Here is a 115,343-nt window from a genome sequence, read left to right as displayed (position 1 = left end):
ATGTAGTACCTCTAAAGGTTTTGAAGATGAAGACCTCAGTGGCAAGTCTCCAGAGGGACTTTATGCTCAATCTAGAACCTCAATGGAGCTAGGAAACTACTCTAAAGCAGTTAGAACACTTGAAGCATTAGACTCTCGTTACCCATTTGGCCCACATAAAACTCAAGTTCAATTGGACATGATTTTTGCTTATTACAAAATGGACGACGTCGCATCAGGTATTGCAAATATCGATCGTTTTATTCGTTTAAACCCAACGCATCCAGATATTGATTATGTCTATTATATGCGTGGTTTAACTAATATGCAGGCAGATAATTACCTATTTCACGATATGATGAATATCGATCGTACTGATCGTGACCCTAAAAATGCACAAGACGCCTTTAAAGATTTTGATCGTTTAATCAAAAGCTATCCAAACAGTAAGTATACGGCTGATGCTCAGCAACGTATGCAATACCTTAAAAACCGTTTAGCACAATACTCGATTAAAGTGGCTGAGTATTATATCAAAATGGAAGCATGGAGTGCAGCAGCTGTTCGTGCACAATCTGTGATGGAGCAGTTCCCTGGCACACCAGCAACCGAGCAAGCTTTAGAAATTATGGCGCAAGCTTATGGTGAATTAGGCCAAGAGCAACTTCAACAGAATACATTAACGGTTATCGCTGCTAACTATCCAGATAGTGACTTACTCAAATAACAGTCAAGAATCATATTGCTGATTCTACGTTAATATAAAAAGCCTGCGATATATCGCAGGCTTTTTTGTTTTGAAGATTACACATGATGATAAACAAAACCGCCATAAAGGTATTTAGTGGCTTCGGCACCGAGTACCGCCACCTTGTCACCTGCTTTTAATCGTCCTGAATGAATCAACCTAGATAAACTGACCCAAATAGCGGCTGAACCTAAATTACCAAGATGCTTGGCGTCATTGATCACTCGCTCTGGTGAAATGCCTAATGCTTTTGCCATTAGCACATCAATATGTCCATTGGCTTGATGAGGCAAAATATATGTAAAATCATCTAGCTGATAGCCTCGGCTTTGCAGTGCTTGCCAACCTAGCTCAAACAACTGACTACCTTGCTCTCGTACAGCTTGGGTGTTGTGATGGAATCGAGCCATTTGTTTTGTCCCGACATCATTAGCCCCGCCATCAAGATAAAACCCTGGTGGTTTTTGATGTCCAATTTGACCTAAATAAATATCAGATATTTTGGCAGCCTGTTCATCTTGAGGCCCTAGCACTACTGCAGCTGCACCATCCCCCATTTGTACATAATTAACCAATTGTTCGGTATCGATAAAGTCGTTATCCATATCAAAATAAACCGAGCCCGTTTCTACCCCTACTATTGAAACGGGTTGCTGATTAACAGCGCAAAAGGCCGACGCAATTTGTAATCCGTTGGCAAATCCCGTACAAGCCTGTCTAAGTTCTAAATAGGGACCATGAAATGCCATTGCATCTGCAAGCCATGCCGCATTAGGGGGGACTTGTGTATGAGGTGTGCATGTGTGGCTGAGTAAATAATCTAACGCTTCAATATCAAGGTTTGCATTCACTAAAGTTTGAGTCAGTACTTGCTGACTAAGCTCAATACTCGAAGGAGATGTTGAACTGGTTGGGGTCGATAGATCTCTGACTAAATGGCGCCCCTCAATACCCAAACGCTTCGCAATGGTTTTAGCTTTTCGCGCTGTAAGTCTACCGCACTTTTGAGACAAGGCATTTAGTAGCGCTTCATTATTGATATTTGCATTAGGTAATTGATGAGAAATGCCTAATAGTGATAAGTCATGTTGCGCAAATTTTACTGCCATTTTTCCTCCAGTTTATGTTGGATAGCATCTAAGCAAATCCCCATATTTTCAAATGAGTGATGTTGGCTGGTGAGTAATTGAAAAAGCTCATGTGTGATTAAGGATTGTTGCTGATAAAAGTCGTCATTTGTCGCCCCTAATTCAATAGCATGATGACGGCTAATGTATACATGCTTGGCTTCGTCTTTTTTAATCAAGCCACATAACACACTAAAAGGGTGCTCTCCTCCAAGTTTGCTGGTTTCGAATGCTTGCATAATTTGGGTGACACATGTATCTAAGATAGCAATACGAACAAAGTGTTGACTGTAATCATTTACTCGACCTAAACCGCTATAAAACCTTTTTGCCAACCGTTGAACTTGGCGGGTATCTTCTATGTATGGAAGCTTATCCGATACTGTTTGCAAGGCTATATCATGACGACACTCGTCAGACTCGACTTCCATCAGTGAAGTCACTATCTTGCCATTCCTTTGTGATATTTCTGTTGATAACGTTTTATCTAAGTCTTGAACATGTAATCTAATAATTTCTTGATTAAAGACCAACTGAGCCGACTGTTCACCACACAGTAATAGGGGTAATAAACGTGCCATTGATTCCGTTTGGTTATCAGAAAATAAAAGTGGGGTTTGAGCCTGAAGATTTATCCAATCTTGAAGCCTAAGTGCATTATTACCTTGAGTAACCTTTGGCAAAGCTTGCTTGCCAAAACAACGTTTAATCTTAATTGTCATTAATGCTTTGTCTCCGCAGTTGATAAATAACAGGCAATACGAAAACATCAAAGAGCCATGCCAATAGAATCACCATACAAGACAACAAACTTAGCTGTGCAATAGGCGCAAAATCTGACGCTAATCCAATGCCAAAACCCAGTACTAAAGTTAAACTGGTAAAACAAATCACCGGAATAACGCCCGCATAATGCATCCAAAAAAATTGCAGATAAGTTGCACGACTTTCGATATCAGATGTTTGTGGCTCAGGTAACTTCAACAGCAAATGCAAAGTATCATCAACAATAATCCCAAGCATGATGCCTAATACGACCGCACTGCCAATACTGATATACCCACCAACCAGTTGCCAAATAGCGAACACCCAAAGCAAGGGCAAAAAGTTAACCATTAACCCCACCAAAGCAAAGTATGGGCTTTTTTTCAAAAAGCCTAACACTAGGCTTAGGGCCACTAACGCAATACCAAATGACCACAACATACTGTTTGCGTTATGAATGGATAAATGAGCGAACAATAAACTACTGCCTAATGCTGGGCTTACTGATAAAGCGGTTTGATTTGCAGCAAGCCATGCAGTTGTTTTGGCTTCGAACGCTAACATTTGCTGCGCAGTGAGAGAGGTTAAATAAACGGTGATTAAACTCGATTGATATTGTGATGAGATTTCTGCTTCAAGCCCGATATCGCTGACGCTATGTTGTGTCATGATCCGTTTAAGTTGACTTTGCGATAATCCGGCACTTTTTACCCAATCACCAATATGGGTGACATGGTTAACTTCTGGCTGTTGTTGCAAAAAGCGAGCAAATTGGAATAAAAAGCCCAGATATTGCTTGTCATACATAGGGACAGAACCAGTCCCCACCTCAAAATACAATGGATTTATGCCAAAAAAATCTTGCTGCATAGTGAGTTTAGATTGAGTAAAGGGGTTATCGTCAGGAAAGTAATTAAGCGGATCATCATTAAGCTCAAGTTTACTGGCGCTTAATAAGGCCAATACTGAAACGAGTCCTACCACCATGAGAATTGACTTTGGCAATAACGCCGCTCGTTTTGCTAGCGTCACCACTGGATTAACAAAGACATGTAACTTGCCATCAGAATAGTTCTGATTAGCCTTGCTCACGATAGTCACCAATAAACTGTGACAAAGTAGATAATGGCAAGCCACGGCAATGGCCACTAATATCCCAAAAACTTGTATCGGTGGTGAAGGACTAAAAGCGAGTAAGCCAAAACCCAATATGGTCGTCAGTGTTGCGTACAGTAGGGGTTGTTTATTATGTGAGAAGCTAAAAATTAGCGGATTATTGTCACCCGCTTTTATTCCAGCTTGCCAGCCTAGGTATAAATGCGCGGAGTAAGCCAGTGATAAGGTTATAATTATCACTGGTATAAATGCACTTATCGCTGCAATAGTAAGGTTAAACCAACCTGCGACTCCAAGTACTATAGCTAAGGTCACTGCACAGTTAAGTGCGATAGCAAAAAGCCATAATCTAGCTTGAATAAAAAATAATGCCATTAGACCGATAATGACAAATAGGCTGGGTGCAAACCAACTTAGGTCATGGCGTAACACCTTGGCATATTGCCAATTGAGCGCCTGTTCACCTGACAACAAAACCTTCACAGCACTTTGAGCTTCACTAAATTTAGGCACAAGGCTCGCTGCCGCAGCCTTTGCTGACCAAAATGACTCAGAGATACCTAGCAAACGATCAATACTTTCCAAGCGCCACAATGCCTCTGTTGAATATTGCTGCATATCGTTTTGACTAAACTCAATACTCAGGATAATAGCTTTACCATTGTCAGATAACACCAAAGGTAAGCGAGGATGTTGTTTATAACTTAAAAGCAGGCTACCGCTTATTGATTGATTTTGACTTGAAGATTGCGAGTGAGTTAATGATTGATTGATTGATTGAGTGAGTGCTTGCTTCTGCCCCGTAACCACAGAAGACTCGTTTACAAGTGGCAGACGTTCAATAAATGCAGCATAACCCCCTATCGCGCTGATATGCTGATCAGATTGTAAATATTCAATAAAATCAAGTAATCGAGTTTGCTGCTCAGGTTGTCGCCAGTCTTTCTCATTTTCCAATAACAGCAGTAAACCATCTTCACGGACAAATGTTTGCTGAAGTTGATTTAGTCCAACAAACCCTGCGTCATCATGGGCAAAATAGTCGTTAAAATTAACATCAAGATCAATCTTCGTTGCCCCAATGATACTGAGCAGCACCAATAGCAATACGGTAGCCCACACCCCAAAAGGGTGTTTTTGCGAGCCAGCGATTAATGACAATTGCCAATTCAAATGACTATTTCCTCATACTGCTTTTAAGTTTTCTATTCAGTTATCTTAATAGACCTTATAACCTTGTTTTATTGTTCAGCAAGTTACAAAAAAGTTAACAGTTAATGCGATAAACTGATATTTCCAAACATGCTAGCAGTAGTATTCAGCACCAATCCCTTAACGCTAGTCAGCATAAAGCCTTGATACTCTCCCCAATGAACCCGTACGTAGCGTTTTCCGGATAGACTTATTCATAGATGCTTTATTAACAAATAGCTTATGATTTAGGCCTTTTGTGGAAATCTTGCTCAAACAAGCTAAAAAAAACAGTTATCAATAAAAAAAAGTTGACTCCAGACCGCAAAAAACGTTTAATTGCGTCCGTCGCCCGAATAGCTCAGTCGGTAGAGCAGAGGATTGAAAATCCTCGTGTCCCTGGTTCGATTCCGGGTTCGGGCACCATATTTAGATTTGGTGGCGAAAGCGACCAAAAAACAAAAAAGCCTCGCAATGCGAGGCTTTTTTGTATCTGTTATTAATTGCAGTAAAACTGATAACTACCCTCGCCGGCTTTAGTCATAATAACCGTAGGCAACCATTAAGCTGCCTACAGTTTGATGATGAGTGAGTTAATCATCTACTCACCTAACACTTTAGGTGCGTGAAACAAGCTCGTCTTTGTTGAGATTCTCTGTTAGCGAATTACCTGTTAGAAACGTCTTGTTAGAGTGCTTCTTAATAACTGGTTGTTAGCTATGCAGGTTCAATATAATCAACCAACATCTGCACAGTTTGGTTTCCCCTAAACTCATTTACATCCAGTTTGTACGCAAGTCTAGCGTGCTTAATTGTGGCGTCAGGCCAAGTTTGTAAATCAACATTGAATGCAATAGCATCCATCATCACTGAGCCGCAGTCGGTTTCTAACACCAATTTCAAATGTTTCTCCCCCACGATACGTTGTTGAATCACGCTGAAATAACCATCAAATAATGGCTCTTCAAAAGACTGTCCCCAAGGACCAGATTCACGCAGTAAGAAAGCCGTTTCTAGGTTCATCAACGCTATCGGCAACTCACCATCAGATAAGATCTCACCCGTTAACTGTTCAGGCTTTAACAATTCACGTACGGCTTTATCGTATGCTGACTGAAATAATTCAAATGCATCTGCACGAAGTGATAATCCCGCCGCCATCGCATGACCACCAAATTTGATAATCATCCCAGGGTGGCGGCTATTAATAAGCTCTAACAGGTCTCGCATATGCAAGCCTTTTATTGAACGCGCAGAGCCTTTAATTTCACCCTCGCCAGCATCAGCAAATGCAATCACAGGGCGATGATATTTATCTTTGATTCTTGAAGCTAAAATGCCAATCACACCTTGATGCCAGTCATCCTGAAACAAAGCAAGTCCCCAAGGTAAATCTGATTCATCAAGGCTTAATGTTTGCAGACTTTTTAACGCTTCTTGTTGCATTCCCGCTTCAAGCTCGCGACGCTCACCATTTAAGCCATCAAGCTCATCAGCCATTCTCCTTGCTAACATCATGTCTTCACATAACAATGTCTCAACACCCAACGCCATCTCATCTAAACGACCGGCAGCGTTTAATCTTGGCCCGACAGCAAATCCAAAATCTGATGCAACAATACGTTGTGGGCTTCTTTTTGCGACTTCCAGTAATGCTGTAATGCCAACACGACAACGCCCCGTCTTAACTCGTTGTAAACCCGCTTGCACCAAAATACGATTGTTACTGTCAAGCGACACCACATCAGCAACCGTGCCCAAAGCAACAATATCAAGTAAGGAACCAAGGTTAGGCTCAGCAATGTGTTGCTGCTGATACCAGTCTCTTTGGCGCAGCTCTTTTCTAAGCACTGACATCAAATAAAACGCAACGCCAACCCCAGCAATAGACTTACTGGCAAATTCACAACCGTTTTGGTTAGGATTAACTATCGCATCTGCATCGGGGAGGGTTTGTCCAGGTAAATGGTGATCAGTTACAACCACCTGCATACCTAATTGTTTAGCGGCTGCAACACCTTCAATAGATGAGATGCCGTTATCGACCGTAATCAATAACTGCGCCCCTTTAGACTGAGCAACGGCAACAATTTCAGGGCTTAATCCATAACCATAATCAAAGCGATTTGGAATAAGGTAGTCAACATGCTTGGCTCCCATCATTCTTAATGCAATCAAACACACACTGGTCGACGTTGCGCCATCAGCATCAAAATCTCCCACTATCAAAATCGACTTATCAGCAGCTATCGCATCAGCAATAATCTTCGCCGCGATGTCAATGCCGAGCATGGTTTCAGGTCTAAGTAACTTCGACAAACTCAGTTCGCAGCCAGCTAAATCGACTCCACGTCGAGCATATAACTGTTTTAGTAATGGATGCATAGATTGCGGTAAATGACTGTCATCTACCTGAGTTCGGCGAACAATTTTGTGGGCCACAAACACACCTTATTTTAGTGGAGTAATCGACACGTTAAGATAACAAAAAAGGCGAGCCAATGGCTCACCTTTTTCGGTTAAAACGATTATTCTAAACCTGTCGGTATTAGAGATTAGTTTTAATGGTATTTAATAATGCTGACGGTGGTTGGTAACCCGGCACTAACACCCCGTTTTCTAAAACGATTGCAGGTGTTCCATTGATACCAAATGCTTGACCGAGGCGGTATTGCTCCTCGATGTTTGCATCACAGCTTGCAGCTTTTACATTGCCACCCGTTTTAGCATCAGTCATAGCTTGTAGCGGATCTTTAGCACACCATACCGCTTCCATTTCTTGGGCATTTGCTGATGGAATACCTGCACGAGGGTAAGCTAAATAACGAACAGTAATGCCCAAATCGTTATAACCGTCCATTTCTTGGTGTAACTTACGACAGTAACCACAATCCACATCAGTAAAGATGGTTACGACATGTTTTTCATTTTTCGCTTTGTACACCAACATGTCGTCTTCAAATGGCTTGAGCATATCAACACGAGGGCCCGCTAATGCAGCCTCAGTTAAGTTTTGCATACCATTCTTTAAATCATACATATTGCCATGTAGTAACTTAGTACCATCTGGAGAAACGTACAAAATGCCACGGTCAGTCAAGGCTTGATACAATCCGTCAATCGGTGATGATTGAATTTTCAATACATTAACGCCAAGCACATCAGAAACCTGCTGTTTCAGCTCTGCTTCATTGGGAATATCTGAGGCTGAAGCGGCATGTAATAGTGGCGCAACAGCAAGGGTCATAGCAAAAGAGAATGCTTTTGTTAACTTCATTAAAAAATCCTATTTGATAAAACTGATGAGTCAGCTAATTACATAGACCAGAGTTTGACGGCAAAAGTTACAGAGAATGTCATATTAAAGCAACTATATCCCGCTCATTGCTGGCGATATGTATCAATTTTTATGTAACAAGAGACATCATGCACAACGCATTAGCCCCTTGGATGATGCTCACTATGTAACTGCTGTAGTCGAGCCTTGGCAACGTGGGTGTATATTTGCGTGGTAGATAAGTCGCTGTGTCCTAATAACAACTGAACTACCCGTAAGTCAGCGCCATGATTGAGTAAATGGGTAGCAAATGCATGCCTTAGGGTATGCGGAGATAAATGACTATTGATGCCAGCTCGCACTGCATAATGTTTAATACGATGCCAAAAAGTCTGTCTTGTCATCATTTGTCCACGTTTGGAAGGAAACAAAACATCGCTTTGTTTATTGTTCAGTAATGTAGGGCGTGCAGCTAACAAATACTGCTCTATTTCGGAAATGGCTAATTCACCAAGCGGCACTAAACGTTCTTTACCGCCCTTACCGACAATGCGCACTAAACCTTGTCTAAGGCTAATTTGCTCTAAGGTTAAGCTGACCAGTTCAGTAACCCGAAGGCCTGTGGCATACAATAACTCCAGCATGGCTTTATCACGGCACTCTATTGGGTCGTCAATATCGGGCTCTGCGAGTAAAGCATCTATTTGGGTTTCGCTTAATGCATCAGGTAATTTACGCGCTAACTTAGGTGACTCAATTAAGCTAGTTGGGTCGATATCAATTAGTTGTTTTACTATCAAATAACCATAAAATCGCCGTAAACTGCTCAGCAATCTTGCCGTTGAGGTTTTAGCAAAATTTTCTGCCACTCGATAAGCTAAATAATCTCGAATCACTAACTGATCAACATTAATGAGTTGATGTTGCTGACTCAACACATATCGCTCAAAATGACGTAAGTCAGTTCGATAAGAGCCTAACGTGTTATCACTTAACCCTTTAGCCGACCAAAGGTCATCTAAAAATGCATCAATAAGGGGATCTGCTTGGTAATTATCAGTCACAAAAATTCCTAAAAAAACGGCGCCACTTCACCTGAAGTAACGCCGCTCTAGTGTAACTAAAATTAGTTTACAAAGACAAAACTAAGCTCATAGGGATAATCTAATCATCACCATAAAGATTTGTCTGTCATCTTTATTAGCTTGTTGCTGCAGTTGCGTTTTTCGCTGGGACAAATAAACACGCAACCATGGCAATACCAACTGGCAGTAACCAAGCCATACCTTCGCTATGCAGTGGCATAAAGCTTAAAAAGTCAGTGTTCATTCCTGCCGCTTTTAAACCATCGAAAATACCAAAGAATAGTGCAACGGATAACACAAGACGATGCGAAAATTCTGGGCGAGCAAAACGTTCAGTTAAAAAGGTGATTGCCACTAATGCAATTGCCACAGGGTAGATGGTCATCAACACAGGAATACTGATGTTAATTAGCTGAGTGAGTCCCACGTTCGCAACGGTTGCACATACAACACTGAAAAAGATAACGAAAGCTTTGTAAGACACTTTAGGCATGAGTTCGTTAAAGTATTCAGAACACGCTGTAATTAGACCAACTGCAGTGGTTAAACAAGCGATACTGACTACCGCTGCTAATAATACTGTACCCATAGTGCCAAACTCATGGGTCACATAATTTGTCAGAATTTGGCCACCGTTTTCAGCGCCTTTAGCAATATCACCCGCTGTAGCACCTAAATAAAATAGTGAAATATACACAAACGCTAACCCTGATGCTGCAATGATAGCTGCACGCACAAGATAGCGAGTCTGGGCTTTAGATTCTGTGACACCTTTTTTACGTAAAATATCAATAATCAACATACCAAAGATCACTGAGGCAAGTGTATCCATGGTGTTGTAACCTTCTAAAATGCCTTTAGAAAGTGGGCTGTCAATATAGTCACCAGTAGCAGCACCGATCGCAGCGCTTGGCGTAGCAATCACAGAAACGGCTAAACCAACAAGTAAAAAGATTAAGATTGGGGTTAACACTTTACCGACACTATCGAGTAATTTACCAGGGTAAAGTGATAGCACCATTGCGATGACAAAAAAGGCTACAGTATAGAGCAACTGCGCTTTGTTCAGTGTCAATGCACCTAGCTGGATCATCGCATCGGCATTATCTAAAAATGGGCGAGCACCAATTTCAAATGCAACTAAACCTGTGCGAGGAGCGGCAAACGCAGGGCCAATGATAATGTAAATTGAGACAGCAAGTGCTGTAGCAGCAAAAGCAGGTAGCATCGCCATGACTTTACCATTCGCTTTAGCGACAGCGATAAGACCTGCTAGAGGTAAACCTACAGCAGTGACCAGAAACCCAATCATCGCTAGCGTCATATTCTCGCCAGCTAACATGCCTGCAAAAGGTGGAAAAATTAAGTTACCTGCACCTAAGAAAAATGCGAATGTCATAAAGCCTAAGCCTAATGTATCGCCAATACTCATATTATTGTTTTGCACTAAACGCCCCATCTTGTTGTTTTGTTTTTTAACAAACTTAAGTGATTCACTGCTAATTAGCTACTGCTAATCAAAAACGACCTGTAAGAATGTAAACTTATAAATACACTTCATCTCATTAAAAACTACTCACAAATGGTTATAAAAAAGCCATTTTTCAATTTTTCGAATACCCATTTGTGAGTCGTATTTCATTTTTTGCCATTTAAACGCATTAAACACGACTAAACGGGTAGGAACTAATAGCAAAACATCTATCGATAAACAAGCGCAAACCCAGCAGAATAGCAAATTAGCTGTTATCAGAAACGAAGCGTAAAGCCCACAAAACATTCCCGCTACAGAGCAACCACATCAAACTAAAAGCACAACAAAAAAGCAACACCAATAAAATTGGGAAAAAACCGTAAAACCGTTACCATAAGCCGTCAGCCATATAAGCGAAGTATTCATGCCTTTTACATTTAAACAGTTTCATATTGATGATAGTCATTGTGGTATGCCCGTTAGCACAGATGGGGTCATATTAGGCGCTTGGGCTGCATTGCCTGATTCGCAAAAAATACCTGCTGCACAACTATTAGATATTGGTGCTGGGAGTGGCTTGCTCAGCTTAATGCTCGCTCAGCGCATGAATAACCAAGATTGTAAAATCAGCGCGGTAGAGTTAGAAGATGGCGCTGCTGTCGATTGCCAGCAAAACTTTAGTCAAAGCCCTTGGTCAGAGCAGCTTTCGTTACATCACATGAGTATCCAGCAATTTTTGCTTGAACATCAGCAAAAGCGCTGCGCTCTGTTCGATACAATTATTTGTAATCCGCCTTACTTTGAACATGGGCCTCAATCAGACTCAAGTCAGCGTGCTACAGCAAGGCACACAAACCTGCTCAGTTTTAAAACCTTGCTCAGCCATATTCAACAATTAATGACGCCATCTGGACAAGCGAGCTTGATTATTCCTCAGCAAAGCGAGGCTGGGTTTATGCAAGCGTTAGATGACACGCAACTGTCGCTGTCAAAGCGAACGGGTATTCGCACCGTTGAAAACAAAAGTCCTAGCCGAATTTTATTGCAACTTAGCCATCAAGCTAGTTTCCATCGCTTAATTCACTCTGATTTGATTATTGCGGATAAACAAGGTCAGTACACTCCAGAGATGAGCCAGCTGTGTCGCGACTTTTATCTGAAACTTTAACGAGAGTTTCATCATATAAAAGTCATTTAAAACCGATTCCTTGCTCGCTGAGATCCAGAACTTAGGTTATAATGTCCGGCTATCAATCAGTGAGACCCAAAGCGCATGCTATTTGAAGATTTTGATCTAGACCCACGCCTATTAGACTCTCTAAAGGCTATGGGACATTTAAGCCCTACTACCGTTCAACAACAAACATTGCCAATGGCGATGGAACAACGGGATATTTTAGCTAAAGCGCCTACAGGTACAGGTAAAACGGCAAGCTTTTTATTGCCGGCATTACAACACTTGATTGACTTCCCTCGCCGCTTTAACGGTCAAGCTAGAATTTTAATTCTGACGCCTACTCGTGAGCTGGCCAGCCAAATTCATCGTTATGCGTCTCATTTAGCGACCGATCTTGATTTAGATATCGGTATTATTACCGGCGGCGTACCTTACGGTCCTCAAGAAGAGCAACTTGAAGAGAATATCGATCTATTAATTGCGACGCCTGGTCGCTTGATGGAATATTTAGATAAAGGTCAATTCGAAGCGACAGAAGTTGAAATGCTCATCATTGATGAAGCAGACCGTATGCTTGATATGGGCTTTTCATCAGTGGTTGAAACCATTGCTATTGAAGCGCAGGGCCGCAAGCAAAACATGCTGTTCTCCGCCACGCTTGAAGGCAGTGGTGTTGCTCGTTTTGCACATGTTTTACTTGAAGATCCTGTAACCATTGATGTTGATTCACCCCGCAGTGAAAAAGCGAAAATTCATCAATGGATACATTTAGCGGATAACAACGCCCACAAGTTTGCCTTGTTGTGTAATTTGCTCCAACAAGAGTCTGTTAAGCGCACCATCGTATTTGTTAAAACCCGTGAAGTTGTTGCTAGCTTAGAAGGCTTGCTATTAAAAGCAGGTATCCCTTGCGCTTTCTTACGTGGTGATATGGAACAAAAGAAACGTTTCCAAGCGTTAAGTAAGTTCAGTAAAGGTGACGTGAATATTCTTCTTGCGACTGACGTTGCTGCACGGGGAATCGATATTGACGGTATCACTCATGTAATTAACTTCGATATGCCTCGCTCTGCTGATGCTTACGTACACCGAATTGGTCGTACAGCACGAGCAGGCGCAAAAGGTACAGCTATTTCGTTAGTTGAAGCCCACGACATGCGTATTGTGAGTAAAATTGAACGTTATATCGAACAACCGTTAAAACGTCGCTTTATTGATGGCTTAAGACCTACCCATAAAGAGGCCAAAGTACCAGGCAAGAAAAAAGACAAAAATAAGTCTGCAGCGAAGAAATCTAAAAAGCCTAAAAAGAAGAAAAAATAAATTTTTAATTAACGAAGCCTTAATGCTAAAGCCCTGAATATTTTCTATATTCAGGGCTTTTTTATGGCAAAAAATCCATTTGATAGCGCATTAAACTAGCCTCAAAGTGAAATAAACTTTATGAAACATTTAATTTACATCTAACACTTTTTCTCTACTGGTAACTCTGTTAATTTAGAGCCTATAGCACTCTAATAACTCACAAAAATCTCTTTTTAAAATGACTGTTCGAGATTGAGTTATATAAAGTCACCATTTTCGATAGATAAGTATGGATACGCCCATCAATGAAAAGACTGTTAAGAATTCTTTCTCCATTCATCATTTTATTTGTTTTTATTGGCCTCGCCTTTGTTTTATTCAGTACTCGTCAGGCTCCTGAGCAAAAAGAAGATCAACAAAAAATCCCTGTCGTCGATGTGCTCACTGTTGAACAAAAGACCGTGTCTCTCAACTTGCCTTCCTATGGTGTTGTTAGCCCCAAATATAAAACCCAACTCGTCACTGAAGTACAAGGTCGATTAATCAGCCTTGATCCCAGTTTTGTTGCTGGCGGCATTGTTAGACAAGGTCAAGCTTTAGCACAAATAGAACCTTCAGATTATCAAGCAGACTTTATTCAAGCTGAAGCCACATTGGCACAAGCTAACGCTGCGCTAAATGAAGAAATCGCTCGTGGTGAAGTAGCAAAAATTGAATTTAAAGATTTTGATAACGGTTTACCGCCTGAGTTAGGTTTGCGTATCCCGCAATTGAAAAAAGAACAAGCAAATGTCAAATATGCTAAAGCCGCATTAGCTCGAGCTCAGCGCAATTTAGAAAGAACCGTTATTCGCGCACCATTTGATGGCATTATCAAAGCGCGTAACGTTGATTTAGGCCAATATGTTTCTCTAGGTACTAATTTAGGCGAGCTCTACGATATCAGTATCGCAGAAGTGCGTTTGCCGCTAACCAATAATGATTTAGCTTACTTAGAGTCGGTTGATAACCCTGACACGTTAGTGACGTTAAGCGCGTCACTTGCGGGTAAATCTTTTGAATGGCAAGGTAATATTGTCAGAAGCGAAAACGTGATTGACGAGCAAAATCGAATGGTTTATCTCGTCGCAGAAGTGAAAGATCCATACCTGCGAAATAACCAATCTTCCGATGAACTCCCACTCAAATACGGCAGTTTCGTCACCGCAATTATCAAAGGCAGAACAGTAGACGGCATTGTTAAACTGCCGCGTTATGTGGTTCGCCAAGATCAAGTTGCCATTGTCAAATCGGACAACACCATTGAGATTAGAAAAGTAAACATTGTACGAACTGATATCGAAAATGTGTTTATTAAAGATAGTCTGGCAACTGGTGAGCGTGTTTCGATTACTGACATTAGTAACCTAGTGTCTGGCCAAAAAGTAAAACTACTTGGTGAAAACTCAGATAGTGATGACCTTGCGCCACAAGATGCACCTGACAATATTGATGAAATATCATTAGCAGGTGAGCAAAATGGATAATAAAAAAGGAATTATTTCATGGTTTGCCCGCAACAGTGTTGCCGCCAACCTATTGATGTTTGCCTTACTTATTGGCGGTTTATTCAGCTCTTTTTTGATCAACAAAGAGGTCTTCCCTAGTTTTGAGCTTAATCTTCTCAATATCTCTGTAGCCTACCCTGGCGCAGCTCCTCAAGAAATTGAAGAAGGGATTAACATCAAGATTGAAGAGGCCATTCAAGATATTAGTGGTATCAAAAAAGTCACTTCAGTTGCCAGCGATAGCGTTGGAACGGTAACCATTGAAGTCGATGATGGCTACGAAGTGCAGCAAGTACTTGATGAAGCTAAGTTGCGTCTTGATGCAATTGCCACATTTCCAGATAACATTGAAAAACCTAACATTTATCAAATAAAGCCTGAAAACAACGTCATATGGGTGTCAGTTTATGGTGATATCAGTCTTCATGAAATGAAGGAAATGGCTAAAGTTATTCGAGATGACATCACAGGCTTACCTGCTGTTACACGTGCCCAAGTGACAGGGGTTCGTGATTACGAAATTGGCATTGAACTGTCAGAAAACAAATTACGAGAATATGGTTTAACTTTCTCTCAAGTTGCGCAGGCGGTTCAAAACTCATCGATTGATTTGCCTGGGGGCTCAATACGAGCGCAAGATGGTGACATCCTGTTGCGAACTAAAGGCCAAGCTTATACTGGCGAAGACTTTTCTCAGATTGTAGTGACCACACGACCTGACGGCAGCAGAATTATGCTTCCAGAGGTTGCTACGATTAAAGATGATTTTGAAGAGCGATTAGAATACACCCGCTTTAATGGTAAGCCCGCAGCCATTATTGAAATTACCAGTATTGACGATCAAAATGCTTTGGCTATTTCAGAGCAAGTCAAAGCCTATATTGCCGAGCGTAAAGAAACCTTACCCGCTAACATCAAATTAGATACATGGGGAGATTTAACCCATTACCTTGAAGGCCGCTTAAACATGATGCTATCAAACATGTTTTATGGTGCCTTATTGGTATTTCTCATTTTAGCGTTATTTTTAGATCTTAAACTGGCGTTTTGGGTCATGCTCGGTTTACCCGTTTGTTTCTTAGGTACGATACTGCTCATGCCAATTGAGCCGTTTAATATGTCGATTAACATGCTCACCTTATTCGCCTTTATTTTGGTGCTGGGCATTGTGGTTGATGACGCCATTGTCATCGGCGAAAGTGCCTATACTGAAATCGAAAAGCATGGTCAGTCACTTGATAATGTCATTACTGGCGTGCAGCGCGTAGCAATGCCAGCAACCTTTGGCGTTTTAACCACCATTGCGGCATTTATTCCTATGATTATGGTGTCGGGTCCAATGGGAGTGATATGGAAGTCCATTGGCATGGTGGTTATTTTGGCTTTGGCTTTTTCTTTAGTGGAATCTAAATTGATTTTACCTGCGCATTTGGCTCACATGAAAGTCAAAAAGAAGCGCCCTCCCACCAATTTCCTGTCTAAATTTAAAGTCAGCCTTAACGAAAAGCTGCAGTACTTTATTCAACATAAATACCGTCACTTTTTAGGCCGCTGTATTGAGCAGCGTTATAACGTGGTAGCGGTATTTATTGGGGTACTTATTCTGTCCTTAGCTTTGCTTGCTAGTGGTAAAGTACGTTGGGTTTTCTTCCCCGATTTACCGTCAGATTTCATTCAAGTACAGCTTGAAATGGAAGAAGGCAGTTCTGAACTCAATACCCTTGATGTCGTGCAAAAAGTGGAAGAAGCCTTGTACGCCATGAATGATAAATATGCCCGAGAAACGGGTGAAGACGTGGTTAAACACAGTTTTATCAATATGAGTTCTCGAAGCTCAGCTTTTATCTTTGCTGAGTTATCTAAAGGGGAAGACCGAGAAATCGATGGCGTTACCATTGCAGAAGAGTGGCGCAAACAGCTGCCAGAGCTATTGTCTGTCAAAAAACTCAATATTGCTGCGAGCACGAACGAGTCAGGTGGCGACATTTCATTTAGATTAACCTCAAATGACTTAGCTCAGCTCTCTGAAGCCTCGAAAGAGCTCAAGCAAGAACTCGCAACATATGAAGGTGTCTATGATATTTCAGACAATTTCTCATCTGGTAGCCAAGAAATACGCTTGAATATTCGCCCTGAAGCAGAAGCTCAAGGACTGACGCTTTCTGATTTAGCTCGCCAAGTTCGTTATGGATTTTATGGCTATGAAGCCCAACGTATCTTGAGAAATAAAGAAGAAGTTAAAGTGATGGTGCGCTATCCATTAGAGCAACGTCGCACCATTGGCCATCTTGAAAACATGCTGATTCGTACCCCTCAAGGTGTCGCAGTGCCCTTCTCTACTGTTGCAGATATTGAATTAGGGCAATCTTTTGCTTCTATTACCCGTGTTGATGGTAAACGAGCCATCACCATCAGTGCTAATGTGAATAAAAACACTGTCGAGCCATCAAAAGTGGTGGGCGAGATCCAAGGGGAGTTTTTACCTGAGTTAACCGAGAAATATCGAGATGTGAATGCATCACTCGATGGTGGAAGCCAGGATGAGCAAGATGCTATGTTAGGTCTAGTACAAGGCTTCTTTTTTGCGATGTTTACCATTTATGCCCTAATGGCAATTCCGCTTAAATCATACACCCAACCCATGATCATTATGTCAGTGATCCCCTTTGGTATGATTGGCGCCTTATTCGGGCATTTCATTTTAGGCATCTCAATGAGTGTATTGAGTCTGTGCGGTATCGTGGCACTGGCAGGGGTTGTGGTCAATGACTCATTGATTTTAGTCGACTTTGTTAACCGTTCTCGTAAAGAAGGCTATTCATTACTTGAATCAGCAATAAACTCAGGGTGCTATCGATTTAGGGCCATCATTTTAACCTCTATGACGACCTTTGTCGGCTTAGTGCCTATTTTGCTTGAACGAAGCTTACAGGCACAAATTGTTATCCCAATGGCCGCATCACTAGCATTCGGGATTTTATTCTCGACCGTGGTCACGCTAATTTTAGTGCCCGTGCTTTACATTATTCTTGATGATGCGAAAAGTTTAGTTAGACGCATTTTCAATTGGTGGTGGCAACCTAAAAACGATGATGAGGTTTATCGTTAACCGACTATCTATTAGGGCCCCTTTAATGAGACTCGTTTCATAGATAATCTCTTAATGGATAATCTCTTAATGGATAATCTCTTAATGGATAGTCTCTTAATAGATAGTCTCGTAATAGATAGCCTCTGAACGAAAATAATTTAGCAATTCAACTGTTAACAACAAAAAGGAGCCTAGGCTCCTTTTTGTTGTCAATTTTTTTACGAGATGATTGGGATAAAACTAGTCAACCATCAAGCCTCTTCAGCTTCATAGCCATAGCCATAGCCAGTATCTTGATGATTTGCGAGCTGTGAAACAGCTATCCCTTAGTGATTCCATTACAATAAATCACTTAATTCTGTACCGAGCAAAATCGATGACTGTTGAAGCTGAACCTCATATCACCACTGAAGACACTCACCCAATAGCCACATTGGTTTATGACATCCGCGATAGCCGCTACCTCAATATCACTGGTCGCTGTACATTACGATGTCAATTTTGCCCTAAGCATAATGGTTCAAAGCAAGTTCATCAGTATGAGTTGTCGCTTAGTGCACAAGTGAAGCCAGAAGACATCATCCCTTTGCTTGGTAAGGTAACGTCCTTTGATGAATATGTGTTTTGTGGCTACGGTGAACCCACCCTTAATTTGCACACCTTAATTGTTGTCGCAACCCATATCAAAGCCGCAGGCGGTAACGTTAGAGTGAACACCGATGGATTAGGTAACTTATTTCATCGCAGAAATATTTTGCCTGAGCTTGCTCACTGTGTTGATAGTTTATCAATCTCGCTGAATGCCAACACTGAAGCCCTGTATATTCAACACTGTAAGCCTAAACTTAAAGGGGCTTATGAAGCGTTACTGGAATTTATTAGCCTAGCGCCAGATTACATTGGACAAGTGCAAGTATCTGCAATTAATGGGCTTGAAAATGTCGATATTGAGCAATGCAGGCAGCTTGTTGAACAACGAGGTTGTGAGTTCAAACAACGTGAGTTAGATGTCGTCGGTTAGTGCTGATTTATGTTAGTAATAAATTAGTTAAAAAAGCTTTACTGAGGTCAACCTATTCACGCTTTCGTGATAACATCACCTTATCAAGATTGTGAACCTAAGTAAGCGAATGTTTAAAAGACAAACCAACAAAAATGTCTCAAAATTTCTGCTCATTTCTGCGCAAGATATTCAATGGAGTCGTCAACAAGTACTGGCATTATTAAGCCAAGTTTCTGTGATGCTCATTAGTATTGTCATTTTTACCACCCTGTTATTAAGTTTAGGTGAACGCAGACTTCAAGAAGATTGGGCAGCTAAGCGCTACAGCGAACTGCAAACCGTTGGAACACTCGCCTCTGATAAAGTTAACTTCCTGCAGTTTCGCACCCAAGCATTTTCTAAAGCTGAATTGATGAATCAGTATTTGAGTAACCCTTCTGAGCTACAAAAAGAAAAGTTACTTAAAAACTGGGATGGCTTATTGACCCATATTCCAGAATTACTGGGGTTAAGCTTATTTGATCCACAAGGCAATCCAAGACTTAAAACCACTAATGCTTTTGATAATGTTGCCTTACCTACAGTGGTGGTTAACCATGATAAAACCATGGGCGGTAACGACATTTATTCGTCACAAATTCAATTTGTGTCAATCAATGGCAAGCTAATTCCCTACGTTTACCAACTTGCTTGGATTGAAAACCCAGATCAAAGTATTCGAGGTTATTTGGTTACTTATAACTCCATCTCTGAAGTATTACAGACAATTAAACCTGCCTTTTTTAATCATCATTCACCGTTATTATTATTTGGCTCACAAGGCATGTTATATGCGGGCGCATCACAAGAGCAGCCCCTCAAAAAAATCCCCACAACCCTAGGCAGTAGCATACAACAAACCTACCCAGAACTGTGGCAACAAATGGCCAATACCAATTTTGGCCAATATCATAACGAACTGGGTACTTTCGTATTCTTAAAAGTGGAATTAGCAGCAAATAATTCTGCGATTAGAGAATACTATTTAATGTCATATATTCGCCACGAAGACATTGCCGCTAGGTTTGAACAATGGCGTTATATATTAATCTTTTTCGGCGTCCTGATAGGCTCGCTTGCCACTGCGCTGTTATATACAAGACATCGATACCAGCTAGAGAAAAATGCCAATGTGAATAGCATTAATTTAGCCAGTAGTTTATTTAGAAACCAGCAAAGCTGCTTAATTGTTAATAGTAGCGGCCGAGTATTAAAAGCAAACCGTCAGGCAGCTAAAACGCTATCTGTTGAAATTGAAGCATTATTAGAAAGACGTTTGCAACGAGTACTACAACTTGAAGATGATGTTTATCAATCCCTCACTGACGCCATGGAAAATGGTAAGCATTGGCAAGAAATCGTTAGCATAGATGAAGATAGTTGTACTATTACCGTGTCGGCTCAACCAGGTAAAACCCAATTAAAAAGTGAGCGCTACTGGGTTGTAACCTTTGAAAATATTACCGAACTAACCTCAGCTAAACAGCAAGGCTATTTTTATCAACTGCTATCAGAAAGTAATGTCGCGACAGCATTAACTGATACCAATGGTCAGTTGCTCAAGTTTAATCACAAGTTCAAAAAACTATTAGATATCGAAGCCGACAGTCAAGACAATGTGATGGAACTACTCGGAAAAGAGTTCTCTCAGCAATGGGCCGATATCAACAGCAGATTAAGTTTACAAGGTAAATGGAAGGGGCAAATATTTGCTGATGCTGATACTCGTTTTGCCAATAGTTTGAAAGCCAGTATTCAAGCTGAGCATAATATTGATGGCGAGATTGAATATTTAGTGGTGACACTGCAAATACTCAAATTGCAAAAATCATTACAACAACTTCCTAGCCAGCAAGCGCCGTTGAGTTCGATGGTGGTGCCATTATCTGAACTCGAAGTGCATTTTAGTACGTTAACAGAGCCCAATAGAGAGCAAACCTGTTTACTGATTATGGATATCAACCCTGAAGGGTTAATCAGCCACATTAGCGATATCGATCATCTTGAGAAGCGTCAAAAAGATATTGAAATGCAATTATTGATTGATTTACCAATAGGGTTTCAAATCGCCCATTGGCGTTTAGGTTCGTTGGTCATACTGTTAACATCCAGTGACTCTGTTCAAGCCCATAAATATGCAATGAGCATCATGGACAGGTTAGAGCAAAATGAGCTCAATGAAGGCATAAACATTGGTATCGCTGGCTATCCTGAGCCTCAGTCGTTTGAACATTACTTGAGTAATGCTGAAGTCGCGTTAAAAAGAGCAAAGCAAACGGGTAATCAGAACATTTGCCAAGCGTTTACTCGAAAAGCATAAAACAAAAAAGCGGGATAAATGACAAGATTTATCCCGCTTTTTTATACTATTATAAAGCCTGCTTCCTTCGCTTAATCACCCATTTCAAGTAAATCGCCGGGTAATTTGCTGCGAGTAATTTCAATAATATTAGAGCGGCTCATCACCACCTTATAACGCGCATATTCTAGCGGGCCTTTACCATCTTTAAGCACAGCGACTAGGTTCACTTGATAACGCCGCTCTACAGATTCATTACTCACCTTTCCGTCTTGTTCTTTATAAATTTTAGCTTTGCCGCGCTCTAAATGACGCGCAAATGGAACCAAACTAAAGTTAACCTGTTCTTGTATTTGTGAGTAACCAGCCTCAAACTCTTTATTGGTCACCTTAGTCGCAATTCGATAATGCAATACTTCTGCATCCACCTTATTTTGACTATGCCGCTGCTTCATTATTTCTGCCACAGCTTTAGGAATATCTTGAGGGCGAGTAAAGTCTAGCCAGACAAGCTGTTTAGCAATGACCGTTTGTGTAGTGGTATCTTTTAATACTCGGCTCCAGCGAGGTCGGCCTCTTTGTATAAATCGCCATAGGGCATTACGAACATCTTCTTTAAAAATTTCCCTAAAGCCATAAATAATGGCCAAGGTAACAATAAGGCTCATGGTTAAACCACTGAATACCCCCTGTGCCTTAATAATCAATGCCGATACCACAAGCATCACCAAAGTCGTTGCTAAACCTGTCACAAACTTTTTAAGCCCTATACCAAGAGGTTTTAATTCCTCTTTAAGGACGACCCCTTGCTGAATCAGGCGGCGAAGCAACAGCATTTTATTAGAGATACGATTGGCATCTTGCTTAGTTCCCGCAGAGTTGTATTTACGCTCTTCTTCGCGGTAATGATGCTCTGCTCGGCATAAGGCAATAATCTGCTCTTTTTCTTCTTTATAAGCCGCATTCCTTGGGCGATAAGCTAAGGTTTTCAGTAATTGCTGCTCGCAAAACCACGAAAGATAATTATCGGCATTAGCAAAGTAAGATTGCCATTTTTCTTCACTCGGTTCATTACGACGAAACTTTTTTAATAGCTGCGAAACCGACTGACCGAGTTCGGTTAAAGCGGGGTAAAACTCTTCAGCTTCGGTAAGTTGGCGAACTTCTTTGGCATCGGTTTCAATCGCAACGGCAAATTGATATGCGAACAAATTAAGATAAAAACGAAACTCTTCTTTGGTGCGTTTATTGATACTCACAAAGCGGTTTTGAACTAAAGGTAAATGTAGACCTTTCGAGTAATAGGAGCGCCTACCTAACATCGCACTGTGGTAGTACTCTTCTTCATCTAAGGTTTTTTCACCAATCCCCATTTCAGTGGGGAGATAAAAGAATAAATCAAACGTGCGTTGATGCCCAACCTCCATTTGGTGGCTGAACTTAATTGATAATGCTTCTTCTTGTTTTACTTTGACTTTTGCCACTGAGGAGAACTCAACAACGAGGGAATTACCATACTATAGCGAATTTAAATAACAAAGCGAAAGCCTGACCTTATCAAATCAAACTTTATTCGTGTAGTCGGCAGATCCATGAACTACTATTTGGAGTAAATTTAATAGAAATATAGTTTTTATTCATACTCATTTCTAACACTTTTACAGTGACATTAACCTGACTACCTATCGACAAGTTAGCCTGAGGCTCGTCAAGCTCTTTTGCAAGATACGTTTTTAAATAAGAATTATCGTTTTCAAATTGTACGTCAGTGACCGCTAAATCTAATTGATAACTTACGCTTCCCACTTCTAACTCTTTCAGTTCGCCCGCTAACGAAATAAACTCTCTATCGGACGGTTTATCAGCATTGTAATAATCTAAGCGGATCTGCCCATCTTCAACTGTGAGTGATAAAAATAATTCGCCTTCATCAATCTCTTTTGGCTCAGCACTTGTCGTTTCAAAACGATAGACATCACTTTGACAATCAAATGACCACACCTCTCTGGTGTCGGCAAAACGTTCTAATGTCAAAATAACAAGGCAAAATATGCTCATTGAAATAAACAAAAAAACGATACGTCCAAATGTTGTCGATAAAAATTTAGTGAGTTTATTCACCACAGATTCGCACCTTTTTAAGCCACGCGGTGGAGACAAATAAAAGTTCAGGATTATCACGCAACACTTTTATGTTATGGAATCGCACACCTTTATCGACTTGTTTTTTCAGCAAGATACTCACCGAATTATCACCCTTGGCTAATGTGGCAGATATTGAATCCCACAAAATCGTGTCACACTGTTTTAACGCTGCGATACTTGTATCCGCGACCTCAGAAAAATCACGTTCACTTTTGTCGTCACCATAGAGTTTAAAAACGACACTAGCACCACTTTGCGATTCAAAAGTACGGCTCACATCCGGAATGACAAACTCAGGAGCGCTGAGATTTGAATAAACAAAATTACACGCCAACAACGTCATTAGAATAATCAGTATGTAATGGGCATTTGAAATCGCTTTATTGGGAGTATCGAGTAAACTGCTGTGATGACCGACGACTCTGTTGTATAAAATCACCCCTTGATCAGCAATCAGCTCAATTAAGCCTCGATGCGAATCGCCAAAATAATCTTTAAAGTTTTCAACCAACTGCTCCATCTCATCGACGGATAACTTTTGATGGCATCCTTGTTCTTCTTCAAGAAATGCTAAGGTTTCAATAGGCACGACTTGGCCACGATGTTTAGCTAAAATGCTTAACACCCAATACTCACTATGGTTGAGTTGCCATTTAGTAGCAGTAGATTGGTTGATAAGCACCTTACGCTCATCATCAAACCAACAACAACCGATTTGCATGCCTTTTTCGTCTCTTCTGTCAATATGGGAAATCATTATACGCTAGGCAAAAGGGTATAATTGTGATCAAAATAACTGATAAAGTCTCGGCATCTAAATTCGTGAGCTATACCCCGAAATTTCAATATTTAGGCTTAATAAAACACCCTAAAAAGTTACACCTGTTACGTAAATGTTTATTTTTATTTGGATAATCGATTAAACAAACATCACTATTTACGCCCTAGCGAACCTATGACATAAAAACAAGTTCATTTTTAAGCTGAATTAACATGAGAAAATGTAACATTGGTAACAGTCATAAAATTGAGATACCCATGCTTTAAAATGATTATTTTAGACACAAAAAAGCCGAGCATAGCTCGGCTTTAAACCCAATTGACTAACAATTAAAATGCGTAGAGAAGTGTCATGTTGGTTTCAGTATCAGTGCTCTTAAAGTCTTCTAACGGCTCGCTGTTATAACGAACAATTACAGCAAACTTCATTGCTAAAGCGCCAATAATATTTGCAGTCAAAGCAGACTCTGAACGCCCTTCTAAAGAATCACCATAATCTGCAACAAACAGCTGAGTGAACTTAGAGCTTTCAGTAATTTCATATGAAAAGTTTAACGCACCGTGAGCAACAACACTGTCCTCAGTGTCATAACCTAAGGCCAAAGACTGCTCGTCATCTAATTTTTTATAAATATAACCAGGACCGATTTCAGCACTTAAAAATGTACGGCCATTATCAATAAATTTATGACCATAACCTGCTGAACCAACCGCTTTATAATCAAAACCAGTAAAAGGATCGACTTCATAGTTTGCTGTAACATACATGTAGTTCTTTTCGTCGAACTTGTAGTCACCTTGAATACCAGCGTAGTAACGCTTTGCAGTATTCTCACCAGAATCTTCTTTGTATAAGCCTTCTAGTAAGTATGCGTTTTCCCAGTTACCTAGTTCTTGTTTAAGGCCTAGACGGGCTTTAAAAGAAGAGGTATCCGTGTTACCTGTGGTCAGTGTTGCACCCAATTCTGCTTCACCAGCAAAGGTCTTATCGCCTTCAACAAAGTCCGCACCCGCTTGAGCAGCAAATGGCATGGCAAGCGTAACACCTGCAGTCAGTAGCAGTTTTTTCATGTCATCAAATCCTTTATTTACAATAAAATCAAAATCACCCCAGAAATTGAACCGCATACTAACACTTTGGTAGCAAAATTGAAAAAACAACTGCATTTTTACAGCTTAAACACACTAAAAAGTATATTTAGGCAAGAATTAGACTCTTTGTCCGCCAACGTCCACTTCGCCAACGCCATAACATTGTTAAACCTCGAGTCCATTCATCGATCGCTAACGCACACCAAACCCCTACTAACCCCATATCCCAATGAATACCGAATAGATAAGCTAACGGCACAGCAATACACCACATAGAAATCATCCCAGCAAAAAATGGGAACCGAGCGTCACCACTTGCTCGTAGCGCATTAATCACGACAAGATTAAATGTTCTACCGGGTTCCATCAGTAAAGTTAATAAGAATAACTGGCCTACCATCAATAAGATATCTTCATCTTGAGTAAAAAACGCCACTAACTTTTCGCCAAATATTGCCGCTAAAGCTGCAACAATCGTCGTTAAAATTAAGCCAATTTTTAATGCACGATACATCTGTGTTTCTGCTGATTTAAATTGTTTGGCACCAATCATGTGACCAATCATAATTTCGTTACCAATCCCTATGGATAAACCGAACAATAATATGAACATACAGATTTGAAAATATAAGGATTGGGCAGCAAGCGCTTTATCACCCATTAAGCCAACGAATGCGGTAACAACCATAAACTGCAACATCCAAGAAACGTTCTCGCCAGCAGCCGGTAAACCGATATGGAAAACCTTAGCAAGTAAGTGCTTTTTCGGTTTAATGATTTCAGACAACTTAATTGGGATTTGGGTGTACTTAACAAACAAGTATGCCATTAATGTCATCCCGATTAAGCGCCCAACAACCGTACTAATGGCAACACCTGCCACCCCCATTTGCGGGATTCCGAACCAACCATAAAGTAACAACAAATTACCTGCGAATGTGATGACATTCATGAGTAAAGTCACCCACATCGCTTGTTGGGTAAATCCATGGGCACGCATCCCTGCAGCTAAACACATTGCCATTGCTTCAGGAATTAAACAGATACCAACAATTTGAAGGTATAGCTTTGCATCAGGAATTAGCTCTACGGGTAAATTCATTAGGTGCAAAATCAAACCTGCCCCAAAAAACACACCCAAAGCCGCAGCCACGCCAACCATGAGGTTAAAACCAATAGAAGAGTAAACCACGTCACTCGCAGTGGCTCTATTCTTGGCGCCCAAATATTGCGTTATCACCACACTCGCGCCGATACTGACGAAACTAAATAGCGTAATTGAAAGCTCAAATACCATGTTACCGACCGATAGTGCAGCAACACCCTGGTAAGATACTCGGCTAATCATTAGTGTATTTAATGCGGCTGTTAAAAAGTGCAGCGCAAAATCAAAAAAGAGTGGCCAAGTCAGTGAGAAAAGCGATAAGGGAGCAGTGTTTTTTACGTGCATTACAATACTTCAATAATGGTTAAAGGTGACATATTCCATTACAAGCATAACGGCCAAGAATGACATTAATGGGTCAAGTAGCGCCGCCAAGTTCATCTGAACTCAAATTTAAGGGCGGGGATAATGCGGCATAAAACGCTTATGCACAAGTCATTTTATTGAAAATAATCCAATAAAAAAGCCAGCAAATTCTGCTGGCTTTATCGAAGCTTTAACAATCAATTAGTTATGATGACTATAACGTATAGCTTTTTGGCCATCATCATAGAATTGACCTAGGACAAATCAAGCTTTAGTTGATTTGTGGGTCTAATTCACCTGATTGGTACGCTTTATACATAGCTTGAAGTGACTTAGGCTTAATTTTAGAACCCATGCCAGCACAACCAAATGCTTCATAACGTGTCGTACAAATGTCAGCCATTGCTTCCATTGACGCTTTTAAGAATTTACGAGGGTCAAACTCTGAAGGGTTTTCAGCAAGGAACTTACGAACAGCACCTGTTGACGCTAAGCGTAAATCGGTATCGATGTTAACTTTACGTACACCATGCTTAATACCTTCAACGATTTCTTCTAATGGTACACCGTAAGTTTCAGGGATTGCGCCGCCGTATTGGTTAATCACTTCTAACCACTCTTGTGGTACAGAAGATGAACCGTGCATCACTAAGTGGGTGTTTGGAATACGTGCGTGGATCTCTTTGATGCGATCGATACGTAAAACGTCACCGGTAGGTTTGCGGCTAAACTTGTATGCACCATGGCTGGTACCGATTGCAATTGCTAATGCATCAACATGGGTATCAGCAACAAAACGTGCCGCTTCTTCCGGAGTCGTTAGCATTTGATCCATGCTTAAAGTACCTACGGCACCAATACCATCTTCTTCGCCTGCTTGGCCAGTTTCTAAACTGCCTAAACAACCGATTTCACCTTCAACTGATACACCACAAGCATGAGCGAAAGCAACAGTACGACGAGTCACATCAACGTTATACTCGTATGACGCAGGTGTTTTACCGTCAGCCATTAATGAGCCGTCCATCATAACTGATGACATACCTAATTGAATTGAACGTTGACAAATATCTGGGTCAGTACCGTGATCTTGATGAATACAAACTGGGATATCTGGGTACTGCTCTAGTGCCGCTGCCATCAGGTACTTAAGAAACTGTGGACGAGCATATTTACGTGCTCCCGCAGATGCCTGAACAATTACAGGGCTGTCAGTTGCTTCAGCAGCTTGCATAATTGCACGCATTTGCTCAAGGTTATTGACGTTGAATGCAGGTACACCATAATCGTGTTCTGCAGCATGATCTAACATTTGACGTAGAGATATTAAGGCCATTTTTTACTCCAAAAATAGGGTGATTTCTCACCTAGGTCGCTATCGCTTTGGATTGATTTTTATACCCTATGCACATAATTCTTAGCCTTGATAACAAAGTAGCTCAGCTAAAATTTATAAACATGGGCGGTTTTTTTCTAATAATTATATTTTTCTTATTGCAATTCTTACTCACTTCAGCGCGTCTTCACAGCGTTAACTCTTTGGTTTTAAGCTGTGAGACGTTCGCTAAAGGGTCTAACTTAATCGTTAATTTGACGATTATGCGCCACGCTTTTCAAGCATCGCGACAGCAGGTAACTCTTTTCCTTCAAGGAACTCAAGGAAAGCACCGCCACCTGTCGAAATATAAGAAACGTTATCTGCGATATCGTATTTATCTACAGCAGCTAATGTATCTCCGCCACCGGCGATTGAAAATGCACTTGAATCAGCAATCGCTTGAGCGATACGTTTGGTGCCAGCACCAAATTGATCAAATTCAAATACGCCTACTGGACCATTCCAAACAACAGTCCCTGCAGCTTCAATGATTTTTGCTAATGCTTCTGCACTGTCTGGACCAATATCAAAAATCATATCGGTATCAGCAACGTCGCTAACAGGTTTTAATGTCGCTTCCGCAGTTGGGCTAAACTCCCCAGCAACAACAACATCAGTTGGGACGGGGATATCTCCACCACGACTTTGGGCGTTAGCGACTAAACGTTTAGCCTCATCAACTAAATCTGCTTCAAACAAAGATTTACCCACTTGATGGCCAGCTGCAGCGATAAAGGTATTCGCAATACCACCACCAACAACTAGTTGGTCAACTTTAGTAGATAAGCTTTCTAATACGGTTAATTTAGTTGAAACCTTTGAACCACCGACAATCGCCACCATTGGGCGAGCAGGGTTATCTAAAGCTTTACCCAGAGCAGATAATTCACCTGCTAATAAAGGCCCAGCACAAGCAACTGCAGCATGCATACCTACACCGTGTGTAGAAGCTTGAGCACGGTGCGCAGTACCAAATGCATCCATCACGTATACATCACATAAAGCAGCCAGTTTTTTAGCTAATACTTCATCGTTTTTCTTCTCGCCAACGTTAAAGCGAACGTTTTCAAATACAACCACTTCGCCTACATTAGCGTTAACACCATCTAGGTAATCAGAAGCTAAAGTGACTGGACAATCTAGCGCATCGTTTAAGTAATTCACCACTGGCTGCATTGAAAACTCAGCATTAAACTCACCTTCAGTTGGGCGGCCTAGGTGAGACATCACCATCACTGCAGCCCCTTTTTCAAGGGCAAGTTTAATTGTCGGTAAAGCCGCGCGCAGTCTTGCATCACTGGTGACGACGCCGTCACTGACGGGAACGTTTAGATCTTCACGAATAAGCACACGCTTATTAGTTAAATCTAACTCACTCATATTGATAATAGCCATTGAGACCTTCCTTTTAATTTAAAAACAAAACTGCTTTTGCTATAGAGCGCTTTACCCGATGAAGGTAAAGCGCTCTATAGACGTAAATTAGTGACCAGAATCTTTAGCGTGAATCATCGCTAAACTGGTGTCGAGCATTCGATTTGCGAAGCCCCATTCATTATCGCACCAGAGTAAGAGCTTAACGAGATGCCCGTCGCTTACTCTGGTTTGTGTGCCATCAACAATACTGGAACGAGGATCATGGTTAAAATCACACGACACCAATGGTGCATCAGTATAGCCCAACACAGCATTAAATAGGCCGCTCGCAGCATGCTCTAATACATTATTTATTTTATCAATATCAACCCGTTCATTAACTGTTACCGATAAATCTATGGCGGTAACGTTAATCGTTGGCACACGCACTGATATCGCTTCAAACTTATCTTTCATGTGCGGCAGAATGCGCTCAATGCCCCGTGCAAGCTTAGTATCGACAGGAATAATTGACTGACCAGCTGCACGTGTTCTGCGTAAATCATCATGGTAGGCATCAATCACTTGTTGATCATTCATCGAAGAATGTATCGTCGTGATTGCGCCACTTTTAACCCCAAAATGATTATCTAGTACATCAATGACAGGCACAATACAGTTAGTGGTACACGATGCATTCGATACCACGGTATGATCAGCTTTAAGTAAACTGTCATTGACGCCATACACTATGGTGGCATCCACATCAGCTGAAGAAGGATGGCTTATCAGAACTTGTTTCGCGCCAGCTTGAATATGCGCTTCACAAGCATCACGCTCTATTAGGCTGCCACTACATTCATAGACAATATCGATATCAAGCTCAGCCCAAGGAAGCTTAGTCGCATCAGCTTGATGTAATAGTTGAATAACATCATCACCAATAACTAACTGATCATCCTTCAGCTTAACTGTATTTTGGAATCGACCATGAGTTGTATCATATTGAGTGAGATGGCTAATTGCTGCAGGCTTGGCAAGTTCATTGATTGCCACAATCTGGATTTGCTGACGTTTACCCGACTCGTAAAGTGCACGAAGGATAGATCGACCTATACGGCCATAACCATTAATAGCGACTCGGATCATTGAGGGTTAAGCTTCCTCTTAACAGTACTCAGTAAAAAGCAGATAAAAAAACGGCCTGCAAGTGATTGCAGGCCGCCATTATACAGACTTCATGGGTAAAAGTTTACCCTTTTAATTGCGTCCGTTTTGGATTAACCCAGTGAATTTACTGTTTTAACCACATTTTCAACGGTAAAGCCGAAGTACTTAAGTAGCTCGCCACCTGGTGCAGACTCACCAAATGTGCTCATACCAACAACACCGCCGCTAAAGCCAACATACTTATGCCAGAAATCAACATGCGCTGCTTCAATCGCCACACGTTTTGTTACTGAGGCAGGTAATACAGACTCTTTATAAGCTGCATCTTGCTTATCAAATACATTCGTAGAAGGCATAGATACAACTCGAACCTTTTGACCTTGCTCTGTTAACGCTGCAGCAGAATCAAGAGCTAATTGCACTTCACTACCTGTTGCAATCAAAATAACATCAGGTGTACCTGCACAATCAGACAGTACGTAACCACCTTTAGCCACATTTGCTAATTGCTCAGCATTACGAGACTGGGCTTTTAAGCCTTGGCGGCTGAAAATTAATGACGTTGGCGCTTTGCTGTTTTCAATCGCAGCTTTCCAAGCAACGGCTGTTTCAGCAGCATCACAAGGACGCCATACTGTCATGTTTGGTGTCATACGTAAGTTAGCTAATTGCTCTACTGGTTGGTGAGTTGGACCATCTTCACCTTGACCGATTGAGTCGTGGGTATAAACAAAGATATTTTGAATACCCATTAGCGCCGACATACGTACAGCATTACGCGCATATTCCATGAACATCATGAAAGTCGCACCGTAGTTAATGAAACCACCATGAAGCGAGATACCATTCATGATACCGCTCATACCAAATTCACGAACACCGTGGAAGATATAGTTACCCGCTGGGTCGTCTTGAATACCTTTAGAGCCAGACCATAATGTTAAGTTAGAACCTGCAAGGTCAGCACTACCGCCTAATAACTCTGGTAACATTTCACCGAAGAAGCCAATCGCATTTTGAGAAGCTTTACGACTTGCAATGCCTTCTGCTTTATCTTGGCACTCTTGAATAAATGCATTCGCTTTTGCTTCAAATTCTGCAGGCAATTCACCGGTTAATACACGACGTGTAAATTCAGCTGCTTCTGCTGGGAATGCTGCTTGATAAGCTGCAAATTTCTTATCCCATGCAGATTCGTTGTTTGCGCCAGCATCTTTAGCATCCCAACCTTGATAAACGGTTTCAGGAATTTCAAATGCCGCATGTTCCCAACCAAGGAACTCACGAGCTGCAGCAATTTCAGCATCACCTAATGGTGCACCATGACAATCATGGCTGCCTGATTTGTTTGGAGAACCAAAACCAATAGTGGTTTTACAACAAATCATCGTAGGCTTATCTGTCACTGATTTTGCTTCTTCAATTGCAGCGCGGATAGCATCGCTATCGTGACCATCAACATTTGCAATAACATGCCAGCCGTATGATTCAAAACGCTTAGGCGTATCATCTGTGAACCAGCCTTCAACATGACCATCGATAGAAATACCGTTGTCATCCCAAAATGCCACTAATTTGCCTAGGCCTAATGTACCCGCTAAAGAACAAGCTTCATGCGAAATACCTTCCATTAAACAGCCATCACCTAAGAAACAGTAAGTGAAGTGATCTACGATATCGTGACCAGGCTTATTAAATTGTGCTGCTAAGGTTTTCTCAGCAATAGCCATACCCACAGCATTACTGATACCAGCACCTAAAGGACCGGTTGTGGTTTCAACACCTGGGGTGTAACCGTACTCAGGATGACCTGGTGTTTTAGAATGTAATTGACGGAAGTTTTTGATTTCTTCAATTGGCAGCGCGTAGCCTGACAGGTGAAGTAAAGAGTAAATCAGCATTGAACCATGACCGTTTGATAAAATGAAACGATCGCGATCAACCCACTCTGGGTTAGTTGGATTATGCTTTAGGAAGTCATTCCATAGCACTTCGGCAATATCTGCCATCCCCATTGGTGCACCTGGGTGTCCAGAATTGGCTTTTTGAACGGCATCCATAGTTAATGCGCGGATAGCGTTTGCGAGTTCTTTACGAGATGACATGCTCTCTCCTGCTTGTTTGTGAGGTCTAGCGGGCAATTGTGGGGGCATATTTTCCCCTACTAGGCGATGTGACGCAAATTTTTATTAGCGGTATTAGCCACTTTTTTTCATCTAACAATCTATTGCAAACTAAACGCGTAGATTAATTAGCCAACTTTATACCATGTTACCGATAACATTTGTATAACTTTTTCCCACTAAGCTATTACATTTTCTATTTTAAATTGCCCTAAGAGATTTTTTATCACATTAAAAGTACCGTGAATATTTGTTGCCACCGGCGAATAAAAAAACCAACAAAGTGATAAACATCAACTAAAGTTATTGTTTTATTTTTAACCTTAGCATCTCTCCCCAATACAGTATAAAGGCAAGAATTAGCATAAAATTCATAAGATTAATTTAATAAATTTATAAAACAGAGCAATTACAGTTTTTATAAATCTTTGAATGGTTGCACAATTTTTAACTTATATTGATTCTAAGGGGTGTTATCAAACCTAATTTGAATTATTATAGACGTCTAGATGTAGATGCTTCTACACGTTCAAATTCCAAAAGACGAGATTTACCAACTATGGCAAACCACTTGTTCACCTCTGAGTCAGTCTCAGAAGGTCATCCAGATAAAATCGCCGATCAGATTTCTGATGCGGTACTAGACGCAATTTTAGAGCAAGATCCAAAAGCGCGTGTTGCATGTGAAACTTACGTTAAAACTGGCATGGTATTAGTCGGTGGTGAAGTTACGACTTCAGCTTGGGTTGATATCGAAGAAATCACACGTAAAACAGTACGTGAAATTGGCTACACTCATTCAGATATGGGTTTTGATGCTGACTCTTGTGCGATTTTAAATGCGATTGGTAAACAGTCTCCAGATATTAACCAAGGTGTTGATCGTAGCGATCCTGCAGAGCAAGGCGCAGGTGACCAAGGATTAATGTTTGGTTATGCAAGCAATGAAACAGATGTATTAATGCCTGCACCTATTACTTACGCACACAAGCTGGTTAAACGTCAGTCTGAAGTCCGTAAAGACGGTACATTACCTTGGTTACGTCCTGATGCGAAAAGTCAGGTTACTTTTGCCTATGAAAATGGTCAAATCAAAGGTATCGACGCCATCGTCCTGTCGACTCAACATCGTGAAGATGTGACGCAAGAAGACTTAATCGAAGGCGTGATGGAAACCATCATTAAGCCTGTTTTACCATCACAATGGTTAAACAAAGACACTAAGTACTTCATTAACCCAACTGGCCGTTTTGTTATTGGTGGCCCAGTAGGCGATTGTGGTCTAACCGGTCGTAAAATTATCGTAGATACCTACGGCGGTATGGCACGTCACGGTGGCGGTGCTTTCTCAGGTAAAGACCCATCAAAAGTGGATCGTAGTGCTGCTTATGCTGCACGTTACGTTGCTAAAAACATCGTTGCAGCAGGTCTTGCTGATCGCTGTGAAATCCAAGTGTCTTACGCTATTGGTGTTGCAGAGCCAACGTCAATCAGTATTGAAACATTTGGTACAGGTAAAGTTTCTGAAGACGTACTTATCAAGCTAGTTCGCCAGCACTTTGAATTACGTCCATATGGCTTAACCGCTATGTTAGATTTGGCTCGTCCAATTTACCAAGGTACAGCTGCATACGGTCACTTCGGTCGTAATGAGTTCCCTTGGGAAGCGACTGATAAAGCTGAAATCTTACGTGCAGATGCAGGCTTATAAGTTTTCAGCTTAGCCTAGCGCATAAAGTAGAATCAAAAAAACCGTCTTATGACGGTTTTTTTATGGGTAAAATTCACTAAAACGGCTAAGAGAACGTACGATAAAAAAGATAAATAATAATAGCGCCTACAGAGAGCACTGAAGGATAAAATGTCAAACTAAACCCTAACGCTCTTGTGGCGGAGCCTTTTTCATAACCACTGATAAATATAATTCTGCCGATAAAAAAGACTATCGATAATAGCGCAATCAGTGACATGAACTCAGCAGGCATAATAAAGGTCCATAAAAAATACACGCTCAAAACAATACAAAATTGCTCTAAGGTATTTTGTAAAACATTTTGCAGATGCCTGGTTTTTTCCGACTCCTCAAAAGCGGAGCGAATATGAGTTTGTGTGGTATTGAATCGTCTTAGTAGCACGCGCCCTGCAGCAAATATAAATGCCAATGCAGGCAAGATTAAGCCATAAGCATATATTGTTAGCCTTTCGACCAAAGATTGTGGCTCTGTGTATTCAAGCGGATTGGCTAAAGCACCATAGGCGACAACTAAAAAAGAGACGATTACCCCTATCACGACGCTCAAAGAGACATCGCTTTGTTTTGATGATAGTTTATTTTTAAATTGTTCTAAAAGTGGCATTATCTCTCCCTGTACTTAATGCTCATCAGTAGATTTTCTTACCCTAAGGGTGTGAATTAAATAGTCCTTTTATTTAACTCGTTTACATCGCTTTATTCGCGCATCAATTGTACTTTATCTCTCGTTAAACAATAGTCACTGCCAGCCATTCTGCCAATGGCATCAAGTTGATCTGCATCTATTTTAAAATTATCTATCGCGTCATCGTTAACATGAACAGCAACGACGTCCCCTAATATCAAATGCCCTGCTAATGGCTGATTACCTAAATCGACAATTTGATTGAGTCGACATTCAAAACTGACCACAGCTTGCTTAACGCGACTTGGTTTAACAATCGTTGAGTCTAAGGTTTCTATTCCAGCATATTCAAACTCATTTTGTTCTGGCGGTAATGAATGGCACGTTTGATTCATTACCGATAAGTCTTGATAACTGACAGTGTTGATCACAAATTCTTGCTGCTCACGTATATTAACTAGCGTGTCTTTTTCTGCGCCTTTATCGGTACTCATTGGGTTAAAGCACAACACTGGAGGATTAGCACTTGCCACTGTAAAAAATGAAAATGGCGCTAAATTAGGTACTCCTTTTGCCGATACCGTAGACACCCAAGCGATTGGTCTTGGGGTGATACCACCAATCAATAATTTATACATTTGCTGTGCGGTTAACGTATGCGGCAAAAATTCCATCGAAATCTCAAACTTGCTTTCAACGTTTAGTTAACATACCTATTCAAACAAAACCGATACAAATAATAGTATGAAAATCATAAACTAAATAAGATAGTTATTAAGCTATCACCGTATAATTATTCAAACAAGCCCTAACCAGCAAACAACTTGTTAACATTCACAAATAAGCACTTTAAAGACTCAAAGTGGATAGAATTTCTACAATGACACTTTCAATATGTGAAAATAAGGAAGCAGCTAAGAAACAAATAATATAACAACCGTTAAACTGGCAATGAAACGAGCATAGAAACCAGCATAGAAACCAGCATAGAAACCAGCATAGAAACGTCCTAAAAATGAGCAATAATTTACCAATTGGAAATAAGGTGATAAGTCGAACCCATTGAAGCAATAGGCTATGATCTGAATGCTCAATATGATGTTAAGCCATACCTACTTTAGCTAACAGGCTTAGGTTGCGCTGCTTAAGTTGCGAGGCTTAGGTTGCTAGGCTTAGGCAAAGAGACTCAATGATAAAACTCAGGAAAATGAATGCACTCCTATTATATGTTCAAAGCAAGTAAATCTGACTTTTCTAGCCTGTCATCAGTGCCTTTGCCAGTCAGAGCGTCGGACAATATTCAGGGCGAGTACTACCAAACGACTTTGAGCGAGCAGCAACAATTATGGTCCGTAATCAAACTTTTCTATCGCCAACACTTGCCCTACTCCAAGCCAACGTTTAAAGACACTGTCATCCTCTGCTGCCAAGAAAAAGCTGATGATAAGCCAATAGCTAACCACACGAACCTGCTTCAAATCGATAATATTTTAGCTGCTGTGAGGATAAAAAAAATTGGCGAGGTTCAATTAGTCACAGGGTTAGTCGTTAAAAAAAGTGCTAGAGGCCAAGGAATCGCTCATCAATTGATGTCTGTTATTCAATCAAATTTGCTTGAATCTGAGTGTTATGTTTTTGCAATAGCTTCGCTCACCGATTTCTATCAGCAGCACGGTTTTATTAAGCCCCATGAGGTAGACAATAATATAAATCAGTTATTTAAAAAGCATAACAACCAAGATAGACCTTTGGCATTACTTAAGTTGAGTTAAGTTGAGTTGAGTTGAGTCAGATACAGTAAGAAAATTTAGAGAAATACGTATCAGCAGTGATCAAAGTGCGCCGTTTCTACGCACATAAACGCCACTTGTTGCATATTCAACACTGGTACAGTCAGCTCTCTTGCAGAGCTTAGATCTACGTCTTGCAGCGCATCGATTAATTGAATAGCCTCTTGATAGCCATTAGCTCGGCCACAACCAATATTGCCGAAGTCAGTTTCAACTAGGTAGTGGCCATGTTGGCTTACAGCTTGCTCAGTATCTAACTGCGCAGAACTTACATACTCAACCACACGATACGTTTTATTTTGTGATGCTAATACTGCCACCACAATTTTGGCATTATCATAAGCGGACAAACGTAAATGCAGATACGGCAGAAATAACTGTTCAAATTGATTTAGCGAGTTTTCAACACTCATCATTTACCTCTTGTTATGCCATACATTAAATTCTTCGGTTAACCACTTCATTAATAACCTTGTCCATACCTGCTTGTCACTATTAATTTTTCATTAGCAGCAAATAGTAATCACGCTGCTGAAAACTAAAGTAATCCACTACTTCCATGGCAGATTTACCAGTATGAGCGGCGAAAGAAGTTTGATTTTCTTCTGCGATAAAAGTCACCATATAAGGGTATTTTTTGGCCACATTACAACTAAGCTTTTCAACTAACTTCGCAAATATCCCTTGACCACGAAAATCAGGATGAATCCAAATGGGGCCATATTGACAACTATTTTGCGCCGTTATCTTACTAAACCCCGCTTCTATATCAGATAGTTTTCGCATAACAAGTGCGTATATACCCCATGATTTAAACCATGACCAAGGTCCAGCAATCACATAACCAATAATACTTGCCTGACTTTGTGCTGCACTCGTTTGTTTTTCATTGATCTCAGCTAACATAATCCAACCGAGGCGAATTAACTCGCTAATATCGGTCTTTGAAAAACACTGCCCTGACATACTTTCTGCGGGTGATGACAGCTCATCATTCATGTAGCTCTTTTCAAGTCGAGCCAGTTCCGCTGAGTCTTCTTGTGTTGCTAATCGGTATTGGATTTTCATTCAGTTTTATTATCACTTTCTTGTTTTACTTGGGACTGCGGCTGCTTTTGTGCCCAATCGAAAACTAATGCAACTGGATAAGGCGCCATAATTAAAAGCCCAATACCAATCAGACTCGCCACTAATAACATGCCATTTATTTCGTTGGCCATGTCTGTCAATAAATAGAAATATGCGCCACAGCCAACCATAAATAATCCGACCAGATGCATGACTTTAAATATTTTACTCATTAAATAGCTCTTATTAACTGAATGACATATCAAGATGTCTATTTTTACGACAAGTTTAACTAATGCACTGACTTTAAAGAATGAATAACAATTAAATCTACTTCATCATGAAAATTTAGCTGAAACACAGTATATACTATGATGATTATCGATCTCATTGGAAACCATCATGATAAAACCCGCTATTACCGCTTGTTTGGTTATTTTCGGTCTTAGTGCTTGTCAAAGCAACAGCCACCAGGCTGAAGAAATTAACTTGTTAGGTAGCTGGTATATTGAATCTGCTCTTTCTGAAGCTGTAATTAATCATAGTCCAGCACAAATTACGTTTGCAGAAGACGGTAAATTATCGGGTAATAATAGTTGTAATCAGTTCTTTGGAGAGTATCAGCAAGACGATACACAACTTACCCTTTCCCCTGCTGGTACAAGTATGATGGCCTGTGTTGAAGTATTAATGAAACAAGAAGCTAGAGTCATGAAAGCCATGCCAATGGTCACAAATGTGGCTTTATCAAAATCGGGAAAATTACTGCTAAAATCAGAACAAGGTGCTAATTTATTAGTATTGAGCCAGCAGCAAGACTAGTTGCTACACGCTAAAGCACCATGACTTGGCTAATTAAGCTGAGTCCATACAAAAAGAGTGAAACCATGGCTTCACTCTTTTTTATTTCAATAAACTCAAATAATGACTTATGAATTGCTTTTCACATTTTCAGCAACTTTTTGCTGAATATCGACTTCGTTATGCTGAGCAATAAGAGCTGATTGCTCCATATCCGCATTGTAATGCTCAACGTCTAGCTCATCTTCTGAGCGAGCAATCACCGTCGTAGCAACTAAATCGCCTGATACATTCACTACTGTACGAGCCATATCTAAAATACGGTCAATACCCGCAATAATAGCAACGCCTTCCAATGGTAAGCCCACAGTGGTCAGTACTAAAGTTAACATCACTAGACCTGCACCTGGAACACCTGCTGTGCCAATCGATGCAAGGGTAGCAGTTAGCACAATAGTAATGTAATCCACCCAAGTTAAATCAATACCAAAAGCCTGTGCCACAAATAGCGCCGTTACACCTTGGTAAAGCGCGGTGCCATCCATGTTAATGGTGGTTCCTAGTGGTAATACAAAGCTAGAAATCTTCTTATTAACCCCTAAGTTTTCACTGGCACATTTCATACTTGCTGGTAGGGTGCCGGCTGAGCTTGACGTTGTAAATGCAACCGCCATTGCATTGCCAATTCCTTTAAAGAACTGCATCGGATTTAGCTTACCAAACACCGTCAGTACTACACTGTAAAAACCAAGAATGTGTAACGCACAGCCGATATAAACCGCCACAATGACTTTTATCAAAGGCAATAACATATCTAAGCCATACTCACCTGCGACCCAAGCCATTAAACCAAATACACCGTAAGGCGCTAACTTCATCACCATATCAGTGAGTTTGTACATTGCTTCAGCTAGACTTTCAAAAACACGAATAGCGGGTTTACCGTGCTCACCTATAAGCACTAACGAAATACCGAGTGCCACAGCAAACACAATCACTTGCAAAATTTGACCGCTAGCCAATGCCGCCACTGGGTTGGTAGGTACGATATTAATTAACGTATCCATCAATGTCGGCGCTTCTTTTACTTCGCTGACAATTTTTGCACCTTCAAGTCCAAGACCTGCGCCAGGTTGCATGACGTAGCCGACAAGTAAACCAATGCTTATCGCAATTGACGTAGTACCTAGGTAAAAGCCAAATGATTTAAAGCCAATACGGCCCATTTTTGCCGTGTCTTGCATTGATGTAACACCTACAATCAATGAGCAAAACACCAAAGGAACGATAAGCATTTTAATGGTATTAACAAACAAGGTACCAATAGGTTTTAGGTAACTGGCATCATCCCCTAAGGTGATCCCTGCAATAATACCTAGAACCATACCGATGAGGATTTGTAACCATAAAGGAACTGACATCCAACGAGACCAAACTCGACTTGGAAATGACGGTGCATGTTTTGACATGGAGTAAACCTTGCTTGTTTGCGATTGATGTAACTGACTAGTAGTCACGATGTATGAATATCTAGATGATGTCGTTATCAACGTTAAACAATGACACCATCAATAAACTCGGCCGACAAAATTCGGCGCCGCATACTAGCATACCTATTTAGGTTTAATAGATGATCTAGGTCAGTTTACACTGAGCTTCTATTCAAAATTCACTATTAGGCTTCAAATATAAATGTCGTTTCTTTATTGCCGATTTTGACAGGATATAAAGCTGCAGGGGGACATTCCCGTTCGATTAAATAACTCCAATAGTCATCATCAAAACCTGCAAGCCAGTTTGACTCCTCGCCTCTCGACTTTAAAATCAGCCACCACCACACCATTGCCCATAAGCCTAAAGTGGCTAAGGTTAGCAGGAAGTGTAACGGATGGTTAATATTGGGCTGTGCAGCCCCATTGACTGTAGTAGGATAAACACTATGACAAGGATTATTGACTCGATTAATTCGACTGGGATGTTTGATATATCGGTAAACTCTGAATTGATATTTTGACTTTATCATCACAACCTCTTGCACTGTCACATTGAATAATAAGCATAGCAGCTTAGACTTTAGTCGAATAAAAAATCAGCAACATTTTTACGATTCCCGATATAGGAAGGACAATGATAATAAGAAAAGGCCAAGCATCAGATTTAGCAGCATTAGTTGATTTTAACCAAGCGATGGCATTGGAAACCGAAAACCTCACATTAGATAATGAACGTCTTACAAAAGGCGTGAGCACGATGCTTAATAGCCCAGAAAAAGGCTTTTATCTTGTCGCTGAAGTTGATGGTCAAATAGCGGGATCATTAATGGTCACCCTTGAATGGAGTGATTGGCGCGCAACTAACTACTGCTGGATCCAAAGTGTCTATATTCGCCCGCAAAATCGCCGCCAAGGAATTTATGCCAAGCTTTATCAAGCTGTAAAATCACTTGCAGAGGAAATAGGCGGCGCTGCGAGTTTTAGATTGTATGTTGAGCACGACAACCACATTGCCCAAAAAACCTATCAATCACTAGGTATGGAGCAAAGCCATTATCTGATGTATGAAGAGATTGCAGAAGGTGCTGAAGAGTAGAGTTCTCTACACGCTGTTGTCAATGTGTACAAAATACAAAAAAGGCTTTCGTAAGAAAGCCTTTTAATCAAACCCGATTAAGCACACAAATTGGTGACTTTTATTGCAAGACCACCTTGGCTGGTTTCACGATATTTCACATGCATGTCTTTACCTGTTTCATACATAGTCGCAATCACTTTATCTAAGCTCACTCTTGGTTCAGAATTACGACGTAATGCCATACGTGACGAATTAATCGCTTTAACCGATGCGATTGCATTTCGTTCAATACAAGGGACTTGAACTTGGCCCGCTACGGGATCGCAAGTTAAGCCTAAGTTATGTTCCATACCAATTTCAGCAGCCATACAAACTTGCGCAGGTGAACCGCCCATTAACTCAGCTAAACCCGCAGCCGCCATAGAACAAGCGACCCCCACTTCACCCTGACAGCCAACTTCCGCCCCAGATATCGAAGCATTCCGTTTGTATAGCGATCCCACAGCAGCTGCGGCTAAAAAGTAACGGCTACATTCTTTTTCACCGACCTTCTGTATGAATTTGTCATAGTAGGCCAACACCGCAGGAATAATCCCTGCTGCACCATTGGTTGGCGAGGTCACAACACGACCACCAGCAGCATTTTCTTCACTAACAGCCAACGCAAATAAATTGACCCAATCAATGATTTCCATAGGATCGGTACTGGTTCGCTCACAGCGAAGTAATTCACGGTGCAAGGCTGGCGCACGACGTGACACTTTTAATGGGCCAGATAACACGCCTTCTGTATGACAACCTTTTACAATCGCATCTTGCATGGTTTTCCATACAAGATTAAACCCACTATACATAGCTTCTTCCGAACGGAAGCACAGCTCGTTTTGCTTCATTAATCCGCTGATGCTTAAACCTGAATCTTTGCAGTGTGCCACTAGCTCATCAGCATAATTAAAGTGATAAGGCACCTTAACGCCACTGGAATGACTTTGAGTAAACTCACTTTCCTCAACGATGAAACCACCGCCGATAGAGTAATAAGTATTGGAATAAACACACTCATCGCCAATCCAAGCATGTAACGTCATGCCATTTTCGTGCAATGGTAAGGTTGAGCGATGGAAAATCAAGGCATCACGAGGAAAATCAACATGGTGAATCGCATCACCTATAATGATTTCTTGGGTTTTCTCAACTTGGGTAATAAAAGGCTCAATACTATCAATATCAACCGTTTCAGGTTCATTACCCGCCAATCCCATGATGATCGCAATATCAGTATGATGACCTTTACCCGTTAATGATAATGATCCGTATACATCAACCGTGAATTTAGTAATTTGAGTTAGCTTGCCTTGCTCAATCAAGTCATCAATAAAACAATTTGCCGCTTTCATCGGCCCAACGGTATGTGAACTCGACGGACCAATACCAATCTTAAAGATTTCAAATGCACTAAACATATAATTTGCCTCAACGTTTACTGACCCTATCAGCAAACTAAAAACCGTAAGAAAGAGGAACCGTTATTGTTCCTCTAACCATGCTACACAACAGCCTTAATTATCAGAGTGTTAGCTCATTAGGCCGAATAAAATGGCTGTCATTGCCAATAAACCAGCAATCACAACAAACACATTACTGATGCGGCCACGGTAAGCTTTTAATGCAGGAACTTTATAAACGGCATACATTGGCATTAGGTATAAAATCGCCGCAATAATAGGGCCGCCCAACGCTTCAATCATGCCAAGAATACTTGGGTTAATAACCGCAACAATCCAAATACTGAAAAACATAAAGCCAAGAATAAATTTGTTGAGTTTGGCGTCTGATACTTCTTTATTGCTACTACGAAGTTGCTTAGTGATCATGCCTTTTAAACCTTCAGTTGCCCCTAAGTAATGACCAAAGAATGAAGAAATAATCGCAATGAACGCAATAATAGGACCAAAGTAACTAACAAATCCGCTTGAGTGAACGTTGGCAAGGTAAGACAGAATCGCTAAGTTTTGATCTTTCGCTTCAGCTAATTGAGCAGGGCTTAAAGACAATACGCACGAGAATACAAATAACATCACGAACCCAACCAGCATCATGGAGGTGTTACGTAAAATCACATCCGCTTTTTTCGAGGCATTATTGCCATGCTCACGTTTCAATGAAACAGAGAACTGTGAAATAGCAGGAGAATGGTTAAATGCAAACACTAATACAGGAATCGTCAGCCACACAGTCCCTAAGAACTCACCGGTAGAAGGCACAACTTGCAGTGCGTCCATCTTCCAATCTGGCATCAGGTAAAATGACATGAAAGCTAAAATAGCAACTAACGGGTAAACCAAAAACTGAGTCACTTTCAGCATGAATTTTTCACCCGCAACCATCACAGACATCATGCCAATAATTAACACTGCAGATAAAAGAATACGTGGCGGTGAAGCAAAGCCAAGTTGATTAACAATAAAACTATCAACAGTGTTGGTAATGCCAACACCATAAATAAGCACAATAGGGAAAATAGCAAAGAAATAAAGCACTGTGATCGCTTTACCTGCACTCACACCGAAATGTTCTTCAACCACTTGGGTGATATCACTACCTGGATTTTTAGAAGAACATACAAAACGAGATAAACCACGATGAGCAAGGTACGTCATTGGGCCAATGATAATCGCCATTAACACTAACGGCCAAAATCCGCCCATACCTGCATTGATAGGCAAAAATAAAATGCCTGCACCAACCGCGGTACCAAACAAGCTAAGCATCCAAGTCGTATCTTGGCGTGTCCAGCCTTTTACTGAAGTTTGCTCATCGTGAGCTGAAACTGCAACGTCCTGCGCATTGATTGAATCTCTTTGCATAATAATGACCCTATTAGGTATCTAATTTCACAACGGAGAATATAGAATTCTAAATTGTGAAATATGATCTAGGTCATTTTTTACCCCGACTCACAAAAATTTTAACGCTATTTGAGAGCAAAGTACGCAACTGGTACGATCAGTTATTCTAACTGGTAACACTTTAAGATAAATTGCTCAACAAAACACCTAATACAATAACACCTAATAAACCAGCAGCTCACACACAAGCAGGGCTTAGGCTATACAATCAATAACCCATATAACGATTGCCATGCTTAACATAATGCCTCAACTATCATCTCTCAAAGAAAGGAAATGACGACTACCCTGTCCTAAGAGCCAGAATCTCAGTTAAATTGATAGGTTCATCATATTGGCTAAATTCAGTATTTTTTTGATCGATAGCGTAAATGGACATGCGATCAGCCAGTTCATTACCTTCAATGCCGATATGAGCAGCCACATGTGCAATATCAATCTGGCCTTTAATTGCGTCATATAATTCGTGTGCTTGTTGTATCACTACAAGGTTAGCAATATCACCAGCAACTTTTCGCTTCCAACCTTTGGCTTTCCAACCATAGGCCCAGTTGGTAATACAATTAATGGAATATTGCGAGTCACTCAATATCTTGACGGTTTGATTATCGTTTAAGGCTTTTTCAGCCACCAATAACGCTTGATACAAGGCATTTAGTTCCGCACTATTGTTAGTGCCATTAGGATTAAATAACCCATACCAAAGCTCACTCACTTCACCTTGACGATAAACGGCCATTCCTGAACCTGCCTTACCAGGATTTGGCTCACAACCACCATCAGTAAAAACCATGACATCATGGCTGAAAAGATCAATATTCGTCGTCTTAATTGACTCTACTTTACTGGTACTTTGGCTGATACTTTTACCGCTCGCTTTTTTGCTAGCTGGCTTTCCAATACTATTTGAGGCTGCCCCCGCAAATGCCGCTTTAGCTTGCGCCTCAGTGGGGAACGACTTGTATTTGGCTTGAGGAAACTTATCCACCAACTTCTTGGTGTAATCCCAACTGGTAAAAATACCTGTCTCTCGACCTGACCAGACAACATAAAACTTCTTTGCCATGATGACTCTCTGTAAAATAGCGTAAGATACTTAATGCGCATCAGTGTAGCTTATGCCGCTACTAAAATAACTAATTGAATATAAAACTATGTCAAATCCTACTCAGCTTGAAACGCAGCCTCTGCATGATAAAAAATCAATTGGCGAGCAAACAATTGCACAACTGACCATTATTGTTGGTTCTAAAAATCCAGTAAAAGTGAATGCCGCCAAAGTCGCCTTCAGCCAATATTTCCCCCATCACCAAATACATTGCATTGGCAAACATGCTCCCTCTCTTGTTGCAGATCAACCCATGACCGAGCAAGAAACAAAACAGGGGGCAATTAATCGTGTTCAATTTTGTCAGTCTGAAGACTTAGCAAACACAATGGCAGAAACAAAAGCCGACTTTTACATCGCTATGGAAGGCGGGGTTGATCATTTTGATCATGGCCCAGCCACCTTTGCCTATATGGCCATCATTCATCAGCAGCAAATATCTATTGGACGCAGTGCACTACTGCCATTACCAGCTCAAGTGTATCAATCATTAAAACAAGGTGAAGAGCTTGGACATGTGATGGATCGTTTATTTAATACTGACAACATCAAGCAAAAAGGCGGTGCAATTGGTCTGTTAACACAAGGGTTAGCAACACGAGAAAGTATTTATACCCAAGCCATTATTTTAGCAATGGCCCCCTTTATAAATGCCGAGATATTCAACAGTTAATTTGCTAACGGAATATCAAGCTTTTGTTTAACGCAAAAGCTTGATAACTTCAAAGTAACTGCATTCCATAGGAGAAATAAATGGAATATCAACGCATTCCTCATACCAGTCTTGATGTCAGTAAGATTTGCCTAGGCACTATGACCTGGGGAGAACAGAACTCACAACAAGATGCTTTTGAACAACTCGATTACGCCCTAAGTCGCGGTGTTAACTTTATTGATACTGCCGAAATGTATCCCGTTCCGCCAAAAGCTGAATCTCAAGGCGAAACAGAACGGATTATTGGCCAATATTTATCTCAGCGTGGTAACCGCGATAACCTAGTGATTGCCACAAAAGTGTCTGCAGCAGGTGTTAAAAGCGACTTTATCCGACCTAATATGGCGTTAGATTGGGTAAATATTCATCAAGCAGTTGATGCATCGCTTGAGCGATTACAGGTCGATACAATTGATTTGTATCAAGTACATTGGCCAGACAGAAATTGTAACTATTTCGGCGAGCTTTTATATAACCATGATGAAGAAGAACATCAAACCCCCATTCTTGAAACATTAGAAGCGTTAGCTGAAGTCGTTCGCCAAGGAAAAGTGCGTTATATCGGAGTATCAAATGAGACGCCTTGGGGGCTGATGCAATACCTTCGCCTTGCAGAGAAACACGACTTACCTCGAATCGTTAGCGTGCAAAATCCTTATAATTTACTGAATCGTAGTTTTGAAGTCGGAATGTCAGAAATTAGTCACCGAGAAGAGCTGCCTTTACTGGCATATTCACCGCTCGCTTTTGGTGCGCTAACCGGTAAATATGAAAATAACCAGTGGCCAGAAAAAGCCAGACTGACCTTGTTCAAGCGATTTGCTCGCTACAATGCCACCCCAATGGCACTTGAAGCAACCCAAGCTTATATTGAGTTAGCTCGAGAGTTCAATCTAAGTCCAACACAAATGTCACTGGCTTTTGTAAATAGTCGTCGCTTTGTTGCCTCTAATATTATTGGCGCAACGACGCTAGATCAGCTTAAAGAAAACATCGACAGTCTTGATGTAACCCTTAGCCCTGAATTATTGGCAAGAATTGATGAATTGTCTTTACGTTACCGAATGCCTTGCCCTTAATAAACTGCTTAATCGTTCATGCTAGACTTGCAATAAGCGCCACTTTCTATGAAGATCGTGGCGTTTCTATTTAGGGCTTAGCCCAATTTCTATTTATCGACAATGCTTGAATCCCCGCGAGTTATTTAAGGTTGGCGTTAATAAAGTGAGTTTGCAATGACGAAAGCTTTTGAACATGATGCGATTAGAGCCCAATTTCCCACCCTATTTCAACAGATTGATGGGCAACCGTTATGTTATTTAGATACTGCGGCGACGAGCCAAAAGCCTCAGTCCGTCATCAATGCTGTGAATCAGTATTATCAACTAAGTAATGCCAATGTTCACCGCGCTGCTCATCAATTATCAGCTCGAGCAACCCGCGACTATGAGACAGTACGTAGCCAAGTTCAAGGGTTTATCAATAGCAATCGAGTCGATGAAATTATCTTTACTCATGGAACTACTGAGTCAATCAATATGGTGGCGCATGGATTAACTGCACAATTTGATAAAGACGATATTATCTTGGTCGATACAGCCGCCCATCATGCCAATATTGTTCCGTGGCAACAACTGGCAAAGCAAACTGGCGCCATCATTAAGCCAATTCCACTCAATAATGATTTAACGATCGATGTTGATGCGTATGAGCAGTTGCTGTCATTAGCCCCCAAATTAGTCGCCCTAACCCATGTGACTAATGCATTAGGCACAGTTAACCCGATCATAGAATTAACTCAAAAAGCCAAACAAGCAGGTGCCATCACCTTAGTTGATGGCGCGCAAGCCATCGCTCACTTTGCTATTGATGTTCAACAAATTGGTTGTGATTTTTATGTATTTTCAGGCCATAAAATGTATGGTCCAACAGGCGTTGGCATCCTTTATGGTCGCTACCAGATATTAAATGCCTTAACCCCGATGTTAACGGGTGGCGAAATGATCAAAACGGTCAGCTTTAACGGTACGGAGTTTGGTAGTTTGCCTAACAAATTAGAAGCTGGCACCCCAGCTATTTCTGCCGTCATCGGTTTAGGCGCTGCAATTAGTTTTATGAGTGACTTACCCAGTGATTTGGTTGAGCAACATGAGCAAACTTTACTGCACTACTTACAGCAACAACTGGCTCAGTTGGGTGACATAAGCCTCTATGGCGCTGGTCCTAATAATGTTGGAGTTGTCGCTTTTAACCTTGCTGGCGAGCATCATCAAGATGTGGGCATATTACTCGATCAGCAAGGTATTGCCGTTCGGTGTGGCCACCATTGCGCCATGCCATTAATGCAGCACCTAAACCTTAAAGGCTGTTGTCGTGCATCCATTGGTTTATACAATAATAAGCAAGATATTGACCTATTTATCGATGCACTTCGTAAAGTTAAAGAATTACTGTTATAACTTAACCTTTACTCGCTTAAACCTTTACAGCTTAACCGTAATAGTATTTAGTCATTCCCATTGAGGCCTATTTTGAATCACGCAGCATCAGAAAACATACTCGTTGATACGCCAGATAAAAGCTGTTTTATACCATTAGATGACAAGGTTTCTCAGGCTGTTCTCGCCATACAACAGGCAACAAACTGGCAAGATAAATATCGCCAAATTATGCTGGTAGGTAAGGTACTTGCTCCATTAAATGAAACGTTTAAAGTAGAAGCCTCTCAAGTGAAAGGATGTGAAAGCCAAGCTTGGCTATATCACTATCAAGATGCAGATAAACACTTTTTTTGTGCTGACAGCGATTCACGTATAGTTAAGGGTCTTATTGCTATACTGCTCGATGCGACTCACGGAAAGACCTCTGCTGAAATTACTTCATTTGATTTAGAGCGTTATTTTTCACATTTAGGGCTAAGTGGCCAATTAAGCCCGTCGCGTACCAATGGCGTAACCGCCTTAGCCAATGCTATAAAGCAATTTGCCGCAACATAATCAGCTTCACATGATTACAAGCGTCTAAAAAGGAAACCACATGACAACAAGCGCTTGTAACCAAAGCCGACGACAACTTCTCAAGGGCATTGCCGCCGCCAGTCTTCTCTGCCCGCTTTACAGCTCTTCTGTACTTGCGCAATCAAATAAGCGCCTTTATATCGATGGACTTAGTTTTCTTCCTGATAACCTTGATGATGTGCGCGCATCAAAACTAGATGCGTACATTTGTGATATTTCTGATATTGAAGCGATTACTCAGCCCGATGGCACCACAAACTATAAACGCAGTTATAAAGCCTGCATTGCCAGCATTAAAGAAGCTCAGCAACGGGTAATAGACAATCCAGATATTTTATTACAGGGTCTCAGTGGGCGTGATATTGCTAGCGCCAGGGCTGAAAAACGCACTGCGGTTTACTTTCAAATACAAGGTGCCGATTGTGTTGAAGATGATAACTTTTCAGGTGAAGGTCAGCAGTGGCAGCGCTTGAATGAGTTTCATCAGCACGGATTACGGGTATTACAATTAACCCACCATTACGGAAATCGTTTTGCGGGGGGCGCATTAGATAATGACGGCAACCAAGGGTTAAACAAACCGCTAACTGATGACGGTAAACAGCTCATTAGTGCACTCAACCAGCGTAATATTCTTATTGATGTTAGTCATTCCAGTCCGCAAACCGCGTTAGATACAGCCAAAGCGAGCCAAATGCCCATAGTACAAAGTCACGGCGCAGTGCGCTCTATTGTAAATAATGCCCGCTGTTCACCTGATGAGGTTATCAGAGCCATTGCAGATACTGGCGGCGTATTTGGGGTATTTATGATGAGCTTTTGGCTAACCAACGATCCTGTGCCCACAATTGATGATTATGTACGTCAATTAGATAGAGTTGCCAGAATCGGCGGGGTGAACGCTGTTGCGATTGCCAATGATTATCCGCTGCGAGGTCAAGAAAACCTGTTAGCGTTAGATAACAATAACGAAGAAGGTGTAAAGCAATACCACGAATGGTGGCAAAGTTTAGCAGCAAAAAATGTCTTGGGTTTTGAGAACCTGCCTCAGCACGTCGTGATACCGGAACTGAACCATATAGACAGAATGAGTCGAATTGATGATGCCTTAGCTAAAGCTCGCTATAAATCTAGCGATCGTGACCGCTTTTTAGGAGGCAACTGGCAACGCGTGCTTAATCAGGTGTTGATCTAACCCCCTTAATCAATGTTCAAAAATGCGCTAATACATGCCTAATGCTGGGTTAGTCCCCAGCATCATCTCCCCCCATTTTGCCTAATAGGCTATTTATTTTCTGACTAAATGACTAATAGGCTAAATAAGCAAATTTCTTTATTCCAAGAATCCCCCTTTAGAATAACGTTAAAATAGCAACCCTCAACGTTAATAAAACGCGAGTTGAAACAGTCATCTATATTTTTTCCTTTCAAAAAGAATCTACTTTCAAATGCCTCTGTATTAATTATTAATAATTCTAAATATCAAAAACAATCATTTCATTTTTTGAAATTCATTTTATATTGCAACATTTTTCATTGATTTAAATAATAACAATAAAATTTATACTTACATCACATTAATAGCAGTTTTTAATAGATTAAATATTGTTTGCTTTGATTTTTTATACCTAAACGATATAAAAACGAACATAGTAAGGCATATAGCACCCTTTACTAATTTAACACTATAAAACATAGACCTAGATCAAAAAACCACATAACAGAATGATGCAAAGCGCAAATTTAAACATCAAAAAAAGGATTTTCTGTGTATAAATTTACATAAAAATGACTGTCTCATATTCTAATAAAACAAAAGTTATTATTTACAAAAAACTTGTTATGAATATGAATTCAAGTACTTTAAAAACAATCTTTGGGCTATTTTTATATAGCATTTTAATCACACAAGTTAATGCTCAAGAGATGAGAACTGTTCATGGGAAAACCATGGGCAATAAATATAAGGTCTCTTGGACAGCAGAAAAAATCACACCAGCTCATATGGCAAACATTCGAGCACAAATAGAAACTCGTCTCGAAAGCGTCAATCAGTCAATGTCTACTTGGCGTGAAGATTCAGAAATCAGCCAAATTAACCAAACACCTAAAAATACGCCTATCACTATCAGTCGAGACATGAAATACGTCATGACAGAGGCACTGCGCATTGCTGAATTAACAAACCATACATTGGACGTAACTGTTGCGCCATTAGTTAATTTATGGGGGTTTGGGCCAGACGGTAAAGCAACCGAAGTCCCGACTCAAAAAGCCATCGACAATGCCAAGCAATACGTTGGGATCCAACATATTAAAATCGAAAACAATCAACTGACAAAAACAATTGATGGCTTAGAGATTGATCTGTCTTCAATTGCCAAAGGCTTTGGAGTCGATGTCGTTGCCGATGTAATGGAGCTGAATGGTATTCACAATTACCTTGTCGATATCGGTGGTGAATTACGAATAAAAGGACTTAACGCTGAGCAACAAGCATGGAAAGTCGGAATCGATAAACCTTTTGCTTACTCAACGGGGCAAATGGAAATTATTAATCCAGGAAATGCAGCCGTCGCCACCTCGGGGGATTACCGTAAGTACTTCGAGCAAAACGGCCACCACTTCTCTCATTTAATTGATCCACGCTCAGGTAGACCCGTTGCTCACACTGTGGTTTCAGCCACAGTAATTGAAAAATATTCGATGACAGCAGATGCATTAGCAACAGCATTTATGGTGCTCTCTGTCGAAGAATCATTGGCTATCGCCAATGAACACCAAATCCCAATCATGATCATTGAGGATAAGTTTGGCAAGTTGATTACTCACCATTCTGAGAGCTTTAAAAAATATATAAAAGAATAGTTATCAAACTATTAATAGGGGAAAAACGATGAAAAAAACTTTTAAATTAAGCGTTCTTTGTATCGCTATGCTTGGCCTAACTGCGTGTAGTGATGATGACACTGATACGTCAGGTCTTGAAAACCAAATTGAGCAATTAGAAGCTCAAAACGCTGAGCTAAATACTAAAAATACAGAACTAACAGCAGCAAATGATTCTTTAGTAGAAGACAATGCTAACTTAGTGACTAAAGCGGATGAATTACAAACTAAGGCCGTTGGTTATATTTCTACTTTTGCACACCAATGTGCTGAAGAAGGCGTTAACTTTGATTATATCGACCCAAATGCACCTGCAGATGAAGAGCCACTTGTAGCGGCATTCGCTTCTGCAATGGCATCTGATGACTGTATGAGCTGCCATAACTATGAAGGTAGCGACCCTGCTAATGTTCCACATGGCGATTACGGTACTTGTAGTAACTGTCATGATAATCCACATGATGAAACGCCGCCGGTAGATCCAGGCGATCCACAAGATCCAACGTTCCCACAACCTGAGCCAGATGACACATTAGTCGATGGTAAAACAGGTGCATCAGGTTCGTTCTACTACGGCACTGGCTCATTCTTAAATGCCGATTACCTAGCTCAACGCTTAAATGGCAGCATTTACAACTACGAGTGGAAAGAAGTGTCAGATGGTAGCGGCGCTAAAACACTGAAAACAGCTTGTGGCCTTCAAAACCGTGAATACATGGCAGACATGTTCCCGAACGATGGTAAAGAGTACCAATTAAGCGCAATCAAGAATCAAATGGGCGCTAAATTAGTCACTACAGTAAACAAGTTTACTGATGATGAAACAGCTGAAATGGTAGAAACACCAAACGTGGCGATTTTCGGCTACGGTATGAAGCTTGAAGACGACGGAAACTATTATGTTTCAATGAGTATCGGTAAAAACAATACTTGTTATAACGCTGTCACTGAAGGTGAAACTCGTTTAGCTTACTATGAATACTCTCCGATGCTTTCAGCCAAATTTGAGCGTAACATGGGTGCACGTATCTTAGGTACGATTGATTACGAGCGTACTGCACTTAAAGGCTTTGATTGGGTCACTGAAGTTCCTGGTCTAGGTGCTGGCGAAGACTTTACTCCATCAGATGTTGATTGGACAAAAGTAGGTGCATGTTCACTGGTTATTAAAGTTGATGGCATTATTCCACTAGGTTAATAACCCAAAGTAATACGATTACAATATATTTCGTTACTGTAAGCGCTTCTGCCACTCCCTCAGAAGCGCTTTTTTATGTGTACAAGTATGTGCTGAGCTTTTACCAACCACGCTTTGTAGCCTCTTCACAACGTCGTTAATTTACTCCCTGATACGCTATTAAATAGCATGTTGTTAAAAGCCATTTTGTAGTGGCTTTCAAACCGACAATTGAATCAACAGATCTATGCCAGAAACTCACGCAAGAGACTCATTCAAGAGACTCAACCGAAACGCTATATCGAGGAGCTATATTGAAAAGCTGTATTGAAGAACTTAAATGGAAGGCTTAAGTGAAAGGCTTAAGTGAAAGGCTTAAATAAGAAGCTTAAGCAAATCCGATGTTACCCATTAGACATAATTATCACTTCAGCCAAGTATGAGACATAAAAAAGCTGAAACCTCAGTTTCAGCTTTTGATTTTACTTTGTAACTTAATGGTTAATCACCAAAGTCATCAAGTAGAATATTTTCTTCTTCAACACCTAAACTTTCTAGCATGTTAATGACAGAAGAGTTCATGATTGGAGGGCCACACATATAGAATTCACAATCTTCTGGGGCTTTGTGGTCTTTAAGGTAATTCTCAAGCAGCACCGTATGAATAAAGCCTGTGTAACCTTGCCAATTATCTTCCGGTAAAGGATCTGACAGTGCGACATGCCATTCAAAGTTTTCATTTTCAGCTGCTAATGTATCAAAATCATCTTGATAGAAAATTTCTCTCGCAGAACGTGCACCATACCAGAATGACATCTTACGTTTGGTCTGCTTACTTTTGAGCTGATCAAAGATATGTGAACGCATGGGTGCCATACCTGCACCACCACCAATAAACACCATTTCAGCATCGGTCTCTTTAACAAAGAACTCACCAAATGGTCCTGAAATCGTGACTTTATCACCCGCTTTCAGATTAAAAATGTACGAAGACATTTGTCCTGGTGGTAAATCATTTGTTGGCGGAGTAGCAATACGTACGTTCAACATAATGGTTCCCTTTTCATCAGGGTAGTTGGCCATTGAATACGCACGTAAAACATCTTCATCGACTTTTGATACTAAGCTAAATAGATCAAAACGCTCCCAGTCATCTCGATATTGCTCAGGTATATCGAAATCAGCATATTTCACTTCGTGAGCTGGTGCTTCAATTTGAATGTAGCCTCCAGCTTTAAAGTGAACCTCTTCACCTTCAGGTACCTTTAGCAGTAACTCTTTAATAAAGGTGGCTTGGTTATTGTTTGAGACGACTTCACATTGCCACTTTTTAACACCAAATATCTCTTCGTCTACTTCTAGTTCCATGTCAGTTCGCACAGCAACCTGACAAGCTAAACGACAACCTTCTTTAGCTTCTTTTTTCGTTATGTGGTCAAGTTCAGTAGCCAGAATATCTCCGCCACCAGACTTAACTGTCACACGACATTGGCCACATGTGCCACCACCGCCGCATGCAGACGGAATAAAAATATTCTGTCCAGCAAGGGCGCCTAACAATTTGTCACCAGCTGGAGTGCGAACACTCTTATCAGCCTCACCATTAATCCCAATGGTGACATCGCCAGTGTTAACTAACTTACTTTTGGCGAATAAAATTACCATTACCAGCAAACTTACCACGATGGTAAACATGCCTATGCCGATTGCCATTTCCATTAAATGTACCTTCTCAACAATGTGTCATTACTCAGAGAATTCGAGTTCACTTTTGTCACTATCTTTTTTGCCAGCATTACAGCGTGATACCAGCAAATGACATAAACCCTAGCGCCATTAATCCAGTGGTAATAAAGGTAATACCGATACCTTGTAAGCCAAGTGGAATCGCATGGAATTTCATCCGCTCACGTAAGCCCGCTAACAAGATAATCGCCATTGCCCAGCCCACAGCACTACCACCAGCAAACACCATAGATTCAACTAAGTTGTAATCGCGGTTCGCCATAAAAATTACCCCAGCAAAAATGGCACAGTTTACTGTTAAAAGTGGTAAGAAAATCCCCAGAGACTGGTACAAGGTTGGAATATAGCGCTCTAAAAACATTTCCAAAATTTGTACTAACGCTGCAATAACCCCAATAAAGGTAATCAACTGTAAGTAACTAAGGTTTAACTCAGGAAAGCCAGCCCAAGCTAATGCACCTGGCGCAAGTACGTTAACGTATATGACCTGGTTTAACGGCACAGCCAGCATCATCACCACGATAACGGCAATCCCTAAACCGAAAGAAGTCGACACTTTCTTAGATACAGCAAGAAACGTACACATACCTAAGAAAAAAGACAGCGCCATATTGTCGATAAACGCAGCTTGAATAAATAAATTAATATAATGTTCCATTGCCATTACCCTCTCTTACGCTGCACAACATTGATGGCCCAAATCATCACGCCGATCAAAAAGAATGCGCTAGGCGGTAAGGTGAACATTTCATTTGCCAAATACCAACCACCGTTTTCAATGGTGGTAAATATTTCATGACCAAATAAGGTCCCACGCCCCAACAGTTCACGAACAAATGCGACACCCAGTAAGATAACGCCATATCCCATAGCATTACCGAGGGCATCAACCAAGGCGAGATGCGGTGGGTACTTCATCGCAAATGCTTCAGCACGTCCCATGATGATACAGTTAGTGATAATCAAGCTGACAAAAACAGATAACTGCTTAGACAACTCGTATGCCACATCTTGAAGTACCATGTCGACAATGATGACCAAAGAAGCAATCACAGTCATCTGCGCAATGATCCGCACACTGTTTGGGATAAAGTTGCGAATGGTCGAAATGATTAAGTTAGATGACACCAGTACAAATGTCACCGCAAGCGTCATCACTAATGCCGTTTGCATAGAGTTACTGACAGCTAGAGCAGAACAGACACCCAATACTTGCATCGCAACAGGGTTATTAGCAAAAATAGGCGATGTTAAAATCTGCTTAGTAGAAATAGCACTACTCATGACTTAGCCTCCGCTTGAGCAAACTGCTTAAGAAAGGTTTGAAAACCTTCTACTCCAAACCAAAACTCAACCGCGCGCTGTATACCGACACCAGTTCGAGTCGCTCCACTCACGCCATCAACCCCATGAATGTCACCTTCTTTAGCGCCACCTTTGACGACTTTAATAGCAATCTTGCCTTGTTTATCAAATAGCTGTTTGCCTTTCCATAAGTCAGTCCATTGTGGATCGGTAACAAAGTCAGCAATACCAGGTGTTTCACCATGTTCGTAGAAAATGATATTTTCAACCGTATTCAAATCAGGCTTGACGGCTAAATAGCCATAAATCATCGACCATAAACCTTTGCCATATATAGGCATAACGACGCTCGATAAGCTGCCTGATTCATCTCGAACTTCAAAAATTCGGATGTTATCCGCACGAGTCTTAATCTTGGCGGTATCTTTTTTAGGCTTAGATGAACTATCAGGATTGATTGCCGCCATGCGGTCATCGAAATCAAGTAGGTTTTCTTGTGCGACATATTCACCAGAATCCAGATTCACCATCTTAGGTGTCACTCGTTCGGCAAAGAGTTCGCGAAAATCGCCATTACTGATATCAACATTGGCTGCGCGCAACACAAATTGCTGTATTTCATCTCGTTTTTTGGCCAACTTACGTTCTTTGAGAATTTCAGCGGTTCCGGTAATCATAAACGAACACACTAAACTCAAGCTGATGATAAATATCATCGTGCCTGCGACAGTATCTTTCTTAAAGGCCATGACGTTTTAGTCTCCGTTTAATGTTGGCTTGAGCCACCAGATAATCGAATAGCGGTGCCCATAAATTCGCAAACAAAATCGCTAACATAATGCCTTCAGGAAGTTTTACGTTTAGTACTCGTATCAGCACAGTCATAAAACCAATTAATGCTCCGTAGGCATATTTGGCATTGCGCGTGTATGAAGCGGTCACAGGATCCGTTGCCATAAACATCATGCCTAAGGCAAAGCCACCTGTCACAAGGTGCCATGTCCACGGCATTGCAGCGATAGAGTTTTTGCTAGGGCCAACAAGATTGAATAAAATCGCCGTGACAATCATACCTAACAACACACCAGCGACCACTCGCCAATCAGCAACACGAGTCAGTAACAACACGCCACCACCAATCAAAATGGCTAAGGTGCTTGTTTCCCCAATCGAACCAGGAGTAAAGCCTAAAAAGGCATCCATCCATTTAGGATCTGACAGCGCACCTAACCAACTGACATCAGCGTAAAGGTTAGCGCGACTCGCTGCAGCTTCGGTTAATGTGGTAGCGCCAGCGAAGCCGTCTACCGCAACAAACTGACTAATTGCAGCCACTTCTGTCGGATATGCAAAATAAATAAAGGCGTAACCCGCTAAGGCAGGATTTAAGAAGTTATACCCCATGCCGCCAAACATCTCTTTCGCGACAATCACCCCAAAACACACGCCAATAGCAATAATCCACAACGGTGTTGAGACTGGCACAATAATCGAGAACAACAAGGCTGTAATGAAAAAGCCTTCGTGGAGTTCTTGCTTACGCATTTTGGCAAAAATCACTTCCCAAAATAAGCAAACGATTAATGTGGCGAGATAAATTGGTACATAGTAGCTGGCACCATAAGCAAACAAACTCAGTAAGCCTGATTCACTTGTCAGTGGTCCAAAAACCGCATTAAAAATAACTAATTGCCAACTATCAGGTTGAGTAGCACCTGCTGCTATGGCAATTTGAGCTTGAAGCCCTAAGTTGTACATGCCAAAAAGCAGCACAGGCAGTAAACACATACCCACAATGTGCATAGTACGTTTGACGTCAATAGCATCACGTACATGTACTTTACCCTTGGTACTTCGGCCACGTGCAATCCATAAAGAGCGCAAATAGCTTTTCATCGAGTGCCCGTGAGCGTAATACTGCTCTTGCTTACCCGGTTTATTTTGTTGCTGACCCATTAACCTTCCCTCTCGATAATATCCAAGCAAGCACGTAACTCTTTACCGAAGTCATACTTTCCGGGACAAACAAAAGTGCATAACGCTAAGTCTTCTTCGTCTAATTCTAATGCGCCTAATAGCTGAGCTTCATCAGTATCACGAACCACTAAATCTCTGACGAGTAAGGTAGGTAAAATATCCAAAGGCATCACACGTGCTAATTGGCCAAACGCCATCATTGCCCGTGGTGAGCCCCCCGCATGAGTGGTGAAATCGAACAGCTTTTTCGTGCGGCTAAAACCCGACATCATAATGCCAGTAAGGGAGAACTTTTCTTTATTGCGTCTCACCCACGGCAAAAGCTCATGGCGAGCATTTTCAGTTAACACACTAACTTGGGTGTGATAACGACCTAAGTAGTTATAAACCCCAACAGCAGTATGACCAGAGAGCACAGATCCCGACACGACTCGAGACTGAATATCTTTGATTTCTTTCTCTACCATTTCACCTAAATCGGCACCAAGCTGGGTACGAATCAATCGTGGGTTTAACACATTGGGGCCCGCTAACGCGACAACACGTTCGTTGAATAACTCACCCGTTTGAAATAGTTTGCCAAACGCAATGACATCTTGGTAACCAATATGCCAAACCACATTTTCAATGTTTACAGGATGAAGAAAATGAATATGCGTGCCCACAAGACCTGCAGGATGTACCCCACCAAACTGGTGTGAATCTACTTGCTGAGCATCACTGCCGGGTAAACTCGCGCCTTCATCATGACAGAGCATGACTTTGCCATCAGTTAACCGAGACAGTACTTGTAAGCCTTGACTGAATGCTGCCTCATGCTCTGCAATCACAATGCGAGGATCCGCCGCTAATGGATTGGTATCCATCGCAGTGACAAAAATTGCACTCGGAGTTGCATCAAGGGCAGGAATACGTGAAAAAGGACGGGTGCGAAGTGCAGTCCACAAACCGCTATTGACGAGATTACTCTTTACCTTATCCCGAGATAAAGCCAGCACATCATCAGCAATGTCAAAACTCACCGACTCGTCGCCTTCACAGCGAATAACAACAGATAATAATACGCGTTTTTCACCGCGATTAATGCTGATAACTTCACCACTTGCTGGTGCTGTGAATTTTACTCCTGGTGTTTTTTTGTCTTCAAAAAGTACCTGGCCTTTTTTGACCATATCCCCTTCTTCAACCAGCATAGTCGGTTTTAAACCAACGTACTCTTCACCAAGAATTGCTACTCTCGACGTCGCTTTTATTGATTCGATGACTTGTTGCGGTTCCCCCGCGATAGGCACATCAAGGCCTCGTTTAATTGTTATAACCTGATTTGAGGATCCAGCCATTACTTGTAACCTTTAAAATTCAGATACCACATATTAAATAAATTTGTGAGCTAAATCCGCTATTGAAGTCACACCTTTTAAATATAATGTGAAATAAATGTACGACAAAAAACGAATTTGAGCTAAAACTTTGAACTGAGTCCGAGATAAAATTTCAATTATGAAACTAAAAAACGGCCCTATAAGCACAAAAACTCACCAAGCGCTGTTGATGTAGCACAACATACTACCAAACAACATAGACCTAGATCACAGTAAACTCAACAATATCTGTATGACAATGAAATGAAATTTCTTGGAGGATGTTAACGTTCTTCTTGATGAAAAACGCAAATGTTAACATTGAAGACTAAAAATAGTCTAAAAGTAAAAGCACGGCACAAGCAAAGCGCTTATACCGTGTCAAAAATAGTGAGTAATGGTTAAGCTAGTGCAGAAAGCTGCTTCCCATCGATCACTTGAATGGCGCTTAAGTAATCCAGCAAGGTATTTACTTGAGTGGTTAAATCACCTTTACTGGTATCAATGGTCAATTCAGCTGCAAGGGGCTGCTCATAAGGCGAAGATATGCCAGTAAAATTCGCTATTTCTCCACTTCTTGCTTTGGCATAAAGCCCTTTAGGATCGCGAGCTTCACAGACACTCAAAGGCGTTGATACATGAATTTCAATGAACTTCCCCTCAGGAAATAATGCTCTCACGCGTTCTCTTTCTGCCAAAGTCGGTGAAATAAAAGCTGATAGCACCACTAAACCTGCATCAACCATTAACTTAGCAACTTCACCGACACGACGTAGATTTTCGTCTCGATCTTCCAAGCTAAAGCCTAAATCTTTACACAAACCATGACGAACATTGTCACCATCAAGTAGATAGGTATGGAAGCCTGATTCAAATAAAGCTCGTTCAAGTGCTCCTGCTAACGTTGACTTACCTGAACCTGAAAGCCCTGTAAACCAAAGCAACACTGGACTTTGACCTTTCTGGTCACCTCTGGCGGCTTGGTCAATTACATGTTGATGCCATACTATGTCTGTCATAAAGACTCCAAATTCAGCCTAATTTGCTGATTACTTAAAAGGAAATACGATTGGTACAACAGAAATCACAACCGCAGAATAAAGCACCGACATCGGTAACCCTAAACGAACAAAATCACTAAACTTATAATTGCCTGCGTTAAATACCATGAGATTAGTTTGATAACTATAAGGCGAAATAAAACTGGCACTTGCCCCAAAAACTACCGCCATGATGAAAGGTCTTGGATCCAGTCCATAATTAACTGCTACGGCATAGGCAACAGGAAAAGACAGCGCAGCTGCAGCATTGTTGGTTATCAACTCAGTGAGAATCAAAGTAACAAAGTAAATCCCCACAAAAGCCGCAAAATAGCCATATCCATTCAACACGCCAAGCATTCCTTGCGCCATGACATCCGCAAGCCCTGTTTCAAGCATTAAATTTGCTAGACCCAGTGCACTACCAACAATCACCACCAGCTCAATAGGAAATCGACGTTTAATTTCGGTCATATTCACAGCACCAATCGCCAGCAAGCCTAATAGCAACAACACCAAGCCTTTAGCTAAGGGTAAGATATTTGCAATACTGGCTAATATGGTTATAGCAAAGCCAAACAAAACTAAATTACTGCGTTTGCTATCTAACCTAACGCTAAGATCTAGGCCGCTAATGGCAGCAAAATCCGTAGTTAACCTCGGATTAGTCGAAAAGCTATCGCCAGGCGTAATCAATAAAACATCACCTGGTTGTAATTCAATATCGCCAAGCCCCCCTTTTAACGGAAGGTGACCACGCCTAATTGCCATTACAGCCGCATCGTACTCTTCACGAAAACGCGCATCCTTTAAGCTAGTTCCCACTAATTTAGACGCAGGAGACAGCACTGCTTCTACAAGGTTTTGACCTTTAGCTTGTTGCTTGCCGAACCACTCCAAACCATCAAATTGATGCAATAGTTCAACTGACTCAACAGCACCACTAAAACGCAGTACATCGCCAGCTTGCAGCACTAACTGAGGTGGCACTGGACAGATTCGAATACCACTGCGCTCTAACTCGACTAAATACAATTTTTTAAGCGCGCGTAAACGGTTATCGACAACACTTTTACCCACCAAGGCAGATGTATCGGCGACATGCGCTTCTAACAAATAAGGTAATGACTCTTCTGCCGTATCTACCCGCCTATCAGGAAGTGTATTGGCGATTAACATTAACAACACGATGCCGCTTACAACCAGTACGATACCAACCAATGTAAATTCAAAAAAACCAAGCGGTTTCAAGTTGGCATTTTCAACAAACGAATTAACGATTAAGTTAGTTGAGGTGCCAATTAATGTGAGCGTGCCTCCTAATATCGCAGCATAATTTAGCGGTAGTAGAAGCTTAGCTGGCGCATGGGTTTGATTGCGGCGAACAACACCAATCAGTGAAGCAACAACAGCCGTATTGTTTGTAAATGATGATAATAAAGCAGTAGAAACACCCAACTTAGCTAACGTCATTGGCAGTGAACTATTGCCTATCATTTGACTCAGCCTAGCCAAGAGAGAGGTCTTCTCTAAGGCAATCGCTGCTAACACGAGCAAGATTAAGGTAATTAAGCCGTTATTGGTAAAGCCAACAAGTGCACTCGATATATCAACCAACCCGAATAAGTAAGTGGTTAACAGTGCAAAAAAGAACAGTGCGGCAGGCGACGCAAGACCAGCGACTAACCCGCCAACCAAGGCAATTAATATAATAGCCAGCTGCCACACTTCACTCATTGATTATTTTCCAAAGACACTAATATCTTTCGCTTCCCAATGAGGGTAATGCTTACGTATTAGTGCATTTAACTCAACTTCAAATGGAGTAAATTGAGAGTCAGCTTGCAAACTACCTTGCTGACCTGCAACAACCATCGCAGCCCCAACAGTTGCATTGGTTAGACGATCGATAACGATCATGCCGCCAGTGTCACGCACTAATGTATAAGGATCTAAAATAATCGATTCAGTGAGCTCTAAATGGACTCTTGCAATTGCATTCAATGGCAGACTGTCAGCATCACTTTTTGCTAGTGTATTCACATCAACCACATATTCGATTGAACTAACACTTGCTTGAGTCTTTTTACCTGCCACTTTAACGTCATACTGCACACCAATCTGTAGAGGTTTTTCATCCATCCACACAATGTCAGCCTGAATTTGGTTTGCTAGTGCAGGTGCACTGTCGGGCTTTGCAATTAAGTCGCCACGGGAAATATCAATTTCATCTTCTAATGTAATTGTAATGGCTTGACCTGCAACCGCTTCTTCTAAATCACCGTCAAAAGTGACCAAGCGAGCAACCTTGCTACGCTTACCAGAAGGTAGAGCAACGACCTCATCACCGACTTTAAATGAACCAGAAGCTAAAGTACCGGAGAAACCTCTAAAGTCTAGATTTGGGCGCTGAACATACTGCACAGGGAATCGAGCTGGCAAGTCGGCTAATTCACGCTGTGTATCAATGGTTTCTAATAGCTCTAATAAAGTGCCACCTTGATACCAGTCAGTTTGCGAACTGCGGTCAACAACATTGTCACCTTTAAGCGCTGACAGTGGCACAAAGTGAAGGTCAAGCTCACCAAAATCTTTAACGAACTCTTTAAAGTCGGCTTCTATTTTATTGAATACTGACTCATCAAATGCCATTAAATCCATCTTGTTTACAGCGACAACAAAATGCTTAATGCCCACTAACGATGCAATAAATGCATGACGTTTAGTTTGTGTTTGCACGCCGTAACGAGCATCCACTAGAATTACAGCTAAATCACAGGTTGATGCACCTGTTGCCATGTTACGGGTGTACTGCTCGTGGCCTGGGGTATCTGAAATAATAAATTTACGTTTTTCACTCGAGAAGTAGCGATACGCTACATCAATCGTAATACCCTGCTCTCGTTCAGCCTGTAAACCATCAACTAATAGCGCTAGATCAATTTCATCGCCTGTCGTTCCCATTTTGGCGCTATCATTTTTAATACTTGCTAACTGATCTTCATAGATTTGCGCACTATCGTGTAATAAACGGCCAATTAAAGTACTTTTACCGTCATCCACACTGCCACAAGTCAAAAAGCGTAATAAGCCTTTATTCTGCTGAAGCGCTAAATATTCCTTCACACCATGCTGCTCGATTTCAGCTGCCATTTTGGTGGTATTATTCACTGCTTGATCCATAATTTTTCTCACTTACATTCTTTACGATGACATTCGTATCAATTCAATTCTCGAAAACCATTCACCACAGAAAATTAGAAATACCCTTGACGTTTTTTAAGTTCCATAGAGGCACTTTGATCAGAGTCAATAAGACGCCCTTCTCGCTCACTTGAGCGGGTTAGCAGCATTTCTTCAATAATCTTTTCTAAGGTGTCTGCTTCAGAATTCATTGCCGCAGTTAATGGGTAACAGCCTAAGGTTCTAAAACGCACCTTCTGATAAGTCACTTCTTCATTTGGCTCTAATGGCATTCTGTCATCGTCTTTAAGGATCAACTGGCTTCCTTTTTGTACTACAGGACGTTCAGCCGCAAAATATAACGGAACAAGCTCAATGTTTTCTTGATAGATATATTGCCAAATATCTAACTCTGTCCAATTTGATAATGGAAATACGCGAATGCTTTCGCCTTTATTGACTGCGCCATTGTATGTACGCCATAACTCAGGTCGTTGATTTTTAGGATCCCAACGGTGATGTTTATCCCTAAACGAATAAACACGCTCTTTAGCACGAGACTTTTCTTCATCACGACGTGCTCCACCAAAAGCAGCATCAAACCCATATTGGTTAAGAGCTTGCTTTAAGCCTTGAGTTTTCATGATATCAGTGTGCTTAGAACTACCATGGTCAAAAGGGTTAATGCCTTGAGCAACGCCCTCTGGGTTTTGATGTGTCAGTAATTCAAAACCAAATTTTTTGGCTTGTTCATCACGGAACTTAATCATCTCTTTAAACTTCCAGCCTGTATCAACATGCAATAAAGGAAATGGGATCTTGCCAGGGTAGAAAGCTTTACGGGCCAGATGTAGCATTACCGAAGAGTCTTTACCAATTGAATACAGCATCACTGGGTTATCAAACTCAGCTGCTACTTCACGAATGATCTGGATACTCTCAGCTTCCAGTTGTTCTAAATGGCTTAATGAACGACTTGCCATGATTACTCTCCATTACCAAGACTGCAAAACAGTTAGAAATTAATAAATTGGGTAAATTACAATCCAAGGGCTGTAATTTCTGAATGTATTTGGGAAGTCGTTGCGGATGCTGGTGTAAACCAGTTTAACGTTTCCGCAAGCTCAACTACTTCACCGATAATCATCAGCGCAGGCATTTCAAGTGCTGCATCTGCCGCTAATTGGGGTAAGTCACTTAACTTACCGATAAATCTTTGTTGTAAAGCCGTGGTTGCTTTAGACACAATAGCAACTGGTGTATCAGGATGTCGGCCATGGCTCATTAAGCCTTCGCTGATAATATTGGCATTCAAAATACCCATATACACCACTAAGGTGTTGGATGAATTAGCATAGCCTTGCCAATCCATCGGTCGACTCTCCAACTGGCAATGCCCAGTAATAAACGACACTCCTTGAGCATAATCTCGGTGAGTGAGTGGAATTCCAGCATAAGCTGCTGTACCACTAGCGGCTGTAATACCGGGGACGACTTCAAATTCAACATCACTTTTAACTAAAGTTTGGAGCTCTTCTCCACCGCGACCAAAAATAAATGGGTCGCCACCCTTTAAACGAACCACATTTTTACGGGTATACGCTTTAGTCACTAATAATTGATTAATCTCATCTTGTGCAGCACTGTGTTTACCAACACGCTTACCTACAGCGATTTTTTCTGCAGCAGCAGGAATAAGATCCAGAATTTCTTGGCTAACAAGTGCATCATAAAGTACCGCATCAGCTTGTTTAATAACGCGATAAGCTTTTAACGTGAGTAGTTCAACATCACCGGGACCAGCACCGACCAACCATACTTTGCCTTTAGCCTGCTGACCAGGCATTGATACTAATTCCATGACCTACTTACCTTTCGATAATTAATTAAGGGTAAATATAGCGGTTTATATATTCCACATATAATATGTATTGATTAGCTTTTATTCCTTTTAGTTATATACAGAGTTATCTATTAATCTTTTTTCAGTACATATTACGCTGCTAGTATTTGCACTTTGTTGTCTTATATTTGTTTTATAAATGCGTAAGTTTTGTTTCACCTTTGTATCCGCGGTGATAACCTATGACGAAAATTAAGTAAAAAGGGAATTCAATGAGAACATTTTTTGGCATCGCTTTGACGATATGCATGCTCTATGACGTTTCTCAACTCGCATTCGCAAATGAGTCATTAGTTGATGAACGAGTAAAGAGTGAGACAGAGACATCTGAAAAACGCTTCGTGATCACACCTCATAAGGTGAATTACATCCTGCCTTACACTTACAATGACACCCCGAATACTGCTCCATACGTCGACTTTAAGACGGGTAACGACGACGCTGATGAGCACGTTGATAATGCTGAAGCTAAGTTTCAAATAAGCTTCAAATTTCCTCTTTGGTACAATGTTTTTGGTGATAATGGCCATTTATTTTTTGCTTATACCAACCAATCTTATTGGCAGGTATATAACAAAGACATCTCATCTCCTTTCAGAGAAACTAATCACGAACCTGAAATTTTTATGTTATTCAACAATGACTGGGAAGTTGCAGGCCTAAGAAACTCATTTTGGGGCCTTGGTGCAGTCCATCAATCAAATGGGAAGTCAGGAAGTTTATCTCGTAGCTGGAATCGTATTTATGGCGAAATGGTTTTTGATCGTGGCCCTTTTGCGCTCGGATTTAAAGCGTGGTATCGCATTCCTGAAGATGAGAAAGAAACTCCAACATCAGCAGATGGTGATGACAACCCAGATATCGGCGATTACATGGGGAATTTTGAAGTGACGGCGATTTATGGTCTAGGTGAACATCGCTTTACCTTAATGGGACGTAACAATTTAGATAGCCCCAATAAAGGCGCAATAGAAGCAACTTGGAGTTACCCTATACTAGGTAACCTTAGATTATATACACAATACTTTAACGGTTATGGCGAGAGCATGATTGATTATAACCACCATAACCAACGTATCGGTATTGGCGTATCAATTAACGACATTTTATAACGCTGACAAATAAGTAAATAAAAAAGGTGAACCGCAAAGGTTCACCTTTTTTTATTAGTAATCATAATGATTTATTTTGCTTTGCTATTCGCTTTGGTAGAGATAGCAAGGCCTTTATCGGTGACATCGAAAGTAAACTGCATGCGCATATCATAATCTTTCAAAGCAGAAATCTCTTCAGGAATGGGTTCACCACTGTCTTCAATCAGTTTCAACACTGGCGTGAGAAGTTTCTGATAGTCTAACGACATTGCTGTTAAGCCGTTAGCAACCACTTGCTCATCATTTAGCTGATTCGCTAATGCTTCACCTTTTTCACCGCTATAAATCACAATATGCTGGTCTTTAACCGCCATTTTAGCAGTGACGCCAAGCTCAGGCGGTAACATTAGGTATGGAGTGACATCGACAGCATCACCATTCTTAGTGAGTTCAACATTCGCTAACTGAGGTACAAAAGGCTTAACCATGTTGAGTAACATATCAGGATCATTGGCGGAAAGAGCAATTAACGAATCTAACTGCTTAAATCCAGGCTCACCATTTTCATCAGTTAAGGTGAAATCGATGATAGATGCACTAACGCCTTGCACGCCATTCGCCATACCAGTCATCATGCCGAGCATCGCCGGATTTTGTTCGCTTAAGCCATATTGCATTTGCGCTAGCGCTTCACACTGATAACTCGGAGTTTGCAGATCTTGCCAAATTTCAGTCAATGCCGGCGCCAATTGCATCACATTCAAACCAATGCCTACAGAAGCTACATTGTCATTGAGGTTTTGGGCAAAACCAGGAATAAAGCCACGCATTTTAGTCAATGCACCTAGTATCACTTGGTTATTAGACTCAATCACGACTTTTGCATCAAAATTAGTTTGCTTTCTATCAACGGAGAAAGACGTTAATCCCATCACCGTTTTTGGCCAATTAGCAGCAATAGCACCAAACTCAGCTTTACATTCTGGAGTTTTGAATTCAGCGAATGGATCACTTTGAGTACCATCCATCTCAACCAGTTTAGTCAGTTGCTTCGCCAACATATTGCCATCAGAAGAAGTTAATCCTTTCACTAACTCCACATGGTTAACAAAGCTGATGCTGTCTTGTAAAAAGCCATGCGTAGACGTAATGTTTTCGATGACATTAGTATCACTGATAGGGTTATCGACTTTCGTTAGCCCTAAAGCGGTTTCTAACAACGAAGCTTGGTTAAACGAAGTGTTTAATGTAATCGTCAACCAGCCGTCTTGTTGTGCAAAAACCATATCAATGGTTTCATCTTCTGCAATCAGAGGATAAGCACGATATTCAAGGCCTTTAATCGACTCAGCTTTATGCACTAAGCCACTCTCTTCAGACGCTTTATCTAATAAAGCCCAAATTGCCGCCTCATTCTCAACCTGAATTTTGAATACCGGTAATGCACCTAAAGTGTATGTATAAGATTCAATTTGAGAAGGAAAACCAAACGTTTTTAAGAATAAATCTGGGTTTTCAAAACTGGTTAGATAGCTCTTATATAAGCTAACAAAAAAACGCTCTTGTTCAGTGCTAAAAGGGCCTGCTTGCTCTAATTGTTCAAGTGAAGCTTTGCTATTTAATCCCATTGGCATGGAATATAAATAATCTTCCAGAGGAAATGGCGTTAGCTGACCTGAAAATATTAAGGTATCAGCCGGAATGTATTGCAACATTTCATTCGCTGAAACAGCGTTATCTTCTTTACTTGTGAGTACATAAGCACCAGCACCAACTGCAATAACAGCCGCAGCAATTGCGAGTTTTTTCATTTTTTGCTCCATAAATTACATGCACATTAAAACAAGTCACTCTTCCTTGAGAGTTATTGGTTTAGTTTTGAGTTCAATTAGGTTAATGCGACACATCAACATCAATTTTTAATAGCTAGCGCAATAACTTAGCATTATTTTTTAATGAATCACAGAAAACGGGCAGGATAAGCCATCATTTACAAAATATTTGCCAAAAAATGTTTAATGGCTGACAAGTCGATGATATCGAGTAAACGATAAACGAAGGGGAATTTCTCGGTAAGTCACCCAAAGGTGACTTACCGAGAAATCAAAGTTGATTGCACTTACGCTAGCAAGCCAATCACTGGGCACTCGATAAATCGAGTGAGGCTTTTGGAGGTACTGGGTGAGCAACAACCCACCTAAAGTGTCGACAAAAACCATCTACGGGAACTTTCTAATTTAGACTATAAAATTAACTTGTGCATAATTTTAAAGTCGATTTTTGACGAAAAAATGTCAGCAGATATAAAATCAGTCAATAGTCTTAATTGAGCGAACAATATACCCCAATTGAATGAGGTTAAACCCTAGATAAATAAAGCTTAACCAAACTATTTTATTCATTGATTTTATGCAAAATAAAAAATATCAGCACGGATGCTGATATTTTAAGTCGGTCAATCACGCTTGAATACACAACTATATTTCGTAGTGTAAACCACACTCACGCTTTAAACCGTTGAAACGTGTTTCTTCTTCGCTCATCCCAAGCTCTAACGGCTTACTAGAGTGAGTATCACCCACCGAAACATACCCTTGGTCCCATAAAGGATGATAAGGCAAATCATGTTTGGTTAAATATTCATGCACGTCTTTATTAGTCCATTCAATAATCGGCAGTAATTTAAAACGATTTCCGTGAATGGCTAAAATAGGTAACGCTTCACGGGTGCTTGCCTGTGAGCGACGAAGTCCAGCAAACCAAGTACCAACATTGAGTTCGTTTAAAGCGCGCTGCATAGGCTCAACTTTATTGATACGGTTGTATTTCTCTAAACCATCAAGTCCTTGTTCCCACAGTTTTCCGTAACGCGCTTCTTGCCAAGCAGACGATTCGCTTGCTTTATAAACGTTAAGATTTAGCTCCAATCGTTCTGTGAGCTGATCAATAAATTGATAAGTTTCAGGAAACAAATAACCAGTATCAGTCAACAAGACAGGAATATCAGCTTGTGCTTGGCTTACCATATGCAACATAACCGCAGCTTGTATACCAAAGCTAGATGATAATGCATGTTCGCCCGGCAACAGTGCTAAGCCCCAAGTCACACGTTCTTGTGCTGTTAATCCAGCTAAAAACTCATTCACTTGCGCTAATACAATAGCCTGCTCCTCTTTAGGAGCAGTCAGTAGCGCAAGCAATTCATTTTGATTAATCATCATTAATCCCTCATTGGTAAGACTCAATTAGAGCCTTAACCATGAAAATCTTTCGCAGCATCATTCACTGCTTTCACGATGCCATGACGAACGGTAAAGTTACCAAAAGTTTCGCCAGCATCACGCTCTTGTACATACAAACCAAACAAGTTGTCTAATTCAGCTAAAATCTCAGCTTCTTGAATGTTTTCTTTGTACATTTTATTTAATCGCGTACCTTCAAAGCTTGCGCCTAGGTATAAGTTATATCGACCAGGTGCTTTGCCAACTAAACCAATCTCGGCCGCAAAGGGTCTTGCACAGCCATTAGGGCAGCCTGTCATACGCACCACGATGGCTTGTTCGCTAATACCATGTTTCGTCTGTAAGGCATCAATATGGTCAATAAACTCAGGAAAATAACGCTCAGCTTCAGCCATCGCCAAAGGACATGTAGGCAAAGCAACACAGGCAATTGAATGACCACGGGTCTGACTGATTAACTTACCAAAAAAACCATGTTGGCGAGCAAGATCTTCAATCGCTGCTTTATCTTCTTCTGCAACACCAGCAATAATCATATTTTGATTAGATGTCATTCTAAAATCGCCTTTATGAATTTTGGCAATTTCACGTAAACCCGTTTGCAATGTTTGACCTTCAACATCTTTAATACGACCGCTTTCGATAAATAAGGTCAGGTGCCATTTATTATCAACACCTTTAACCCAACCATATCGATCGCCTCGATCGCCAATCACGACATCACGTTTTGGTTCAAAATTGACACCTGCACGTTTTTCAACTTCAGCTTTAAATTCAGCAACGCCATGATCAACTATGGTGTACTTTAAACGTGAACGCTTACGATTAACACGATTACCCCAATCACGTTGAACTGTCATGACGGCTTCTGCAAACTTGATCACATCTGCAGTTTTAATAAATCCAAAATCATCAGCTAATCTTGGAAACGTTTCCACTTCACCATGCGTTGAGCCCATGCCACCGCCAGCAACTAAATTAAAGCCAACAAGCTCACCTGCTTCTGCCACTGCAACAAAACCTAAATCGTTGGTATACACGTCCACGTCATTATCTGGCGGTACAGCAACGGCCATTTTGAATTTACGTGGTAGGTAGGTTTTACCGTAAACAGGTTCATTAGTTTCAGTGTCTAATAACTTTTCTTCATCTAACCAAATCTCGGCATAAGCGCGAGTATGAGGCAATAAATGATCTGACAACTCTTTTGCTACAGCATAAGCCTGTTGATGTAGTTTGGACTCAACAGGATTTGGGTTACACATCACGTTACGGTTAACATCACCACAAGCTGCAATCGAATCTAATGCTGCCCTATCTAAACCTTGGATCAGGGTTTTCAAATTACGCTTAGGAATGCCGTGATATTGAAAAGTTTGACGTGTCGTTAAACGAATACTATTCGAGGTTGTTAATGTTGATGAAATACGATCAACATCTAACCATTGTTCAGGCGAACAAATACCACCTGGCACACGAGCACGCAGCATGAAACTATATAAAGGCTCTAGCTTTTGCTCTTTACGCTCATTCCTTAAATCACGATCATCTTGCTGATAAAAACCATGAAACTTAATTAATTGCTGATCGCCATCACTAAATGATCCCGTAACTTGGGTATCTAAACCTTCTTTAATCGTGCCACGTAAATAATCACTGTCGGTTTTTAAGTACTCGTTTACTGCTAATTTTTGCTCACTCATCATGTGGCCTCTATCAATGCTTTGCTCACGCCAGCGTTCTTCTTTCTAGCGCATATCTTGTTATGTTTTTATGGCAATTAGTAAACGTCTTTTTGATAACGTTTGGCGCTACGTAATTCTTCTAAATAATTTTCGGCACCTGCTTCATCTAAACCACCGTGCTCAATTGCAAGGTTTATCAAGGCTTGATGAACATCTTTGGCCATACGCTCAGCATCACCACAAATATAGAAATGGGCACCATTTTGTAACCAGTTCCATAGGGTTTCACCTTGCTCAGCAATACGATGCTGCACATATACCTTTTCAGCTTGGTCGCGAGAAAATGCCACATCTAATCGGCTTAGCTCACCAGACTTAAGGTATTGTTGCCATTCAACTTGATATAAGAAGTCTTGCTCAAAATGCGGATTACCAAAGAATAACCAGCTATCGCTTCCAACACCGTCAGCAGCACGCTGTTGCATAAATGCTCTGAAAGGCGCAACACCTGTTCCAGGGCCCACCATAATAACGGGAGTGTCATTGTTTTCAGGCAATCTAAAGTGCTTGTTAGGCTCGACATAAACCTTAACTGTTTGTCCTTCTTCAGCAGACGCTAAGAAGTGAGATGCACCGCCAAAACGAGTTTGTCCTTCTCTTTCATCCTCAACTAACGCCACAGTTAAATGCACTTCACTTTCAACTTCAGCTTGGCTAGAAGCAATTGAATACAAACGAGGCGTTAAAGGACGCAATAAGGCAACCAATTTGTCAGCATCAATGGTCACTGGATATTGGGTAATTAAATCGGCTAATTGATGACCTAATACAAACTGTCGTGTTTGTTCTTTATCTGCTGCAATAGCTGTTAATGCGTCATTGCCAGCTAACTCAGCCCATGCGGTAACAAGTCCAGGATAAAGTTGCGTCAGCTCTTTCTTTTCAAGTAAAGCTTGCTCAAGGGTTAGCGTTTGCTTGCTTACTGTCACTTCAGCGTTAGCATCTAACGAAAGGCCCGTTATGACCTCGTTGACTAAACCTGAGCTATTGGTAAACCAGATACCTAGTGCATCACCAGCTTCATAACGTATACCTGACTCACCTAAATCAATCTCTACATGACGAACATCTCTATCAGAATCTCGTCCGGTTAATTTTTGACTAACCAGTATTTCTGCTTCATAAGGCTGCTGCTTGGTGTATTCACTTTCTGCAGAAGATTTTGCAGTATCAATTGATACGACACTTGCGCCACTTGCTTGTACTAAGGGTTCAACGGCAGTTAATACTTGCTCTTGCCAGTTTTCAGCAGCGTCTTCATAGTCCACATCACACTCAACAATAGGCAATAACTCTTTGGCGCCTAATGCAGTTAAACGCTCACTGAAGTCCTTACCTGTCTGGCAGAAAAATTCATAACTGGTATCACCTAAAGCAAGCACAGAAAAATTCAATTGCTCAAGCTTTGGTGCACGCTTCGATGCTAAGAATTTATGTAACTCAATGGCATCATCTGGCGCTTCACCTTCGCCATGGGTGCTGACCACAGCAATCAAAATGGTTTCTTGTTTAAGTTGACGAACCTTGTAGTCAGCCATAGAGGCTAGGTTTACAGCAAAACCTTTTGCGCTAGCTTGCGCAGCCAATGTCGTTGCGATGCCTTTGCCGTTACCAGTTTGGCTACCATATAAAATTGTGACCGTTTGAGCAGGAGCAGCCTCTGGTATTTGTGCAACCTGTCCTTGATTAGCGGTCGCTGCTAAATAGCCACTTACCCAAGCTAATTGTGTCGCAGATAACTCAGAAGTGAGCTGCTTTAGCTTATCCACTTGTCCTTCAGACAATGGTGAAGCAAATGAAGAAAGTTCTTTTAACAACATTAGAAGATGGCCCTATAACAGTTTAATGTCATCAGACTACTCCTAATCCTTACAACCAAAAAATAATAAAAATTGCTTTTTTATTCCATTAAGGAATATGCAAAGGCGATTTTTTAAGCTACAAAAGTGTGGTGTAGCGCAAACTTTTAGGTCAGACCTCCGTAAAAATGAGATTTCACGCATTCTTTACTTGTATCAAACCTAAGACTTGCCAGAATGATGCACGTTAAAAATTATGGTACTAGAATTGTTTCTTACTTATCACGGTTAGCGATGGCAGTGTTAAGCACGATGAAGTACTAAAACGACCCGACCCTTCCCTACATATAACTAAGAGGTTGTCCTTTTGAAATTAGGTCTACCGAAAGAGAGTCACTCAGGTGAGCAACGCGTTGCGTTAATCCCTGCCAACGTGACCATTTTAATGAAAAAACAGCTACAAGTGATCGTAGAATCAGGCGCTGGACTACAAGCAGGCTTTACCGATGACGATTACGTCAAGGTTGGAGCCACGATAGCTTCTTCACGAGAAGCCTTACTCACTGAAGCCGATATCATTACAGTGGTAAACTGTAAGGGTGATCAATTTGATGAAATTAGTGCGGTATTAAAACCACATCAATTGGTTATAGGGATGATGGATCCACTGGTAAATCCACAAAACGCCCAAACGATTGCAAATACAGGTGGCAGTGCAATCGCACTTGAACTGATCCCACGTATTACCCGTGCTCAAAGCATGGATGTATTATCATCAATGGCAACCATTTCAGGTTACAAAGCTGTATTACTTGCAGCCCATAAAGCGCCGCGTTTATTCCCTATGATGATGACAGCAGCAGGCACATTAAAGCCGTCTCGTGCATTCATTATGGGTGTGGGCGTGGCAGGTCTTCAAGCTTGTGCGACGGCAAAACGTTTAGGTGCAGTTGTAGAAGCTTACGATATTCGCCCTGCAGCTAGAGAGCAAATTATCTCTGTTGGAGCAAAGCCTGTTGAGCTGGATATCGAAGCAGAAAACACTGAAACCAAAGGCGGGTATGCCACAGAGCAAAGTGATGACTTCTTAAAACGTCAGCAACAAGCCATGGCTAATGTACTTGCCCAGCAAGATATCGTCATCACCACAGCTGCCATTCCTGGTCGTAAAGCCCCAGTGCTCATCACTAAAGAAATGGTCGATGGCATGAAAAGCGGAACTATCATTGTAGATCTCGCCGCTGAAAGTGGTGGTAACTGCGAGTTAACCCAGGTTGATGAAGTGATTATGCATAACGGCGTAATGATTTTAGGCCCTTCAAATGTACCAAGCACTGCGGCAAATCATGCGAGTCAAATGTACGGCAAAAACGTTGAGAACCTACTGAATTTACTGATTAATAATGAAGGTGAATTGGTTCTTGATTTTGAAGATGAAATTGTACGAGATACGGTTGTTGCTCATGGTAATGATGTGAGTAGCGCTCGCCTGAGAGAGTTACTGAACTTAGCTCCACTCACTGCGCCTGAGTCACCGTCTGAGGAGACAGCATAATGGATATGACACTATTGCTTTTACTGACACTATTCGTCGTCGCAGTATTTTTAGGTGTAGAACTCATCACTAAAGTGCCACCAACCTTACATACTCCTTTAATGTCAGGTTCCAATGCCATTTCTGGTATCTCTTTAGTTGGTGCGTTACTTTCTGCTGGTTCTGGGGCAGGAATTATGGTTAATGTCCTTGGTTTTATTGCCGTGGTATTAGCAACAATTAACGTGGTAGGCGGCTATATGGTCACTAACCGTATGCTTGCCATGTTCAAAAGGAAATAGACTCAATGACAACATTTATATATTTAGCTTACCTTGTTGCCGCAGTCTTATTTATCTTAGGTATTAAAGGGTTAACTAAACCACGTACCGCTGTGCGTGGTAATCAGCTCTCGGCAATGGGGATGTTTATTGCCGTTGTAGTCACCTTATTTGATCAAAGCATTCTTAGCTATGAGTGGATCATCGCAGGGGTGTTATTAGGTGGAACAATCGGCGCAGTGATGGCAACTAAAATTAAAGTCACTGACATGCCTCAAATGGTTGCTTTACTGAATGGTTTTGGTGGTGGTGCCTCACTAGCAATCGCTGCGGCAAGCTTCCTAGATCCTGCAGCAGCGACCAATACCGTGGCACTAATTTCAATTGGTGCAACAATTATTATTGGCTCTGTCACCCTGTCGGGTTCATTTGTCGCTTTTGCAAAATTACAAGAACTGATTTCGGGTAACCCAATTAAAGTCCCAGGTAATAAACCATTAAATGTCATCTTGCTGATCAGTGCACTTGCGCTCGCTGTTGCCATTGTAATGGACCCAACTAACACTAGTTTAATGTATGCATTAGTTGCTGTTGCGGTTGTGCTAGGTGTGCTGCTTGTTGTTCCTATTGGCGGCGCAGATATGCCAGTCGTCATTGCACTATTGAACTCTTACTCTGGTATTGCTGCTGCCACAACCGGTTTCATCACCGGTAATACAGTATTGATTGTGTCAGGTTCTTTAGTCGGGGCTTCTGGCATCATCTTGACTCAAATTATGTGTAAAGCAATGAACCGTTCATTGTTTAACGTGTTATTTGGTGTCATGGCTGAAGGCGGTGAAAAAGTTGATGCAGATGAAATCTATGCAGGTAAAGTCAAATCAACTTCGCCAGATGAAATCGCCATGATGTTAGAAACGGCTGAGCGTGTGGTCATTGTTCCTGGCTACGGCCTAGCTATGGCGCAAGCGCAGCATGCTGTAAGAGAACTTGCCAATGTTCTCCAAAGCCGCGGAACCGATGTGAAGTATGCTATTCACCCAGTAGCAGGCCGAATGCCAGGTCACATGAACGTATTGCTTGCAGAAGCTGAAGTACCTTACGATCAGCTAATCGAAATGGACGAAATTAACCCACAGTTTGAACAAACTGATGTGGCCATCGTCATCGGTGCAAACGACGTCACCAACCCTATGGCGCGTGAAGATAAAGGAAGCCCGATTTATGGCATGCCGATTCTAAACGTTGATAAAGCCAGAACCGTTGTAGTAATTAAGCGTTCATTAAGTCCAGGTTTCGCTGGATTACCTAACCCACTGTTCGCTATGGATAACTCATTAATGTTATTCGGCGATGGTAAAAAAGGCATCGTTGAGTTAACAGCGAGCTTAAAAGAAGCTGATTAACCAACCTCTCTAATAAAAAGGCCACGATGTGGCCTTTTTTATGGCTGAAATAAAATCAAAGCTTAAAAATAACGACAATAAATGAGTATTTCCTATATCAATAACAGTAAAACTCATTCGCTTTAATTCGTTAAATACTTACCAACAAGGACACTCCACACCCGATACCTTAGATAAAGACAGTTTATAAGCCATTATTATCTTGAGTTATTTTCAACATGCTCAATAAAACACCTAAAACACACATCTTGAAGAGTACAATAAATGCGATAGCATTATCGATTCATCAATCTTTAGCTTACAAAATTACACAATTGACTATTTAGGCTAAAAAAAGTACAAAAGTAGATTGAGTTCTTTTCTGACGAACACGGATGATTGACCCATATGGATACCCAAGCTTCGCAACTCAGTGCATTAGCAGCAGAAATAGAGCGGTTAACGCGCGAGAATGAAGCCCTAAAACAACATAACATTCACTTGCAACAGCAGCTTTCAGCAACGCTTGACGGCACAGGGTTGTGTTTGTGGGAGCAACACGTCCCTTCTGGTGATTTACTTATCTATAATCAAGAGTGGGGGTCATTACTGGGTTACACCCGTGAAGAATATGCCGCGAATATGGAAAGTTGGAAAGGAAGTTTGCATCCAGATGATAAAGACTGGGTCATTAAAGCTTTTGAAGATCATATTGAAGGCAAAGAAGACGTGTACCAAGCCGTACATCGAATGATCCACAAAGATGGAAGCGTACGATGGGTTTCTGATCGTGGCAGAATTGTGGAATACACATCAGATGGTAAACCGTTAAAAATCCTCGGCACCCACATCGATATCACCCAAGAAAAACGTTACCAACTCGATTTAGCCAGACTGGCGCATCGCGATCCGCTTACTGATTTACTCAATCGAAACGCAGCTAAAAAAGCGTTCAAATCCTTACAACACGATGCCAACTTTGACTCTGGAACCTTGTTATTTATTGACGTTGATAATTTTAAAATGATCAATGATCATCATGGCCACCGATTTGGTGACCTAGCGCTAATCAATATCAGCCAAACCCTGCAACACTATGCTGCTAAGCTATTAGCGAGTAAACAAGTGAGCATTGCTAGAATTGGTGGAGATGAGTTTGTCATTATCACCGCGATTTCAGAATATGAACTCATTAGTATTTTGGCAGGGTCATTAGTGAATCATTACAAGCAGAACGTCACTATAGAAGAAAAGTCGGTATCATTAGGCTTAAGTATCGGCATTAGTTGCTTTGCAAAACACGACACTTTTGCTGAAGTTTGTGAGCAAGCTGATAATGCCATGTACGGCATTAAACAAGCAGGAAAACATAACTATTCTTTTTGGCAACAACCCAAAACTCTTATTCAATCGATTCGCTAATCAATTTCATCAGTAACAAAAGAAGTTAACAGTTTGCTACAAAAAAAGCCGGGGACTGATTACTTTAAAAAACGTCATGCTATAATCCACTAATATTCAATAAAATACATCTGTTAGCCACTAAACAATTTGTAAGTGGTTTGTAAAGTCCATTACTCCATTATTATTGGTATTAAAGAACTATGTCTAACTTCTCTCGCTTATGTGCGATCTTATTATGCACTAGCCCTTTAATGTCTTATGCCAGTGATAATAGCCCTTCAACGGCTACATCTACGTCAAATACAACTCAAACGAGCAAGACACAAGAAAGCGAGTCAGAAAAATACTTTCCTTCAACATGGGGAGTCGGCATTGGCATGCGTCGCGCTGATATTCCTTACGCAACTGAAGCAGATGTTGTTACGGATGTCATGCCATTAATCGAGTTTGAAAATGATTACTTTTTTATTGATGGTTTAGAAGCCGGTGTCCATTTGTGGAGTCATCAAGAACATCAAGTCAATTTATATACTCGATTTCGTTTTGTCGATATTCCTCAAGAATATCAAAATCAAACTCAATCAGATGCGTTTGATTTTGGTGTGCAATATCGCTTTCAAAAAGATGGACTAGAAGCAGATGTTGCCTTTTTAAGTGATGGAGATAAACGCTATTACGCCTATACACGAACACAATATCACTGGACGGCGGGTGATTGGCAATTAAACCCATATGCAGAATTTCAATGGAAAGGTGATTCATTTAATGAGCACTATTACGGGCTAGATAAAATTGATCCTGGTGCAGGTCTAGCGTTTTCTGCAGGGTTAAATACCCGTTACCACCTTGCCAGTAACTTATACTTGCTTGCCAACTTTGGCGTCACGCGCCTTGAAGATGATATTTATGATTTACCGACAATCGAAAACCAATATCAATTAGAATCCTTCTTCGGTTTTGGTTTTTACCCCGATGCTAAACGACCTAATACCAACCCAATACCTAAGGAAAGTGGTGAGTTTTTAAGGGTCGCGCACGGTTGGGCCACGCCTTCAAACTTAAATGATATCCTAACAGGCAATGCAAAAGGTGACCGTTATAACAACCAAATGACGTCGTTATTTTATGGCATACCCTTAACAGACAATTTATTCACACACCCAATTGATCTTTATTTTACTGCGGGTGGTGTTTGGCATCATGATTCTGAAGTGCAAGACAATTTAGCTGAAGGTGTCATCGGAGTTAAGGCATTCTATACCTTTGATTTAGGCTGGCGCTTCCGCCTTGGTGTTGCAGAAGGCTTGTCTTATGTGTCTGATGTCACCTACATTGAAGGCAGTGAGTTAGATGAAAAAGATTACCGACCATCAAAGTTACTTAATTATTTAGACTTCTCATTTGACGTCAATCTAGGCGATGTATTTAACCATGCGCCATTAAAAAATGCATGGCTAGGTTACAGTATTCATCATCGTTCAGGCATTTTCGAAACAAGCTCAGCTTTCGGGCGCATTAAAGGTGGCAGTAACTACAACACCATCTATATACAGTGGCATTTCTAAGTTTTTGATGACCTACCCTGCGCAGCTTTATGGCGCAGGGAAAAGACAATGACGAGCCTTTATGAGGTTTTAAGCCGCTACAGCTTCTTCAGTTTGTGCACTAAACATGGTCACAGCGCTTTGACCAATTAACCTATCAATGCAAAAGCCACCTTCATCACCTAATCTCATCAGCGCTTTATAACGAATATCGTTAACTGTATTGAAGCGCCCCTGAATTTGCTGGTTAGAAGCACACAAGCTAAAAAACAATTTAAGGACGGCTTTAGCGTGATCTTGACTAATAAAATGTCGCCATGAAGACTCAAGTAATTGCACAGAGCTAAAGTCTAACCCTTCGCAAAAACGAGCTGAAATACGTGAATCTAAACACGAAAGAAAGTCTGCCTTTCGGGGAAAATGATGGCTAATTCCTGTACGGCTGATACCTGTAGCATTTGATAACGATGTATAAGACATGTTTTCAAACCCAATTGTCAGGATTTGCTCAAACGCCTCATCTAAAATCAATTTTATGGTGATTTCAGTATCGATTCTAGAACGCTTTGCCATACAAAAATATCGTTACTATTTCTAGTAACTACCTCAATGAAATGAAATTTTGCATAGCCTATCAAATGTTTATCTAGCTTGTCTTTTTAAAAAGTACAATTTATTAACACGCACTTTAACTATGGATTTTAACATTGGCTAAAGAGCAAACATATCACCAATTAATCTTACAGAAATAGCTGCTGCGTCAGTCAATAATAAGGCTTTTAACAAATTAGCTAGCGGTAAACACTATTTAAAAGCGTTTCAGATTGAAATGTAAATATTCATGACAACAGTCTACGCTAACTGAAACATTTTCATCATGGTTCAAACCTGAGAGTTTTACTCATCAGTGCTTATAACCTTTTCGGCTTCTGAGAACTGCTGAATAAGCCATGCATTAGCAAGTTCAGCTCCCATCAGGTGCACTAACGTCGGATGTAATACTTCAATTAAACGCTGCTGTTGCCAAAACATATAATGCGGCAAAGCTTGAACGGCGCCACGGCCAAATGTGCGTTGCATCAGGCTTGATATTTCATCCATTTCGGTGTCATTGATTTGCGGCGCGTGGGGATAAGCATCAGCGATGAAGTCAGCATATTGTTCAAAAGCAATAATATCATCAACTTCATAGCGATTTAGTAGCCACAATAATTGTGGAGAGCTCCAATGGCCAATATTACCAGTGGTATTCATCACAGCAATATTGCGTCTATGCAACTGCTGCCAAATCAGTGACACACTTCCAGACTCATGAGCTAAGCGCCACGCTAAGTAGTAATCAGCTAGCCATTCGTGCTGGTAAGGGGTTAATGGCAGCAATAAATGACTCTCTTGCAGCGAAATATTTTCAAGGTGCCCTAGCTCATGCCACAAAGTCAGTTGAGTTTGTTGCTCAAGGTTAAATTGATACGCTTGACCGTTAAGTGCCACACTTTGATTAATCACTGGCAGCTTGTCATTTATCACCACGATACCTGCAATATCTTGATCAACAACTGGCATTACCATCGCAGTTTTAAGACCCAAGCTTTGTGATACCGACTGACGTAAAGGCAATTGTGCAGACACTCTCGCAGGTAGCTGTTTTATGCAAGAAACATAATGAGCAATTGGACAAATCAGCGCTTGTTTATCAGTCAGTTGATGTATTTGGCCGGTTGAATATAGAGAAGAATAACTGGGGTAAGAAAGGGGGTGGCTCTCACGACTTAATGAACTAGCGTTAGCCTGTTTAGGACTAACGCCAACAATAATAGCGCTGAAAAAACTAAGCCCAATAATTAGGGCCAGAAATTTCACTACTTTTTAGCCATAATATTTTCGATAATCGTTGTGGTTGATACGCCATCTTCAAATCCTAAGATTTCAACCGTGCCACCAGCTGCCATAACTTCAGCTCCGCCAGCAATCTCTTCGACTTTATAATCACCGCCTTTAACCAACGCATCAGGTAATAAACGACTAATGACACGTTGTGGTGTGTCCTCACTAAACGGAATCACCCAATCAACAGACGCTAAACCTGCAAGCACTGCCATACGGCGGTCCTCTTGGTTGACAGGTCTTCCCTCACCTTTTAAGCGTTTAACTGAAGCATCGTCATTCACGGCTACAATTAAACGATCGCCTAAAGCTTTGGCTTGTTGTAAATAACTCACATGCCCAGCATGTAAAATATCAAAACAACCATTGGTCATGACCACTTTTTCACCACGTAGTCTGGCTTGCTCAAGGGCATACATTAACTGATCTTCTGAGACCACACCAAAGCCTGACTCGCCTTGATTTAATGCAAGAGCTTCAATCAATTCAATTCGGCTTACCGTTGCAGTACCTAATTTTGCAACCACAACACCTGCAGCCATATTGGCAATAGAACAAGCTTGTGCCATTGAACTGCCGGCAGCTAATGAACTAGCTAACGCAGAAATCACTGTATCGCCTGCACCAGTCACATCATAAACTTCACGGGCAACCGTAGGGATATGTAGTTCAGCTTCATCTTGGCTAATTAACGTCATGCCTTTTTCTGAACGAGTGACTAGAATAGCCCCTAGCTCAAATTGTTCAATTAAGCCTTTAGCTTTGGCAATGAGATCCGCCTCATCTACGACAGGGCCGACTACGGCTTCAAATTCGCTCATGTTTGGCGTCAATAATGATGCACCTCGATAACGAGAAAAATCACTGCCTTTCGGGTCAACTAATACGGTCACGCCTTTAGCACGTGCTTTGGCAATAAAATCAACAGGGGAATCAATTGCGCCTTTAGCATAATCGGACAAGACCAGTACATCGACATTATCTAAGATAGGTTCACTGGTGTTTAATAAGTTATCACTGTCAGCGCGACTATATTTCTCTTCAAAATCTAGGCGAATTAATTGTTGGTTACGTGAAAAAATACGTAATTTAGTGATGGTTGGTTTGTCGGCAACAGTTAACCAACGAGGTTCTACACCTTGAGCTTGAACACCTACGGTCAATGCTTGAGCTGTTTCATCGGCACCAACAATGCCTGCAAGCTGAACTTGTCCACCTAATGCGGCAATATTCAATGCCACGTTTGCAGCACCACCTGGACGGTCTTCTATGTCTTTAATGTTAACTACTGGCACGGGCGCTTCTGGTGAAATTCGCCCTGTAGGCCCTACCCAATAGCGGTCAAGCATGACATCACCGACAACTAGTACACGGGCTTTTTCGAATGCTGGGAGAGATACCTTCATAGTAAACTTTTTCTTTTGCTGACATTAAACGGTGATTGTACCTAATTTTGCTATAAAATTAAGTTAGAATAGAAACTAATTTGATTTAAAAGTGAGTGTTCCGTGGTAGAAAAAGCGCAATTTGGTTCTCATTTATTACATCCTAAACATTGGCCACTATGGTTAGGTGTTGGATTAATGAGGCTAACTCAACTATTACCTCTGCGTTGGCAAATGGCAATGGGTAAAGGGTTAGGCCGTTTAGTGTTGAAATTTGCAGGCAGTAGAAAGCACACAGCAGAGCGAAATTTAAGTTTGTGTTTTCCTGATATGCCAGAGCAAGAAAGAGCAGCTTTATTAACACGCAACTTTGAAGAAACCGGCAAAGCCTTATTTGATACCATCAACGCATGGTGGTGGTCTAATGATAAAGTGCAACGTCATATGACCATGAAAGGCGATCAGCACGTGCGTGACACCTTAGATAATGGCAATGGTGTCATCTTGTTTGCAGTGCACTGTTTACCATTAGAAATGGGCGCAAGAATGTTTGGCCAATTCCAGCCAGGAATCGGGGTTTATCGCCCGCATGATAACCCTGTGATGGAGTACTTACAGGTCAATGGCCGCTTACGTTCGAATAAAGGTCTTGTACCTAAACGTGATCTTCGTAATATGGTCAGAAGTCTGCGAAATCCCGATGTGATTTGGTATACAGCAGATCAAGACTTTGGTCGCTCTAGTGCGGTATTTATTCCGCTTTACGCAGTACCAGATGCCGCCACAATTACTGGTGCAACGACCCTGGCGAAACTTGGTAAAGCCAAGGTATTGCCTTTTTTCGTTGAACGAAACGCTGACGATAGCGGTTATCACATGGAAATAATGCCACCACTGGATAATTTCCCTGGTGACAATGAACTCGAAGATGCGATTCGTGGTAACAAGATTATTGAAAATATTATTGATAGAAACCGTAGCCAATACATGTGGTTACATAGAAGATTCAAAACTAGACCGACTAAAGAAACCCCTTCCTTATATCAATAAAAACTCGGAAGGCTTTTAAATAAAATAATTAAAGATTAATCACTCATAAAAAGGGATTTAATCAGTGATTAATATTAACAAGAAACGTAAGGGTAAAACTGATTTCAAACACCACCTAGCTTGAAATCAGTATAAGAATGATCAAGGATGCCAAACTTGTTACCCTTTAAGGGTTAATTATTAAGTATTAGTTAATATATATTTGGTATAAAATTAATACTTAATAATAATTGACCACTGTAAACAAAATTAGGAATCCGTCGCCCATATGATTAAGTCGTTTTGCGTCAGTTTAATTGCTATATCAGCCTTATTGACGAGTCTCAATGCTGCAGCTGTTGAATACCGTCTGCCAGCTAAAGAAAGTCGATTAATTGGTGAAAACCAGTATTACGTGGTTCCAGAGGGTAAACTTACCCTAGAAGCCATTGCTGCTGAGTTTCAGTTAGGCTTGAGCAACATGATGGAAGCCAACCCAGGTGTCGATCCATATCTACCTAAGCCTGGTAGCACACTGGTTATTCCTCATCAGTTAATTTTGCCAGATGCGCCTCGTAAAGGAATTGTGATTAATAGCGCTGAAATGCGTTTATATTACTACCCTAAAGGGACCAACACTGTTGAAGTATTACCTATAGGCATAGGTCAAGTTGGACGAGATACACCAGAGAATTGGGTCACTCAAGTGTACCGCAAGCGTGCGAATCCGACATGGACTCCTACTCAAAAAACACGTGAAATATACGCAGCAAAAGGCGTTGAATTACCCGATGTTTGGCCAGCTGGGCCTGATAACCCAATGGGGCTTTTTGCGCTCTACGTTGGTAATTTATTCGCTGTCCATGGCACTAATGCCTCGTTCGGCATTGGTCTGAGAGTCAGCCAAGGCTGTGTCAGACTTCGAGAAGATGACATCGAGCACCTGTTTAATAGCGTACCTGTAGGCACACGAGTCGAGTTTGTTAACCAACCGATTAAGGCTACTGTTGAACCTGACGGAAATCGTTATTTAGAAGTTCATCAACCACTGTCTGAAACCATTGAGCAGTTTGAGTCGAATGAGCAACTCCCTTTAACCCTAAACAAACAAATTACTGCGATTGTGGCGCATGCTGATACCGATTCATTTACGCTTAAACGCTTATTAGAGCAACGTACTGGTATTCCGACCCGCATCAATACAGCTCAGCAAGCTCATAATGAGCAACAATTGAGTCCAAAAAACTCTGATTAGACACGGTGTTTAAACAGTTAGTGTGAACAACAATAGTGATTAAGCGCTGACTAACACTAGCAAATCAGCAGTTATTTCGATTAAAGCCCAAGTGCCACTCAAGTGCGTTTGGGCTTTTTGCTATTTCCCCATCTTAATAAGTAAACTTGAGTAACAAGCGCTATAAAAGTAATCTAATCAACATCATTTACGAATATGCTGGTGACATAGTGACACAACCTGACTTCATTCCGCCTAAGCGCTCTAGTTTTAAACAATATATTGCTTATGGGATGTCTTTTATCAGTGTCGTGCTCAGCCCTCAACTGCAAGCCAATTCCCAATGTCTGCTTCAGTCGCAAATCAACCAACTACAACATATTGAAAACCAAATAGCGCTAACAGAGCTCGATAACGGATTAATATTGAGACAAGTACACAGACCCGAACAGGCCACAGTCTCCATTGCCAGTCAATTTAATGTTGGTTCTAGGAACGAACCCAGTGGACAATCAGGTTATGCACACTTATTTGAGCACCTTCTGTTTAAAGGCAGCCTTAATGCACCAGCAGATAGCTACCCAAGAACCATGAGTGCAATAGGAGCTCAGTTTAATGCCAGTACCCATTTTGATTACACCAATTACTACGCCACTATCCCAGCTCAAGCCTTGGCTTTAAGTTTATTTTTAGAGGCTGATCGCTTTATTAACCCAGTGTTATCAGCTGAAACAGTCAACAATCAACAAGGTGCTGTCTTAGAGGAAATGGCAACCAACATTGATAATCAACCCTACATACGTCCCGCTATGGAGTTTTTATTATCGCAAGTAAAAGGCAGTCCCTATGCACATGCGATTATTGGCAGTAAACAGGACGTCACCAGTGCTACCGCCTCAGCATTACAGACATTTCATCAACGTTACTATCGCCCTGACGCAATGCAATTATCCTTAGTAGGCCATTTAGAAGAGGACAGTCTTGCCCTTGTAAAACAGCACTTTTCAGGCTGGACATCACCAAATATTCCTCATGATAGCTTCGAACAATTCAGTATTAATGCCAAAGCAATTCAAACAGAAATCGTCGATGAGCGTGGTCCATGGCCAGCAATCCTTATGGCTTGGCATACTGTTGGAAGAGAGCATGCTGATTATGAAGCTATTTCTTTACTGCAAGGATATTTATTTCAAAACCTACGCAGCGCTCTCGCTAAGCAAACATTAGCATCGCCATCTCACATGCTCAGTTATTCAATTCCGTTAACAATGGAGAATCACGGCGTCACCAATTTGGTTCTCGTCCCGCGGGCAAACACCTCACTGAATGAGCTACAAAAATTAACTGATTCACTATTTGCCGACATCGTGACCAATGGGATGACAGAGCAACAATTATGTGAACTTAAAACCTTAGCACTATCTCAACAGTTACAGCAGTTTTCCCACTCGCAAACACTTGCTAAACACTTATCAAATACAGCCAATAGAGATAAATATGCGCCATTAACGCAGCCATGGCAGCGTATTCAAGCAGTACTTCCTGATGATATATCGCGAGTTACCCAAGCATATTTTATTGATAAAACAGTTCGAGTGGACTTGCTACCACCTTGGTACATTCGATGGGGTAAAAGCGTACTTGAAGCATTACCCCAAGGAATGGCTGAGACGCTAGAAGGCTGGGCGCTATAATGTTGATACCAAAAAACAAACATCCCAAACTCATTATTATCAGCAGCATGATAATGTTGGCATTAATGACATTAGGTTGTCAGCACTCACCCATTCACTTTACCGAAGCACAAGCGCCTAACATTCCGTCATTTGACGTTCCAGAAAACCACACCTCTGCTAGCAATACGTCAACCAATTTATCCCAGTTATTGGCCGCTACTCAACAAGCACAATCTAAAGCTATAAAACCAGTTGCTTATCAGTTACCGCACACCATAACCTTAACAAAGCAGTTTCACGCTCATCAGTGGCCAACAAGTGAGGTTAATGACTCTGGGTTAAATCGACTATACTTAATCGGCATTTCAGCCCAGCAACCTATAACTCACCCCGATATTTTAGTTGAAGCTTTCAAGCAAAAACTTGAAGAAATGGCCAATACAACCGCCTACTCACCACAAATGGCAAGCTGCTTGAGCAGCATTAAGATAAGAGCCAGTCTTCATAGCGTAGGAATGACCATTGAATGCACCGCAACCGATCAACAATTGCAGCAACAGCTCTGGCAGTTTTGGGAAAAAGGTGCGCTAAGCGACATCAATATTGCAACCGTCAAACGCAACTTGAAACTTAATAAACACATTGGTGCTTTTACTGGTTCTGAAATCGACACGACATTTCGCCAGCAGCTATTAGGACAACAGCACCCTTACAATCTCAATATTCGCAATGAGTCAGCAATCAATGAGCTAGATAACACGACACTGCAAACTTTACACAACAAAATACGTCAGCAACTTCAATGGCATTTATTTATCCCCTCTCCAATAACTTCGGCTACACATGGTGTTGCTCAGAGCTCTTTGAATAGCCCATTGGATAGTCAATTGAATAGCCCATTGAATAGTCAATTGAATAGTCAATTGAATAGCCTTTCGAGTAGTACTTCTACTAACTCTGCCAACAAGCAAAACGCAACCATAACCAGCTCTGATATTTTTGTGCCAACTTGGTTAGCCACAACTCAGCCTAATTTGACTGAAGTACAACCAAATATCATTACCAACAGCACTGGTTCAGCCACAAAACAATCAACACAGACCATTCTTATCATTGACGCTAAAGATACTGTTCAAACCCAAACTCGAGTGGGCTTTGTGTTAGCAAAACCTGATCTGGTCAACACCACAAATCACAATCAAAATAGTACCGATTGCAAAACCATCGCAGCATTACTCGGTCGAAGTTACTCAGGGCGGCTATTTTATGATTTACGTGAAACACGTGGGCTCACATATGGTATTTACGGTCGGTGTGTCGATGCGCCATTAAGTCAATACCTGTATTTTTATGGCAGCACTTCATTAGAGAATTCTGGCGCATTCCTAAAAGGAATAATCGATCATACTCAGTTGTTAAAAGATCAAGCAGCTAAACAGACTGAAATTAATGCAGTGATCACTTACTTAATGGGTAAACAACAACTGGCAAGCGACCATAAATACGGCAAAGAAAGCCGTTATATTAACAACTTACTTTTAGGTAGAACGGCTAGCTTTGAGCAATTACAACATGAAACCCTTAACTCACTGACACCAAAAGCAATAACAACCATGGCTAACCATGTTTTTGAAGGTAATCCCGTTATTGTTTTGCGTGGCGATGCCGATAAAATCATCCCAGATCTAAATGAGAAGCTACCACACTGGCAAGTGATAACTATCTCTCCATAACAGTCTCACCATAACAAGCTTAGCGTTATAGCCTCTAATGAGAGACGTTGTAACTTAGCCAGCAAGCGATGCGCCGATAAGCCTAACATGGCATTTTTTTGAGTAATTAACTTCGATCCAGCGGGTAGCGCTCGCAGGTATCAAGAATATTAAGCCAACTCACTTGGTTCGCTGTATGAATATGGTAATTCGGGTGAATAAGGTTTGGGTTGTCTAGCGAGCCAATGGTCAAAGTATAGTAGCCTGGATGGCGAGTATCTCTAAAACTTATTGTACAGCCACATTGCTGACAAAAACCTCGGCGAACATGTTCAGAAGAGGCAAATTCGACGGGCTTGCCCGCAATCCACTCGACCTGCTCAACCTTAAAATCCATCCACGCTTGAAACACAGCACCGGAAGATTTTTGACATTGACTGCAATGGCAATAATCCGCGTCAAAAGGACGATGTGTAATCTGATAGCGAATTGCACCGCATAAACATCCTCCTTGATGTATAAAATCATCAGAGCCGCGGCTCAGCTCAGATCCAGTAACATCTTGACTGCTTGGAGTTTCCTTTTCTTCAGTATTGGTGTGATTATCACTCATGATACGCCCCGCGTTGTCGTCATTCCTTATGATCTATCAGATAGTAGTAACATGATAATGAATGGTTTTAAAGCCCAAAAAAAAGCCCTCTAAGAGGGCTTTTTATCTCAACACTAATGTTAATTACATCGTGTTATTAGTAAGTTGCTTCACGCTTTTTAGCTTCAGCATCCCATTGTGGAACAAGGTCTTTTAAGAATTTTTGCTTATCAGCATTCATCTTATCCATGTCCATACCTAAGGCTTTTTGTGCTTTAGCTTTAGTCGAGATATCTGGAATAGCGATTGGCATTTTAACGCCTTTAGCTGCAAGTAATTGCGCTAACTTGATACGCGCATCAGCTGCTTTATCAACTGCGCCACCTAGAATACGTAATGCTTCAGCTGGAGCATGAGCAGCAACACCGTGAGATGCAGTTGCAAAGTCCCAACGCCATTGACTGTGACGGATATCAGTTAAGATAGGTTTCATTTCCGCTTCAGTCGCACCAGCATCCCAAGCTGCACCCGCTTCGAAGTGAGCGTGTACAAGCTGAGTTTCAGCTCTTAGCTTAATTTCAGTAACACTTTTTTGATTCTCATGTGTTACTTCCATCATGAACTCTTTTGTTTTGCCTTCATGACAAGTTGCACAAGTTTCGTCGAAACGATCAAATGGGTTACCCACTTTATGGTCTGTGAACTTACCTTTACCGTTTGCTTTAGCAACACGTGGCATGTGACAGTCAGTACAACTTACGTTGTTTTTACCGTGCATACCTAACATCCAAGTTTCATAACCAGGGTGCTGTGCTTTTAACATAGGTGTTTTAGAAATTGCGTGAGTCCAATCAGCAAAGTTGATTGCGTCATAGTACACTTCCATTTCTTCAACTGTGGTACCGTTATCCCATGGGAATTTCACATAACCTTTACGGTCAGCTGTTTTCTCAAAGTAGTATTCAACGTGACACTGACCACAAACCATTGATTGCTTGTCTTTACGAGAAGCTTTATCAAATGGCTTATCAATGGCTTCTAAAGCACGGTCAACATATGGACGAGAAATACGTAATTTTGGTGAACCTTTTACGTGACAATCACTACAACCGATAGTGTTAACGATTTCAGGTCCGCCTTTAGCCCATTTACCTTTGAAGTAACCGTCTTCACCTTGCTCTTCAATCATGCGAGGTACGTCAGGGCTTTTACAGCTCCAACAAGCCATAGGCATTGGGCCATCATCTGGTCCAGTCGGTGCACCAGTACGTAAAGTGTTACGCACATCAGTCACAGCATAGTGGTGACCACGTGCTTTATTGTAATCTTTAGCAAACCCGTAACCTGCCCATAACACAACTAGGTTTGGATCTTCTTCTAGCACATCAACAATTTCAGTACTTTCTGACGTTGCGTGCCAGCTTTCAAATTGCTGCTTATACTTGTCCTTGTAAACATCGTTACGAGGTTCAGTCTTATCACTAGCCATTGCACTAGTCATCATAAAACTGGTTGCCATCAATGCGCTAAGCGCAATAACTCTTCCTTTCATCTTCATCACCGTTCATCTCCGTGTTACATTTTATTTTAAATATTCACGACATCTCCATGAACAAACTTATCCATTTAAGGTTAAATTAAGAATACCCCTTTATGAGTATTGAACAATAAGCTTGCGCTAGATCAACATGTTAATATGTTGTACATCACATTTTTGATTATCTGTTAATATAAAACAGTCATCGCTAAAGTAATATTTGGCTATTATGAGCATTAAAAACAAACCAAAGTTGGATTTAAAATGACAAAACGAGGCAGCCTAACCTCCACTATTCTTAGACTAATGTTAGTCCTAATTTTCATTTCTTCCAGCTTGGCGGTGTATTCAATTATCAACCTTACTTTCAGTATTGGTGATGCCCGAGCAATCAATGCATCAGGCTCGCTCCGTATGCAAAGTTATCGGTTAAAATTATTTTTAGACAGAGATGAGAAATTACTGAATGAAAAGATAAGTTTATTCGAAGCAACACTCCACTCTGAAGCGTTAGAACGCTCATTAACTTGGTACAGTCCTGATGACTTGTCACAGCAATATTTATTGGTCATCAATAAGTGGGAACAAATGCGCTCCCACATTGAAAATAATCGACAAGATTTGTACTCAGCTTCGTTAAAAAATTTCGTTGATACGATTGATTTATTAGTGCTTGAAATGGAGCGCTTTGCAGCCCTCAAACTGCGTATTTTGGTCATAGGCCAAATCATCGGGTTATTTTTAATGTTGATTGTTGCCACCGCAGCTACCCGATACACTCGTATCAGAATGGTAGAGCCTATACTCCAATTGATGGATGTCGCCAACGCGATATCTAAGGGCAATTTCAAGGTTGATGTACCTCAGACAGAATATGTAGAGCTGCATGCACTAGGGGAAGCTTTCAAAAAAACCGCCTCTGAGCTCGATACTCTATATCAAGATCTTGAGGGACAAGTGAATGACAAAACCATTGCATTAACCCGTGCAAATAATGAGTTAAGCTTCTTATACGACAACCTTATTCGACTTCACGCCGACAGCTTAGATTATAAATCACTCAGTTCAGCACTCACTCATTTACAACAGTTTGAAGATTTAGATTATGTCAGACTGGTTATTGAACATGTTGATAACTCGGTCGATTGTATTGAAGCAGACAACGGCTGGATTGATACCAATAAGCAAGAACACACAGCTGATACAACCCAAGAAGCACAAATTAAACCGGTAAAATATAACCTACAATTAGAAGATAAAAGCTTAGGTTATATTGAGGTGATTTCGCATAAACCACTCAATAATATGCTATTTGTTAATTTTGCTATGATGCTAACCCGTTCAATTGTTATTCATAATGCGACAGAGGAAAGACAGCAGCTAGCATTAATGGAAGAACGAGCGGTAATAGCCAGAGAACTCCATGATTCATTAGGACAACTTCTCTCCTATTTAAAAATTCAAGTCAGTTTGTTACGCAAACAAATGGACCCCAATTGTATTACTGACAAAGTTGAAACCCAGCTGATAGATATTAATGATGGAGTCAGCACCGCATACGGTCAGCTTAGAGAACTTTTATCAACCTTTAGATTAACCATCAAAGATCCTAATTTAGGCCAAGCAATTGAAGTGATGTTAAGCCAATTGCGTAAGCAGTCTGGTATTGAAATTAATCTTAACTATCAGCTCTCACCACACTTACTGGCAGCGAAACAACATATCCATGTTTTACAACTGACACGTGAAGCAACAATCAACGCGATCAAACATGCAAAACCTTCAAAAATAGAAATTGATTGTTTTTTGGCAGATTCTGATATGATACACATCAATATCAAGGATGATGGAATTGGCGTGTCGCATCTAAAAGAACGAGATCAGCATTTTGGTATTGGGATCATGCATGAACGTGCAACTAAACTGCATGGCAGCGTCAAGTTTGATAATAATCCGAAGGGCGGCACAACAGTCTCTCTCGTATTTCCACCCCAGCAGGAGCCTCTAAATGGGTAAACCTTATTCAGTATTAGTAGTAGATGACCACCCGCTTCTTCGACGTGGTATTTGTCAGTTAATAACCTCAGACGGTGATTTTAAACTGTTTGGTGAAGCAGGAACGGGATTGGATGCGTTAACCGCCATCGGTGAAGACGAACCGGATATTATTCTGCTCGACTTAAATATGAAGGGCATGTCAGGCTTAGATACACTTAATGCAATGCGCCAAGAAGGAGTAACAGCCCGCATTGTTATTTTAACTGTATCAGATGCCAAACAAGATGTTGTTCGTCTGCTGCGAGCTGGCGCTGACGGATACTTACTCAAAGACACTGAGCCTGATTTATTACTTGAGCAACTTAAAAAAGCCATGCTAGGTCATCGTGTGATCAGCGACGAAGTTGAAGAGTATATTTACGAGCTAAAAAATGCTGACAATGATGAAACGTGGATAGCATCGCTCACACCACGTGAGCTGCAAATCCTTAAAGAGTTAGCAGAAGGCAAGAGTAATCGTGTTGTCGCAGAGGCGCTACACATCAGTGAAGGCACAGTAAAAGTGCATGTTAAAAACTTACTCCGTAAAGCAAATGCAAAATCCCGTACAGAAATGGCAGTAAGATATTTAAACCATTAGCCTTCAAACTGACTCAAAAAAGGCGAACCCTTAGGTTCGCCTTTTTATTGAAATGTAAACATTGAATACTTTATCTATTGCTCGTGTAAGCAAACCGCTATTGCTTAATAAACGAAATCCAGCTTTTTAGCGCTGTTTCAAAATCCTCAAGCCCGCAAAACGATTCTGACTCCGCATCATACATGCTCATCGCCTCTTCTAGCTCAAAGTCTTCGTCAAAATCAATTGCGTTAACAAACACTCTAACCTGTTCACTATCAATGACCATAGCTAAGTCTTCGCTTTGCATTAACCATTCATTTTTCTTACTCGCACGAATAAGCTCGATTTGAGCTAATATCGCTTCGCAACGATTAACATCAGTAGCCAATTGCTCAGCAAAAAAACGCCCTAATATGGCATGCTCCATGCTAAATTCAGCAAACACAGTGCCGTCTAAACTGTTACGGCGAAACTCGTATTCCATGATAAAACTCAACTATAAGGCTTTGTTCTATTTTAACCGAAATTCCGGAAACCTGCTTAGTTAAGACATGTAAATAATGAAAATGTCCTGACTGAATAAATTCACTGTATTTCACCTTCAATGCTAATATTATTTTCATTAAGGATTAAACCCCAAATAAATAATGCTACAACAATAGGATACAAGGATACCTATGGATACAGGCTTTATATATTGCTTATTGTTAACGGGATCGAATGCGGGTACAAGTTTATCAGCAAGTGAGCTTGAACAATGGCAACCTAATGACGGATTACTTTGGGTGCATCTTCGTTATAGCCATCCTGACGCTCAACAATGGATCATTAACGCCCAGTTGCCTCAAACCGAAACTGACACATTATTAGCAGAGCACACTCGCCCTCGTACATTGAGCTCTCCTGATGGTATTTTAATGGCACTGCGCGGCATAAACCTTAATCCTAATTCAGCGCCTGAAGATATGGTATCGATGCGAATCTATGCCCAGCAACATCGTATTATCTCCACCTGTGAGCGCCAACTGCAATCGGTTAAAGATATTGCCGAGCAGATCATTAACCACCCTAATAGTATTAACTCGAGTGCTAACTTTTTAGTGTCTTTGTGCGAACGATTAACCGAAAGAAAAATGGAGTTAATCCATAACCTTGAAGATGAACTCGACACCTTAGACGATCAAATCACCTTACCTAGCGCGGCAACGCTGCGAGTGGATATTGCTGAATTAAGAAAACAAACAGTGACCCTAAGGCGTTACTTCTCACCTCAAAGAGACGCATTATCGCGACTGCTCAATGATAGTCATTTCCTGTTTGATAATGAGCACAAATTACGCATACGTGAGATAAATGAAACCTTAATCAGAGTCATTGAAGATCTTGATGCTGTGCGTGATAGAGCGAGCGTAACTCAAGAGCAATTACAATCTCAGCAGTCAGAGCAGCTTAATAAACGGTTATATTTTCTTTCGTTAATCTCTGCGGTGTTTCTACCATTAGGTTTTTTAACTGGGTTACTAGGGGTCAATATTGGTGGTATTCCAGGCACTGACATCCCTTGGGCTTTTTCGGCATTTTGTGCGGGATTAATTGTTCTTATTGCGCTGCAAATGTGGCTTTTTTATCGCCTCAAGTGGTTATAAAGCCAATGTAGATAAATGTTCAGCCAGTATTTAGGCATAAAAAAAGGACGCGCTCAGCGTCCTTTTCTTTTAATCACAATTACTGAGCAGCTGGCGCTTCTTCAGTTTGTGCTTTCTCGATTGAAAGTAACTCAACTTCAAATACTAAAGTTGAATTAGCTGGAATAGTACCAGTATCACGTTCGCCGTAAGCAAGTTCTGATGGGATAACGAACTTGTACTTAGCGCCAACAGGCATTAACTGAACACCTTCAGTCCAACCAGGAATAACACGGTTTAATGGGAATTTAGCTGGTTCGCCACGGCTGTATGAGCTATCGAACTCAGTACCATCAATTAACGTACCTTTGTAATGTACTTCAACCGTATCTTCAGCAACTGGCGTTTCGCCTTCACCCGCTTCTAATACTTCGTACTGTAAACCAGATTCAGTTGTAACAACGCCTTCTTTCGCCTTGTTAGTTTCTAGGAACTTTTTACCTTCCTCAACTGCTTTGCTCGCCATTAACTCTGCTTGCTCTGTACGTTTTTCACTTAGCTTAGCATCAAGTCCTTGAAGTACTGTTTGCATTTCTTCTTCAGTTAACTCAAGCGTATCAGCTAGTCCATCACTGAAACCTTGAATAACAAGAGCACGATCAACAGCAAAACCTAGTTCTTCTTGTTCAGTAATATGACCTGCCATGTAACGACCAATTGAGCCACCAACACTGTAAGCTTCTTTTTGTGCATCAGTTGTTAATTCAACTTTCTTGGCAACAACTTCTTGTTCTTGGTTACATGCAGTAAGACCAACAACAGCCAATGCAACTAACGATAATTTGTAAATAGATTTCATTAAAGCTTCCTCAGCGTCCTTTAGCGGTTACAATAACCGGTAGGTAAAAATTTTGTATATATTTGGCCACTTTATACTAAATAAAGTGTTTTTAGCAATGGCCTGAATGATAACGCAGCCATTAAGACAACTTTTATAGGAGCAAGTTCATGTTTCGACTAATTATGCTGATTTTATGCATTTGCTCACTGACAGCCTGCCAGCCCAAGGCTGATAACGTCTTTAGTATTACGACTGACTCGAGTTATAGTGCGAGCTTGTCTCAAGATGCGCAGCTTGCCCTCGTCAGTACTTCAAGTAATGGGGTTCAATTATGGGATCTCAAGGAAGAAAGCTTAAAATATCGCTGGCAACACAGTAACAAGGCCGATAATACTATCAATAATGTGTTTGATACTGCATTTTCAGCCAATGCTCACTATGCAGCAACACTCACAACCGATTCATTAGCCATTTGGAATGTCGAAACAGGTCAATCTATCGGTTGGTGGTCACTGCCAGCATCGGCACAGTCTGTTGCGATTGCCAACAACGCCCAAACGTTAGTGGGATTAATTGATGGTTCTGTCATGTCACTAGCACCTGAGAAAAGTCTCATTAAGTTTTTAGGCCATAATGAGCGCGTCTCGAGTGTCTCTATTTCGGCAGATGGCCAACGTGCATTAACAGGCTCTAATGACGGACAAGTCATTTTATGGCAAGCCACTACAGGGCAACCGATTCACCAATGGCAGTTCAGCTCTCGTATCGGCAAAGTGCAATTAAATCAAAGTGGCTCACTCAGTTTCGCTAGTGATATTACCGGAAATGGAAATATCTATAACAACAGCGATGGCAAAGAAGTCACTTCATTAGCCATTAACCGCCGTCAAATGACCTTCAGCAGTGCCAGATTTATTCATCAGGATAAAATACTCGTCACAGGGTCACCCTCAAAAGAAATTATCCTTTGGCAGGTGCAATCGGGTAAAAAACTGGCCAATAGACAAATTCAGTTAACTAAAAACAGTCAAAATAGAGGCGCCGTTGTATACTCTATTGCAAGTGATGCTCAGCAAAATTTAGTCAGTATCAGTAATCAAGGTTTAGTTGAGTCATGGGGACCTCTACCTTAAAGCAATTCATCCCCATCAATGTGAGAGAAAAACATGCAAGATATGCAACAAAAAATTGATGATTTAGAAATGAAAATCGCTTTTCAAGATTCAACAATCGAAGAGCTAAACCAAGAAGTCATTAAATTAAATGATTTAGTTGCGTTCCAACAACATCAAATGTCATTAATCGTCAATAAACTGCAAGCGATGGAGCCAAGCAATATGGCAACCCAAGCAGAAGAAACACCGCCGCCACACTATTAATGTGTCATTGCATTTTATTTGTTACATTGATTACTCATGAAATCAAAAACTAAGGTGTCCTAAGCAAAACGCGATGTAAGCTTGTGCTACACCTAAGTTATACAAGATTAACTGCAAACATTTAAGGAACGTTATGCCTGCAAGTGACATCATGACAATAGCCCAAACTGGCGAAACAATTTTAACCCGCCAAACACAAGCTGTGGTGACATTTGATCAAGCTTTGGTTCAGCTTGCTAACAGTATGATAGCAACAATGAACGCGGCTCATGGAGTGGGGATTGCAGCCCCACAAGTTTTCAGTAATTTAGCTATCTTTATCATGCATTCTAAACCTAACTCTCGTTATCCTGGCGCGCCACTCACCCAAGCGACAGTGGTGATTAACCCGCAAATTATTGCGGTGTCTGATGAAATGGAAACAGAGAATGAAGGCTGTTTATCTATAGCGGGACAACGTCTTGAAGTAACACGTCATAAAAGCATCACTGTACGTTATCAGTCACTTCAAGGCGATAGTATCGAGCAGCAATTGGACGGTTTTATCGCACGAATTTTTCAACATGAGTTTGACCATTTGCAAGGTATGACCTTGCTTGAACGGGTCAAGATGCCAGAACTGCAATATGTCAATCAAGCTGACTTTCCGATACCCAACCAGTCATACAATAACTTACATTCTCCATCACTCGACGGGCAAGGTGTGAGCCAATGAATAAATTGCTCAGTATTGCCTTAATCTGTTTCAGCTTAACTGGCTGCGCATATAATAGCGTTTTAATTAATTATCCATCTCAAATTGCGCCGATAAAACAAAACCTAGCCAGTCCCTCACCTGCAGCCAAACTGCCTGAGCTAGCAGCACAAATCGACAGTAACGATGGTTTGTTGTATGCACAAGAAGCGGGGAGAGTCGCTCAAGTCTCTGGTAACTTTGAAGCCAGTAAAACCTACTATGAACAAGCGATTAGCGCTTATAAAGCCTTTGATGACAGAGCCACAATTAGCGCCTCTGATCTGACTGCCACCGCCAGTAGTTTAGTATTAAACGATAATGCCATCCCTTATCGTGGACCGGGTTATGAGCGCATTATGGTGCATCAATATCAAGCCTTTAATTATCTCTTTTCTGGCGATGCACAGGGTGCATTAGTCGAAGTTCGCCGCAGTAACCAACTGCAAAGCAGTGAACAAGCACGCTACCAAAAATCTCAAAAGTCAGTTAGAGCAATGGCTAACGGTACGATTGATAGCGAAATTAACAAACTAGACCAAGCGACAGGTACTGTCACTAGCTCGTTTTTGAATGCTTACAGTTATTACACCACTGGCTTGTTGCATGAGTTATTAGGTGAGCCTAACGATGCGTACATTGACTACCGAAAAGCCGCTCAAATCACTCCCAATAATAAGTACTTGCAACAAGACCTAGTTAGACTCGCCAAGCAACTTTCCATGCCGCAATATGATGAATTTAAACGTCGTTGGGGTGATGCTATTTTACCTAAAAAAGGTCAAGGCCAAGTGGTTATGGTGGTTGAAAAAGGCTTTGTACCAGAAAAACAAAGCCTAACGGTCCCCTTCACTATCGATGGCAACTGGCAAACCGTGTCACTTGCAACTTACCAGCCCCATAGGCAACAAATTGCACCATCCACAATCCAAGGGCTCGGAACCGTATTAAAAGCGGAACCTATTGCCAATATCGATGCCTTAGCAATTAATGCATTAAAAGAAGATTTACCTGCAGCCTTGGTGCGTCAAGCTGCGCGGGTCTATACTAAGTCTGAAATGACTCGAAGCGTCGAAAGTGGCAGTAAACGCCGTAATAACGAAGCTGATGCGGCGGCAATATTAATGCAAATTTTTAACGTTGTGACAGAGCAAGCTGACAGACGAAGTTGGTTAACCTTGCCTCGACAAGCACAAATTGCCCGCCAGTACATAGAGCCAGGCGAGTATCAAATCCGTTTAGGCAACAGTCCTGCGGCTAAAATTGATGTAAAACCAAACCGTGCAACATTAATTTGGGTGATAGAGACTGGAAATCAAACCCGTTTTTATTCAATAATTATCTAACTCGACTATTTATAAGTCATATTCAATATGGAACTTACTATGAAACATTTTAAACTGATTTTTGTTTTAGCCGCTGCAATCGGGCTATCAGCTTGTCAATCTAAGGTTGAGTATGGCGACGCAACTGAAGTAGAAACCGTCAATGAAAACTTTGGCTCAACGGATTTGCAAGCTATTGCTGCTAAAATGGTTGATAGCATGTTGACCTTCCCACCAGTGATTGTAATGACTCAAAACGATCGCCCAATTATCTTCGTCGACAAAATTAAAAATAAAACCTCAGAGCATATTGATACAGAATCTGTTACTGACACTATCAGCAACAAGTTACTTCGCTCAGGCAAGTTCCGTTTTATCGATATGACGAAAGTGGATGCTGTGCGTAAGCAGCTAGATTACCAAAACAATGCTGGTATGGTTGACCCATCAACAGCGATAAAGTTTGGTCGCCAAGTTGGTGCGCAATACATGCTTTACGGCAACTTATCTAGCATCGTAAAACAAGATGGCAGCACAAAAGATGTTTACTACAAAATGACTATGCGCCTAATGGATCTAGAAACAGGTCTAATCGAGTGGTCTGATGAAAAAGAAATTCGTAAAGTAAAATCTAAGTCTTTCTTAGGTCTATAAACCTCTGATACCATAAAATTTAGCCGACCTTGAGTCGGCTTTTTTATAACCGTGAATATAACAATAATAAATTTAGGGAAGAAAAAGTGAAATTGTTTAAGTCGTCAATCGTCGCGCTAACTTGTGCCGGCCTGTTTGCTTGCTCAAGTACATCCAATATCGGTCTTACTGAGCGAGATGGCAGTGCTAATATTAGTCAGCAACAAGCGATGGCTCGCTCAACTATCATTTCTGAAGTCAACTACCAACTTCAATTTACATTAACTGGCGACACTCATTTTAATGCAAATACAACAGTAGACTTTATCCTCAGCAATAATAAAGAGCCGCTTACACTGGACTTAAACAAAGCCAACATCAGTAAATTTGTGGTGAATGGCAAAGCAATCTACCCCAACTACAATGATGCTTACCTCACCATTAACCCTCAGCTATTAAGTACGGGGCGCAATACCATTGAAGTGGAATATAGCCGTGAACATAGCACCAACGGTGAAGGCTTACACCGTTTTGTTGACCCTGTAGATAACAAAGTTTATCTCTATTCACACTTTGAACCAGCAGCAGCTCAACAAATGTTTGCCGTATTTGACCAACCAGACTTAAAAGCCACCTATAAGATTAGCGTCACAGCGCCTAAAGATTGGCATGTCATTAGTACCATGCGTGAAACACAAATCGACGAACAAGCAGATAGCAATGTTTGGAGTTTTCCAGTTACCCCTAAATTAAGCCCATATAACTTTTCTATGCACGCAGGGCCTTACCATGTTTGGGAAGATAATAGTGGCAAATACCCGATGCGATTATTTGCTAGGCAGTCTGTCGCCGAGCAAGTCACCGCGAAGGACTGGTTTACCTACACTAAGCAAGGCCTAACCTTTTTTGATGACTACTTTGGCATCGAATACCCTTTCAAAAAATATGACCAATTATTAGTGCCAGACTTTTTATATGGTGCAATGGAGAATGCAGCAGCAGTCACCTTTGCAGAAAACCGATTCATGTATAAAGACACGATGACCGCAGCGCAAAAGCAGCGACTTGCTGGGGTTATTATGCATGAAATGGCTCACCAATGGTTTGGTGATTTAGTCACGATGAAATGGTGGAATGGCTTATGGTTAAATGAAAGCTTTGCATCATTTATGGGTACCTTAGCAACCAGTGAAGCCACTGAGTTTACCCATGCATGGCGTACATTTTACGCCCATGGAAAACAAAGCGCTTATCGTCAAGATAGCTTAGTGACGACTCACCCAATAGAAGTCCCAGTCCCCACCAGCATGAATGCATTTGATAATATTGATGCAATTACCTATTACAAAGGGGCGTCAACACTAAAGCAATTACGTCACTTACTGGGTGAGGACACTTTTCAGCAAGGGGTTCAGCAGTACCTAGAAAAATACAGTTACCAAAATGCTGAGCTCGATGACTTTATTGGCAGCTTGGCACAAGCCAGTAACCGAGATTTATCTCAATGGACTCAAGCGTGGCTATATCAAGCTGGTGTTAACACACTTGAAGCTGATTTTCGTTGTGAAAATGGCCGCATAAGCCAATTCAATTTACTGCAAACCGCGCCAAGCAACGAGCTACCAACTTTACGAGAGCAACGAGTTCAAGTCGCCCTATTTAATGTTAGTCGTTATTCTGTCCACTCAGGTCCTAAAGTTGCCGTGACTTATAAAGGTGAGAAAACCGCAGTGCCAGAGGTTATTGGTAAGCACTGTCCTAATTTGGTTTACCCAAATTTTGATGATTGGGGCTACGTTAAAGTGACTCTCGATGAGCAGTCATTTCAAACCGCTAAAGAGCAGCTAAGTAAAGTCAACGATCCGCTGCTTAGGTCAATGTTATGGCAGAGCATGTGGGATAGTGTTGCTGATGGAAAAGCGTCTTTAAAACAATTTATCAATGTTGCACTGGTTAATGCCCCTAAGGAGCAGGATTACACTATTTTAGGGCAAGTTATCGGCAACTTGAAACAAGCACAACGATACCTGAACAGCATGGCGCCGAATCATCAAGCCTATGCACAAAAAGTTAACCGTGCGCTGAGCCAAATGAGCTTACGTATGGCTATGCAGCATCATGATAACCCTGACTTCCAACGTCGCTGGTTTGATAGTTATATCGCCATGGCGAACAGTCGTGACGCATTAGATCATTTAGCCGATCTTCTTAGCGGCCATAGTGCGATAAGAGGCTTGAATATTAACCAAGATCTACGCTGGAAAATCATTATCCAACTTAACCGTTATGATTACCCAAATAGTGCCAAACTACTTACAAGAGAGAAGCAAGCAGACAGTTCTGATAGCGGCCAAAAATCTGCAATAGCGGCAGAAGTCAGTCGGCCACAAGCGCAAATAAAGCGCCAATGGCTGCACAATATTGAACACGATACAGACATGCCTTTCTCTAAGTTACGGGTGGCGATGAATTATTTATACCCAAGTGAACAAAAGCTACTCAGTGCAGCAACGGCAGAAGAGCGCTTAGCCAATATTACAGAAACAGATAAAAAGGGCCCAGTATTTATGCGGGCTTACAATCGCGCGTTAATCCCAACAGCTTGCAATAATGCCAATATTGCAGCCATCAACCGAGTATTAGATACCGAAACGGGCTTATCTCAAATGACGCGTCGCGCACTACTTGAGGCACGCCAAAAAGAACAAGGCTGCGTGAAAATCAGTGAAATGCTAAATCAATAAGCTATTATTTAAATCGCTAACATATCAAATGCCGTTTCTTCATAGAAACGGCATTGTTTTATTAAGGCGATGCCTTCTTGTAATCTATGGCAATAAACCATTAAAGCCATTCAAACCATTGTCTTGTCATTTATTACTGACTCAAAAAATAGCTAAGCTGCACCATCATTAAGGCATCGCTTAAAAACCCTGTTTGGGGAGCGACGGGTTATCGTCGGGGTATCAAACTCAGAAGATGAATATGATGTCGTTTGAGGATTTTGTGATTTTTCGGCTAAAAAATCATGTAGGTTCAATAATTCTGATTGGCCGAATCTCTCATCAGTATTACTTGCTAATGTATCTCCTATTCCACTTGCCGCTTCCTTTTCCTCTTTATTTGCCTCTTTGTCTCCAATACCTGTTGCAATCACCATTAACTCAAGCTCAGATTCAAGTTCAGGGACAATGGTCAGCCCAATAATGACCACCGCTTTATCAGCTAACGCTTGTTGTAATATTTCACCTATTTTATGGTACTGACTAAGCTCGATTTGCTCTGTAGCCATGACACTGACAATGGCACCTTTTGCAGAAGTTAAATCAATATCTTCCAATAATGGATTTTTCAGCGACTTATTGATGGTGTGCTGTAACTCTTCATCAGCTGCTTGCCTTGCCACCCCCATCGCCGCGCGGCCTCGATGGCTAACCACGGTAATAAAATCATTTAAATCGATATTAATCAGTCCAGACTGACTAATAATGGTCGTTAATCCCGCTAATACATCCTGCAAAATTCGATTACTTTCGAAAAAAGCATTCACTAAAGTAATCTTTTTATCCAAGGTTTTAGCAAGCTTATCATTAGGCAACACAATCACTGCCGATGCGTGCTGCATCAAATTATCTATGCCTTCTTTTGCCAGTTGATTTCGTTGCAGCCCCTCAAAGCTAAATGGCGTGGTAACCACAGCAACCAAAGGCTTATTTAATTCTGCTGCTAAGGAGGCAATAAAAGGAACCGCACCCGTTCCTGTTCCGCCTCCCATACCACCGGTGATGAAAATGACATCAGCTTGCTGGATATGCTCTCTTAATTGTTCTTCAGACTCTTGCGCCGCTGCATATCCCTTTTGAGGATCGGCGCCGGCACCCAAACCTTTTGTCACTTCGGTGCCGATTTGTAGGCGTGAGCTGCACGCAGATACGGCCAGTGATTGCGCATCGGTATTCACAGCAATCAGCACGACATTGTCACTTAATGAAGACTGGCTTAATTGATTAATGGTATTGCATCCACAACCTCCGACGCCAAAGACGGCAATACAAGGGGCTTGGGGATGTTTAGGCTTAATATCTAACATAAGTCACTCTCCTTACGATGTTATCAATAGCCTAACCTCAAGGTGCGACAAACTAAGTCGTAACGTTTTGATACTGCCTGGACATTTTATTAATTAAACGGACAAAGTGATCCCTGAGCCTTTCTGGAGCAATAACTTCAACGTTGTCAGCCATCTCCCATAAGAAAGCTCTTAGTCTTGGTGTATCACTCACACTGGCATTTACCTTATATTGTCCACTTGATAAGTACTCAATGGTTTGGTTTTCGCTGAGTTTAGATTGATGGAAGATGAAATTAGCTTTTGGCGATACGTGTAACTCTATATCAATTAACGTCGATGAATTATCAATACCAGTTCGAGCAATATCAAAATCATCTCGAGTAATTGCTTGCGTCTCAAGCAGGCGAATATCTCTTAATTGCTCGATAGACTGAACATAGCGTTTTTCATGAGCAGACCCAACAGTAAAAGCCAGTAAAGCGACCCCCTCTGAAATGGTGATACCTTCGGGATTTATCGGTTCGTAGTTAATCCAATAACTTTGACCTTTAATCATTTTTTGAATTTGGCAAGCCAGCTGGCGCTTATGCAGTAATGCATACTGAACCGTCTCAAACGCTTTTGGATCTTGCTCTGCGTAAATAAGCGGAAAGGGCTTGGGTAACTGAGCAACTCGGCATGCCCAATACAACCATGGATTATTAGGATCGCTCGCCAACACTTGATCAGCTCGTTCAAAATATGGCGTAAGCTGTTTTAAACTTTGCGGAGGCAATAACTGACTGGCGCTGTGCTTAAGCGTGTGAAATGCGAGTGCCATATGTTGATCCATCAAAGTCAGGTTTAGCCCACGCCAGCAAGCTGCAATTGACCAACCAAATGGTTTATTGCGATCGTCCAATTCAAGACCAAATAACCCCATGTCACACATTGCTTTCAGTTCGCGCTGCACAGTTCTTAAACCGACATCAAAATCTCGGCTATTGAGCCTATCTGTCAACTCATTCGCCGTTATACGCCTAGGGTGATTAGGTATTTGTTCGAGCATGGCAAGTTGCCGCTGAATATTGGTCTGCATAAAGCATCATCTCCATTTCTAGAGTATTTAGCTTAATACTAACCTGCGACAAAATCTGTCGCAGCAAAATATTTTTATCTAAAAATAAATAAGTTACTTATAGAGATAGATGAGAATAAACAGGTTGTATTGGACAAGCTGAGTTAGCTTCGCAATGTGAATGTCATCATAATAGGCGCATGATCTGTGCTGTCACTGTCCCGCTCGTATTCAGGTCTCACAAGGTGACGATCATGGGTTTGATAATCACTGACTTCGGCAAGGTTTTTAGGATGGCTAGCATCGAATTCACATGAAGCCAAAATATAATCCAATACTGAACCAGTATTGCCAAAATAGTGAGTTGCTTGGCGTGCATATTTAAGAGGGTCTACAGGTGGTAAAACGTCTTCTGCAATATCGGAATCTTCATCATGCAAACCTGACTCATACTCATCCTGCGCTAAAGTAGCATTCAATTTTTTTCTGGTCTGAAACAGCTCATATGTATCGAACAAACTAAACTCAGCAAAAGCGTCAGCTAACATTTTATCGTTCAATAATCTCAAGCTAGGATCGATAATATCATTACGAAATACCCGCTTACCGTTCGCTCTAAAAGCCTCTAATGCTGTGCTTTGCAACGTGTCATTAAAGTCACCCATTAATATTACTGGCAGCTGAGTTTCAGTGCGCTGCTTGGTGATTTCATTAAACAATAAAGCCGCTTCACTCCCACGTTGCATATTAGACGCCCAACTACCAAGTGCTTGGCGAGCCATTAAATCGGCGCCACCTTGCATACCTGACTCGGCCAGAGTATCGACTCCCATGCCACTGCGTTTAGATTTTAAATGCACCACATAACACTCGCACTCACCAAACTCAGCTAATGCAATTTTTGCCCGTAAAGGTTTACGACTAAAGCTAAAGTCATTAGCAATCCCCATAAGCGGAAACAAGGTTGCATCAGGTGTCACTAATGCGGATTCAATAATGGGATATTTGGATGCAATCGCCACCACAGGGCTTTGATAAACATAATCACTGATTAAACTAGGCTCATCTAAAGCGGCAAAATATTGATACCCTAATGGTGCCAATAACGCTTTTAATGCATCCGGACTAAACACTTCCTGAAAACCAATAATGTCGGGTTGATGCGCAGCTAAATAATCGCAAATCCAACCGCATTTTTTCTGCCATTGTTGATGAGAATAGATATTTTCAAAGTCATAATACGCTGATGGCGGTTCAATAAAATTAAATAAATTAAACGAAACCACTTTAAACATTGGTGATTTTTTTTGCTCATTGTTACTGCTTTTTTGAGTCACGAAAAATGCCTTAAGAACCCTATTCTACTTACAGATTAAAACTAAAAAGATCGAGTGTCGATGATAATTATGCTTCCATGCAGCATGGTCTTACTTATCTCAACTGAACAATTTCAGCAGAAAAAAATGATCCTAAATTAGCAATTGCCGTATTATCCCTCGAAATCAGCGCCTGAATTCAGCAATCAAACAGAAATTAAATAGCTCGTTTAAGAAACACATTTTGAGGAAAGAACGATGAAAAGGATCTACTCTCTTGCACTATGCTTTTCACTGATTGGTTTAACCGCTTGTTCAGATGATGACGATGATACGATCACAGCAGCTGATTCCGAAGCTCCAGTTGTTACCTATGCAGACATTCGTGTAATCCACGCTGGCAGTGATGCGCCAATGGTCAATGTCACCGCAGACGGCGCGACGTTACTGAGTGACGTAGACTATGCAATGTCTAGCGGCTTGTTAGAAGTCGCCACCAACACCTATGCAATCGCAGTTGACGCACAACTTGCTGACGGCACAACGCTTACAGTACTTGAAGCAGAACTTGCAGTGGCTGAAGATATGGAATATACCGCCGTTGCTCTGGGTAAGGTAAGTGACGAAACCTTAATGCTCAAACTCATTGCAAATGAAGAATCTGACATCACTGCTGATAACGCTCGAGTACAAGTGTTACATGCTACACCAAGCGTAGGACTTGTTGATATATATGTGACAGAACCAATGGCCGATATCACCATGATGGATCCTACCCTGTCAGCCAACTACATGGACAACAGCGATCAATTAGAAGTCCCCACAAGCGACTACCAAATTAGAATTACTCCAGCAGGAGACAAAACGGTTGTTTTCGACTCAGGAACGGTCAATTTAGCTGCTGGAATGGATTACTTTATCTCTGCTATTCCAAATGAATGGTCAGGAGACTCACCAGTCGCCCTACTTGTTGCACTACCAGAAGGGCAAGTCCTTCTGAATGACGTTAATAGTGGTAGCGATATTCGTGTCGTACATGCAGTAGCTGATGCCCCCGCTGTAGATGTTTTCTTAGACGGCAGCACAACACCAGCTATTGATATGCTGTCATTTGGTAATTTCGCAGGCTACGTCAATATTCCAGAAGGCATGCACACTGTGACGGTAGCAGCAGATGCTGACAATTCGGTCGAAGTGATTAAAGATGCAGCTGTCGATCTGATGCAAGGCGCCAGCTATTCAGTCCTCGCTGTTGGCTCTCTTGCTGACAATGATATTAGCCCATGGGCTTTTGCAGAGCACACTCGACGTATTGCCACTGAAGCAAGACTAAATGTTATTCACGCATCTTATTCTGCTGGTAATGTTGATGTCTACCTAACACCAACAGCCGATATCAGTGATGCTGATCCAGCGCTAACAGATGTGCCATTTAAAGCAGCATCTGGCAGTTTAAGTGTTGCACCAGGTGATTACACCGTAAGTGTAACAGTAACAGGCACCAAAACCGTCGCCATAGGCCCACTTGCCGTATCATTAGCAGGAAATGGGTTATACAGCGTAGCTGCCGTTGATGCAGAAAATGACACTTCAATGTTCTCTGTCATTTTAATGGACGACTTTGTTGCCGAAGAATAGGCACCCAACACTGAAATGACTTTTCATTACTAATCTCCGTCCGACCCTTTTGCGGCTTATCTTCCACCCGAGATAAGTCGCTCTTTTATCCTGTTTTTACGTGTTGCTTTACACTCATCAATGTTGTCCGATTAAGCAAAAGGAGCCAGATATGATAGGCTTGTCCATAAAATCAAACCAACATTTTACCTCGTCAGGTGGCTTATTTGCACTTGTTGTTAAATGCTTGTTTGCTATAGCCGTTTACGGTTTTTTACTCTCCAGCTTTGGGAGCCGTGCCATGGAAATACAGTTTGCCTCTTCAGATAAATTAACCCCCGCAAGGATAAGCAATGACTCTGTCATGGGCGGCATATCCTCTAGCCAAATTGAAATTAACCATAGTGCCACGACAAAAGCCGATATTAACTCCTCAGGCCATGTGCACTTTAGCGGTCAAGTGTCTTTAGAAAACAATGGTGGCTTTGCCTCAATGGAGTATCAAATCACTTCATCCATTCCCGCAACAAAACAAGTCAAATTAACGGTACTGGGCGACGGGAAGCAGTATCAGCTAAGATTTAAAACCTCGGAGCTTTCATATGGCGAAGCCTATGTAGCCAACTTTGAAACCACAAAGGGCCAAGTCACCGAGCATTTATTTAGCCAGAAAGATTTTGCTGCCCAATTTCGTGGAAGAAGTATAAACGCACCAACAATCGAATTTAATAACGTTAATCGAGTGGGATTTTTGATTGCGAATAAACAAGCCGGCGCATTCTCATTACAGCTAGACAGTATTGAATTTGAAGAGCATGATTAATGGGTGCTTCTATGCTGTGGGAGTTAGCACCAATTTGTGCTAAAAAATCAGCTGAAGTCACTTTATAAAGTGAATGTAAAGTAGGAATAAGGACCACTAATGAGCCCATTAACAGGTATTCAGGGTGTTATATTTGATTTAGATGGCACATTAGTAGAGTCGGAGCTTAACTTTACCCATATAAAACAAGAGTTAGCATGCCCGCTTAATATCGATATCTTAGATTTTATTGATGCATTACCAACTCATATTGAAAGACAACGAGCACACGATATCATCATTCAACATGAAACCAATGATGCTCTAAATGCTAAAGCCTTACCCAATATGCACCCGTTACTCAACACCCTTAAAACCTTGTCATTGCCTTGTGCCATAGTCACTCGAAACAGCAAAGCAGCCACAGCCACTAAACTTACCCAAAATAATATTGATATTGATTTAGTCTTAACCCGAGAATGTTATCCTGCAAAACCCGCTCCCGATGCGCTACTGGCGATAGCTAAACAATGGCAATTACCCGCTAAGACGCTCATTTATGTAGGTGATTACCTCTATGATATTCAAGCGGCTAAAAATGCTGGCATGACATCTGTTTTTATCAATCATCATAAGCAACCCGATTATCAAACACAGGCTGATGTCATCGTCAATAATCTCGCCCAATTACAACAGGCAATACAAGCTTCGAACCCTGCATCAACCTAAAAAAGCGAATGAGACCATTATTTTCGATAAATGTATTTCAATGAAAGGAATATTTTAACGAAGAGGCCTTGCCTAACTTAGTGTACATACCCATATTAACTAACCACTCAAATGACAATTCAAATCAAAAACAACCAAAAATAAAGCCTACCTTACGCAGTAACATTACCAACCAATGCGTTAAAAAAACACCAGACTCTTAACAAAACTGATTCTAGATTGTTAAGTTTCATCTCACAAACGCCAAAATTAGAGTAATAACTTTAAGTTTTGATAGTTTATTAATCTGTTCTTGCTAATATTCGCGCCCCTTAATCAGCTAGCCACTGAAAATTAATTTTTCGTTAGTTGATATCAAGTGACCTATAGATGTCACTTAATCCCATTGTAATGACTAAGAGGTAAACAAATGAGCGAAGTAGAAGTGTTTCTTGACATGTTGTGGAGCGAGAGTGGAGCGATGGTGTTAGGAATGGTTGGTTTTTATGCACTTTGCTTATCAATCGTTTGCCTAGTATGCGATAACATGAAACAGCCTACAGCTGAATAAACCAACGCTTTATTTAACAAGCGAAATTAAACACGTAGCTAGCTTTTTGCTAAGCTACGTGTTGTTATTTTCCCCATGAATCATGACTTAACTGCTGTCAAAGTAGGTAAGCTCCTAAAGCCCTCAACACTCATCATCTGGCTTGGTTGCTAGTGACGCATTTATTCATTTCAACAAAATGCCCAATATCATGCCCCTTTGCACTGAGTTCAGCATTCACGAATAAGAAATAGTGAACCTCATAAGTGGTTTTCAGCATTCTTAACTAAAGCGTTAACTAAAACGTTAATCGCAGCCATTGGGCAATGAACTTTATTAGAAATGTCTACGTATGAAGTTAATATGCCTAACAAATTACTGTCCATAGCATTAACTATATAAGGAAAATGATGAACCCTTTACACCCTAAAAAGCTATTACACAGCAAGTGGACTAAAGTAAATGTCACCCAAAAACTTAAACACTTTTCGGTGATTAAGGTGAGTAAGGACGAAGATCAGAATGTCACAGAGTGCATTATTCGCGCTGAAATGAATGCACAAGAGTTTTCTATTAATTGGCGAGATTTAAAGGACAATCGTCAATGGCTCCAAGGTTGGAAGTAAGCGCTGAAAATAAGCCTAACCAGTGTTTATGCACCTTAAAAAGCAACAATGGAAACACTCACAAGCAAGCATAGACTCACCACGATGACGGCAGCGCCTTTACATACTCCTCTTTTTGTTACGCTCAAAAGGGGCTCATTTAGCTTTGTTGCACTTTTTGCCCTTGGTGTTACCTGAGACAAGCGATGTTCGCCTTCAATCTGTGTAGATATGTCTTCTGTTGACGCTTGGGAAGAGAACGGCGCAGTCCCCCCCTCTTTTTGAGTCGTTTTTCTGCGTCGATGATGACTCGAATCGAAGTCATTTTGATTATGCTTAAAAATAGATTCAGTTAAATCAATGACTTCATTTTCAATGTTGACCTCTATCCCTTGTAGCTTAAATAACTCATCGACAGTCACTTTTTCTGACACACTCGTTGCACTAAGTAAGCCTTCAGCCAACGGTTTGATATTTTGCTCCTCATCAAAGAAGCGTCGTATATATTGGGCACACATGATGTATGCCAAGCGTTCCGCCTCTTCAAAACGCTGACTTTCAATTAAGTAAGCCTTAAAAGAAATTGCTAATACCATAGACAAACCAGAGAGATTATCAAAAAGCTCTTGTAATTGAGGGTATTGCTCAACCCGTTCAGTCCATTGAGCCATGTGGTCGCCATCAACTTCAAACTCATAGTCCATATCAGGTACATCGACTAACAGATCAGAAGATTTATTCTGCTGATAGTGTTGCCATAATTCATCGTAGGCACGGCGTTTGGTAACGGACTTTAGGATGTCATAGGACACTGCAATGTTGGCAAGTTTGACATCGGTATCAGCATATTCACTTTGATAATCGTCAGAATGATAAAATAAATATAAGCTTTCGTAGGCTGCTGATATTTCCTCAGCATCTGCATCTTGGCTTATTCCCAACGTCAAATATAAGTTTTCCATGAACGCCCTAGGCAATGTGATATTGTTCTGCGCCATACTAATCAGCACAGTAAAGTCATTTACAGTTAATCGATATAGGGTTTGCTCGCTAATTTATCGTGAACGACATTAAGAAGCTGCGCTAAAAACCCATCACCCAAAACTATAGCGACCACCACTATAAATAACCGTTGCCCAGCTCTAAAAAACCATCAAAAATTAAATAAATAATTGTAAAAACAATTCATTAACTCATATGTCACTTTATATATCATCATCAGAATATTGAATAGAATGACGTATAAAAAATGGGTTTTGTTAACCAAAAAACGTTAGAAGTCGCGGCTTATAGAAATTATTGAATACAAGCTATTCCAAAGATAACAAAAACAAAGGAAGGACAAATACACAGTCATAAGACTTGGTATTAACACATAGATATCAGCGCATTGAAGTGAGCCCCTAAAGTGAGCCCCAAAAGTGAGTCGAAAGTGATTAGTGACTGATGCTAGATAACTTATGTAAGAATTAAAATGTGTAAGAATTAAAATGTGTAAGATTTAAAAGGTGTAAGGTTTAAAATGGTAAGTCGACATCATTAGCAAGAAATAAAACACGTCATTATCACCTGCATAATGCCATAGCAGATCATTTCTCCTATCAATACGTAATCTTCATCATAGCGTCGTTTCGTGTAAACCAATCACAGTTGCATGAGACACTGAATGCATAAAGTGACGCTGTTTTACAACTAAGTACTCAGGATCATTAAAAAATGTGTCCATTACCGTCTGCGAGGGAAACTCGATGGTAAATACCCTATTAATATGATGATCCGTTTTACTTTTTAGCACTTTTGAGACTTCAAAATCGTAACCGAAACTGCCACCATAACGCGTCAAAATCGGCATCATAGCTTCTCGATAACACTGATACTCAGCGGCATCACTCACATGCAAACCCATTATTCGCTGAAACCCCATGTTTGCTCTCCTGTAAACGTTAATATTTGATGCTTATGATCGCCTTTAATGGGCCTGTGAACAGGCCCATTAAGTGAATTAATCAATAAAATCACTTATCTCAGGCAAACTTTTCTTATCAAGAGCATGTTGTGGCACCGTGGCATTTTCATCAGGATAGCCAGCAACAATCAACATATATGGTCGTTCATTATCGTTATCTCGACCGCACACTTTACTTAAAAATGACATAGGTTTAGGAGTATGCGTTAAAGTACCAAGGCCTGCATTGTGCAACGCTTGCAGTAAAAAACCAGTCGCAATACCAACCGATTCATGCACATAGTAATTTTGCTTCTGCTCGCCATTATCCTCGCTACGTTTTTTAGTAAAAACGGCAATCAACCAAGGAGCTGTTTCAAGGTAAGGCTTGCTGGCATTGGTACCTAATGGCTTTAAATTATCTAGCCATTCCTCGCCACCTCGCCCTGCATAAAATGCTTGTTCGATGGCTTCTGCTTGCTCACGAATTTGTGCTTTCACTTCAGGGTTACTGATAGCGACAAAATGCCAAGGTTGATGATTCGCACCATTTGGCGCTGTCCCTGCAGCTAAAATACATTGTTCGATAATCGCTTGTGGCACAGGTCTATCAGAAAATTTCCGAATAGAATGACGACGTTTCACATTTTGATAATTGGACTTAGCCCGCTCAAGCATTTCATCTTGAGGGTATTCGATAAAGTCTGTTAATGGCAGGTGCGCTTCAGTCATAAATGTTCCTTATTATTTTAGTTCGATCTTGCTTAATCACACTTGGCTTATTGCTACTCACATACTCCTAAGCCATACGACACACAAACTATTGCTTCTCTAACTTCTTTTTAAAATCATCTAACGTAATTTGTAATGCTTCAATTGCGGTCACTGTATCTATGTTGTTTTCTTCAAGTAATTGAATCAAATCGACTGCAAGTTGAATCGATTTAGGTGCGTCATTTAATGATGCGTGTTGTTTGTCGGTCATTATTTACAAAGCCATCCGATATTAATGCAGTGTCATGTCACTGCGTTTCCTAGCAAGCAATTGTTGAAACGCCCAAGCTAGGTAAACGACATCACTGTCATTTTACTAAAAGTAGTGAACAGGCATTACAATGAAAAGTTGGCAATTGCCTTTTGAATTCCCACGACATCCGTTCCTTTTTTAAGCTCTTTTACTATCGGGTGTTCAGTACCAGAGATATAAATTTTTAACTCAGCATCCATGTCGAATGTACCAGCAGTTTCAACAATAAAATGAGTCATAGATTTATATGGAACAGAGTGATAACTGACTTTTTTGCCAGTCATGCCTTGCTTATCAATTAAAATCAAACGCTTGTCGGTAAATACAAACATGTCACGGATTAATTTGTAGCCCATATGCACAGATTCATTATCAGCTAAAATCGGTGACAGCTCTTGCTGAAGTTCTGTTAAATCCATTTCAGATGAATTACCTAAAATCGCATCAAAAAGTCCCATTATGTTCTCCTTGGGGTAGCTTAAACCAGCAACTAAAATAGTGCGGTATCTGAGATTAATACACAAGTTAAACGCGCCTTTTGACTAATTCAAGTTAGATATCACCAATATTCAAACAACATCTGGTTTATCAATGGAAGCTATTAAAAATTAAAACCTGTTAAAATAAGTCTTACGCGATTACATGATCTGGGAATAAAATGAACGCTGTCATCATTGGCGCAACAGGATTAATTGGTCAGCAGCTATTACAAGAGCTACTGGCTAATGAGGCTTATGAGCAAGTGGTTGTGATTGGCCGTCGTCGGCCCACTATCAACACTACTCAACAAGGCGCTGCCAAGTTGTGCTTTATGCAAGCCCAGTTAGCTCAAATACCTACACTTAGTTTACCCGTAAAAATCGACCATGCTTTTTGCTGTTTAGGTACCACGATGAAGCAAGCTGGTAGTCAGGCTAACTTCATAAAAGTCGATTACCAAGCTGTACTCGATTTTGGCAGATTGGTTGTGGCGCATCAAAGTGATAATGGCACAGCGTTATTCGTTGTTACCGCACTGAATGCTAACCCCAATTCAAAGGTATTTTATAATCGTATTAAAGGTGAAATACAGCGTGATTTAGCGCAACTGCCTATAACCAGCATTCATTATTTTCAGCCAAGCTTGTTAATAGGGAGTCGTGCTGACAAGCGCACCTTAGAAGATATTGGCCAGAAGTTTTTTGCTATTGCATCAGGGGTATTTATTGGCCCCTTAGTCAAGTACAAACCCATTACAGGGAAACTTGTGGCAGACAACATGTTGGCAGCTGCTGTTAAATCAAATACTGAGTTAGTAAGTGAGCCATCGTTAGCGACTAAAGCTGTAAGGATTATTGATAATAAGCAGATGCATCAACTGGTGAACTGAATCCGTCATTCTCAATAAACTGGCTTCCACCAAGGTTTATTTTACTATTTTTAAAATAAAATCTACGTCGTGGCGCTTCGCCCACACCCGAGCAAGAAGGGTGAAACTGCTCACCCCTCTTGCATCTCCCCCGCAGCCCCGGCGAAATTTTCTGGAAAGCGAAAGATTTCCAACGGGGGATTATTCAGCTTTAAACTTCGTTTTTAGCCTTCTTCGGCAAGCTACAAAATAACTTCCTAAGGATTAGAAGAAACCAATTAACCTGCAGGCTCAATATTCCCCATTGAAATTGCTGAAATGCGTTGAAGACTCTTTATTTAAAGTAATAGCGAAAGCCTGACAGGACGTCAGGCTAGCTTTAGTTGG

At 41.1% G+C, this 115,343-nt stretch carries 99 protein-coding genes and 1 tRNA gene (1 of these 100 running past the window's edge); 44 read left to right on the top strand and 56 right to left on the bottom strand.

The annotated features are described in order from the left end of the window. Positions 1 to 706 carry the 3' portion of an outer membrane protein assembly factor BamD gene (locus AN944_RS13670; protein ID WP_055025181.1) on the top strand. The gene continues 56 nt to the left of window position 1, outside the view, so only the last 706 of its 762 coding nucleotides appear in the window; the start codon falls outside the window, past its left edge; the stop codon is at positions 704 to 706. Positions 707 to 783: 77 nt separating this feature from the next. Here AN944_RS13670 and AN944_RS13665 read toward each other — a convergent pair whose 3' ends face one another. The 3 genes from AN944_RS13665 to AN944_RS13655 are packed head-to-tail and all read right to left on the bottom strand — an operon-like array spanning position 784 to position 4,908. Beyond that, positions 784 to 1,836: a 3-oxoacyl-ACP synthase III family protein gene (locus AN944_RS13665; RefSeq protein ID WP_055025180.1), complete on the bottom strand. Its 1,053-nt coding sequence runs from the start codon at positions 1,834 to 1,836 to the stop codon at positions 784 to 786. Then, on the bottom strand, positions 1,827 to 2,576 hold the full coding sequence (locus AN944_RS13660) for a hypothetical protein (protein ID WP_055025179.1): 750 nt from the start codon (positions 2,574 to 2,576) through the stop codon (positions 1,827 to 1,829). The genes AN944_RS13665 and AN944_RS13660 overlap by 10 nt, the downstream gene beginning before the upstream one ends. Then, complete coding sequence (locus tag AN944_RS13655; protein ID WP_055025178.1) at positions 2,566 to 4,908, bottom strand: RND family transporter; 2,343 nt, start codon at positions 4,906 to 4,908, stop codon at positions 2,566 to 2,568. The genes AN944_RS13660 and AN944_RS13655 overlap by 11 nt, the downstream gene beginning before the upstream one ends. Positions 4,909 to 5,276: 368 nt before the next feature. Between AN944_RS13655 and AN944_RS13650 the strand changes: the two genes are divergently transcribed. Further along, positions 5,277 to 5,352 (top strand) — tRNA-Phe (locus tag AN944_RS13650). A 291-nt stretch (positions 5,353 to 5,643) separates the two neighbouring features. Here the strand turns inward: AN944_RS13650 and recJ are convergent. The 4 genes from recJ to brnQ all read right to left on the bottom strand — a co-directional run bounded on the left by recJ (position 5,644) and on the right by brnQ (position 10,747). Then, positions 5,644 to 7,368, bottom strand: a complete 1,725-nt coding sequence (gene recJ / locus AN944_RS13645; RefSeq protein WP_055025177.1) for a single-stranded-DNA-specific exonuclease RecJ — start codon at positions 7,366 to 7,368, stop codon at positions 5,644 to 5,646. Positions 7,369 to 7,474: 106 nt separating this feature from the next. Beyond that, positions 7,475 to 8,203 carry a bifunctional protein-disulfide isomerase/oxidoreductase DsbC gene (gene dsbC, locus AN944_RS13640; RefSeq protein WP_055025176.1) on the bottom strand — a complete coding sequence of 243 codons (729 nt, stop codon included), beginning with the start codon at positions 8,201 to 8,203 and terminating at the stop codon, positions 7,475 to 7,477. A 161-nt stretch (positions 8,204 to 8,364) separates the two neighbouring features. Continuing rightward, positions 8,365 to 9,267, bottom strand: a complete 903-nt coding sequence (xerD, locus tag AN944_RS13635; RefSeq protein ID WP_055025175.1) for a site-specific tyrosine recombinase XerD — start codon at positions 9,265 to 9,267, stop codon at positions 8,365 to 8,367. 136 nt (positions 9,268 to 9,403) lie between these two features. Continuing rightward, a complete protein-coding gene (gene brnQ, locus AN944_RS13630) occupies positions 9,404 to 10,747 on the bottom strand; it encodes a branched-chain amino acid transport system II carrier protein (protein ID WP_055025174.1) in 1,344 nt (447 codons plus the stop codon). Positions 10,748 to 11,186: 439 nt separating this feature from the next. Between brnQ and AN944_RS13625 the strand changes: the two genes are divergently transcribed. The 6 genes from AN944_RS13625 to AN944_RS13600 all read left to right on the top strand — a co-directional run bounded on the left by AN944_RS13625 (position 11,187) and on the right by AN944_RS13600 (position 21,244). Next, complete coding sequence (locus tag AN944_RS13625; RefSeq protein WP_055025173.1) at positions 11,187 to 11,930, top strand: tRNA1(Val) (adenine(37)-N6)-methyltransferase; 744 nt, start codon at positions 11,187 to 11,189, stop codon at positions 11,928 to 11,930. Positions 11,931 to 12,035: 105 nt separating this feature from the next. Next, positions 12,036 to 13,262 carry an ATP-dependent RNA helicase SrmB gene (srmB, locus tag AN944_RS13620; protein WP_055025172.1) on the top strand — a complete coding sequence of 409 codons (1,227 nt, stop codon included), beginning with the start codon at positions 12,036 to 12,038 and terminating at the stop codon, positions 13,260 to 13,262. Positions 13,263 to 13,549: 287 nt separating this feature from the next. Then, on the top strand, positions 13,550 to 14,770 hold the full coding sequence (locus AN944_RS13615; protein WP_055025171.1) for an efflux RND transporter periplasmic adaptor subunit: 1,221 nt from the start codon (positions 13,550 to 13,552) through the stop codon (positions 14,768 to 14,770). After that, on the top strand, positions 14,763 to 17,900 hold the full coding sequence (locus tag AN944_RS13610) for an efflux RND transporter permease subunit (protein WP_055025170.1): 3,138 nt from the start codon (positions 14,763 to 14,765) through the stop codon (positions 17,898 to 17,900). Before AN944_RS13615 ends, AN944_RS13610 begins: the two co-directional genes overlap by 8 nt. A 358-nt stretch (positions 17,901 to 18,258) precedes the next feature. Next, entirely contained in the window at positions 18,259 to 18,903 is a 645-nt protein-coding gene (locus tag AN944_RS13605) for a TatD family nuclease-associated radical SAM protein (RefSeq protein ID WP_055025169.1), read from the top strand. Positions 18,904 to 19,012: 109 nt separating this feature from the next. Further along, positions 19,013 to 21,244, top strand: coding sequence for a PAS domain-containing protein (locus AN944_RS13600; RefSeq protein ID WP_055025168.1), 2,232 nt, complete (start codon positions 19,013 to 19,015; stop codon positions 21,242 to 21,244). Between the two features lie 71 nt (positions 21,245 to 21,315). Here the strand turns inward: AN944_RS13600 and AN944_RS13595 are convergent, their stop codons facing one another. The 9 genes from AN944_RS13595 to tkt all read right to left on the bottom strand — a co-directional run bounded on the left by AN944_RS13595 (position 21,316) and on the right by tkt (position 32,720). Next, complete coding sequence (locus tag AN944_RS13595) at positions 21,316 to 22,707, bottom strand: hypothetical protein (protein ID WP_055025167.1); 1,392 nt, start codon at positions 22,705 to 22,707, stop codon at positions 21,316 to 21,318. Positions 22,708 to 22,792: 85 nt separating this feature from the next. Beyond that, positions 22,793 to 23,347, bottom strand: coding sequence for a hypothetical protein (locus AN944_RS13590; protein ID WP_055025166.1), 555 nt, complete (start codon positions 23,345 to 23,347; stop codon positions 22,793 to 22,795). Further along, entirely contained in the window at positions 23,337 to 24,125 is a 789-nt protein-coding gene (locus tag AN944_RS13585; protein ID WP_144430194.1) for a hypothetical protein, read from the bottom strand. Before AN944_RS13585 ends, AN944_RS13590 begins: the two co-directional genes overlap by 11 nt. 353 nt (positions 24,126 to 24,478) lie before the next feature. Continuing rightward, entirely contained in the window at positions 24,479 to 25,219 is a 741-nt protein-coding gene (locus AN944_RS13580; RefSeq protein WP_055025198.1) for a YdiY family protein, read from the bottom strand. Positions 25,220 to 25,346: 127 nt separating this feature from the next. Beyond that, positions 25,347 to 26,690, bottom strand: coding sequence for an MATE family efflux transporter (locus AN944_RS13575; protein ID WP_055025164.1), 1,344 nt, complete (start codon positions 26,688 to 26,690; stop codon positions 25,347 to 25,349). Between the two features lie 292 nt (positions 26,691 to 26,982). Then, the gene (fba, locus tag AN944_RS13570) at positions 26,983 to 28,047 is read right to left on the bottom strand and encodes a class II fructose-bisphosphate aldolase (protein WP_055025163.1); all 1,065 of its coding nucleotides are present in this window, start codon (positions 28,045 to 28,047) and stop codon (positions 26,983 to 26,985) included. A gap of 261 nt (positions 28,048 to 28,308) precedes the next feature. Continuing rightward, complete coding sequence (locus AN944_RS13565; protein WP_055025162.1) at positions 28,309 to 29,484, bottom strand: phosphoglycerate kinase; 1,176 nt, start codon at positions 29,482 to 29,484, stop codon at positions 28,309 to 28,311. 87 nt (positions 29,485 to 29,571) lie between these two features. Then, positions 29,572 to 30,594, bottom strand: coding sequence for an erythrose-4-phosphate dehydrogenase (gene epd, locus AN944_RS13560; protein ID WP_055025161.1), 1,023 nt, complete (start codon positions 30,592 to 30,594; stop codon positions 29,572 to 29,574). Between the two features lie 131 nt (positions 30,595 to 30,725). Then, a complete protein-coding gene (tkt, locus tag AN944_RS13555) occupies positions 30,726 to 32,720 on the bottom strand; it encodes a transketolase (protein ID WP_055025160.1) in 1,995 nt (664 codons plus the stop codon). Positions 32,721 to 33,297: 577 nt separating this feature from the next. Here tkt and metK point away from each other — a divergent pair. Beyond that, entirely contained in the window at positions 33,298 to 34,449 is a 1,152-nt protein-coding gene (gene metK / locus AN944_RS13550; protein ID WP_055025159.1) for a methionine adenosyltransferase, read from the top strand. 85 nt (positions 34,450 to 34,534) lie between these two features. Here the strand turns inward: metK and AN944_RS13545 are convergent, their stop codons facing one another. After that, positions 34,535 to 35,095 carry an MAPEG family protein gene (locus tag AN944_RS13545; protein WP_055025158.1) on the bottom strand — a complete coding sequence of 187 codons (561 nt, stop codon included), beginning with the start codon at positions 35,093 to 35,095 and terminating at the stop codon, positions 34,535 to 34,537. A 92-nt stretch (positions 35,096 to 35,187) separates the two neighbouring features. After that, complete coding sequence (locus AN944_RS13540) at positions 35,188 to 35,790, bottom strand: flavin reductase family protein (protein WP_055025157.1); 603 nt, start codon at positions 35,788 to 35,790, stop codon at positions 35,188 to 35,190. A 537-nt stretch (positions 35,791 to 36,327) separates the two neighbouring features. On the opposite strand from AN944_RS13540, the gene AN944_RS13535 reads away from it, so the two are divergent. Further along, positions 36,328 to 36,888, top strand: coding sequence for a GNAT family N-acetyltransferase (locus AN944_RS13535; protein ID WP_055025156.1), 561 nt, complete (start codon positions 36,328 to 36,330; stop codon positions 36,886 to 36,888). A gap of 50 nt (positions 36,889 to 36,938) precedes the next feature. Here the strand turns inward: AN944_RS13535 and AN944_RS13530 are convergent, their stop codons facing one another. The 3 genes from AN944_RS13530 to AN944_RS13520 form a co-directional block, all read right to left on the bottom strand. Next, positions 36,939 to 37,319, bottom strand: coding sequence for a hypothetical protein (locus AN944_RS13530; RefSeq protein ID WP_055025155.1), 381 nt, complete (start codon positions 37,317 to 37,319; stop codon positions 36,939 to 36,941). An 82-nt stretch (positions 37,320 to 37,401) separates the two neighbouring features. Beyond that, the gene (locus AN944_RS13525; protein WP_055025154.1) at positions 37,402 to 37,974 is read right to left on the bottom strand and encodes a GNAT family N-acetyltransferase; all 573 of its coding nucleotides are present in this window, start codon (positions 37,972 to 37,974) and stop codon (positions 37,402 to 37,404) included. Next, a complete protein-coding gene (locus AN944_RS13520) occupies positions 37,971 to 38,207 on the bottom strand; it encodes a hypothetical protein (protein WP_055025153.1) in 237 nt (78 codons plus the stop codon). Before AN944_RS13520 ends, AN944_RS13525 begins: the two co-directional genes overlap by 4 nt. Positions 38,208 to 38,376: 169 nt before the next feature. Here AN944_RS13520 and AN944_RS13515 point away from each other — a divergent pair, with 169 nt between their 5' ends. Continuing rightward, positions 38,377 to 38,796, top strand: coding sequence for an META domain-containing protein (locus AN944_RS13515; protein ID WP_055025152.1), 420 nt, complete (start codon positions 38,377 to 38,379; stop codon positions 38,794 to 38,796). A gap of 107 nt (positions 38,797 to 38,903) precedes the next feature. Here the strand turns inward: AN944_RS13515 and AN944_RS13510 are convergent, their stop codons facing one another. Then, positions 38,904 to 40,244, bottom strand: coding sequence for a dicarboxylate/amino acid:cation symporter (locus AN944_RS13510; protein ID WP_055025151.1), 1,341 nt, complete (start codon positions 40,242 to 40,244; stop codon positions 38,904 to 38,906). 206 nt (positions 40,245 to 40,450) lie between these two features. Then, positions 40,451 to 40,798 (bottom strand): hypothetical protein, encoded by a 348-nt coding sequence (locus AN944_RS21780; RefSeq protein ID WP_174567610.1) that lies wholly within the window; start codon positions 40,796 to 40,798, stop codon positions 40,451 to 40,453. 104 nt (positions 40,799 to 40,902) lie between these two features. Between AN944_RS21780 and AN944_RS13500 the strand changes: the two genes are divergently transcribed. Then, entirely contained in the window at positions 40,903 to 41,364 is a 462-nt protein-coding gene (locus tag AN944_RS13500) for a GNAT family N-acetyltransferase (protein WP_055025150.1), read from the top strand. Between the two features lie 77 nt (positions 41,365 to 41,441). Here AN944_RS13500 and AN944_RS13495 read toward each other — a convergent pair whose 3' ends face one another. The 3 genes from AN944_RS13495 to AN944_RS13485 all read right to left on the bottom strand — a co-directional run bounded on the left by AN944_RS13495 (position 41,442) and on the right by AN944_RS13485 (position 45,321). Further along, a complete protein-coding gene (locus tag AN944_RS13495) occupies positions 41,442 to 42,809 on the bottom strand; it encodes an L-serine ammonia-lyase (protein WP_055025149.1) in 1,368 nt (455 codons plus the stop codon). 111 nt (positions 42,810 to 42,920) lie between these two features. Beyond that, entirely contained in the window at positions 42,921 to 44,213 is a 1,293-nt protein-coding gene (locus tag AN944_RS13490; RefSeq protein ID WP_055025148.1) for a serine/threonine transporter, read from the bottom strand. A 325-nt stretch (positions 44,214 to 44,538) separates the two neighbouring features. Next, positions 44,539 to 45,321, bottom strand: a complete 783-nt coding sequence (locus AN944_RS13485; RefSeq protein WP_055025147.1) for a ribonuclease H family protein — start codon at positions 45,319 to 45,321, stop codon at positions 44,539 to 44,541. A gap of 88 nt (positions 45,322 to 45,409) precedes the next feature. Here AN944_RS13485 and yjjX point away from each other — a divergent pair, with 88 nt between their 5' ends. The 7 genes from yjjX to AN944_RS13450 all read left to right on the top strand — a co-directional run bounded on the left by yjjX (position 45,410) and on the right by AN944_RS13450 (position 53,182). Beyond that, complete coding sequence (gene yjjX / locus AN944_RS13480; RefSeq protein WP_055025146.1) at positions 45,410 to 46,036, top strand: inosine/xanthosine triphosphatase; 627 nt, start codon at positions 45,410 to 45,412, stop codon at positions 46,034 to 46,036. Positions 46,037 to 46,116: 80 nt separating this feature from the next. Then, a complete protein-coding gene (locus AN944_RS13475) occupies positions 46,117 to 47,157 on the top strand; it encodes an NADP(H)-dependent aldo-keto reductase (protein WP_055025145.1) in 1,041 nt (346 codons plus the stop codon). 156 nt (positions 47,158 to 47,313) lie between these two features. Beyond that, positions 47,314 to 48,537, top strand: a complete 1,224-nt coding sequence (locus AN944_RS13470) for a cysteine desulfurase (RefSeq protein WP_055025144.1) — start codon at positions 47,314 to 47,316, stop codon at positions 48,535 to 48,537. A 129-nt stretch (positions 48,538 to 48,666) separates the two neighbouring features. Then, positions 48,667 to 49,074, top strand: coding sequence for a SufE family protein (locus tag AN944_RS13465; protein WP_235530915.1), 408 nt, complete (start codon positions 48,667 to 48,669; stop codon positions 49,072 to 49,074). Positions 49,075 to 49,114: 40 nt separating this feature from the next. Beyond that, positions 49,115 to 50,290, top strand: a complete 1,176-nt coding sequence (locus AN944_RS13460) for a membrane dipeptidase (protein WP_055025143.1) — start codon at positions 49,115 to 49,117, stop codon at positions 50,288 to 50,290. Between the two features lie 755 nt (positions 50,291 to 51,045). After that, complete coding sequence (locus tag AN944_RS13455) at positions 51,046 to 51,963, top strand: FAD:protein FMN transferase (RefSeq protein WP_160319088.1); 918 nt, start codon at positions 51,046 to 51,048, stop codon at positions 51,961 to 51,963. 28 nt (positions 51,964 to 51,991) lie between these two features. Then, positions 51,992 to 53,182, top strand: a complete 1,191-nt coding sequence (locus tag AN944_RS13450) for a hypothetical protein (RefSeq protein WP_055025141.1) — start codon at positions 51,992 to 51,994, stop codon at positions 53,180 to 53,182. Positions 53,183 to 53,662: 480 nt separating this feature from the next. On the opposite strand, the gene nqrF is transcribed toward AN944_RS13450, so the two are convergent. From nqrF to cobA, 11 genes are all read right to left on the bottom strand, one after another. Continuing rightward, the gene (gene nqrF, locus AN944_RS13445; RefSeq protein WP_055025140.1) at positions 53,663 to 54,880 is read right to left on the bottom strand and encodes an NADH:ubiquinone reductase (Na(+)-transporting) subunit F; all 1,218 of its coding nucleotides are present in this window, start codon (positions 54,878 to 54,880) and stop codon (positions 53,663 to 53,665) included. A gap of 76 nt (positions 54,881 to 54,956) precedes the next feature. Next, positions 54,957 to 55,565: an NADH:ubiquinone reductase (Na(+)-transporting) subunit E gene (nqrE, locus tag AN944_RS13440; RefSeq protein WP_055025195.1), complete on the bottom strand. Its 609-nt coding sequence runs from the start codon at positions 55,563 to 55,565 to the stop codon at positions 54,957 to 54,959. A gap of 5 nt (positions 55,566 to 55,570) precedes the next feature. Next, a complete protein-coding gene (locus AN944_RS13435) occupies positions 55,571 to 56,191 on the bottom strand; it encodes an NADH:ubiquinone reductase (Na(+)-transporting) subunit D (RefSeq protein ID WP_055025139.1) in 621 nt (206 codons plus the stop codon). Beyond that, positions 56,188 to 56,961 carry a Na(+)-translocating NADH-quinone reductase subunit C gene (locus tag AN944_RS13430; protein WP_055025138.1) on the bottom strand — a complete coding sequence of 258 codons (774 nt, stop codon included), beginning with the start codon at positions 56,959 to 56,961 and terminating at the stop codon, positions 56,188 to 56,190. The genes AN944_RS13435 and AN944_RS13430 overlap by 4 nt, the downstream gene beginning before the upstream one ends. Next, positions 56,951 to 58,168 carry an NADH:ubiquinone reductase (Na(+)-transporting) subunit B gene (locus AN944_RS13425; protein ID WP_055025137.1) on the bottom strand — a complete coding sequence of 406 codons (1,218 nt, stop codon included), beginning with the start codon at positions 58,166 to 58,168 and terminating at the stop codon, positions 56,951 to 56,953. The genes AN944_RS13430 and AN944_RS13425 overlap by 11 nt, the downstream gene beginning before the upstream one ends. Then, positions 58,168 to 59,529, bottom strand: a complete 1,362-nt coding sequence (locus AN944_RS13420; RefSeq protein WP_055025136.1) for a Na(+)-translocating NADH-quinone reductase subunit A — start codon at positions 59,527 to 59,529, stop codon at positions 58,168 to 58,170. The genes AN944_RS13425 and AN944_RS13420 overlap by 1 nt, the downstream gene beginning before the upstream one ends. A 422-nt stretch (positions 59,530 to 59,951) precedes the next feature. Beyond that, on the bottom strand, positions 59,952 to 60,569 hold the full coding sequence (cysC, locus tag AN944_RS13415; protein WP_055025135.1) for an adenylyl-sulfate kinase: 618 nt from the start codon (positions 60,567 to 60,569) through the stop codon (positions 59,952 to 59,954). A 30-nt stretch (positions 60,570 to 60,599) separates the two neighbouring features. After that, positions 60,600 to 62,327: an SLC13 family permease gene (locus AN944_RS13410; RefSeq protein WP_055025134.1), complete on the bottom strand. Its 1,728-nt coding sequence runs from the start codon at positions 62,325 to 62,327 to the stop codon at positions 60,600 to 60,602. A gap of 3 nt (positions 62,328 to 62,330) precedes the next feature. Further along, positions 62,331 to 63,773, bottom strand: a complete 1,443-nt coding sequence (gene cysN / locus AN944_RS13405; protein WP_055025133.1) for a sulfate adenylyltransferase subunit CysN — start codon at positions 63,771 to 63,773, stop codon at positions 62,331 to 62,333. Between the two features lie 74 nt (positions 63,774 to 63,847). Then, positions 63,848 to 64,756 (bottom strand): sulfate adenylyltransferase subunit CysD, encoded by a 909-nt coding sequence (gene cysD, locus AN944_RS13400; RefSeq protein ID WP_055025132.1) that lies wholly within the window; start codon positions 64,754 to 64,756, stop codon positions 63,848 to 63,850. 56 nt (positions 64,757 to 64,812) lie between these two features. Beyond that, positions 64,813 to 65,634 (bottom strand): uroporphyrinogen-III C-methyltransferase, encoded by an 822-nt coding sequence (cobA, locus tag AN944_RS13395; protein WP_055025131.1) that lies wholly within the window; start codon positions 65,632 to 65,634, stop codon positions 64,813 to 64,815. A gap of 290 nt (positions 65,635 to 65,924) precedes the next feature. On the opposite strand from cobA, the gene AN944_RS13390 reads away from it, so the two are divergent. After that, complete coding sequence (locus tag AN944_RS13390) at positions 65,925 to 66,788, top strand: phospholipase A (RefSeq protein ID WP_055025194.1); 864 nt, start codon at positions 65,925 to 65,927, stop codon at positions 66,786 to 66,788. A 71-nt stretch (positions 66,789 to 66,859) separates the two neighbouring features. On the opposite strand, the gene AN944_RS13385 is transcribed toward AN944_RS13390, so the two are convergent. From AN944_RS13385 to AN944_RS13370, 4 genes are all read right to left on the bottom strand, one after another. Next, complete coding sequence (locus AN944_RS13385) at positions 66,860 to 68,581, bottom strand: hypothetical protein (RefSeq protein WP_055025193.1); 1,722 nt, start codon at positions 68,579 to 68,581, stop codon at positions 66,860 to 66,862. A gap of 666 nt (positions 68,582 to 69,247) precedes the next feature. Next, positions 69,248 to 69,991 (bottom strand): phosphoadenylyl-sulfate reductase, encoded by a 744-nt coding sequence (locus AN944_RS13380; RefSeq protein WP_055025130.1) that lies wholly within the window; start codon positions 69,989 to 69,991, stop codon positions 69,248 to 69,250. Positions 69,992 to 70,023: 32 nt separating this feature from the next. Continuing rightward, positions 70,024 to 71,715, bottom strand: coding sequence for an assimilatory sulfite reductase (NADPH) hemoprotein subunit (gene cysI / locus AN944_RS13375; protein WP_055025192.1), 1,692 nt, complete (start codon positions 71,713 to 71,715; stop codon positions 70,024 to 70,026). A 77-nt stretch (positions 71,716 to 71,792) separates the two neighbouring features. Continuing rightward, on the bottom strand, positions 71,793 to 73,577 hold the full coding sequence (locus AN944_RS13370; protein WP_055025129.1) for an assimilatory sulfite reductase (NADPH) flavoprotein subunit: 1,785 nt from the start codon (positions 73,575 to 73,577) through the stop codon (positions 71,793 to 71,795). 346 nt (positions 73,578 to 73,923) lie between these two features. Between AN944_RS13370 and AN944_RS13365 the strand changes: the two genes are divergently transcribed. The 5 genes from AN944_RS13365 (at position 73,924) to AN944_RS13345 (ending at position 79,725) form a co-directional block, all read left to right on the top strand. Then, complete coding sequence (locus AN944_RS13365) at positions 73,924 to 75,111, top strand: Re/Si-specific NAD(P)(+) transhydrogenase subunit alpha (RefSeq protein ID WP_055025128.1); 1,188 nt, start codon at positions 73,924 to 73,926, stop codon at positions 75,109 to 75,111. 5 nt (positions 75,112 to 75,116) lie between these two features. Beyond that, positions 75,117 to 75,392, top strand: a complete 276-nt coding sequence (locus AN944_RS13360) for an NAD(P) transhydrogenase subunit alpha (protein ID WP_055025191.1) — start codon at positions 75,117 to 75,119, stop codon at positions 75,390 to 75,392. 5 nt (positions 75,393 to 75,397) lie between these two features. Continuing rightward, positions 75,398 to 76,777, top strand: coding sequence for an NAD(P)(+) transhydrogenase (Re/Si-specific) subunit beta (locus tag AN944_RS13355; protein WP_055025127.1), 1,380 nt, complete (start codon positions 75,398 to 75,400; stop codon positions 76,775 to 76,777). Positions 76,778 to 77,164: 387 nt separating this feature from the next. Continuing rightward, complete coding sequence (locus tag AN944_RS13350; protein ID WP_055025126.1) at positions 77,165 to 78,178, top strand: sensor domain-containing diguanylate cyclase; 1,014 nt, start codon at positions 77,165 to 77,167, stop codon at positions 78,176 to 78,178. Between the two features lie 182 nt (positions 78,179 to 78,360). Next, entirely contained in the window at positions 78,361 to 79,725 is a 1,365-nt protein-coding gene (locus tag AN944_RS13345; protein WP_055025125.1) for a MipA/OmpV family protein, read from the top strand. Positions 79,726 to 79,794: 69 nt separating this feature from the next. Here AN944_RS13345 and AN944_RS13340 read toward each other — a convergent pair whose 3' ends face one another. From AN944_RS13340 to hldE, 3 genes are all read right to left on the bottom strand, one after another. Next, positions 79,795 to 80,277 carry a TetR family transcriptional regulator gene (locus AN944_RS13340; RefSeq protein WP_055025124.1) on the bottom strand — a complete coding sequence of 161 codons (483 nt, stop codon included), beginning with the start codon at positions 80,275 to 80,277 and terminating at the stop codon, positions 79,795 to 79,797. A gap of 324 nt (positions 80,278 to 80,601) precedes the next feature. Next, positions 80,602 to 81,564 carry a hypothetical protein gene (locus AN944_RS13335; protein ID WP_082420017.1) on the bottom strand — a complete coding sequence of 321 codons (963 nt, stop codon included), beginning with the start codon at positions 81,562 to 81,564 and terminating at the stop codon, positions 80,602 to 80,604. Next, positions 81,564 to 82,994 carry a bifunctional D-glycero-beta-D-manno-heptose-7-phosphate kinase/D-glycero-beta-D-manno-heptose 1-phosphate adenylyltransferase HldE gene (hldE, locus tag AN944_RS13330; protein WP_055025123.1) on the bottom strand — a complete coding sequence of 477 codons (1,431 nt, stop codon included), beginning with the start codon at positions 82,992 to 82,994 and terminating at the stop codon, positions 81,564 to 81,566. Before hldE ends, AN944_RS13335 begins: the two co-directional genes overlap by 1 nt. A 102-nt stretch (positions 82,995 to 83,096) precedes the next feature. Between hldE and AN944_RS13325 the strand changes: the two genes are divergently transcribed. The 4 genes from AN944_RS13325 to AN944_RS13310 all read left to right on the top strand — a co-directional run bounded on the left by AN944_RS13325 (position 83,097) and on the right by AN944_RS13310 (position 88,645). Next, positions 83,097 to 84,023 carry an LpxL/LpxP family Kdo(2)-lipid IV(A) lauroyl/palmitoleoyl acyltransferase gene (locus tag AN944_RS13325; RefSeq protein WP_055025122.1) on the top strand — a complete coding sequence of 309 codons (927 nt, stop codon included), beginning with the start codon at positions 83,097 to 83,099 and terminating at the stop codon, positions 84,021 to 84,023. A gap of 268 nt (positions 84,024 to 84,291) precedes the next feature. Next, entirely contained in the window at positions 84,292 to 85,257 is a 966-nt protein-coding gene (locus AN944_RS13320) for a L,D-transpeptidase family protein (protein ID WP_055025121.1), read from the top strand. A gap of 209 nt (positions 85,258 to 85,466) precedes the next feature. Continuing rightward, positions 85,467 to 86,930 (top strand): pitrilysin family protein, encoded by a 1,464-nt coding sequence (locus AN944_RS13315; protein ID WP_235530906.1) that lies wholly within the window; start codon positions 85,467 to 85,469, stop codon positions 86,928 to 86,930. Further along, the gene (locus AN944_RS13310) at positions 86,930 to 88,645 is read left to right on the top strand and encodes an insulinase family protein (RefSeq protein WP_055025120.1); all 1,716 of its coding nucleotides are present in this window, start codon (positions 86,930 to 86,932) and stop codon (positions 88,643 to 88,645) included. The genes AN944_RS13315 and AN944_RS13310 overlap by 1 nt, the downstream gene beginning before the upstream one ends. Before the next feature lie 106 nt (positions 88,646 to 88,751). Here AN944_RS13310 and AN944_RS13305 read toward each other — a convergent pair whose 3' ends face one another. Beyond that, positions 88,752 to 89,237 carry a GFA family protein gene (locus tag AN944_RS13305; protein WP_082420016.1) on the bottom strand — a complete coding sequence of 162 codons (486 nt, stop codon included), beginning with the start codon at positions 89,235 to 89,237 and terminating at the stop codon, positions 88,752 to 88,754. Between the two features lie 136 nt (positions 89,238 to 89,373). Then, positions 89,374 to 90,774, bottom strand: a complete 1,401-nt coding sequence (nrfA, locus tag AN944_RS13300; protein ID WP_055025119.1) for an ammonia-forming nitrite reductase cytochrome c552 subunit — start codon at positions 90,772 to 90,774, stop codon at positions 89,374 to 89,376. Between the two features lie 243 nt (positions 90,775 to 91,017). On the opposite strand from nrfA, the gene narQ reads away from it, so the two are divergent. Both narQ and AN944_RS13290 read left to right on the top strand, forming a co-directional pair. Beyond that, a complete protein-coding gene (narQ, locus tag AN944_RS13295; protein ID WP_055025118.1) occupies positions 91,018 to 92,769 on the top strand; it encodes a nitrate/nitrite two-component system sensor histidine kinase NarQ in 1,752 nt (583 codons plus the stop codon). Then, complete coding sequence (locus tag AN944_RS13290) at positions 92,762 to 93,391, top strand: response regulator (protein WP_055025117.1); 630 nt, start codon at positions 92,762 to 92,764, stop codon at positions 93,389 to 93,391. The genes narQ and AN944_RS13290 overlap by 8 nt, the downstream gene beginning before the upstream one ends. 97 nt (positions 93,392 to 93,488) lie before the next feature. Here the strand turns inward: AN944_RS13290 and AN944_RS13285 are convergent, their stop codons facing one another. Further along, positions 93,489 to 93,857, bottom strand: a complete 369-nt coding sequence (locus AN944_RS13285) for a YacL family protein (RefSeq protein WP_055025116.1) — start codon at positions 93,855 to 93,857, stop codon at positions 93,489 to 93,491. A 193-nt stretch (positions 93,858 to 94,050) separates the two neighbouring features. On the opposite strand from AN944_RS13285, the gene AN944_RS13280 reads away from it, so the two are divergent. Next, positions 94,051 to 95,019 (top strand): zinc transporter ZntB, encoded by a 969-nt coding sequence (locus tag AN944_RS13280; protein ID WP_055025115.1) that lies wholly within the window; start codon positions 94,051 to 94,053, stop codon positions 95,017 to 95,019. 79 nt (positions 95,020 to 95,098) lie between these two features. On the opposite strand, the gene fkpA is transcribed toward AN944_RS13280, so the two are convergent. Beyond that, positions 95,099 to 95,857, bottom strand: a complete 759-nt coding sequence (gene fkpA, locus AN944_RS13275; RefSeq protein WP_055025114.1) for an FKBP-type peptidyl-prolyl cis-trans isomerase — start codon at positions 95,855 to 95,857, stop codon at positions 95,099 to 95,101. 149 nt (positions 95,858 to 96,006) lie between these two features. Between fkpA and AN944_RS13270 the strand changes: the two genes are divergently transcribed. From AN944_RS13270 to pepN, 6 genes are all read left to right on the top strand, one after another. Continuing rightward, entirely contained in the window at positions 96,007 to 96,972 is a 966-nt protein-coding gene (locus AN944_RS13270) for a WD40 repeat domain-containing protein (protein ID WP_055025113.1), read from the top strand. Between the two features lie 33 nt (positions 96,973 to 97,005). Continuing rightward, positions 97,006 to 97,218: a SlyX family protein gene (locus tag AN944_RS13265; protein WP_055025112.1), complete on the top strand. Its 213-nt coding sequence runs from the start codon at positions 97,006 to 97,008 to the stop codon at positions 97,216 to 97,218. Between the two features lie 133 nt (positions 97,219 to 97,351). Then, positions 97,352 to 97,933, top strand: a complete 582-nt coding sequence (def, locus tag AN944_RS13260) for a peptide deformylase (protein ID WP_082420015.1) — start codon at positions 97,352 to 97,354, stop codon at positions 97,931 to 97,933. Further along, on the top strand, positions 97,930 to 99,297 hold the full coding sequence (locus tag AN944_RS13255; RefSeq protein ID WP_055025111.1) for a COG3014 family protein: 1,368 nt from the start codon (positions 97,930 to 97,932) through the stop codon (positions 99,295 to 99,297). Before def ends, AN944_RS13255 begins: the two co-directional genes overlap by 4 nt. Before the next feature lie 39 nt (positions 99,298 to 99,336). Then, positions 99,337 to 99,930 carry a penicillin-binding protein activator LpoB gene (lpoB, locus tag AN944_RS13250; protein WP_174567611.1) on the top strand — a complete coding sequence of 198 codons (594 nt, stop codon included), beginning with the start codon at positions 99,337 to 99,339 and terminating at the stop codon, positions 99,928 to 99,930. 86 nt (positions 99,931 to 100,016) lie between these two features. Continuing rightward, positions 100,017 to 102,653, top strand: a complete 2,637-nt coding sequence (pepN, locus tag AN944_RS13245; protein ID WP_055025109.1) for an aminopeptidase N — start codon at positions 100,017 to 100,019, stop codon at positions 102,651 to 102,653. A gap of 152 nt (positions 102,654 to 102,805) precedes the next feature. Here pepN and ftsZ read toward each other — a convergent pair whose 3' ends face one another. From ftsZ to AN944_RS13230, 3 genes are all read right to left on the bottom strand, one after another. Further along, positions 102,806 to 103,999, bottom strand: coding sequence for a cell division protein FtsZ (ftsZ, locus tag AN944_RS13240; protein WP_055025108.1), 1,194 nt, complete (start codon positions 103,997 to 103,999; stop codon positions 102,806 to 102,808). A gap of 52 nt (positions 104,000 to 104,051) precedes the next feature. Further along, positions 104,052 to 105,059 carry a YafY family protein gene (locus AN944_RS13235; RefSeq protein WP_055025107.1) on the bottom strand — a complete coding sequence of 336 codons (1,008 nt, stop codon included), beginning with the start codon at positions 105,057 to 105,059 and terminating at the stop codon, positions 104,052 to 104,054. A gap of 143 nt (positions 105,060 to 105,202) precedes the next feature. After that, the gene (locus AN944_RS13230; protein WP_235530905.1) at positions 105,203 to 106,375 is read right to left on the bottom strand and encodes an endonuclease/exonuclease/phosphatase family protein; all 1,173 of its coding nucleotides are present in this window, start codon (positions 106,373 to 106,375) and stop codon (positions 105,203 to 105,205) included. A gap of 237 nt (positions 106,376 to 106,612) precedes the next feature. Between AN944_RS13230 and AN944_RS13225 the strand changes: the two genes are divergently transcribed. The 5 genes from AN944_RS13225 to AN944_RS13210 all read left to right on the top strand — a co-directional run bounded on the left by AN944_RS13225 (position 106,613) and on the right by AN944_RS13210 (position 110,657). Further along, a complete protein-coding gene (locus AN944_RS13225) occupies positions 106,613 to 107,992 on the top strand; it encodes a DUF4397 domain-containing protein (protein ID WP_055025106.1) in 1,380 nt (459 codons plus the stop codon). Between the two features lie 151 nt (positions 107,993 to 108,143). After that, positions 108,144 to 108,794: a CIA30 family protein gene (locus tag AN944_RS13220; protein ID WP_055025105.1), complete on the top strand. Its 651-nt coding sequence runs from the start codon at positions 108,144 to 108,146 to the stop codon at positions 108,792 to 108,794. Between the two features lie 99 nt (positions 108,795 to 108,893). Continuing rightward, positions 108,894 to 109,502, top strand: coding sequence for an HAD family hydrolase (locus AN944_RS13215; RefSeq protein WP_055025104.1), 609 nt, complete (start codon positions 108,894 to 108,896; stop codon positions 109,500 to 109,502). Between the two features lie 409 nt (positions 109,503 to 109,911). Beyond that, a complete protein-coding gene (locus tag AN944_RS21640) occupies positions 109,912 to 110,052 on the top strand; it encodes a hypothetical protein (RefSeq protein ID WP_160319087.1) in 141 nt (46 codons plus the stop codon). A gap of 389 nt (positions 110,053 to 110,441) precedes the next feature. Then, positions 110,442 to 110,657 carry a TIGR02450 family Trp-rich protein gene (locus tag AN944_RS13210; RefSeq protein ID WP_055025103.1) on the top strand — a complete coding sequence of 72 codons (216 nt, stop codon included), beginning with the start codon at positions 110,442 to 110,444 and terminating at the stop codon, positions 110,655 to 110,657. A gap of 35 nt (positions 110,658 to 110,692) precedes the next feature. Here AN944_RS13210 and AN944_RS13205 read toward each other — a convergent pair whose 3' ends face one another. The 5 genes from AN944_RS13205 to AN944_RS13190 form a co-directional block, all read right to left on the bottom strand. After that, entirely contained in the window at positions 110,693 to 111,598 is a 906-nt protein-coding gene (locus AN944_RS13205) for a DnaJ domain-containing protein (protein WP_055025102.1), read from the bottom strand. Between the two features lie 656 nt (positions 111,599 to 112,254). Further along, on the bottom strand, positions 112,255 to 112,560 hold the full coding sequence (locus tag AN944_RS13200; RefSeq protein WP_055025101.1) for a DUF1330 domain-containing protein: 306 nt from the start codon (positions 112,558 to 112,560) through the stop codon (positions 112,255 to 112,257). 78 nt (positions 112,561 to 112,638) lie between these two features. Then, a complete protein-coding gene (locus AN944_RS13195) occupies positions 112,639 to 113,313 on the bottom strand; it encodes a nitroreductase family protein (RefSeq protein ID WP_055025100.1) in 675 nt (224 codons plus the stop codon). A gap of 88 nt (positions 113,314 to 113,401) precedes the next feature. Next, a complete protein-coding gene (locus tag AN944_RS21405; protein ID WP_080916659.1) occupies positions 113,402 to 113,566 on the bottom strand; it encodes a YbaM family protein in 165 nt (54 codons plus the stop codon). A gap of 125 nt (positions 113,567 to 113,691) precedes the next feature. Continuing rightward, positions 113,692 to 114,066, bottom strand: a complete 375-nt coding sequence (locus AN944_RS13190; protein WP_055025099.1) for a PH domain-containing protein — start codon at positions 114,064 to 114,066, stop codon at positions 113,692 to 113,694. 200 nt (positions 114,067 to 114,266) lie between these two features. Here AN944_RS13190 and AN944_RS13185 point away from each other — a divergent pair, with 200 nt between their 5' ends. Further along, the gene (locus tag AN944_RS13185) at positions 114,267 to 114,977 is read left to right on the top strand and encodes an NAD-dependent epimerase/dehydratase family protein (RefSeq protein ID WP_055025098.1); all 711 of its coding nucleotides are present in this window, start codon (positions 114,267 to 114,269) and stop codon (positions 114,975 to 114,977) included. Positions 114,978 to 115,343 lie beyond the last annotated feature (366 nt).

The sequence above is a fragment of the Shewanella sp. P1-14-1 genome (genome assembly GCF_001401775.1).
Classification (GTDB): Bacteria; Pseudomonadota; Gammaproteobacteria; order Enterobacterales; family Shewanellaceae; genus Shewanella; species Shewanella japonica.
The sequence above is the reverse complement of the archived record's forward strand: the minus strand, read 5'-3'. Positions and strand labels throughout refer to the sequence as shown.

Bases quoted from the DNA above. Each gene is read 5' to 3' on its own strand.
- AN944_RS21780 (WP_174567610.1), bottom strand. From the start codon at position 40,798: ATGATAAAGTCAAAATATCAATTCAGAGTTTACCGATATATCAAACAT.
- AN944_RS13450 (WP_055025141.1), top strand. From the start codon at position 51,992: ATGAAAAAAACTTTTAAATTAAGCGTTCTTTGTATCGCTATGCTTGGC.
- cysN (WP_055025133.1), bottom strand. From the start codon at position 63,773: ATGGATCAAGCAGTGAATAATACCACCAAAATGGCAGCTGAAATCGAG.
- lpoB (WP_174567611.1), top strand. From the start codon at position 99,337: ATGAAACATTTTAAACTGATTTTTGTTTTAGCCGCTGCAATCGGGCTA.
- dsbC (WP_055025176.1), bottom strand. From the start codon at position 8,203: ATGAAGTTAACAAAAGCATTCTCTTTTGCTATGACCCTTGCTGTTGCG.
- AN944_RS13660 (WP_055025179.1), bottom strand. From the start codon at position 2,576: ATGACAATTAAGATTAAACGTTGTTTTGGCAAGCAAGCTTTGCCAAAG.
- cysD (WP_055025132.1), bottom strand. From the start codon at position 64,756: ATGGCAAGTCGTTCATTAAGCCATTTAGAACAACTGGAAGCTGAGAGT.
- AN944_RS13510 (WP_055025151.1), bottom strand. From the start codon at position 40,244: ATGTCAAAACATGCACCGTCATTTCCAAGTCGAGTTTGGTCTCGTTGG.
- AN944_RS13210 (WP_055025103.1), top strand. From the start codon at position 110,442: ATGAACCCTTTACACCCTAAAAAGCTATTACACAGCAAGTGGACTAAA.
- cobA (WP_055025131.1), bottom strand. From the start codon at position 65,634: ATGGAATTAGTATCAATGCCTGGTCAGCAGGCTAAAGGCAAAGTATGG.
- cysC (WP_055025135.1), bottom strand. From the start codon at position 60,569: ATGACAGACATAGTATGGCATCAACATGTAATTGACCAAGCCGCCAGA.
- AN944_RS13235 (WP_055025107.1), bottom strand. From the start codon at position 105,059: ATGCAGACCAATATTCAGCGGCAACTTGCCATGCTCGAACAAATACCT.
- AN944_RS13600 (WP_055025168.1), top strand. From the start codon at position 19,013: ATGTTTAAAAGACAAACCAACAAAAATGTCTCAAAATTTCTGCTCATT.
- AN944_RS13540 (WP_055025157.1), bottom strand. From the start codon at position 35,790: ATGGAATTTTTGCCGCATACGTTAACCGCACAGCAAATGTATAAATTA.
- AN944_RS13580 (WP_055025198.1), bottom strand. From the start codon at position 25,219: ATGAAAAAACTGCTACTGACTGCAGGTGTTACGCTTGCCATGCCATTT.
- AN944_RS13520 (WP_055025153.1), bottom strand. From the start codon at position 38,207: ATGAGTAAAATATTTAAAGTCATGCATCTGGTCGGATTATTTATGGTT.
- AN944_RS13605 (WP_055025169.1), top strand. From the start codon at position 18,259: ATGACTGTTGAAGCTGAACCTCATATCACCACTGAAGACACTCACCCA.
- AN944_RS13490 (WP_055025148.1), bottom strand. From the start codon at position 44,213: ATGCAAAGAGATTCAATCAATGCGCAGGACGTTGCAGTTTCAGCTCAC.
- AN944_RS13270 (WP_055025113.1), top strand. From the start codon at position 96,007: ATGTTTCGACTAATTATGCTGATTTTATGCATTTGCTCACTGACAGCC.
- brnQ (WP_055025174.1), bottom strand. From the start codon at position 10,747: ATGGGGCGTTTAGTGCAAAACAATAATATGAGTATTGGCGATACATTA.
- AN944_RS13625 (WP_055025173.1), top strand. From the start codon at position 11,187: ATGCCTTTTACATTTAAACAGTTTCATATTGATGATAGTCATTGTGGT.
- AN944_RS13470 (WP_055025144.1), top strand. From the start codon at position 47,314: ATGACGAAAGCTTTTGAACATGATGCGATTAGAGCCCAATTTCCCACC.
- AN944_RS13310 (WP_055025120.1), top strand. From the start codon at position 86,930: ATGTTGATACCAAAAAACAAACATCCCAAACTCATTATTATCAGCAGC.
- AN944_RS13515 (WP_055025152.1), top strand. From the start codon at position 38,377: ATGATAAAACCCGCTATTACCGCTTGTTTGGTTATTTTCGGTCTTAGT.
- AN944_RS13360 (WP_055025191.1), top strand. From the start codon at position 75,117: ATGACACTATTGCTTTTACTGACACTATTCGTCGTCGCAGTATTTTTA.
- AN944_RS13195 (WP_055025100.1), bottom strand. From the start codon at position 113,313: ATGACTGAAGCGCACCTGCCATTAACAGACTTTATCGAATACCCTCAA.
- AN944_RS13345 (WP_055025125.1), top strand. From the start codon at position 78,361: ATGTCTAACTTCTCTCGCTTATGTGCGATCTTATTATGCACTAGCCCT.
- nqrF (WP_055025140.1), bottom strand. From the start codon at position 54,880: ATGGAAATGGCAATCGGCATAGGCATGTTTACCATCGTGGTAAGTTTG.
- tkt (WP_055025160.1), bottom strand. From the start codon at position 32,720: ATGTCATCTCGTAAAGAACTCGCAAACGCTATCCGCGCATTAACTATG.
- AN944_RS13305 (WP_082420016.1), bottom strand. From the start codon at position 89,237: ATGAGTGATAATCACACCAATACTGAAGAAAAGGAAACTCCAAGCAGT.
- AN944_RS13200 (WP_055025101.1), bottom strand. From the start codon at position 112,560: ATGGGGTTTCAGCGAATAATGGGTTTGCATGTGAGTGATGCCGCTGAG.
- AN944_RS13610 (WP_055025170.1), top strand. From the start codon at position 14,763: ATGGATAATAAAAAAGGAATTATTTCATGGTTTGCCCGCAACAGTGTT.
- epd (WP_055025161.1), bottom strand. From the start codon at position 30,594: ATGATCCGAGTCGCTATTAATGGTTATGGCCGTATAGGTCGATCTATC.
- AN944_RS13320 (WP_055025121.1), top strand. From the start codon at position 84,292: ATGATTAAGTCGTTTTGCGTCAGTTTAATTGCTATATCAGCCTTATTG.
- AN944_RS13350 (WP_055025126.1), top strand. From the start codon at position 77,165: ATGGATACCCAAGCTTCGCAACTCAGTGCATTAGCAGCAGAAATAGAG.
- AN944_RS13255 (WP_055025111.1), top strand. From the start codon at position 97,930: ATGAATAAATTGCTCAGTATTGCCTTAATCTGTTTCAGCTTAACTGGC.
- AN944_RS13370 (WP_055025129.1), bottom strand. From the start codon at position 73,577: ATGTTGTTAAAAGAACTTTCTTCATTTGCTTCACCATTGTCTGAAGGA.
- AN944_RS13205 (WP_055025102.1), bottom strand. From the start codon at position 111,598: ATGGAAAACTTATATTTGACGTTGGGAATAAGCCAAGATGCAGATGCT.
- AN944_RS13575 (WP_055025164.1), bottom strand. From the start codon at position 26,690: ATGCACGTAAAAAACACTGCTCCCTTATCGCTTTTCTCACTGACTTGG.
- AN944_RS13485 (WP_055025147.1), bottom strand. From the start codon at position 45,321: ATGGCAAAGAAGTTTTATGTTGTCTGGTCAGGTCGAGAGACAGGTATT.
- AN944_RS13410 (WP_055025134.1), bottom strand. From the start codon at position 62,327: ATGAGTGAAGTGTGGCAGCTGGCTATTATATTAATTGCCTTGGTTGGC.
- AN944_RS13435 (WP_055025139.1), bottom strand. From the start codon at position 56,191: ATGAGTAGTGCTATTTCTACTAAGCAGATTTTAACATCGCCTATTTTT.
- AN944_RS13545 (WP_055025158.1), bottom strand. From the start codon at position 35,095: ATGCCACTTTTAGAACAATTTAAAAATAAACTATCATCAAAACAAAGC.
- AN944_RS13185 (WP_055025098.1), top strand. From the start codon at position 114,267: ATGAACGCTGTCATCATTGGCGCAACAGGATTAATTGGTCAGCAGCTA.
- AN944_RS13290 (WP_055025117.1), top strand. From the start codon at position 92,762: ATGGGTAAACCTTATTCAGTATTAGTAGTAGATGACCACCCGCTTCTT.
- AN944_RS13385 (WP_055025193.1), bottom strand. From the start codon at position 68,581: ATGAAAAAACTCGCAATTGCTGCGGCTGTTATTGCAGTTGGTGCTGGT.
- fkpA (WP_055025114.1), bottom strand. From the start codon at position 95,857: ATGAAATCTATTTACAAATTATCGTTAGTTGCATTGGCTGTTGTTGGT.
- AN944_RS13535 (WP_055025156.1), top strand. From the start codon at position 36,328: ATGCACTCCTATTATATGTTCAAAGCAAGTAAATCTGACTTTTCTAGC.
- AN944_RS13665 (WP_055025180.1), bottom strand. From the start codon at position 1,836: ATGGCAGTAAAATTTGCGCAACATGACTTATCACTATTAGGCATTTCT.
- AN944_RS13460 (WP_055025143.1), top strand. From the start codon at position 49,115: ATGACAACAAGCGCTTGTAACCAAAGCCGACGACAACTTCTCAAGGGC.
- nrfA (WP_055025119.1), bottom strand. From the start codon at position 90,774: ATGAAGATGAAAGGAAGAGTTATTGCGCTTAGCGCATTGATGGCAACC.
- AN944_RS21640 (WP_160319087.1), top strand. From the start codon at position 109,912: ATGAGCGAAGTAGAAGTGTTTCTTGACATGTTGTGGAGCGAGAGTGGA.
- AN944_RS13495 (WP_055025149.1), bottom strand. From the start codon at position 42,809: ATGTTTAGTGCATTTGAAATCTTTAAGATTGGTATTGGTCCGTCGAGT.
- AN944_RS13190 (WP_055025099.1), bottom strand. From the start codon at position 114,066: ATGGGACTTTTTGATGCGATTTTAGGTAATTCATCTGAAATGGATTTA.
- AN944_RS13430 (WP_055025138.1), bottom strand. From the start codon at position 56,961: ATGGCCTTTAAGAAAGATACTGTCGCAGGCACGATGATATTTATCATC.
- narQ (WP_055025118.1), top strand. From the start codon at position 91,018: ATGACAAAACGAGGCAGCCTAACCTCCACTATTCTTAGACTAATGTTA.
- fba (WP_055025163.1), bottom strand. From the start codon at position 28,047: ATGGCCTTAATATCTCTACGTCAAATGTTAGATCATGCTGCAGAACAC.
- AN944_RS13500 (WP_055025150.1), top strand. From the start codon at position 40,903: ATGATAATAAGAAAAGGCCAAGCATCAGATTTAGCAGCATTAGTTGAT.
- AN944_RS13280 (WP_055025115.1), top strand. From the start codon at position 94,051: ATGGATACAGGCTTTATATATTGCTTATTGTTAACGGGATCGAATGCG.
- AN944_RS13420 (WP_055025136.1), bottom strand. From the start codon at position 59,529: ATGGCTGGATCCTCAAATCAGGTTATAACAATTAAACGAGGCCTTGAT.
- ftsZ (WP_055025108.1), bottom strand. From the start codon at position 103,999: ATGTTAGATATTAAGCCTAAACATCCCCAAGCCCCTTGTATTGCCGTC.
- srmB (WP_055025172.1), top strand. From the start codon at position 12,036: ATGCTATTTGAAGATTTTGATCTAGACCCACGCCTATTAGACTCTCTA.
- AN944_RS13355 (WP_055025127.1), top strand. From the start codon at position 75,398: ATGACAACATTTATATATTTAGCTTACCTTGTTGCCGCAGTCTTATTT.
- AN944_RS13380 (WP_055025130.1), bottom strand. From the start codon at position 69,991: ATGATGATTAATCAAAATGAATTGCTTGCGCTACTGACTGCTCCTAAA.
- AN944_RS13530 (WP_055025155.1), bottom strand. From the start codon at position 37,319: ATGAGTGTTGAAAACTCGCTAAATCAATTTGAACAGTTATTTCTGCCG.
- AN944_RS13615 (WP_055025171.1), top strand. From the start codon at position 13,550: ATGAAAAGACTGTTAAGAATTCTTTCTCCATTCATCATTTTATTTGTT.
- yjjX (WP_055025146.1), top strand. From the start codon at position 45,410: ATGTCAAATCCTACTCAGCTTGAAACGCAGCCTCTGCATGATAAAAAA.
- def (WP_082420015.1), top strand. From the start codon at position 97,352: ATGCCTGCAAGTGACATCATGACAATAGCCCAAACTGGCGAAACAATT.
- AN944_RS13340 (WP_055025124.1), bottom strand. From the start codon at position 80,277: ATGGCAAAGCGTTCTAGAATCGATACTGAAATCACCATAAAATTGATT.
- AN944_RS21405 (WP_080916659.1), bottom strand. From the start codon at position 113,566: ATGACCGACAAACAACACGCATCATTAAATGACGCACCTAAATCGATT.
- AN944_RS13585 (WP_144430194.1), bottom strand. From the start codon at position 24,125: ATGATTTCCCATATTGACAGAAGAGACGAAAAAGGCATGCAAATCGGT.
- AN944_RS13525 (WP_055025154.1), bottom strand. From the start codon at position 37,974: ATGAAAATCCAATACCGATTAGCAACACAAGAAGACTCAGCGGAACTG.
- AN944_RS13565 (WP_055025162.1), bottom strand. From the start codon at position 29,484: ATGGCTATTATCAATATGAGTGAGTTAGATTTAACTAATAAGCGTGTG.
- AN944_RS13455 (WP_160319088.1), top strand. From the start codon at position 51,046: ATGGGCAATAAATATAAGGTCTCTTGGACAGCAGAAAAAATCACACCA.
- hldE (WP_055025123.1), bottom strand. From the start codon at position 82,994: ATGAAGGTATCTCTCCCAGCATTCGAAAAAGCCCGTGTACTAGTTGTC.
- AN944_RS13225 (WP_055025106.1), top strand. From the start codon at position 106,613: ATGAAAAGGATCTACTCTCTTGCACTATGCTTTTCACTGATTGGTTTA.
- AN944_RS13475 (WP_055025145.1), top strand. From the start codon at position 46,117: ATGGAATATCAACGCATTCCTCATACCAGTCTTGATGTCAGTAAGATT.
- AN944_RS13265 (WP_055025112.1), top strand. From the start codon at position 97,006: ATGCAAGATATGCAACAAAAAATTGATGATTTAGAAATGAAAATCGCT.
- AN944_RS13220 (WP_055025105.1), top strand. From the start codon at position 108,144: ATGATAGGCTTGTCCATAAAATCAAACCAACATTTTACCTCGTCAGGT.
- cysI (WP_055025192.1), bottom strand. From the start codon at position 71,715: ATGAGTGAGCAAAAATTAGCAGTAAACGAGTACTTAAAAACCGACAGT.
- AN944_RS13425 (WP_055025137.1), bottom strand. From the start codon at position 58,168: ATGGGTCAGCAACAAAATAAACCGGGTAAGCAAGAGCAGTATTACGCT.
- AN944_RS13285 (WP_055025116.1), bottom strand. From the start codon at position 93,857: ATGGAATACGAGTTTCGCCGTAACAGTTTAGACGGCACTGTGTTTGCT.
- AN944_RS13390 (WP_055025194.1), top strand. From the start codon at position 65,925: ATGCTCTATGACGTTTCTCAACTCGCATTCGCAAATGAGTCATTAGTT.
- metK (WP_055025159.1), top strand. From the start codon at position 33,298: ATGGCAAACCACTTGTTCACCTCTGAGTCAGTCTCAGAAGGTCATCCA.
- nqrE (WP_055025195.1), bottom strand. From the start codon at position 55,565: ATGGAACATTATATTAATTTATTTATTCAAGCTGCGTTTATCGACAAT.
- AN944_RS13215 (WP_055025104.1), top strand. From the start codon at position 108,894: ATGAGCCCATTAACAGGTATTCAGGGTGTTATATTTGATTTAGATGGC.